Origin of the sequence: Gemmatimonas aurantiaca, from assembly GCF_037190085.1 — a bacterium.
Classification (GTDB): domain Bacteria; phylum Gemmatimonadota; class Gemmatimonadetes; order Gemmatimonadales; family Gemmatimonadaceae; genus Gemmatimonas; species Gemmatimonas aurantiaca_A.
This window is the reverse complement of record NZ_JBBCJO010000002.1, coordinates 1-115343: the sequence shown is the minus strand read 5'-3', so window position 1 is coordinate 115343 and position 115343 is coordinate 1. Positions and strand designations below refer to the sequence as shown.

General features: G+C 66.4%; 97 protein-coding genes and 1 tRNA gene (1 of these 98 running past the window's edge). 46 read left to right on the top strand and 52 right to left on the bottom strand.

What is annotated here, in order from left to right; translation table 11 throughout:
• The 6 genes from WG208_RS02135 to WG208_RS02110 form a co-directional block, all read left to right on the top strand.
• Positions 1-531, top strand: the 3' portion of a protein-coding gene (locus WG208_RS02135) for a Uma2 family endonuclease (protein ID WP_337169666.1). The gene continues 42 nt to the left of window position 1, outside the view; the window shows 531 of its 573 coding nt (coding positions 43-573); its start codon lies beyond the left edge, outside the window; the stop codon is at positions 529-531.
• A gap of 130 nt (positions 532-661) precedes the next feature.
• The gene (locus WG208_RS02130; RefSeq protein WP_337169665.1) at positions 662-1222 is read left to right on the top strand and encodes a Uma2 family endonuclease; all 561 of its coding nucleotides are present in this window, start codon (positions 662-664) and stop codon (positions 1220-1222) included.
• A gap of 77 nt (positions 1223-1299) precedes the next feature.
• A tRNA-Gln gene (locus WG208_RS02125) sits at positions 1300-1372 on the top strand.
• Positions 1373-1474: 102 nt separating this feature from the next.
• A complete protein-coding gene (locus tag WG208_RS02120) occupies positions 1475-1903 on the top strand; it encodes a hypothetical protein (RefSeq protein WP_337169664.1) in 429 nt (142 codons plus the stop codon).
• A gap of 39 nt (positions 1904-1942) precedes the next feature.
• Complete coding sequence (locus tag WG208_RS02115; RefSeq protein ID WP_337169663.1) at positions 1943-2281, top strand: metalloregulator ArsR/SmtB family transcription factor; 339 nt, start codon at positions 1943-1945, stop codon at positions 2279-2281.
• A 109-nt stretch (positions 2282-2390) separates the two neighbouring features.
• Complete coding sequence (locus WG208_RS02110) at positions 2391-3329, top strand: arsenite methyltransferase (protein WP_337169662.1); 939 nt, start codon at positions 2391-2393, stop codon at positions 3327-3329.
• Between the two features lie 80 nt (positions 3330-3409).
• Here the strand turns inward: WG208_RS02110 and WG208_RS02105 are convergent, their stop codons facing one another.
• Positions 3410-5701 carry a prolyl oligopeptidase family serine peptidase gene (locus tag WG208_RS02105; RefSeq protein ID WP_337169661.1) on the bottom strand — a complete coding sequence of 764 codons (2292 nt, stop codon included), beginning with the start codon at positions 5699-5701 and terminating at the stop codon, positions 3410-3412.
• Between the two features lie 119 nt (positions 5702-5820).
• Positions 5821-6255, bottom strand: coding sequence for a helix-turn-helix domain-containing protein (locus WG208_RS02100; RefSeq protein WP_337169660.1), 435 nt, complete (start codon positions 6253-6255; stop codon positions 5821-5823).
• Between the two features lie 63 nt (positions 6256-6318).
• Here WG208_RS02100 and WG208_RS02095 point away from each other — a divergent pair, with 63 nt between their 5' ends.
• Both WG208_RS02095 and WG208_RS02090 read left to right on the top strand, forming a co-directional pair.
• The gene (locus WG208_RS02095; protein ID WP_337169659.1) at positions 6319-8745 is read left to right on the top strand and encodes a TonB-dependent receptor plug domain-containing protein; all 2427 of its coding nucleotides are present in this window, start codon (positions 6319-6321) and stop codon (positions 8743-8745) included.
• A gap of 110 nt (positions 8746-8855) precedes the next feature.
• Positions 8856-10181 carry a DUF1343 domain-containing protein gene (locus WG208_RS02090; protein WP_337169658.1) on the top strand — a complete coding sequence of 442 codons (1326 nt, stop codon included), beginning with the start codon at positions 8856-8858 and terminating at the stop codon, positions 10179-10181.
• Positions 10182-10329: 148 nt separating this feature from the next.
• On the opposite strand, the gene WG208_RS02085 is transcribed toward WG208_RS02090, so the two are convergent.
• The 4 genes from WG208_RS02085 to WG208_RS02070 form a co-directional block, all read right to left on the bottom strand.
• The gene (locus WG208_RS02085; protein ID WP_337169657.1) at positions 10330-11292 is read right to left on the bottom strand and encodes a CbiX/SirB N-terminal domain-containing protein; all 963 of its coding nucleotides are present in this window, start codon (positions 11290-11292) and stop codon (positions 10330-10332) included.
• Positions 11293-11297: 5 nt separating this feature from the next.
• Complete coding sequence (locus tag WG208_RS02080; RefSeq protein ID WP_337169656.1) at positions 11298-13481, bottom strand: TonB-dependent receptor; 2184 nt, start codon at positions 13479-13481, stop codon at positions 11298-11300.
• Positions 13482-13501: 20 nt separating this feature from the next.
• Entirely contained in the window at positions 13502-14503 is a 1002-nt protein-coding gene (locus WG208_RS02075; protein ID WP_337169655.1) for an HmuY family protein, read from the bottom strand.
• 211 nt (positions 14504-14714) lie between these two features.
• Positions 14715-15005, bottom strand: coding sequence for a hypothetical protein (locus tag WG208_RS02070; RefSeq protein ID WP_337169654.1), 291 nt, complete (start codon positions 15003-15005; stop codon positions 14715-14717).
• 151 nt (positions 15006-15156) lie between these two features.
• Here WG208_RS02070 and WG208_RS02065 point away from each other — a divergent pair, with 151 nt between their 5' ends.
• Complete coding sequence (locus tag WG208_RS02065; RefSeq protein ID WP_337169653.1) at positions 15157-16047, top strand: hypothetical protein; 891 nt, start codon at positions 15157-15159, stop codon at positions 16045-16047.
• Between the two features lie 33 nt (positions 16048-16080).
• Here the strand turns inward: WG208_RS02065 and WG208_RS02060 are convergent, their stop codons facing one another.
• Both WG208_RS02060 and WG208_RS02055 read right to left on the bottom strand, forming a co-directional pair.
• Positions 16081-16845 (bottom strand): sulfite exporter TauE/SafE family protein, encoded by a 765-nt coding sequence (locus WG208_RS02060; protein ID WP_337169652.1) that lies wholly within the window; start codon positions 16843-16845, stop codon positions 16081-16083.
• Positions 16846-16868: 23 nt separating this feature from the next.
• Positions 16869-17237, bottom strand: a complete 369-nt coding sequence (locus WG208_RS02055; RefSeq protein ID WP_337169651.1) for a DUF423 domain-containing protein — start codon at positions 17235-17237, stop codon at positions 16869-16871.
• Positions 17238-17319: 82 nt separating this feature from the next.
• Here WG208_RS02055 and WG208_RS02050 point away from each other — a divergent pair, with 82 nt between their 5' ends.
• Positions 17320-20886 (top strand): amidohydrolase family protein, encoded by a 3567-nt coding sequence (locus WG208_RS02050; RefSeq protein WP_337169650.1) that lies wholly within the window; start codon positions 17320-17322, stop codon positions 20884-20886.
• Between the two features lie 110 nt (positions 20887-20996).
• Here WG208_RS02050 and WG208_RS02045 read toward each other — a convergent pair whose 3' ends face one another.
• Positions 20997-23231: a DPP IV N-terminal domain-containing protein gene (locus WG208_RS02045; RefSeq protein WP_337169649.1), complete on the bottom strand. Its 2235-nt coding sequence runs from the start codon at positions 23229-23231 to the stop codon at positions 20997-20999.
• A 172-nt stretch (positions 23232-23403) separates the two neighbouring features.
• Between WG208_RS02045 and WG208_RS02040 the strand changes: the two genes are divergently transcribed.
• A complete protein-coding gene (locus WG208_RS02040; protein WP_337169648.1) occupies positions 23404-23835 on the top strand; it encodes an OsmC family protein in 432 nt (143 codons plus the stop codon).
• A gap of 69 nt (positions 23836-23904) precedes the next feature.
• Entirely contained in the window at positions 23905-24267 is a 363-nt protein-coding gene (locus WG208_RS02035) for a metalloregulator ArsR/SmtB family transcription factor (RefSeq protein WP_337169647.1), read from the top strand.
• A 27-nt stretch (positions 24268-24294) separates the two neighbouring features.
• Here the strand turns inward: WG208_RS02035 and trxC are convergent, their stop codons facing one another.
• The 7 genes from trxC to WG208_RS02000 all read right to left on the bottom strand — a co-directional run bounded on the left by trxC (position 24295) and on the right by WG208_RS02000 (position 33039).
• Positions 24295-24744 carry a thioredoxin TrxC gene (trxC, locus tag WG208_RS02030; protein ID WP_337169646.1) on the bottom strand — a complete coding sequence of 150 codons (450 nt, stop codon included), beginning with the start codon at positions 24742-24744 and terminating at the stop codon, positions 24295-24297.
• Positions 24741-24956, bottom strand: coding sequence for a DUF2892 domain-containing protein (locus WG208_RS02025; RefSeq protein WP_337169645.1), 216 nt, complete (start codon positions 24954-24956; stop codon positions 24741-24743). Before WG208_RS02025 ends, trxC begins: the two co-directional genes overlap by 4 nt.
• Positions 24946-28167: an efflux RND transporter permease subunit gene (locus WG208_RS02020; protein ID WP_337169644.1), complete on the bottom strand. Its 3222-nt coding sequence runs from the start codon at positions 28165-28167 to the stop codon at positions 24946-24948. Before WG208_RS02020 ends, WG208_RS02025 begins: the two co-directional genes overlap by 11 nt.
• Positions 28168-28169: 2 nt before the next feature.
• Positions 28170-29375 carry an efflux RND transporter periplasmic adaptor subunit gene (locus WG208_RS02015; RefSeq protein ID WP_337169643.1) on the bottom strand — a complete coding sequence of 402 codons (1206 nt, stop codon included), beginning with the start codon at positions 29373-29375 and terminating at the stop codon, positions 28170-28172.
• A 13-nt stretch (positions 29376-29388) separates the two neighbouring features.
• Complete coding sequence (locus tag WG208_RS02010) at positions 29389-30837, bottom strand: TolC family protein (RefSeq protein WP_337169642.1); 1449 nt, start codon at positions 30835-30837, stop codon at positions 29389-29391.
• A 102-nt stretch (positions 30838-30939) separates the two neighbouring features.
• Complete coding sequence (locus WG208_RS02005) at positions 30940-32031, bottom strand: alpha/beta fold hydrolase (RefSeq protein WP_337169641.1); 1092 nt, start codon at positions 32029-32031, stop codon at positions 30940-30942.
• Positions 32032-32235: 204 nt separating this feature from the next.
• On the bottom strand, positions 32236-33039 hold the full coding sequence (locus WG208_RS02000) for a DUF1028 domain-containing protein (protein ID WP_337169640.1): 804 nt from the start codon (positions 33037-33039) through the stop codon (positions 32236-32238).
• A gap of 292 nt (positions 33040-33331) precedes the next feature.
• Between WG208_RS02000 and WG208_RS01995 the strand changes: the two genes are divergently transcribed.
• Both WG208_RS01995 and WG208_RS01990 read left to right on the top strand, forming a co-directional pair.
• Entirely contained in the window at positions 33332-36214 is a 2883-nt protein-coding gene (locus WG208_RS01995; RefSeq protein ID WP_337169639.1) for a M14 family zinc carboxypeptidase, read from the top strand.
• Between the two features lie 250 nt (positions 36215-36464).
• The gene (locus tag WG208_RS01990) at positions 36465-37178 is read left to right on the top strand and encodes a carboxypeptidase-like regulatory domain-containing protein (RefSeq protein WP_337169638.1); all 714 of its coding nucleotides are present in this window, start codon (positions 36465-36467) and stop codon (positions 37176-37178) included.
• A gap of 51 nt (positions 37179-37229) precedes the next feature.
• On the opposite strand, the gene WG208_RS01985 is transcribed toward WG208_RS01990, so the two are convergent.
• Positions 37230-38717, bottom strand: coding sequence for a serine/threonine-protein kinase (locus WG208_RS01985; protein ID WP_337169637.1), 1488 nt, complete (start codon positions 38715-38717; stop codon positions 37230-37232).
• Positions 38718-38943: 226 nt separating this feature from the next.
• On the opposite strand from WG208_RS01985, the gene WG208_RS01980 reads away from it, so the two are divergent.
• Positions 38944-39996: an alpha/beta fold hydrolase gene (locus WG208_RS01980; protein ID WP_337169636.1), complete on the top strand. Its 1053-nt coding sequence runs from the start codon at positions 38944-38946 to the stop codon at positions 39994-39996.
• Positions 39993-40433, top strand: a complete 441-nt coding sequence (locus WG208_RS01975; protein WP_337169635.1) for a DUF983 domain-containing protein — start codon at positions 39993-39995, stop codon at positions 40431-40433. Before WG208_RS01980 ends, WG208_RS01975 begins: the two co-directional genes overlap by 4 nt.
• Positions 40434-40524: 91 nt before the next feature.
• Here WG208_RS01975 and WG208_RS01970 read toward each other — a convergent pair whose 3' ends face one another.
• From WG208_RS01970 to queC, 6 genes are all read right to left on the bottom strand, one after another.
• Positions 40525-41469 carry a hypothetical protein gene (locus WG208_RS01970; RefSeq protein ID WP_337169634.1) on the bottom strand — a complete coding sequence of 315 codons (945 nt, stop codon included), beginning with the start codon at positions 41467-41469 and terminating at the stop codon, positions 40525-40527.
• Positions 41470-41593: 124 nt separating this feature from the next.
• Entirely contained in the window at positions 41594-43678 is a 2085-nt protein-coding gene (locus tag WG208_RS01965; protein WP_337169633.1) for a S9 family peptidase, read from the bottom strand.
• A gap of 82 nt (positions 43679-43760) precedes the next feature.
• Entirely contained in the window at positions 43761-44366 is a 606-nt protein-coding gene (locus WG208_RS01960) for a C40 family peptidase (RefSeq protein ID WP_337169632.1), read from the bottom strand.
• A 263-nt stretch (positions 44367-44629) separates the two neighbouring features.
• Positions 44630-47374: a M14 metallopeptidase family protein gene (locus WG208_RS01955; protein ID WP_337169631.1), complete on the bottom strand. Its 2745-nt coding sequence runs from the start codon at positions 47372-47374 to the stop codon at positions 44630-44632.
• Positions 47375-47490: 116 nt separating this feature from the next.
• The gene (gene queE / locus WG208_RS01950; RefSeq protein WP_337169630.1) at positions 47491-48129 is read right to left on the bottom strand and encodes a 7-carboxy-7-deazaguanine synthase; all 639 of its coding nucleotides are present in this window, start codon (positions 48127-48129) and stop codon (positions 47491-47493) included.
• A gap of 7 nt (positions 48130-48136) precedes the next feature.
• A complete protein-coding gene (gene queC / locus WG208_RS01945) occupies positions 48137-48856 on the bottom strand; it encodes a 7-cyano-7-deazaguanine synthase QueC (RefSeq protein WP_337169629.1) in 720 nt (239 codons plus the stop codon).
• A gap of 89 nt (positions 48857-48945) precedes the next feature.
• Here queC and WG208_RS01940 point away from each other — a divergent pair, with 89 nt between their 5' ends.
• The 3 genes from WG208_RS01940 to WG208_RS01930 all read left to right on the top strand — a co-directional run bounded on the left by WG208_RS01940 (position 48946) and on the right by WG208_RS01930 (position 52439).
• The gene (locus WG208_RS01940) at positions 48946-49707 is read left to right on the top strand and encodes a TerC family protein (RefSeq protein ID WP_337169628.1); all 762 of its coding nucleotides are present in this window, start codon (positions 48946-48948) and stop codon (positions 49705-49707) included.
• 85 nt (positions 49708-49792) lie between these two features.
• On the top strand, positions 49793-50536 hold the full coding sequence (locus WG208_RS01935; protein ID WP_337170012.1) for an outer membrane beta-barrel protein: 744 nt from the start codon (positions 49793-49795) through the stop codon (positions 50534-50536).
• A gap of 61 nt (positions 50537-50597) precedes the next feature.
• Complete coding sequence (locus tag WG208_RS01930; RefSeq protein ID WP_337169627.1) at positions 50598-52439, top strand: hypothetical protein; 1842 nt, start codon at positions 50598-50600, stop codon at positions 52437-52439.
• Positions 52440-52664: 225 nt separating this feature from the next.
• Here WG208_RS01930 and WG208_RS01925 read toward each other — a convergent pair whose 3' ends face one another.
• The 10 genes from WG208_RS01925 to WG208_RS01880 form a co-directional block, all read right to left on the bottom strand.
• Positions 52665-54056 (bottom strand): glycogen-binding domain-containing protein, encoded by a 1392-nt coding sequence (locus tag WG208_RS01925; RefSeq protein ID WP_337169626.1) that lies wholly within the window; start codon positions 54054-54056, stop codon positions 52665-52667.
• Between the two features lie 62 nt (positions 54057-54118).
• Positions 54119-54832, bottom strand: coding sequence for a hypothetical protein (locus WG208_RS01920; RefSeq protein WP_337169625.1), 714 nt, complete (start codon positions 54830-54832; stop codon positions 54119-54121).
• Between the two features lie 24 nt (positions 54833-54856).
• Positions 54857-55516, bottom strand: a complete 660-nt coding sequence (locus WG208_RS01915) for an isoamylase early set domain-containing protein (protein ID WP_337169624.1) — start codon at positions 55514-55516, stop codon at positions 54857-54859.
• A gap of 18 nt (positions 55517-55534) precedes the next feature.
• Positions 55535-56107, bottom strand: coding sequence for an RNA polymerase sigma factor (locus WG208_RS01910; RefSeq protein WP_337169623.1), 573 nt, complete (start codon positions 56105-56107; stop codon positions 55535-55537).
• 111 nt (positions 56108-56218) lie between these two features.
• Positions 56219-56821 (bottom strand): DUF2628 domain-containing protein, encoded by a 603-nt coding sequence (locus tag WG208_RS01905; protein WP_337169622.1) that lies wholly within the window; start codon positions 56819-56821, stop codon positions 56219-56221.
• Positions 56818-57927 (bottom strand): agmatine deiminase family protein, encoded by a 1110-nt coding sequence (locus tag WG208_RS01900; RefSeq protein ID WP_345786957.1) that lies wholly within the window; start codon positions 57925-57927, stop codon positions 56818-56820. Before WG208_RS01900 ends, WG208_RS01905 begins: the two co-directional genes overlap by 4 nt.
• Before the next feature lie 76 nt (positions 57928-58003).
• Complete coding sequence (locus tag WG208_RS01895; protein ID WP_337169620.1) at positions 58004-58939, bottom strand: carbon-nitrogen hydrolase; 936 nt, start codon at positions 58937-58939, stop codon at positions 58004-58006.
• A 184-nt stretch (positions 58940-59123) separates the two neighbouring features.
• Positions 59124-59858, bottom strand: a complete 735-nt coding sequence (locus WG208_RS01890; RefSeq protein ID WP_337169619.1) for a helix-turn-helix domain-containing protein — start codon at positions 59856-59858, stop codon at positions 59124-59126.
• 214 nt (positions 59859-60072) lie between these two features.
• Positions 60073-61596 (bottom strand): DUF4147 domain-containing protein, encoded by a 1524-nt coding sequence (locus tag WG208_RS01885; RefSeq protein ID WP_337169618.1) that lies wholly within the window; start codon positions 61594-61596, stop codon positions 60073-60075.
• A gap of 13 nt (positions 61597-61609) precedes the next feature.
• On the bottom strand, positions 61610-62194 hold the full coding sequence (locus WG208_RS01880) for a peroxiredoxin family protein (RefSeq protein ID WP_337169617.1): 585 nt from the start codon (positions 62192-62194) through the stop codon (positions 61610-61612).
• Positions 62195-62556: 362 nt separating this feature from the next.
• Here WG208_RS01880 and WG208_RS01875 point away from each other — a divergent pair, with 362 nt between their 5' ends.
• Positions 62557-63168: a YMGG-like glycine zipper-containing protein gene (locus WG208_RS01875; RefSeq protein WP_337169616.1), complete on the top strand. Its 612-nt coding sequence runs from the start codon at positions 62557-62559 to the stop codon at positions 63166-63168.
• A gap of 283 nt (positions 63169-63451) precedes the next feature.
• On the opposite strand, the gene WG208_RS01870 is transcribed toward WG208_RS01875, so the two are convergent.
• A complete protein-coding gene (locus WG208_RS01870; RefSeq protein WP_337169615.1) occupies positions 63452-64351 on the bottom strand; it encodes a diacylglycerol kinase family protein in 900 nt (299 codons plus the stop codon).
• 284 nt (positions 64352-64635) lie between these two features.
• Here WG208_RS01870 and WG208_RS01865 point away from each other — a divergent pair, with 284 nt between their 5' ends.
• The gene (locus WG208_RS01865; RefSeq protein ID WP_337169614.1) at positions 64636-65433 is read left to right on the top strand and encodes a hypothetical protein; all 798 of its coding nucleotides are present in this window, start codon (positions 64636-64638) and stop codon (positions 65431-65433) included.
• 124 nt (positions 65434-65557) lie between these two features.
• On the opposite strand, the gene acnA is transcribed toward WG208_RS01865, so the two are convergent.
• Both acnA and WG208_RS01855 read right to left on the bottom strand, forming a co-directional pair.
• On the bottom strand, positions 65558-68314 hold the full coding sequence (gene acnA, locus WG208_RS01860) for an aconitate hydratase AcnA (RefSeq protein WP_337169613.1): 2757 nt from the start codon (positions 68312-68314) through the stop codon (positions 65558-65560).
• Between the two features lie 219 nt (positions 68315-68533).
• Complete coding sequence (locus tag WG208_RS01855; protein WP_337169612.1) at positions 68534-69679, bottom strand: patatin-like phospholipase family protein; 1146 nt, start codon at positions 69677-69679, stop codon at positions 68534-68536.
• A 33-nt stretch (positions 69680-69712) separates the two neighbouring features.
• Between WG208_RS01855 and WG208_RS01850 the strand changes: the two genes are divergently transcribed.
• Both WG208_RS01850 and WG208_RS01845 read left to right on the top strand, forming a co-directional pair.
• Positions 69713-70393 (top strand): response regulator transcription factor, encoded by a 681-nt coding sequence (locus WG208_RS01850; protein WP_337169611.1) that lies wholly within the window; start codon positions 69713-69715, stop codon positions 70391-70393.
• Positions 70394-70402: 9 nt separating this feature from the next.
• Entirely contained in the window at positions 70403-71806 is a 1404-nt protein-coding gene (locus WG208_RS01845; protein ID WP_337169610.1) for a HAMP domain-containing sensor histidine kinase, read from the top strand.
• 27 nt (positions 71807-71833) lie between these two features.
• Here the strand turns inward: WG208_RS01845 and WG208_RS01840 are convergent, their stop codons facing one another.
• Positions 71834-72202, bottom strand: coding sequence for a hypothetical protein (locus tag WG208_RS01840; protein WP_337169609.1), 369 nt, complete (start codon positions 72200-72202; stop codon positions 71834-71836).
• A 367-nt stretch (positions 72203-72569) separates the two neighbouring features.
• On the opposite strand from WG208_RS01840, the gene WG208_RS01835 reads away from it, so the two are divergent.
• The 8 genes from WG208_RS01835 (at position 72570) to WG208_RS01800 (ending at position 84478) form a co-directional block, all read left to right on the top strand.
• Complete coding sequence (locus WG208_RS01835) at positions 72570-73784, top strand: TolC family protein (protein WP_337169608.1); 1215 nt, start codon at positions 72570-72572, stop codon at positions 73782-73784.
• Between the two features lie 3 nt (positions 73785-73787).
• Positions 73788-75026 carry an efflux RND transporter periplasmic adaptor subunit gene (locus tag WG208_RS01830; RefSeq protein WP_337169607.1) on the top strand — a complete coding sequence of 413 codons (1239 nt, stop codon included), beginning with the start codon at positions 73788-73790 and terminating at the stop codon, positions 75024-75026.
• A 2-nt stretch (positions 75027-75028) separates the two neighbouring features.
• Complete coding sequence (locus tag WG208_RS01825; RefSeq protein WP_337169606.1) at positions 75029-78145, top strand: CusA/CzcA family heavy metal efflux RND transporter; 3117 nt, start codon at positions 75029-75031, stop codon at positions 78143-78145.
• A gap of 87 nt (positions 78146-78232) precedes the next feature.
• The gene (locus WG208_RS01820) at positions 78233-78469 is read left to right on the top strand and encodes a hypothetical protein (protein WP_337169605.1); all 237 of its coding nucleotides are present in this window, start codon (positions 78233-78235) and stop codon (positions 78467-78469) included.
• Positions 78470-78490: 21 nt separating this feature from the next.
• Entirely contained in the window at positions 78491-79411 is a 921-nt protein-coding gene (locus WG208_RS01815; protein ID WP_337169604.1) for a pseudouridine-5'-phosphate glycosidase, read from the top strand.
• Between the two features lie 73 nt (positions 79412-79484).
• The gene (locus tag WG208_RS01810) at positions 79485-80633 is read left to right on the top strand and encodes a tetratricopeptide repeat protein (RefSeq protein WP_337169603.1); all 1149 of its coding nucleotides are present in this window, start codon (positions 79485-79487) and stop codon (positions 80631-80633) included.
• Positions 80634-80642: 9 nt separating this feature from the next.
• Complete coding sequence (locus WG208_RS01805; protein ID WP_337169602.1) at positions 80643-81743, top strand: hypothetical protein; 1101 nt, start codon at positions 80643-80645, stop codon at positions 81741-81743.
• Positions 81740-84478 (top strand): pitrilysin family protein, encoded by a 2739-nt coding sequence (locus WG208_RS01800; RefSeq protein WP_337169601.1) that lies wholly within the window; start codon positions 81740-81742, stop codon positions 84476-84478. Before WG208_RS01805 ends, WG208_RS01800 begins: the two co-directional genes overlap by 4 nt.
• A gap of 72 nt (positions 84479-84550) precedes the next feature.
• Here WG208_RS01800 and WG208_RS01795 read toward each other — a convergent pair whose 3' ends face one another.
• Positions 84551-86080 (bottom strand): hypothetical protein, encoded by a 1530-nt coding sequence (locus WG208_RS01795; protein ID WP_337169600.1) that lies wholly within the window; start codon positions 86078-86080, stop codon positions 84551-84553.
• Between the two features lie 66 nt (positions 86081-86146).
• Here WG208_RS01795 and WG208_RS01790 point away from each other — a divergent pair, with 66 nt between their 5' ends.
• Positions 86147-86701, top strand: coding sequence for a CDP-alcohol phosphatidyltransferase family protein (locus WG208_RS01790; protein WP_337169599.1), 555 nt, complete (start codon positions 86147-86149; stop codon positions 86699-86701).
• Between the two features lie 173 nt (positions 86702-86874).
• Here WG208_RS01790 and WG208_RS01785 read toward each other — a convergent pair whose 3' ends face one another.
• Together WG208_RS01785 and WG208_RS01780 are read right to left on the bottom strand one after the other, a co-directional pair.
• Positions 86875-87144, bottom strand: a complete 270-nt coding sequence (locus WG208_RS01785; protein WP_337169598.1) for a hypothetical protein — start codon at positions 87142-87144, stop codon at positions 86875-86877.
• A 134-nt stretch (positions 87145-87278) separates the two neighbouring features.
• Positions 87279-88250: an alpha/beta hydrolase gene (locus WG208_RS01780; protein WP_337169597.1), complete on the bottom strand. Its 972-nt coding sequence runs from the start codon at positions 88248-88250 to the stop codon at positions 87279-87281.
• Positions 88251-88365: 115 nt separating this feature from the next.
• Between WG208_RS01780 and WG208_RS01775 the strand changes: the two genes are divergently transcribed.
• Entirely contained in the window at positions 88366-89094 is a 729-nt protein-coding gene (locus tag WG208_RS01775; RefSeq protein ID WP_337169596.1) for a thioredoxin domain-containing protein, read from the top strand.
• Positions 89095-89145: 51 nt separating this feature from the next.
• Here WG208_RS01775 and WG208_RS01770 read toward each other — a convergent pair whose 3' ends face one another.
• Complete coding sequence (locus tag WG208_RS01770) at positions 89146-89562, bottom strand: hypothetical protein (protein ID WP_337169595.1); 417 nt, start codon at positions 89560-89562, stop codon at positions 89146-89148.
• Between the two features lie 78 nt (positions 89563-89640).
• Complete coding sequence (gene acs, locus WG208_RS01765) at positions 89641-91605, bottom strand: acetate--CoA ligase (protein ID WP_337169594.1); 1965 nt, start codon at positions 91603-91605, stop codon at positions 89641-89643.
• Between the two features lie 225 nt (positions 91606-91830).
• On the opposite strand from acs, the gene WG208_RS01760 reads away from it, so the two are divergent.
• The 8 genes from WG208_RS01760 (at position 91831) to WG208_RS01725 (ending at position 97801) form a co-directional block, all read left to right on the top strand.
• The gene (locus WG208_RS01760) at positions 91831-92595 is read left to right on the top strand and encodes an ABC transporter ATP-binding protein (RefSeq protein ID WP_337169593.1); all 765 of its coding nucleotides are present in this window, start codon (positions 91831-91833) and stop codon (positions 92593-92595) included.
• Positions 92592-93350, top strand: a complete 759-nt coding sequence (locus tag WG208_RS01755) for a heme exporter protein CcmB (RefSeq protein WP_337169592.1) — start codon at positions 92592-92594, stop codon at positions 93348-93350. Before WG208_RS01760 ends, WG208_RS01755 begins: the two co-directional genes overlap by 4 nt.
• A gap of 11 nt (positions 93351-93361) precedes the next feature.
• The gene (gene ccsA, locus WG208_RS01750) at positions 93362-94075 is read left to right on the top strand and encodes a cytochrome c biogenesis protein CcsA (RefSeq protein WP_337169591.1); all 714 of its coding nucleotides are present in this window, start codon (positions 93362-93364) and stop codon (positions 94073-94075) included.
• Entirely contained in the window at positions 94075-94401 is a 327-nt protein-coding gene (locus WG208_RS01745) for a hypothetical protein (protein WP_337169590.1), read from the top strand. The genes ccsA and WG208_RS01745 overlap by 1 nt, the downstream gene beginning before the upstream one ends.
• 49 nt (positions 94402-94450) lie before the next feature.
• Positions 94451-95221: a uroporphyrinogen-III synthase gene (locus WG208_RS01740; protein ID WP_337169589.1), complete on the top strand. Its 771-nt coding sequence runs from the start codon at positions 94451-94453 to the stop codon at positions 95219-95221.
• Positions 95222-95229: 8 nt separating this feature from the next.
• Positions 95230-96168 carry a hydroxymethylbilane synthase gene (gene hemC, locus WG208_RS01735; RefSeq protein ID WP_337169588.1) on the top strand — a complete coding sequence of 313 codons (939 nt, stop codon included), beginning with the start codon at positions 95230-95232 and terminating at the stop codon, positions 96166-96168.
• A 92-nt stretch (positions 96169-96260) separates the two neighbouring features.
• Positions 96261-97238, top strand: coding sequence for a porphobilinogen synthase (gene hemB / locus WG208_RS01730; protein ID WP_345786956.1), 978 nt, complete (start codon positions 96261-96263; stop codon positions 97236-97238).
• A gap of 26 nt (positions 97239-97264) precedes the next feature.
• Positions 97265-97801 (top strand): inorganic diphosphatase, encoded by a 537-nt coding sequence (locus tag WG208_RS01725; RefSeq protein WP_337169586.1) that lies wholly within the window; start codon positions 97265-97267, stop codon positions 97799-97801.
• Between the two features lie 9 nt (positions 97802-97810).
• Here the strand turns inward: WG208_RS01725 and fabF are convergent, their stop codons facing one another.
• The 6 genes from fabF to WG208_RS01695 form a co-directional block, all read right to left on the bottom strand.
• Positions 97811-99058, bottom strand: coding sequence for a beta-ketoacyl-ACP synthase II (gene fabF, locus WG208_RS01720; RefSeq protein WP_337169585.1), 1248 nt, complete (start codon positions 99056-99058; stop codon positions 97811-97813).
• 1 nt (position 99059) lies between these two features.
• Positions 99060-99617, bottom strand: a complete 558-nt coding sequence (locus WG208_RS01715; RefSeq protein ID WP_337169584.1) for an SRPBCC family protein — start codon at positions 99615-99617, stop codon at positions 99060-99062.
• 29 nt (positions 99618-99646) lie between these two features.
• Entirely contained in the window at positions 99647-100384 is a 738-nt protein-coding gene (locus WG208_RS01710; protein ID WP_337169583.1) for a methyltransferase domain-containing protein, read from the bottom strand.
• Positions 100385-100471: 87 nt separating this feature from the next.
• Positions 100472-100939, bottom strand: coding sequence for a flavin reductase family protein (locus WG208_RS01705; protein WP_337169582.1), 468 nt, complete (start codon positions 100937-100939; stop codon positions 100472-100474).
• Positions 100936-102216, bottom strand: coding sequence for an FAD-dependent oxidoreductase (locus WG208_RS01700; protein WP_337169581.1), 1281 nt, complete (start codon positions 102214-102216; stop codon positions 100936-100938). The genes WG208_RS01705 and WG208_RS01700 overlap by 4 nt, the downstream gene beginning before the upstream one ends.
• Before the next feature lie 127 nt (positions 102217-102343).
• A complete protein-coding gene (locus WG208_RS01695; protein ID WP_337169580.1) occupies positions 102344-103171 on the bottom strand; it encodes a DUF92 domain-containing protein in 828 nt (275 codons plus the stop codon).
• Between the two features lie 103 nt (positions 103172-103274).
• On the opposite strand from WG208_RS01695, the gene WG208_RS01690 reads away from it, so the two are divergent.
• The 3 genes from WG208_RS01690 (at position 103275) to WG208_RS01680 (ending at position 106104) form a co-directional block, all read left to right on the top strand.
• Entirely contained in the window at positions 103275-103967 is a 693-nt protein-coding gene (locus tag WG208_RS01690) for a hypothetical protein (protein ID WP_337169579.1), read from the top strand.
• Positions 103968-104047: 80 nt separating this feature from the next.
• Complete coding sequence (locus WG208_RS01685; RefSeq protein ID WP_337169578.1) at positions 104048-105229, top strand: M24 family metallopeptidase; 1182 nt, start codon at positions 104048-104050, stop codon at positions 105227-105229.
• 71 nt (positions 105230-105300) lie between these two features.
• On the top strand, positions 105301-106104 hold the full coding sequence (locus tag WG208_RS01680) for a hypothetical protein (protein WP_337169577.1): 804 nt from the start codon (positions 105301-105303) through the stop codon (positions 106102-106104).
• A gap of 196 nt (positions 106105-106300) precedes the next feature.
• Here the strand turns inward: WG208_RS01680 and WG208_RS01675 are convergent, their stop codons facing one another.
• The 4 genes from WG208_RS01675 to WG208_RS01660 are packed head-to-tail and all read right to left on the bottom strand — an operon-like array spanning position 106301 to position 110231.
• Positions 106301-108067, bottom strand: coding sequence for an ABC transporter transmembrane domain-containing protein (locus tag WG208_RS01675; RefSeq protein WP_337169576.1), 1767 nt, complete (start codon positions 108065-108067; stop codon positions 106301-106303).
• A 31-nt stretch (positions 108068-108098) separates the two neighbouring features.
• Complete coding sequence (locus tag WG208_RS01670) at positions 108099-108992, bottom strand: heme o synthase (protein WP_337169575.1); 894 nt, start codon at positions 108990-108992, stop codon at positions 108099-108101.
• Positions 108993-109009: 17 nt separating this feature from the next.
• The gene (locus WG208_RS01665) at positions 109010-109975 is read right to left on the bottom strand and encodes a COX15/CtaA family protein (RefSeq protein ID WP_337169574.1); all 966 of its coding nucleotides are present in this window, start codon (positions 109973-109975) and stop codon (positions 109010-109012) included.
• 13 nt (positions 109976-109988) lie between these two features.
• Positions 109989-110231 (bottom strand): hypothetical protein, encoded by a 243-nt coding sequence (locus WG208_RS01660; protein WP_337169573.1) that lies wholly within the window; start codon positions 110229-110231, stop codon positions 109989-109991.
• Between the two features lie 123 nt (positions 110232-110354).
• Here WG208_RS01660 and WG208_RS01655 point away from each other — a divergent pair, with 123 nt between their 5' ends.
• Both WG208_RS01655 and WG208_RS01650 read left to right on the top strand, forming a co-directional pair.
• A complete protein-coding gene (locus WG208_RS01655; protein WP_337169572.1) occupies positions 110355-111761 on the top strand; it encodes an amino acid permease in 1407 nt (468 codons plus the stop codon).
• A 306-nt stretch (positions 111762-112067) separates the two neighbouring features.
• Positions 112068-115304, top strand: a complete 3237-nt coding sequence (locus WG208_RS01650) for a carboxypeptidase regulatory-like domain-containing protein (protein WP_337170011.1) — start codon at positions 112068-112070, stop codon at positions 115302-115304.
• The last annotated feature ends 39 nt before the right edge of the window (positions 115305-115343 follow it).

Here is a 115343-nt window from a genome sequence, read left to right as displayed (position 1 = left end):
TGGGCGCTTCCGGATGACGGTAACCGTCATGAGACCGTGGACGGGGAACTGCTGGTGAGCCCTGCGCCCAAGGTGAAGCACCAGGTGGTGGGGGGCGCGGTATATCGCGCCCTGTTCGAATGGGTGCGGCAGGGAGGCATTGGAGTGACGCTGTTTGCGCCCACCGATGTGATCCTCGATCCCCATACGCTCGTGCAGCCGGATATCCTCGTGTTGCCTCCGATTGGCCGGGATGTCACGGAGGGCGACGTGGCTGTGCCAACGCCGTTGCTGGTCATCGAGGTGCTGTCGCCGGGCACGGCACGTAACGACCGTCTGAAGAAGCGCCCGCGGTTCCAGCGGGCCGGCATCGAGTGCTGGCTGGTGGACATCGATTCGCAACTCGTGGAGCGGTGGGCGCCCGATGCCGACCGGCCGGAGATTTGCGTCGAGGCTGTTCGTTGGATACCAGCCGGCGCGCATGAAGAATTCGAATTGCGGCTGGCGCCGGTGTGGGAGGAAGTCGGTTTGCCGGTGATCGAATCGGAGTGAGGAATCACGCAGGCGTTGGCAGGATGATGCGCACGTAGTTGTGGTGACGAAGAGTGGTCGCCCCCGTTGTATGGTGGGGCATGTCCCCGCCGAGTTGCGCAAAACGCCGAGCGCCGAGCAGAATATGGGCATGCCGAACGTGCAAGAACGCCGTTGGTCCGTCGAGGACGTGTGGGCGCTTCCGGACGACGGTAACCGCTACGAGACCGTGGACGGGGAGCTGCTGGTGAGCCCCGCGCCCCGGTGGTTCCATCAGACGGCTGCTGGAGCGTTGCACGCCGAACTGCGGGCGTGGCTGCGCAGCACCGGCAAGGGCGTTGGTGTGGCGCTCATCGCCCCGGCGGACGTCATTCTCGATGCCTACACGCTGGTGCAGCCTGACGTGTTCGTTGTGCCGCCCGTCAGTCGCGCGGTGATGCGAGGCAAGGAACCCGCGCCGGATCCCTTGCTGGTCATCGAGGTGCTGTCGCCGGGCACGGCACGTAACGACCGCCTCAAGAAGCGTCCGCGGTTCCAGCGGGCCGGCATCGAGTGCTGGCTGGTAGACATCGATTCGCAACTCGTGGAGCGGTGGGCACCCGATGCCGACCGGCCGGAGATTTGGATCGAAGCGGTGACGTGGGAGCCGGCGGGTGTGGCGGAGCCGTTCCATCTGGCGTTGGCTCCCCTCTGGGAAGAGATCGGGGAATAGGCGAGCCCCACTACCATCCGATCCGGCACGCCCTATATTTGTGGGCTCCCCCCCGTCTTTGGAGGGGGAAAGCCAGCTGCCCCTTAGCTCAACTGGCAGAGCGTCTGACTCTGGATCAGAAGGTTCCTGGTTCGACCCCAGGAGGGGCAATCGAAAGCCCGCCAACGACTTAGCGCGTTGGCGGGCTTCGTGTTTTTTTGCCTGAATTGCCCCAAGGTAGTACAGTACAGCACCTCTCTACGAGTCCTTACCATGCCAATCCCCATGTCCCGCTTCATTCTGCGGCTCAATGCGCGTGTCATCCGTACCTGCGCGGCCCTCGTGACTGGATGGGCACTCTCGGCCTGCTTCCTCCTCCCCAATGAGGATTGCCTTTCCATCGGAAGCTATGGCGTCATGGTCCGTGTCGTCGACGCCTCCACGCGCAAACCGATTGCACCCATCGCGACCGTCACCATCACCGAAGCCGCCTACACGGAGATCCTCAGGGAGAGCGGCAGCAAACCGGACGATCCCGTGTACATGGGTGCCAACGAACGGGTAGGCATGTACGACCTTCGTGTCGAAGCCCCTGGGTACGTCACCGCAACACGAAACGGTCTCGTTGTCAGGCGAGGCGGCCGTTGCAATCATCTCCAGCCCGCAGAGGTCGTTGTCGGACTCGTCGCAACGACTCCGTGAAAACTTGACATATTAGTAAAAATTGATGTATTTGAGCCCGTGCCCACTGCCACTGCTCTCGACCTCACCCGATCGGCCCAGCTTTTCCACGCGCTCTCCGACGAGACGCGTCTCGCGGTGCTGGAGATGCTGCGCGAGGGCGAGCGGTGCGTGTGTGAGCTGCAGGACGCACTCGATGCGGCGCAGTCGCGCCTGTCGTTCCACTTGAAGGTGCTCCGCGAGGCAGGCCTCGTGATCGATCGCAAGGAGGGACGCTGGTCGTACTACCGCATCAACGCCGAGGCCTTTGGGGAAGTGCACGACCTCGTACGGGTGCTCGGCACGGAAGCGACCCGCGGCAAGCGTACGCTCAGGGTCTTTGGTCGCTGCTGCGACTGAGAAACATCCCCGCAACGGCACGTCGGCATGGGCGCCTTCCGGCGCCCTGTTTCGGATTCAACGCATCAAGAAATGTTGCTGTACGTCTACCACCCACATCGGAGTACACATGTCGGCAGACACCCCTGATATCAGCAATATCGTCCGCGAGAAGTACGGCGAGGCCGCCCGCCGGGTTCTCGAAGTGACGGGGCCGGCCGCCGCCGAATGTTGTGGTCCCGTGAACTCGTGTTGTGGCGCCGCCGCGTTCAATGGGTCGGTCGATCCCATCACCGCGAACCTCTACGTGAACGGTGAGACCGACGAACTTCCCGATACCGCCGTGCTGGCTTCACTCGGCTGTGGCAACCCGACCGCGCTGGCCGAACTGCGTGAGGGTGATGTCGTGCTCGATCTCGGTTCCGGTGGCGGTATCGACGTGCTCCTCTCCGCTCGCCGCGTCGGATTCACTGGCAAGGCCTATGGTCTCGACATGACAGACGACATGCTGACGCTCGCCCGACACAATGCGGCGGAAGCGGGTGTGAGCAACGTGGAGTTCCTGCGTGGTCGCATCGAAGAGATTCCCCTCCCGTCCGACTCGGTCGACGTGATCATCTCCAATTGTGTCATCAATCTCTCGGGTGACAAACGACGCGTGCTGGCCGAAGCATTCCGCGTGCTCAAGCCCGGCGGACGATTTGCCGTGAGCGATGTCGTGGTACGCGGTGAGGTGCCCGCGGCTGTGCGCAAGTCGATGGAACTCTGGATTGGCTGCGTGGCGGGCGCGCTCGAGGAGCAGGAGTTCAGAACGCGCCTCGCCGAGAGCGGTTTCAGCGACATCGATATCGAACCGACGCGTCTCTATCGCAGTGCGGATGCGCGCGCATTCCTCCAGGAGGCCGGTGTCGATGTGGAAGCCAATCTTGCCGACATCGATGGCAAGTTCATGGCCGCATTCGTTCGCGCCACCAAGCCATCGCGCGCGGGAGTACCCGTGGTCGGACTTCCTCTTGCAGCTCTCTCATCGGTCGCGGCATCCTGCTGCGGCCCGGACTGTTGCACATGATGGTGAGCAACGACTCCCCATGACCAGCATGCCGGAAGACCGGCGACGACCTCAGTGCATCGTCGCCGGTCTTCGGCTCACTACCTCGCCGTCGGCGGCGTCTGCTTCAGCCACACGAACCGATGCAGGAAGTCCGCGGTCTTCCCGTACATCTCGAGCACGCGCCGATGCAGCGAGGCTTCGTGCATGTCGTCGGGCACCACGATCAGCTCATGATAGATGTTCCGTGCCCGCAGCAGCGGAATGAGACCGGCGGTCTGCGAGGCATCGAGATTGCGGTCGTCGTCGCCCTGCCACAGGAAGACCGGCGACTTCCACGTGTCGATGGCCGAGATGGGTGAGGAGCGGTAGGCCACCGAGCTGTCGTTGAGCACGTTCGTGTAGAGGTGCAGTCCCGCGAGGTCGGCACCGGCCACGAAGATGTCGGAGTTGCGCGCCAGGGCCTGCGCCGTGAGCAGTCCGCCGTACGATTGTCCGTAGATGCCGATGCGCGTCGGATCGACATCGGGCCGCGACTGCAGATACTTCGCGGCGGCGATCACGTCCTGATACTCGGCGTTTCCACTGGAGAATGTGCCGGGCGCGTTCTGGAAGGACCGGCCGTAGCCGATGCCCAGGCGGTAATTCACCGAGATCACCACATAGCCCTGACTCGCGAGCCACTGATTGAACGCGTACATGAGCGTGTACGGGTGCATGTAGTGATACAGCGGCAGCATCTGACGCGGCGGGCCTCCATGCACGAAGACCAGCGCCGGTCGACGTTCACCGGGCTTCACGTCTCTGGGCACGAAGACCTGATTGTGAATCTCCAGACCATCCGCCGCCTTGGTGACGACCACTTCCGGCGCGACGTGCGCGGCCGTGGGGAAATCCTTCGGCAACGTCGGGAAGATCACCCGCGCGGCACCGCCGCTGGTGGGCATCACCGTCACCGACGGCGGTAGTGCAATGCCGTAGGAGAGGTAGGCCACATGTCTCCCCGAAGCCAGCGGCGCGGGATCGGTTTCGGCGTTCTGCCCGACGGTCACCTGTTTCGGCGTGCCACCTGCCACCGGCACCGACCAGAGATGCCGACGCTCGATGTCGGTGGCGTTCGTGTAGTACAGGAACGACTGGCCGTCGGGGGAGATCGTGCTGCCTTCGATGAGACCATCGGTGGTGGTCAGGCGCACCGGCGCAGGATTTCCCGTCGCGGTCAGACTCACGCTGTAATACCGATCCCATTCGTCGCGCGGCACCTGCACCGGAAACACGATGTGGTCGCCCGCCAGGCGCATGCCGTTGATGGTGGCGAACAGGGGATCATTCGGCTGGTTGTGCCACACTTCGCGGGCCGTCAGGTTCGCGACATCGGCGATCATGAACGACTGCGTGTATCCGCCGGCAAACGCGGAGTTGTACAGTCCCGGCGAATTGAGCAGCGGATTGTTCGCCGCGCCCGCTCCACGTCCAGCGGTGGCGGGACGGCCGAATCCGCCCCCACGACTGGGGCCGCAGCCGGATTCCAGATCCACGATGCCCCGGCTGTTGGGCGGCAGCGGGGTGGCCGCGGCCCCGGCAGGGAAACCGATGTTGCCGGGGATACCCTGTTGTGCCTGACGACCGAACGGCACGGCGGGACGCCGGCTGAAGAACAGTCGCTTGCTGTCGGGAAACCAGAGGGGACTGGCGTCGCAATCGAAACTCGGTGCGATGTAGTCGACCGTGCGCGTTCTGACGTCGTAGATCCCGATGAGGGAGTGATTGAGCCGGAGACTCACGAACGCGATCTTCGAGCCATCCGGCGACCACTGCGGGCTGCCGTTGCTGCCCCACACCTTCACGAACGGGACACCGGCGGTATCCATCGCCGTTTTCGGACGCCCGTAGGTCAGACTGATGCGGTACAGCTGACCTTCGCGCGACCCCACGGCAAACCGACCGTCGGGCGACAGTACGAATCCGTCACCACCGACCACACGCCACGCCGGTCCGCCGCTCGTCTTCACGGTCCACGTGGCGTAGTCACCGCCTTCGGGGTTGTACGAAGGATTGGCGATCCATCCCTGCCGGTTCGCCGGCGTACCGCGCGCGAAGAGCACCGTCGATCCGTCGTCCGATATCGACAACCGGGAGAGATCGGCTCCCTCGTCCTTCAGAAAGCTCGTCAGACGCACCGGGGTGAAACTGGGCGCCGCCGCGGTGTAGACGTTGCGCATCCCCCGCTCGTTCGCGATCCAGGCGATACGGTCGGCCTTCCGCGCGGTCACCAGATTCATGGGGTAGGCCGGACTCATGAATTGCGCGATCGTGGGCTTCTCCTGCGCGCCCACGGGCGACACCTGGGAGAGAGACAGCGACACGATCGCCGCGATGGCGATGCGATGCATGGAGATCCTCGGAGGGGAAAGACGGAGGAGGTGGTAGGGCGCAGGCCACCCGTGACGCGATGGTGGGCGCAAATCCGATCACATTAAATTGTATACTGAACTGCATACCAATGCTATTGTCACCCGACCTGCAATCCCGATTCGCTCAGTGCCCTCAGGATACGGCAATCCGCCATCGCCAGGCCGCCACGGCAGCCGTTGATGACCTGCTCGAGCTGCGTCCGCAGCGCGGAGAGCTGGGCGATGCGCGCTTCCACCTGGGCGAGATGCAGACGGGCAAGGGCGTCCACCTCTCCACAGGGACGCGTGGGGTCTTCCGCCAGGGAAAGGAGCTCCCGGACGTCCTGCACGGAGAACCCCAGATCGCGGGCCCGCCGCACGAAAGAAAGCCGTTCGATGTCCCCCGGTCCGTACCGCCGATATCCCCCATGCGTCTGTCCGGCGCTGCTCCGCGCCGGGCGCGGCAGCACTCCCACGCGCTCGTAGTACCGGATCGTCTCGGCGGTCACGCCAGTGCGTTGCGCCAGTGCGCCGATGGTCAGGCTCTGCTCCATGTCGCTCCTCGTCGCTCCTCGGTGGTTGACCTTGTAGCAGCTACAAGGTGCATCCTACCCACCATGCCATCTCCCCGCAGGCTCCTGCCGCGCTTCTCCGGCGCGATGCTCTTCCGTGTCGTGTGTGCTTTGGGTGTGTTCACCACACCTCATACCCTTCTTGCCCAGATCCCTGTGGGTGCCGAGCTCGACTCACTGGCCACGGTCCGCATACAGGTACGCCATGACGTCGTCCCGGTGGAAGGTGTGGTGGTGCGGAGCGGACGCGTGGGAGCTTCGACCGACGCGACGGGCAGCGCGATGCTCCGGCTACCCGCGGGCGTGCACGAGATCGTCAGCGCTCGGCTCGGGTTCGTACCGGATACGACCCGTGTTGTGGTGCGCCGTGGGCTGGATACGCTGATCATGGTGCAACTGACCATGCAGCACGCCGAGATGGAGACGATGGTGGTCAGCGCCACACGCGCCGAGCGGAGAGTGGAGGATACGCCTATCCGTGTCGAGGTGATCGACGAGGAGGAAATCGCCGAGAAAGTGGCGATGACGCCCGGCGACATCGCGATGATGCTCAATGAGACGAGTGGGCTGCGCGTGCAGGCCACCAACCCCTCGCTGGGAGGCGCGAACGTGCGTATCCAGGGGCTGCGCGGACGTTATTCTCTTCTGCTTGCCGATGGGCTCCCGCTGTACGGTGGACAGACGGGAGGTCTTGGTCTGCTGCAGATTCCGCCCGTCGATCTGGGTCGCGTGGAGATCATCAAGGGAACGGCCTCTGCGTTGTATGGCAGTTCGGCGCTGGGTGGTGTCGTCAATCTCGTGTCACGTCGGCCAACCGACACGCGTGAGAACACCGTGCTGCTGAACCAGACGTCGCGTGGTGGAACCGATGGTGTGGCATTCCTCGCTGGTCCGATGACCGACCGGTGGGGATACACGTTGCTGGCCGGCGCGCATCGTCAGACGCAGAACGATCTCGATGACGATGGCTGGACGGATATGCCGGGATACCGACGGGCCGTCGTGCGTCCGCGTCTCTTCTACGGCGATCGCCGGAGTCGCTCGGCGTTTCTCACGGGCGGACTGACCGTCGAAGAACGTGAAGGCGGTACCTTGCCCAGCCGCACGTTACGGAACGGCACCACATACGAAGAGTCACTGCGCACCGAACGGGCCGATATCGGTGGGCTGGGCCAGTGGATTCTCGGTGCCGGCGGTACATCGGACGACAGATCAGGCGATACCTCGAACAACGGGGACGCGCGGGAGGGCGCCGCACGGCATGACGCGATCCTGTCGGTGCGTGGATCGGCGGTGGAACAGCGACATACCCACCGCTTCGGTACGAACACCGAAGACGACCGGCATCGCACCTGGTTCGGCGAAGCGTCGATTGCGGTGCCGCGTGGGCCGTTGACGTACGTGGTGGGTGCTGCACTGCAGCAGGATGCCTACCGGAACCGTAGTGTCGCGGGATTCGACTATACGTTCACGATTCCCGCTGTTTTCGTGCAGACCGATGTCGACGCCGCTTCCTGGCTGTCGTTGTCGACCAGCGCGCGCATGGATGCGCACAATGTGTACGGGACGTTCGTCAATCCGCGGGTGTCGGTGTTGTTGCGCCGACCGTCGGAGGGGGCATTCGCGTCCTGGACGAGTCGATTGTCCGGGGGAACGGGCGCGTTTGCTCCCACCCCGTTCACCGAAGAGACCGAAGCGACCGGTCTGCGTCTGATGAATCCACTCGGCGGCCTCGTGGCGGAGCGCGCGCGAAGTGCTTCGCTCGACATCGGAGGGCCAGTTGAAACGGCGATCGGTCGGCTGGAAGTGAACACGACGGCTTTTGGCTCACGGATCATGGATGCCGTGCAGCTTGGAGGGGTGTTCGGCCCGGGTCCCGGAGTGAGCCGGCGCGTGATGCTCGTGAATGCCGCCGCACCGACACGCACGTGGGGTGGCGAACTGCTCGCCCGCCTGGTGCACGAATTGGGAGGAGGGCACGATGAGGAGGCGGAGGGCGCTGACGACGAACATGAGGCACCCACACTGCGCATCACCACTTCGTACACCTACCTGCGGTCGACCGAATGTGATCCCGAGAGCGCACCACCCGTGCACGCGGTGTGCGCCAGACGCGAAGTCCCGCTCACTCCGCGGCACTCCGCGGGTGTCGTGGCCAGTATCGAGCAGGAAGGGAAGAGCCGTGTGGGACTCGAACTGTACTACACGGGTCGTCAACGACTCGAGCAGAATCCCTATCGCAACGAGAGCAAGCCCTATCTGGTGATCGGCGTACTGGCGGAACGTGCGTTCGCCACGCGCATGGGCATCGCGCGTCTGTTCGTGAATCTCGAGAACATCGGCGACGTGCGCCAGACGCGTGTGGATCCGCTCGTGCTGCCGATACAGGGGCAGGGAGGACGCTGGACCACCGATGTGTGGAGCCTGCTGGAGGGACGGACGATCAACGGCGGCGTCCGATGGACGTTCTAGGGCACTCCCGAGACCTTCCAGGCGCCGGGCACCTACTGGCGTAGCGGAATACGCTGGGTAAGCATTGATCCATGCCCATACCCGCTCCTGCTTCCGCCGCCGTCCGGTGCGTGACGACGGCTGCAATCGCCCTGGCCGTGACATTCACGACGGTCATTCCGGTGTCGCCTCTCAGCGCGCAAGCCGCGACTGCCGCACCGCGTACTCCCGCCTCTCGTGTTGCCGCACGCACACCGGCCCGTGCCCCGCTCGTGATGGGTGCCGACCGCCTGTTCACCGAGTATCCGCAACTCATTCGCGGCAAGTCGGTGGCGCTGGTGTCCAATCACAGCGGACGGCTCGCCAACGGCATGCATCTCGCCGATGCTCTGCACTCGGGGCCGGGCAAGGCCCTCGGCGTACGCCTCAAGGCGCTGTTCGGCATGGAGTACAACATCCGCAGCAACGACTACTCCATCCAGCGGGATCCCGAACAGACCGTGGACAGCGCCACGGGCGCACCGAAGTACAGTCTCTACGGCGAGATCCACAAACCCACGCCGGAGATGCTCGACGGTGTGGAGGTCATCGTGTACGACATTCAGGAGGTTGGCGCCCGTTTCTACGAGCACGTCAACATCCTGGGGTTCGTGATGGAGGCCGCGGCGGAGAAGAAGATTCCGGTGGTCGTGCTCGATCGTCCCAATCCATTGGGTGGACGCAGTGCGGACGGTTTCGTGGCCGACAGTGCGGCGTTCTATCGTTTCGGATCGTACACGGCCATTCCCGCGCTGCATGGCATGACACCAGCGGAACTCGCCCGCTTCTACCACGGTGAACGGATGCTGCGTGGCGGCGTGCAGGGTACACTGCATGTCGTGCCCATGAAGGGCTGGACGCGCGACATGTGGCTCGACAACACGGGACAGCCGTGGAGCAAGCCGTCGCCCAATCTCGTGGCGTTTTCGTCGCTCGTGGCGTACGCGGGCACCTGTCTGTTCGAGTCGCTGAATCTCTCTGAAGGACGCGGCAGCGACAGTCCCTTCGAACTCATCGGCGCACCGTGGCTGGACAATCAGCGTGCCGTGGCGATGCTCAATGCGCTGAATCTTCCGGGCACACGCTTCGCGGTGGATCAGTTCACGCCCATTCAGCGTCCCTTCCATGGACGTCCGCCGGCCTTTGCCGGGCAGTCACTGCCGGGCATCCGTCTCCACGTCACCGATCGGGCCGCCTTCAAGCCGTATCGCGCCGGTGTGGCGCTCATGTGGGCGGTGAACGCGTTGCACGCCGACAAGCTGGAATGGAAGGACGCGGTGCTCGATCGTCTGGCCGCGACGCCGCGCCTCAAGAACATGCTGCAGGCCGGCCGCACACCGCAGGAGATCTTCGCGTCGTGGGAACCCGAATTGACGCGATTCCATCAGCGGGCCGACAAGTATCGTCTCTATCCGTAGGCTGGCGCGGCGCGCCCGTGAATACGCGCAATGCACGGAGAAAACGACGAAGGCCCCGGGAAACGGATTCCCGGGGCCTTCTCGTTGTGCCTGATGGTGCCTGATTGTGCCTGATTGTCTCTGACTACCTGCGCGCGACGCGTGGTGTTCAGCGATGCTGGTGTGCCGGCGCCTGCTGCTGCGTATCCGCCGCGCGCTTCGGCGCCGCATTGCCGGCCTCGCGCACGCGCATCTCCAGCCAACGCGACATCGCATCGTGCGGCAGCAGCGGCTCACCCGAGTAGATCGACGGCGTGCCCTTGATGTCGGCCGGTACCTTGTCCCGGCTCACGGCGCCCTTCGAGACGAGCACCGGCACCACGATCACATCCTTGCCGGTGGCCATGTGCTGCAGCTCGATGAGTTCCCGCACGCGCGTGACCGCTTCCGCGCGCACCGGCGCCGGTGCGTCGTCGCGCACCAGTTCGACGCGCACATCACGGAATCCCGTCATGGCCTTCACCGAATCCGCCACCGGACGGAGATTCTCCATCCATGCCGCGTAGTCTTCGGCCGAGTTGGGGCCGTGACCGACGATGAGCAGAGCGCGTTCCTTCGGATTCGGAGCGAGCGCCCTAGCGCGGTCCGCCAGCACCTGCGCGATCTGCGGCGCGTTGTCCATGGCCGGCGTCACGATGATCGGCAGCTTGCTCTTCGGCTTCTCGATGCCCGACATGTGCAGATGATGCGCCATGTCCTCGTCGAGTTTGACCGGCTCGCCGGCCAGATAGCGGATCTGATCGTAGTGGCCGCTGTGGCTCGAAACGAGCATCGGCACCACCACGATCTTCGACACACCGCGCGATTCGAGGCGGGCCACGGCGTCCTGGAAGCGGGCCTTTGCCGCACCCGCGCCCATCAGGAAGCTCACTTCGATCGGGCCATCGGTGCGGGCCTTCTGCGCCGCGTCGACCACCAACGCGTTCCAGAGCGAGTCGCCACCATGCGCGAGTACGACGACACCGGTCTTGCCGGCGGCCTGCGCCCCGAGCGCCGCCGGAAGAGCCACGGCCGCGCAAGCCAGGGCAACGGTTGCCGACGTGCGGCGCAGGGTCGAAGAGAAAGAAGTCACGGCGTTCATCGCGTGGGCGTGTGGTTGAAGTTCCAGGAGAGCGAGGTGTAGAGATGGCGCCGGTTGAAGCCGGCCCACTGTGCAGGCTGTGTATCGAAGGTGTTGTCCACGCCGAACACGAGTTCCGGGGTGCCGGACAGCCCACCGATGCGGCGCGCCAGCCGGAAGTCGAGACGCGGGAAGGCGTCACGCCAGCTGGTGATGCGACCGGTGGTCTCGTCGCGTTCCATCGGCGTGCGGCCGGTGTAAACGCCCGTCGCACTGAATCGCACGCCCCACACAGCGGGCAGACTGAGAGTGGTGCGCGCCGACACATCCGGACGACCCAGCAGTTCGTATCCCGTGGCGTCGTCGTGGGTGGAGAGCAGGGAAACACTGGCTTCCCCGCGGAAACCGCCCAGCGCGAAGCCGCCTTCCACATCGGCGCCCTGCGTCGAGCCGTTGTCCACGTTGGCGTACTGAAACACAGTGGGTTCCCCCGGCGCGCTCACCGCACGGGCTTCGATGAAATCCACGAAGTCGTTGCGGAAGGCCTGCACACGCACGTAGGTGCGATTGGCCGTCCACTCCGCGCCACCCATGACGTTGCGCGACGACTCGGGACGCAGATCGAGATTGCCATTGACGGCGTATCCCGCGCTGGCGTTCACGAAGCGCATGTAGAGCTCCTTGAAGTCCGGCGCGCGGAACCCCGTGCCATACGACGCGCGCAACGTGAGATGCTCCCCCATACGCTGTCGTGCGGCCAGACGGGGCGTCACATGTGTGCCCCACTGCGAACTCTGCGTGAGCCGCACACCCGGTACGACCGAGAGTGTGGGTGTCAGTGCCGCTTCCAGTTGCGCATATGGCTCGAACAGCGTGATGTCGCGTTTGCCGCCGAGCACACGCTCCGTTTCCACGGCGTCACGACGCACCTGCGTGCCCAGGTCGAGCGCCACGGCGTCGGTGATCCGGCCGTTGTAGACGGCATCGAGCTGGAACACCTGCTGGAGCTGGCGTGAACCGGTGTCGCCGGCGATGGGACGGGTTTCGGTGCTCGCGCGCTGCCGATGATCGTAGTGCGAACCCGAGAGGGTCACACCGATCCGATGGTGCCGCGCCGCATCGAGACTCTTCGTGCCGTTCAGACGACCACTCCACTGCCGGTTGTCGCCGAAGTTGTAGAGCGAACCGGCAAGCCAGCGCTGTCGCTCGTCGAGAGCGAGTACACTGGCTTCGAGGGCCTTGCCGCTGTCGGGAGCCCAACGCAGCTTGGCCGACAGATCGCTGCGTGCGGTGAGTGCGCCGGCTGTTCCCGACATGCCCGGTGTCGTCTCCGTCTGGCGACGCGAAAAATCCATGGCGGAGCTCATGGCGCCCTGCGAATACGTGAGACTGGCCGATCCGTCGGTGCGGGCCTGCGTGCCCAGCGTGCCGAGCAGACCGACGCCGTAGAGCGGACCATCGGTCTTCGGTGCGGTGCGCGTGATGATGTTCACCACGCCACCCATCGCATCCGTGCCGTACAGCGTCGACTGCGGACCACGCACCACTTCCACCCGATCGATCATCGTCACCGGAATGCGCGAGATGTCGAACACGCCCGAAATGCGGCCCGCGAGCGGCTGACCGTCCAGCAGCACGAGTACACGTTCCGAACCGATGCCCTGCAGCATCACCCCCGTGCCGGCCGGATGACCGCCCTGCAATTCGATACCGGTCTGTTCGAGCAATACGGAGGCGATGTCGTTGGCACCCGTGCGTTCGATGTCGGCGCGCGTGATCAGTTCCGTCGTGGTGACGGCGTCTTTGAGACGTTGTTCGCGGCGGGCCGCGGTGACCACCATCTGCTCGAGGGCCAGTGGCGTGGCATCGAGTGCGATGGTGCGCTCCACCTGCTGGTCTTCACCCACATCCAGCGTGAAGCTCGTGGAGGCATATCCCAGAATGCGGGCCCGGACCGTGTACCGTCCGGGCTTCACCTGCTGCGCGCGCCAGCCACCCTGCGCGTCGGTGCGCAGGCGCAGGGTGTCCGGGCCGAACAGATGCACTTCGGCGCCAGGCAGCGCATGCCGATCGGAGGCGTCGACGACACGTCCATGCGCGCTGCCCGGTCCCGGGATCATCGCCGCAACCGAAGCCACGGGGATCACGGAGCCGGCGATGCCACCCAGTGCAACGCCAACCAACCACGCGTGCGTCGTCATTCCCGTCGTCACCCGCCTCATCATTCGGCGAGCTTCGCGTAACGGAAGGTGATGTAGCGTGACGAACCCGTGGAGTTGTAGTAGTTCAGGATCTGCAACTTCCACGTCCGCGTGCCTCGGCGGATCAGATACACATCGAACGTGGGCGTGATGCGATTGTCGCCCGAGAGGTTGTAGCGGTAATAGCGGGCGGTGTTGAACACGCCGGCGTAGACATCGCTGCGATAGGCGTTGGCCACCGTGCTCGCCGGTGTGGCCGTGGCAAAGGTCGCGTCGGTGATCTTCGCCGCGGCGGACTTGCCGGTGCCGCTCGCGCCACCGTTCACGCGGATGGTGTAGCCATCGAAGCGCAGTTCCCAGTCGGTGGCGTTGGTGGTGACCTGACCGGAATTGAGATCGAAATTCTTCGCGCCCGTGGAGACATCGATCTGCGCGGTGCGCACGGTGCCGAATGCCGCGTCGGTATTGCCGGCCAACGCGTATTCGATGGTGACACGACCGGGGGTCGTCGCCGTCGGTGAGGTGAGACTCGTGACGCGGACCTTGGCGAAGCCCGTGCTGTCCGCATACCGCACGAAGTACACGGAGTCGGGATTGGCCACGGCGCCGGTACCGGCGCCGCTATAGAAGCCACCGATCGCCGGCGTGAGCTGGTCGCTCACGAAGACGGCACCGGCCGGTGTGCGGCTCAGCGTGTCGAAATGGATCTTCTGGCTTTCGGCCGTCATCGCGAGCCACTCGGCGTTGCTGGGATTCTTCGCGGCGTTCTGGCACACGCAGTATCCCGTCACGCCGCCGGGGCCGGCCTGGCCACCATTGAGCATCACGTTGGTCGCATTGAACGCGATGTCCCACGCCGAGGACTCTCCGCTCGACGGCGAAGGGGTGACCACGGCGCTGTCGGCCAGGCTCACATACACCCAGCGAGTGGTGGCATCCACGGTGAACGCGCCGGCCGACGGGGCGGGGGGCGCCGTGACATCGCTGGTGGAGCAGGCGGCCAGCGCGAACGACGCGACCACGACGGCGCTACGGACAACCGCACGGGAAACCGTCTGGGAAACGGCACGGGCAACCGTAACGCGGGCCGCCGAGCGGCCGGAACGGCGCTGGACTGGCACACGGATGGAATCTGAGGAGAACATCGGGCTCGATTTAGATGAGAATCGTTCTCGTGTAGCGAACATCGAATCCTATTCAATTTTCACGATACAATCAATCGGGATTGGCTGATCAGGCCGTCTCGCCGGCCGCCCGGAGATAACGCTCCGCGAGCTGCTCCAGCCGGTCGTCGCGTTCCTCGCGCGCGACGGTCAGCCAATGCCGTATGTGTGGCACGAGGTGCGGATCCCCCCATCGATATCCGGTGGCGTCCTCGGCGCCCACGGTATCGCCGGCACGGGCGCCCTCGAGGAGCGCGCGCGCCGCGGTCACCTCGAAGTCCGCCGCGTCGCGGGGAGGGAGGTCATAGTCGGGCCGCCGTTCGGGAGGGCCCGCATCTTCGTTCACGAATGCGCGGGACATCCTGCAATGTGTGGCCCCGGACCCGACGACGACAGCGGGCGCTGCGGGACTGACACGTGCGGTGACGGATCGACGCAGGCGCGGGTAATCCACCGACCAGCGCGTGTTTCGCTGCCGGTACCACATCGTGTGCACTCTTGTCGAGGATTTCATGTCTCCCTTCGTTCGTGTCGTCGTCACGGCCTTCGGCGTGTCGATCAGTGCAGCTTCCCTGCTGGAGGCTCAGTCCGCACGCCCCGCTGCCAGTACGGCGCCCCGCGCATCGGCTGCCCGCACAGCGGCCGCAGCCGCTTTCACACCGATCGCCGGTGCCAACGTCGTGCAGGTGACGGCCAATGACTATGCGTTCGAGATGCCGGCCAGCATTCCGGCCGGTCTCACCACCATGCGCTTCGTGAACAAAGGCAAGGAGTTGCATCATCTCTATCTCGTGAAAGTCGAGAAGGGAAAAACGCCGGATGACGTGATGCAGTGGTTCAAGAGTGGTGGTCCGCCGCCGAAGTGGATGTATCCGGTGGGCGGGCCCAATGCTTCCGCCGGCGAGACGGTCTTCACCAGCAATCTGGAAGCGGGCGAATACGTGGCTCTCTGCGTCATTCCGAGCCCCGGTGGCCCGCCACACATCATGAAGGGGATGATCAAGGCGCTCACCGTCACGCCATCCGGCAACAAGACGGCGGCGCCCTCCGCCGACATCACACTCACGCTCTCTGATTACGACTTCAGCTTCTCGCGGACGCTCACGCCGGGCAAACATGTCATTGCCGTGCGGAACACGGGCACGCAGCCGCACGAATTCATCATGGCCAAGCTGATGCCCGGCAAGACGCCGATGCAGATGGCACAGTTCGCGGAGAACCCCAATGGCGCTCCTCCGGGAATTCCCTTTGGTGGCGTCACCGACATTCTGCCGGGCGCCATGGTCTATCTCTCCGTGGACATTCCCGCCGGTGAGTATGCCTTCATCTGCTTCACCCCCGATGCCAAAGACGCCAAGCCCCATCTGGCGCACGGCATGATCAAGCAGGTGTCGGTGAAGTGAGATCCGGGCGCCGTCTGGTTCTGCTGTTCGGCTCTAGCGTGTGAAGAAGAGCCAGACGGCGCTCGCGAAACCGATCGCCGACACCGCGCCGCGCACCCACGACTGCGGAACGCGTTGTGCGAGCCCCGACATGAGATAGCCTCCCACACTCGATCCGATCGCCATCACCAGTGCGATCGGCCAGTGCACCAATCCCATGATGGCAAAGGCAATGGCCGCGACGCCGTTGAAACAGATGCCATTGAAGTTCTTGAGTCCGTTCATCTGATGGATGTTGGTCAGTCCCATCAGACCGAAGACGGCCAGCATGACGATCCCGGCGCCAGCGCCGAAGTATCCACCATAGATCCCCACCGCGAACTGCGCGAACAGCATGCCCAGGCTGGGATCGATGGGGCGCATGGCTTCGGGGTCTGCCACCGTCCGTTCACGCAGCCACCGCATGACGGGACCCTGCACCGCGAACAGCACCGTCGCGCTCAGCACCAGCCAGGGGACCAGTGCACGGAATCGCGCTTCGCTGGTCACCAGCAGCAACCAGGCGCCGAGGCATCCGCCGAGAATGCTGGGCACCGCGAGCCGGAGCGCCCAGCGCTCTGCGCCCGCCAGTTCGCGACGATATCCCAGCATGCTGGCCAGGGAGCCGGGCCACAGTGCCACCGTGCTGGTGGCATTGGCCGCGACCGCGGGAATCCCGAGCCCAAGCAAGGCGGGAAACGTGAGCAGCGTGCCACCGCCGGCAATGGAGTTGACGGCGCCGCTCAGGGCGGACACGGCCGCGATGGCGCCCAGATGCATGGCGCCAACGGACGTTGGGCCAGTCACCCGTTACGCACAGCCAATGCCAGGCAGATCCAGCCCAGGATGAAGCAGACGCCTCCGATGGGCGTGATGATGGCCAGCGTGCGTACGCCGGTGAGTGTGTAGCCGTACAGCGACCCCGAGAACAGCACCGTGCCGGCCACGAACAACCATCCGCTTGCCGTCGTCATCGTGCCAGGCCACCGCGTGGCCACCCAGGCCACCGCCATGAGCGCCAGCGCATGATACATCTGATATCGCGCCGCCGTTTCGAACACTTCGAGCATGCGCGGCTCGAGCTTGGCACGGAGACCATGCGAGCCGAACGCACCAGCGGCCACGCTCACGGCGCCAGAGAGCGCCCCCAACATCAGGAAGAGTTTGTCCATCCCGGAAATCTAAAGACCGGCATCGTGGTGTCGTATCGCAGGCGACCGTAAGATTCCCCATCGGCCACTTCCTGGAGATTGCATGACATTTTCCGCGTCACCCCTCATCCCATTTCGCAGCCCCCGGTCGCTGATTGGCCTGGGATTCATGGTTGCCGGTGCGGTGAGCGGGCCGCTGTTCAGTGCCCTGGCGGCTCAGGGAGCTCCTGCGACACCTGCCACGACCCTGCCTCTCAAGATGGCCCGCACCCACACCTTCACCACGACCAGGGGTACGTGGATGTCGGTGGACGTGTCGCCGGATGGCCAGACCCTGGTGTTCGATCTGCTGGGCGATCTGTATACCCTGCCCATTGCCGGCGGCAAGGCCACACGCCTGACGAGCGGCATGGCGTACGATGCGCAGCCGCGATTCTCACCCGATGGCCGGAAGGTGGTGTTCGTCTCCGATCGGTCCGGCGGTGAAAACGTCTGGCTGCTGTCGCTCGATCTCAAGGACACCACGCAGCTCACACGCGGGAACAACAACATGTACATCTCGCCGGAGTTCACGCCCGACGGGAAGTACGTGATCGCCTCGCGCTCCGGTGGACTGGGCGGTGCGGCGAAACTGTGGATGTATCACATCGATGGCGGCAATGGGGTGCCGCTCTCCATGACCCCCACACCGGCGGCCACGCAGAAACAACTGGGCGCCGCGTTCGGGGCGAACGGACGCTATCTGTGGTACGCCACCCGCACCGGTGACTGGCAGTACAACAGCATCGGACCGCAGTACCAGCTCGCCGTGTGGGATCGGGAGACGGGTCGTGCATCGCAGATGACCACCCGTTTCGGTTCCGGCGCGCGACCCGCGCTCTCGCCCGATGGCACGTGGCTGGTGTACGCCACGCGTTTCGAAACGAAAACCGGACTCCGCATCCGCAACCTGCAGACGCAGCAGGAGGAATGGCTCGCGTTCCCGGTGCAACGGGATGACATGGAATCGCGGGCGCCGATGGACGCCTATCCGGGCTACAGTTTCACGCCCGATTCCAAAGCCATCGTCGTGTCGTATGGCGGCGAGTTCTGGCGTGTGCCGGTGGACCGTTCGGCGCCCACGAAGATCCCGTTCGAAGCGGAAGTGCGCCTCGAGATGGGACCGCAACTGAAGTTCGCCTACACCATCGACACCGCGGCGACGTTCACCGCGCGCCAGATCCGCGATGTGCAACCGTCGCCCGATGGCAAGCAGCTCGCGTTCGTTTCACTCGACCGGGTGTGGGTGACGACGCTCCCCGACGGCAAGCCCACACGGGTGTCCACGGGTACGGTGGGCGAATTCAATCCGGTGTGGTCGCCCGACGGCAAGTCGCTCGCCTATGTCACCTGGGAAGACAGTCGCGGCGGTCAGATCATGCGCGCCGATGCCGACGGGACCCGCGGCTGGCGCACCCGCACCTTGTCGACCGTCGGTGGGTTGTACACCGATCCCGTGTGGTCGCCATCGGGCACACGCATCGTGGCCACGCGCGCAGCGGCGCGTGAAGTGCAGGAGGCCGGGGCCGCGTTCTTCGGTCCCGCGGCGGCGGATCTCGTGTGGCTTCCCTCCACGGGAGGCGCGGCCACCCTCATCATGCCGGCCGGTGGGCTCAACACCCCGCATTTCACCCGCGACAGCTCGCGTATCTTCGCCTACAGCGGCAGCGGCGGATTGCAGTCGTTCCGGTGGGACGGCACCGATCTCAAGACCCATCTGCGGGTCACCGGTCCGCTGCCACCGAACGCCGGCGGCAATCTCGACGCGGCGCTGGTGGCGAAGGAATCGCAGTTCAATTTCGGCGGACGGGCGGCGCGTCCGGTGGGTGCCGACATGCACCTCGGCGCAAACGGAGGCACGCACCTCGACGATGCCGAGCCGGCGCCACCATCGGCGCCACCGGCCGCGATGATTCTGATGGCGCCCACGGGCGATCAGGCGCTGGCCATGGTGGGCATGGACTTCTACACGATCACCGTGCCGCAGGTGGGCGCCACCGCGCCCACGGTGAGCGTCGCCGACCCCAGAAGCGCCTCCGTACCGGTGAAGAAGCTCAACACCGTGGGTGGTGAATTCGGCACGTGGGCGGCCGACGGTCGCAAGATCCATTGGGCGCTGGGCAATGCGCTCTTCACGTACGATCTCGACCGCGCGAAGGTGGTGGACGACTCGCTCAAGGAAGACGATCGTCGCAAGGCCCGTCTGCGTGCCGACACCACCAAGGCGGTGAAGGACAGCATCACCCGCGCCGACTCCATCGCCAAGGCCGACACCACGAAGAAGACCCCGCCGGGCTACAAGGCGGCCGAGATGCGCATCGCCGTGTCGGCGCAGCGTGATGTGCCGCGTGGTACGGTGGTGTTCCGCGGGGCCAAGGCCATCACGATGAAGGACAGGGAGATCATCGACAACGCCGATATCGTGGTGCGCGATCAGCGCATCGTGGCGATCGGGCCGCGCGGCAGTGTGAGCATTCCCGATGGCGCGAAGATCATCGATGTGGCGGGCAAGGTGATCATGCCCGGCATGGTGGACACGCACTATCACCCGCAGTGGCTCACGCCCAACGTGCACAGCACGCAGACGTGGCAGTATCTCACCACGCTGGCCTACGGCACGACCACCACGCGCGATCCGCAGACGGCCACGACCGACTTCCTGTCGTATGCCGATCGGGTGGAGAGTGGCGACATGATCGGCCCGCGCATCTACACCACCGGGCCCGGCGTCTTCTCCAGCGAGCCGGTGCGCGATCTGGACCATGCGCGCGAGATCCTCACGCGGTACGCGAAGTACTACGACACCAAGACGCTCAAGATGTACATGAGCGGCAACCGTCAGCAGCGGCAGTGGATCATCATGGCGGCGAAGGAGCTCGGCATCATGCCCACCACCGAAGGCGGGCTCGATCAGAAGCTCAATCTCACGCACGGGATCGATGGCTATCCGGGCATCGAACACACCTTGCCGATCACGCCCAAGTACGACGACATCTTCGAGTGGTACAAGGGCACGCAGGTGGTGAACTCCCCCACGCTCATCGTGGAATACGGGGGGCCGTTTGGTGAAGGGTGGTTCTACCAGAGCGAGGATCTGCTGGGCGATGCGAAGCTGCGCCGCTTCACGCATCCGGTGGACTTCGACACCAAGGTGCGACGCCGGGGCACGGGCAATGCACCTGGACCCGCGGGGTTTGCGGTGAAGGAGGAGTATGCCATGTGGCAGCACGCCGTGGACATCAAGAACTCGGTGGAGCGCGGCGCGCGCATCGGCATCGGCAGCCACGGTCAGTTGCAGGGACTGGGCATGCACTGGGAGCTCTGGTTGGTGCAGTCGGGCGGCCTGAGCCCGCACGATGCCCTGCGTTCGGCCACCATCGTGGGCGCGGAAGCCATCGGCCTTGCCTCCGAAGTGGGCTCGCTCGAGCCGGGCAAGTTCGCCGACCTGCTCGTGCTGGACAAGGATCCGCTGGAGAACATCCGGAACAGCAACACCATCAACATGGTGATGGTGAACGGCCGCCTCTTCGACGGCAATACGCTCGACGAAGTGTATCCGCGACAGAAGCCGCTCACGCGTCAGCCGTGGAGTTACACGGTGCCGAGTGCGGCGGCTGGGATCAGGCCGTAGCGTTGATGGACGTCGACGTCTGCAGATGATGGACGAGTGATGGAAGAACGACGGGGCGGATCATCATCGATGATCCGCCCCGTTTCGATCGTGCGTTCGGTGACGCGCGGTTACTTCGGCCCGAGCGGATATTCCTTTGGCGGCGTGGCACCCAGGAGGTGCTGCACGAAATAATCCCAGCGACGGCGCATCATGTAGTTCGATGCGGCGCCGAAGCCATGAGCCGCGTTGGGAATCATGATGAGGTCGAAGTCCTTGCCCGCCTTGATGAGCGCGTCGACCACCAGCAAGGTGTTGTCGGGCGGCACGTTGTCGTCCAGGGTGCCGTGCGCGAGCATCAGCTTGCCCTTGAGATTCCTGGCCAGGTTCTGGTTGGCTTCAGCATCGTAGTTGTCGGTGCCGCCGCTGCGCGTGAGCAGGCCGTGATAGCGCTCGCCCCAGTCGTCTTCGTAGTTGCGGTTGTCGTGATTGCCCGACTCCGCGATGCCCACCTTGAAGAAGTCGGGATAGCGGAACATCGCGCCGGCGGTGGCAAAGCCGCCGCCCGAGTGGCCCCAGATGCCGACCCGATCGAGATCGATGAACCGGTACCGCGATGCCAGCTCCTTCATGCCCGCGATCTGATCGGGGAGCGTGTTGTCGCCCATGCGGCCGTAGTAGGCGTCATGGAACGACTTGGAACGCATCGGATTGCCGGTGCCATCGATGGACACGACGATGAAGCCCAGTTCGGCGAGCGCCTGGTTGTCACGTGTGGCGGGTGTGAACTGGCGGCTGCCCACCGAGCCGCCCTGCGGACCCGGATAGATGTAGTTGATGATGGGATACTTGCGCGTGGAGTCGAGCTTCGTGGGCGTCCACATGAGACCGTACAGGTCCCACTTGCCGGCGCGATCCTTCACGGTGATGCGCGTGGGCGGCTTCCAGCCCGTCGCGGTGAGCTTGCTGATGTCGCCGGTTTCCAGCGTGGCAATCAGTTTGCCCGTGCGGGCATCACGCAGCACGGCCGTCTGCGGCAGATCGGGGCGCGACCAGCTGTCCACGAAACGTGCGCCGTCGGGTGAAAGCGAGATATTGTGGTCGCCGTCTTCAGGGGTCAGCAGCGTGAGCCCCTTGCCGTCCATGCCGATCCGGTAGAGATGCCGGAAGTAGGGATCGCGTCCCTTTTCCTTGCCCGATGCGGTGAACCAGATGGTGCGGGCCTTGGCATCGAGACGCTCCACCGACAGCACCCCACCTTCTCCGGTGGTGATCTTGTTCTTGATCTGTCCCGTGGTGAGATCGAACAGATAGAGCTGTCCCCAGTCGTCGCGCTCGGAGAACCAGATCACTTCATTGCTGGCCGGCAGCACGCGCCAGTTCTGATCACCATCGCCACTTTCGAATTGTGTGGCGACCTCTTCACGCAGCACGTCGCGCACGTCGCCGCTGGCCGCGTCGGCCACCCGCAACGTGGCGATCTTGTGGTCGCGTGAGTTGGAGAGGAACGCCACCTTGCTGCCGTCGGGATACCACTCCACATCGGCCAGCTTGCCGCCGCAGGCAATGTGATCGCACACCGAACTGCGGTGTTCATCGGGAGGCATGCGGAACCGCACCACACGCGGCGTGCCGCTCAGATCGATGACCACGCGATGGATCATCGACACCACGCTGTCACCCGGCAGCGGGTACTTCCACGCCATCAGTTCGGGGTGCCCCACCCTGGTGCGCACGAGGTACATCTCTCCCACGTTGCGCTGGTCCTGCTGGAATGTCGCGATCTTCTTCGAATCGGGCGACCACATGAGCAGCGCCCGGTTCGAATGCACCCAGCCGGCGTTGTCGGTGGCGTATCCGAAGTCCTTGATGCCATCGGTGGTGAGCTGCGTCTCCTGGTTCGAGGCCACATCACGCACCCACAGGTTCCAGTCCCGGATGAACGCGGCCTTCGTACCGTCGGGCGACAGCACCTCCGGGGGGCGTCCGCCCCCACCCCCGCCTCCGCGCCCGCCCGGAGCCGGCGCGGGCGGGCAGACGGTCCCGGCGGCGTTGCAGTTGGTCCTGGCACCCTTGGCATCCACCAGGATCATCGGCGTCGAGCCGTCGGGCTGGCGCACACGATAGGTGAAGCGACCGTCGGGCAGCCACGTGGGCTGCACGCCGGTGTTGGACACCAGCTGACTGGTATTGAAGCCCAGGAATTTCTCGGCGCGGGCATAGTCGTCGGCCGTGACGACTCGCGCCTGAGCGCCGAGGGATGCCAGTGGGGCAATGATGGCCACCGCGGCGGTGACCGCCACAGCGGTGACCGCCACAGCGGTGACCGCCGTCTGGGCGGCCGTCAGGGGGATGGAACGACGCATCGGCAAAAGGGGGTGGGGGAAACGATCGCTGGAAGTTGCCGCGAACCACGAGGGCAGGGAATGCCCCCCGGCGTTTCGGAGGGCGCCAGCCGTTGGCCACCTCCGGACGGCGGGCTATCCTTCCCTCGTCCCGCCACTTTCGCGCGGGGTTCACTCAGTCGAGGAGCGAGACATGGAACGTACTGCGACAGCCGTCTGGCAGGGCAGCATCCGCGAGGGCAGCGGCACTCTCACGACCCCCAGCGGCGTCCTGAACGCCCAGCCGTATTCGTTCAAGCTGCGCTTCGAAGATGAAACCGGTCGCAGTGGGACCAATCCGGAAGAATTGATCGCGGCCGCGCATGCCGGCTGCTTCTCCATGGCGCTGTCGGGGCAGCTCACCCGTGCCGGTCACACGCCCACCGAGCTGCGTACGAACGCCGTGCTCACGATGGAGCAGCAGGCCGCCGGGTTTGCCATCACCAAGGTGCATCTGCAGCTCACCGCCACCGTGCCCGGAATCAGCGAAGAGGAGTTCCAGGCGCTGGCCAAGGCGGCGAAGGAAGGATGCCCGGTGTCGAAGGTGCTCAACGCCGAGATCTCGCTCGACGCCACGCTGACCTGAGTCCGGTCCCAAGACAGGCGAACCGGCGCGCCACGAATGGCGCGCCGGTTTTTGTTCCTATATATTCCTATGTATGTATCTGTGTATCTCGTGGAGGCGTCCGTGGTGAAACACATGGGACCCGAGCTGCTCGATCTCGTCGCCGAGCGATTCAAGGCGCTGAGCGATCGCGCGCGTCTGAGTCTGCTGCAGGCGTTGCGTAGCGGCCCGCTGACGGTCAACGAACTGGTCGAGGCCACCGGCATGGGACAGGCCAATGTCTCACGACATCTGGCGCTGCTGCACACCAATGGCCTCGTGGCCCGCGAACGTGATGGAGTGTATGTACGCTATGAACTCGCCGACCGGGACGTGCTCAAGCTGTGCGAACTGGTGTGTGGACGGCTCGAGTCGGAGCTGAGCGAACGCCGGAAGGTCATCGCCGGGCGGTGACGCTCACCGGCCGGCTCATCGCCCGGCTCATCGCTCCACGATCATCTGCTCCAGCACGGCCATCGGCACGGCGCCTACTTGCCGGGCCACTTCCTTGCCGTCACGCATCACATTGAGCGTGGGAATGCTGCGGATCCCGAACCGCGTGGACAGGGCGGGGTTGGCATCGGTGTCCACTTTGGCCACCAGCACCCGGCCACGCTGGCGCTTCGCGAAATCGGCGAAGACCGGCGCCATCATGCGGCAGGGGCCACACCAGTCGGCGTAGAAGTCCACCATCACCGGGACGGCGCTCTGCGCCACCACCGTGTCGAAGTTGGCTTCCGTCAGCACGATGGGTGCGTCGAGCACCAGGGCCGCGCGACACGATCCACACGCCGGTCGGGCGTCCACGCGCGCGAGGTCGACGCGATTGAGCTTGCCGCACGCGGCGCAGGGCAGGACCGCGGGCAGGCGACGTTCGTTGTCGGTGGTCACGACGTACTCCTGGCTTTGGGACGACAGCCGAACAGGCCGAACGCTGCCAGGGCTTTTTCGAGCGGGCAGAAGTTGGTGAAGCTCGACTGCAGCAGATTGAGACCCACGAATGCCGTAAAGTAGAAGAACGCCGGTGATACCAGAAAGCCCAGCGCCACGGAAACGAGGACGAACACGCCGGCGAAACGGCGGATGATGGAATCAGCGCACATGAGTGGGGTTCTCGTTTTTGAGGGACACGGCAGCCTGGCGAGCCTCGCGGGTGCGAAGCTCCCAGTAGAGCAGCGGGACGACCACCATGGTGAGCAGGGTGGCCACGACGGCCCCGCTCATGAGCGCGACGGCGAGTCCCTGGAAGATCGGATCGAGTACCATGACCAGGCCGCCCACGACCACGGCCGCGGCGGTCAGGGCGATGGGGCGGAAACGCACCGCGCCGGCCTCGAGCACCGCATCGGTGAGGGCCCGTCCGCGGCGCTCCTCCAACTGGATGAAATCGACCAGCAGGATGGAGTTGCGCACGATGATGCCGGCCAGTGCGATCATGCCGATCATGCTGGTGGCCGTGAAGAACGCCCCGCCGATGGCGTGCGCCGGCAGGATGCCGATGAGCGTGAGGGGAATGGGCGCCATGATGACCAGCGGCACGCGGAAACTCTGGAACCATCCCACCACGAGCACATAGATGAGCAGCAGCACCACGGCAAAAGCGAGTCCGAGATCGCGGAACACCTCGATGGTCACCTGCCACTCACCGTCCCACTTGATGGCCGTCTCGTCCAGTGAGGCGGGCTGCTGCGCGTTGTAGATGCCGATGGACGCTCCGTCGACGCGCACGTCCGCCAGTCTCCGGTTCATCTCCAGGATCGCGTACACCGGGCTCTCGATCTCCCGCGCGACATCGGCGGTCACGTAGATCGCCGGACGGAGATCCTTGCGTATGCGTGTGCTTTCCCGGATGCCGTCCCGTACTGTCACGAAGCGGCCGAGCGGTTGCGCGCCCAGCATGGTGGGCACCGGAATCGCGAGCAGGGCATCGATGCTGGAACGTTCCGTTGCCGGCAGACGCGGCACGATGGCTACGGCTTCACGCGCCGTGGGTGAGGCCATCGCGCCGGCCGTGGTGCCGGAGACGGCCAGCGCGATGGTCTGCACGATCTGCTCGACACTGGCGCCAACTTCCGCGGCGCGGTTCCGGTCCACCTGAAACGTGACGCGCTGCTGCGGCGCCTCCACCGTCCAGTCCACATCCACCACACCCGGTGTTTCCTCGAACACCCGCTTCACGGCGCGCGCCGCCTCCAGCCGCGTGCTGTCGTTCGCGGCGTACACTTCCGCCACGAGGGTCGAGAGCACCGGCGGCCCCGGAGGAATCTCCGCCACCTTGGCCGAGGCGTCGTAGCGCTGGGCGATGGAATCGATACCCGGCCTGACCGCCACCGCGATGGCGTGACTCTGACGGGAACGTTCGCCCTTGGGGGCGAGATTCACCTGCACGTCGGCCACATTGGCGCCGCGGCGCAGGAAGTAGTGACGCACCAGTCCGTTGAAGTTGAACGGCGCCGCGGTGCCGGCATACACCTGCGTGCTCACCACCTCGGGAACCGAACCCAGATATGTCGCGATCTCCGACGCCACCCGCTGCGTGGTCTCGAGCGTGGTGCCCTCGGGAAGGTCGAGCACCACCTGGAACTCGCTCTTGTTGTCGAAGGGGAGCATCTTCACCTGCACGGCGCGCAGCCCCACCAGCGACACGCTGCCGAGCAGCAACAGGATCACCGTGCCGTAGAAAGCCCGCCGGCGCGCCGGCCGTTCCAGCAGCGGCGTCATCAGACGATGATAGAGTGTATCGACACGTCCGCCTTCTTCGGGCGGATGGGCGATGGATCCATGCGGCGGCCCGACATGGCCCTTCAGCAGGCGGTAGGCGAGATATGGCGTGACGACGAACGCCACCCCCAGTGACGCGAGCATCGCCACCGAGGCACCCACCGGAATGGGACGCATGTACGGCCCCATCATGCCACTCACGAATGCCATCGGCACGATGGCCGCGATCACCGTGAAGGTGGCCAGGATGGTGGGATTGCCCACCTCGTCCACGGCATCCACCGCGGCCAGATCGGCCGGCCGGTTCTGCATGGCGAGATGCCGGTAGATGTTCTCCACCACCACGATGGCGTCGTCGACGAGAATGCCGATGGAGAAGATCAGCGCGAACAGCGTGATGCGATTGAGCGTGTAACCCAGCGCGTAGTACACGAACAAGGTGAGCGCGAGTGTCACGGGCACCGCCACCAGCACCACCACGGCTTCACGCCAGCCGAGGAAGAGCCAGATGAGCAGCGTCACGGATACCGTGGCGATGATCAGATGGAGAATGAGTTCCCGGGCCTTCTCGCCGGCGGTCTCGCCGTAGTCGCGGGTCACTTCCAGCTTCACCGTGGAGGGCAGCAGCCGCGCACGCGCCTGATCGACCCGTTCCATCACGGCTTCGGTGACGTGCGTGGCGTTGGCGCCTTTGCGCTTGGCCACGGCGATCGTGACCGCCGCTTCCGGAGCCGTTCCGGTCCCCGCGCCATGGTGCGAGACATACGTGTCCACGTCGCCGTGATCGTCGCGGATGTCGGCGACGCTGCGCAGATAGATCGGCGTGCCGCGGCGATTGGCCACCACCAGCCCGGCCACGTCCTGGGCGCTGGTGATGGGAGCGCCCACCGCGATCTGCACGGTATGGTTGCCGGTGGTCATCTCGCCGGCCAGCAACTGCGCATTGGCCTGACGCAACGCCATCATGACTTCACCCGGCGTGACACCACTGGATGCGAGACGGGCGGCATCCAGCACCACACTCACCCGACGCGGAGCGCCGCCGATCACGAACGATTCGGCCACCTCGGGCACCGTGCGGATCTCGTCCTCGAGATGCACCGCAATGCCGCGCAGCGTGTTGATGTCGACGTCCTGACTGTGCAGGGTCAGCGACAACACGGGCACATCGTCGATGGAGTGTGCCCGAACCACCGGCGGCTGCATCCCCGCAGGCGCCACGGTCATGATGTCGGCGAGCTTGGCCTGCACCCGCGTGACGCTGCGCTCCTGATCCTCGCCCACCGCGAAACGCACGGTGACCATCGCGAAACCGTCACCGGCCGAACCATAGACATGGTCCACGCCCGGGATTTCGAGCATGCGCTGCTCGATGGGACGGGCCACGAGTTGTTCGGCCTCCGCCGGCGAGGCGCCCGGCATGGCGGCGATGACATCGATCATCGGCACCGAGATCTGCGGTTCCTCTTCCCGCGGTGTAGCGGCGATTCCCAGCGCGCCCACGGCCAGCGACGCGATGGTGATGAGCGGCGTCAGCTTGGAGTGCAGAAAGGCCCGGGCGATGCGCCCGGAAATGCCCCACGAGGCGGACATGATCAGACTCCGCCGTTCGGGTTGTGTTTCGTGTTGACATCCGTGTCGGCACCCGTGTCGGCATTCACAGGCGCATTCGCGGAGGTATTCGCAGGCGCCTTCGCAGAGGCGGCCGTGCGACCGGTCGGATCGTGTGGCATCACGACACGATCACCCGCATGGAGCCCGCTCGTGACTTCGACCCGATCGCCGAAGGTCCCCCCAACACGGATCCAGCGCCGTTCGCGCATGCCACCGCGGTCGACCAGGACCCCCACGAGATCACCGTCGCGCAGCAGCGCGCGCACGGGGATCATGATGCCGCGTACACTGTCGGTGGGCAGGAGGATGGTGGCACTGCTGCCGGCGGCGTAGTGCGCATCGCGATTCTGCACCAGCGCGTTGACGGTGAAGAGATTGCTGCTGCCGGCCGGGACCACGCCCTCGATCGTGGCCGTGGCCGACACGTCTCCGATGATGACATCGACGCGCTGCCCGCGGTGCAGGCGGCGCGTGACGGTGATGGGCGCCGCGGCACTGATGCGCAGGGTCGTCGCGTTCTGCACCGTGAGCAATGGAGCGCCCGGTGTGGCCATGCCACCACGATCGATGGCCCGACGGATCACGACGCCGTCGAACGGAGCGCGCAGCGTGGAGTATCGCGAAGCCGCATCGAGTTCCGCCGCCGCGGCCCGTGCCGCCCGCACGCCCGCTTCCGCGCGGGCGAGACCGGTCTGGGCGGCTTCGTATTGTGCCCGGGTGGCTGCACTGTCGGCATAGAGGGCCGCAAAGCGCCTGGCCTGCACTTCCGCGTCACGGTGCATGGCGTCCGCATCGGCCACCGACGCCGAGAGACGCTGTGCCCGGGCCGCGAGTTCGCCGGCATCGATGCGGAGCAGCACCTGACCGGTATGCACGCGGTCTCCTTCGTGCACCAGCACATCGGTGACGGTGCCCATGAGCGTCGTACTCAGCGTGGCCTCCTCCAGGGGGGCGGCCACGCCGGCGGCTCCGAAACTGCCGCTGAACGTGGTATCGGTGATCGTGAGCAACACCCCCGCAGTATCCGACATGGCGACCGGTCCATCGACACGGGCCGATTCGCGTGGGTGCGACTCATCGTTGCCGGAACAACCCGCGGCGATCAGTGCCGTCATCAGGACGACCGGCATCGCGAGTGCCCGCGTGGATTCGTGGAAGCGTGGGAAGAACGAATGGAGATTGGACATGGCTCGGTAGGGATCAGTGCTCGGGCGAAGGATCGAGCTGGGTCGCGATCGCGCCGGGATCGGCGCCAATGGCGAGGCGATACTGCGCCACCGCTTCGATGACGGCGTAGCGGGCGGCCGCGTGCTGCAGGGCCGATGCGGTCTCACTGGCTTCCGCCGCCAGGACCTCGGCGACGGTGGCCAGACCGCCGACATAGCGCCGCTGCACGAGACGATGCGCCTCCTGACTCTGCGTCATGCTGAGTGCCGCGAGATCGAGCTGCGCGAGCGTCACCCGCAACTGCCGCACCGCGGTCTCCTGTTCGAGGCGCGCGGCGGCCATGGTGGCCGCATCCGCGGTGCGGGCGGCCGCGAGACGTGCCTGCCCCCCGTCGATGTCGGCGAGCTCACTGCCCCCGCCGAAGAGTGACCACGAAGCCATGACTCCGACGGTCCAGCTCGGGCGTCCCGCGTACAGGCCACTCGGCGCGTTCCAGTCGTAGCGGGCCACGCCGTTCAGCCGCGGCAACAGCGTACTGCCGGCCCGCTGCACATCGAAGCGTGCGGCCTCCACATCGAGTCGGCTGGCCCGCATGTCTTCGCGGGTTTCTTCACGGCCGGTTCGGACGGACGATGCGCGCATCCCGTCGTTGCCTTCATTCGGGCCGACCGCAATGCCGGTGTTCCTGACCATCGCCCGCACCGCGGCATCGGTGGGCAGCACCGCCGGCAATTCATCGGCCCGCAACGTGTGTGCGGCATCGCTCCGACCGAGCAACAGGCTCAGTTGCTCGCGCGCGGTACCGGCGGCGGCATCGGCGGCCAGCCGTTGCGCCTCCACGTCACGTGTCCGGACCTGCATCTGCAGGAGATCGGCCCGTGTGACGAGTCCCTGACGGAGCATCTGTTCGATCTGGGCGGTCATGGCTTCGCCGGCGATGAGCGCCCGCGCCAGCGTCTGCTGTTTTTCCGCGGCCAGGATGGCGCCGAAATAACCACGCACGACCGACAGACGGGTGGACAGTGTCGTCCATTCGGCTCTGGCGGTGGCGGCATCGGCCGCGCGCGATGCGGCGCGTCGACCGAGTATCGCGTCGCCATTGACGAGCGGAATCTCGAGGATGGCGGCGCCCTGGAGATTGTCGATGGCGTCGGGCGCGTTCAGTCGTGCCGGCGCGAAGGCTTCCGCGGTGACGCGTCGTTGCCGCAGGAGCGTCCCGAAGGCGCCGATGGGGTCGGTGGTGCGGATGGCACCGGCTTCCACGCGCGCCGAGGGAAGCAGGCCCTGGAGCGGACGGCGGGCGGCGGCCCGGGCGATGTCCGCGGCGGCCCCCGCGCCGCGATTGGCGAACGCCATCCGATCCGCTTCGGCAATGGCGTCGGTCAGCCTGAGCGGCGGGGCGTTCGTCGGGCCCTGCTGCGCGCCGACCGTTGCGGGCAGCCCCCACGCCGCGAGGAACAGGAGAGTCTTGAGGTTTGGCATACAAGCATATTACTAAATACGTATATATTGAATGTCAAGGCGGGCCCGACCCCGGAGGGCGGGCCCGCGACGGACGCTCAGTCCGCTCGGATCATTTCCGGATCACTTGCCGAGATGCTTTTCGAAGAAGGCCCAGGTGCGATTCCACGAATCGATCTGCTCCGGCGAATCGTCACGCACCCACGTGCCCTTGGTGACGCGGCGGCTGAACGTGTGGCCGACGCTGGACGGTCCCGGGGTGGGATTCACGTACACCTTGGTCTCGGCCAGCCTGGGCTGGCGGGCCTGGAACGCGTCGATGAGCGGCCGCGCCTCCTCGAAGTTCACGTCCTCGTCGTTGGTGGCGACATGCACGAGGATCGGCGTCTTGAGGCTGTCCACCCAGTAGTAGGGGGAGCGACGGATGTACTCAGCGCGCTGTTCGAACGGCAGACCACTCAACTTGGACTGGGTGGAGAACGAACGCTGGTAGGACGGCCCCTTGAACGAGAGGCGGAACAGGAGATTGGTGACCGGCACGATGGCCGCTCCCGCCTTGAAGGGCGAGCCGTTGGCTTCGCGTGTGAGCAGCAAGGCGGTGATGTACCCACCGTGGCTCCATCCCATCACGCCGATGCGATCCGGATTGACATAGGGCAGGGCCTTGAGCACCGATACCGCGGACTCGGTGTCGTCGACTTCCATGCCGCCGTAGTCGATGGCGTTGTGATGCGCCTTGCCGTGGCCCGTGCTGCCACGATAGTCGGGCGCCACGATGGCGTACCCGCGCTGTACCGCCTCGATCACGAAGGGCAGGTACTGCGGATCGAAGTTGCTGTGCACGCCGCCGTGCACCCAGACCATGGCCGGATGTGCCCGGGCACCCTTGGTGGTGAGGGGTTCGAACAGGTACGCGGGGATCTCGAGGCCATCGGCGGAGCTCTTGTAGGTGACCTTCGAGAACTTCATGACGCCCTTGCTGCGGGCCGCGTAGATGGAATCGGTCTTCTGTTTGTCCTTGATGGCGGCGTCGTAATCGGCCACGGGATGGTCTTCGTGCCGGTTGCTCACGTACAGCAGCGCGGCGCGGGCCGAATCCATCTTGACGGTCTGACGCGGGGGGCGGGCTCCCTGCGCGGACAGGGAGGTGGCGAGCCCGGCAGCCAGCAGGACAGCCGGCAGGGAGGCCGTGAGCCAGGGGCGGAGTTGGGTCATCGGACGGAAGGCGGGGATGCGGGAACGATCGATGGCACTCGCGGAAGGGAGCGCCTCATGGTGGTCCAAGCAGGGGCTGACCACCGTCATCTTGGACAACGCACCAACGGTATCTTTGCTGAGATTCCCCGTCCAGCCGACCGGGCTGGCGGGGAAGGGCTCGCCCGGGCGCGTCGCTCACGGCGGGCTGCTCACGGCGAGCGCTCACTCCCGCGAGCGGGGCCGGCGTTGGGTGGCTGCCTTTTCGACGAGACGCCGCAGTTCCCGGATGGGCTCGGGGTGGTCGTCCACCTGCAGTCGGAGCACGACGTCGTTGTGCAGCCAGACGCCGCCGTCCTTTCGGACGATCAGCATCGCGGCCGACTGCATGCCCCGCTTGTCGCCGCCGGCCTGCTGTCCCGCTTCGAGTGCGGCGAGTAACCGGAGCGACAGGTGGCCTTCGGTGTTCTCGAAGGCGCGCACCATCGCGCTCACCACCTCCTCGCTGGCCAGGATGTTGCCCTGGGCCGTGCAGAACTTGCCCTGCTTGTCGCCGGCCCACTCCGTCGCCTTGGGGCCGGTGAAGGCCGCCACGTTTCCCTGGGCGTCGATGACGGCGAACTGGCGTCCCTGTTTGGTCCAGTCGGCGGGCCGGGGATCGGGATCGCGCTCCCAGATCTGCCGCACGACATCGGCAGGACGCATGCCCTGCCGGAGCAGGGTCAGCGCCTGGGGGCCATAACTCACGTCGACGATGGCCTGGGTGGCCGCGGCGCCCACGCCGGCTTCCGCCCAGAGCACCCCGTTACCCACGGAAAACACCCGCGATTGCACGGCGCCGCCTACCTCACCGGTGGCCGGATCGAACCCCAGAATCGAAAACGTGGCCACCGGCGGCCAGGGCGTCTGGCCAATCAGGGGGTGTCCGGGAAGGCCGGCGCCGACCAGGCACGCCAGCATGATCCACAGCGGGGCACGGCGTGGCGAACGGAACGGATGCATGGGGTGTGGTGCGTTCGAGGAGGTCATGGTGCGATTTCTCCGGCGGGAAGCTCCGGAAAATGTCCGTCGGAAGGCCGTGACGCGAAAGCGCCGGACGCGATCGCGCGAACTGCGACCCGGACGCCGGTACGAACTTCGGCAAAAGCGCCGAGGGGGTAAGCGCCAGACCGGATCTGTGCGTAGCATGAACATGGGCACGATCAGACGATCGTGATCCCCGTCCCCCCTCCACAATGCGGAGCCCCTGATGTTGCGTGGAACCCCCCGGCGTTGGACATGGCGATCGTCTTGCCATGCGCTCGCTCTGTTGACACTGACCGTGACATTGACCGCGACGCCACTGGCGGCGCAGGGCGGTGCGCAGCAGATCGATCAGGAGTACACCGCGAAGATCAAGGAGTATCTCCAGGATCCTCGCATCACGACCGAGCTGGTGGACCACCTGCCGGCTTCGAGCACCGTGCCCACGCCCCTCAAGTTCCATGGTCGTATCGTCGGCACCCCGGGCGAGCTGACGTACGCCAAGGACATTCACCGCTACTTCGAAGCGCTGGCCAAGGCCTCACCGCGCGCGAAGTACTGGACCATCGGCAAGACCGAAGAAGGCCGCGACATGGTCGTGCTCGCGATCGGCGACGAGCAGGCCATCGCGAACCTCGACAAGTACAAGAGCGAACTGGCGGCGCTCACCGATCCGCGCAAGACCAGCGAGGCCGATGCGCAGCGGCTCATCAAGAGCAGCAAACCGATCTACTGGCTCACCAGCGGCATGCACTCGCCGGAGAACGGCGGTCCCGAGATGCTGCAGGAGCTCGCCTACCGCCTGATCGTCGAGGAGACGCCGTTCATCCAGGCGATCCGCAACAACATCATCACCTTCATCACGCCGGTCATCGAAGTCGACGGTCGTGAGAAGCAGGTGGACACGTACTACTACAACAAGACGCTCGCGCCCGGTCTCACGCGCCTGCCGCTCATGTACTGGGGCAAGTATGTCGCGCACGACAACAACCGCGACGGCATGGGGCAGTTTCTCGCGCTGACGCGTCACGTGAATGACTTCTTCCTCGAGTGGAAGCCGCAGGTCATGCACGATCTGCACGAAGCGCAGACTTATCTGTACAGCTCCACCGGCACGGGCCCCTACAACGACGCCGTCGATCCCATCACGGTGAACGAGTGGTGGACGATGGCCATCGAAGACGTGCGGGAGATGACCAAGCGCGGCGTGCCCGGCGTGTTCACGTACGGCTTCTACGACGGCTGGACGCCGAACTACATGTTCTTCGTGGCGCACACGAAGAACGCCATCGGCCGGTTCTACGAAGTGCAGAGCTATGGCCCGGACAACTACGAAGTGCGTCCGGGACCGACGACCACGAGCAAGGAGTGGTTCCGTCCGAATCCGCCCCTGCCGTTCATCAAGTGGGGCCCGCGCAACAACGTCAACATCCAGCAGTCGGGCGTGCTCATCTCGCTCAAGCACTTCGCCGACAACCGGGCGATGTACCTCGAGAACTACTGGATCAAGAACAAGCGCGCGGTGGACAAGGGCAAGACCGGCGACGGGCCGTTCGCGTGGGTGATCCCGGCCGGCCAGCGCCGCAAGGCGGATGCGGCCGATGCCGTGAACGAACTGCGCAAGCAGGGGCTCGAACTGCACCGGGCCACGTCGGCCTTCACCGTCGGATCGGTGAGCGTGAAGCCGGGCGACTACATCGTGCGCGGCGATCAGCCATATCGCACGCTGGCCGACATGTATCTCAGCATCCAGAACTACTCGCCGGCCAATCCGCGTCCGTACGACGACACGGGCTGGACGTTCCAGTTCATGCGCAACGTCGCGATCTTCCCGATCGCCGACAAGAGCATCCTGACGCAGCCGATGGACGCCGTGACCAGCAAGGTGGTGGCGACCGGTGGCATCGAAGGTTCGGGTCCGGTGCTCGTCATCGAACACACGTCCGACAACAACCTGATGAAGTTCCGCACGAACTTCGCGACCACGAAGATGTTCGCGGCCGAAGCGGAGTTCCAGGCCGGTGGCCGCACGTTCAAGCCGGGCGCGTTCATCGTCCCCGCGGGTGATCGGGCGAAGATGGAGGCGTCGCTCAAGGAACTGGGCATCTCGGCGGTGGCCGTGGCGTCGGCGCCGACGGTGAAGCAGCATGAACTCGATCTGCCGCGCATCGGGTATGTGCACGCCTGGCAGCGCACGCAGGACGAAGGCTGGGTGCGTGCCGCGCTCGACAACTACGGCGTGCCCTACACCTACTTCGGCGACATCCGTCTCCGTGAAGGCAATCTGCGCGCCAAGTACGACGTGATCATCTATCCGCACGTGGGCGGCAGTGCGCAGTCGCACATCGCGGGCATCATCAAGAACGGCGACACGCCGCTGCCGTACAGGAAGACGGCGAAGACGCCCAACCTCGGGGCGCTGGAAGGCACAGACGACATCCGTGGCGGCATGGGCATCGAAGGGTTGACCGAGCTGTACAAGTTCGTGCAGGCCGGTGGCACGCTGATCGTGGAGGGTTCGACGTCCTCCATCTTCCCGGCGTACAATCTGACCAGCGGCATCACCATCGAATCGCCGAGCCAGCTCTTCGCGCGCGGTTCGATCATGCGTGGCATCGTGTCGGACAAGAACAGCCCGATCGCGTACGGCTTCGACAACCAGCTCCCGGTGTACTTCAACCAGGATCCGGTGATCAACGTCGGCGGTTCGGCGGGTCTCTTTGCCGGCTTCCAGGGTGCGGCGGGTGCGAATCTCGCGCAGAACGTGACGCCGAACGCGCAGCCGCTCCAGCTGTCCACGTGGAATTTCAACAAGCCGGATTCGGTGAGCACACCGGCCGCGGGTCGCGGTGGTGCGGCCGGCGGTGCCGGTGGTCGCGGCGGCTTCGGCGGCGGCGGCGGTGGCGGTGCGGGCATGTTCGGCGGGGCCACCAGCATCGATGGCACCCGTCCGCGCGTCATCATGCAGTTCCCGGCCAATGCGTCCGACATGCTGCTCTCCGGCACGCTCGCCGGTGGTGAAGCGCTGGCCAACCGCGCGCAGCTCGTCGATGCGCCGATCGGCAAGGGACACGTCGTGATGTTCGCCATCCGTCCGTTCTGGCGCTGGCAGACGCAGGGCACGTTCTTCCTCGGCTTCAACACGATCCTCAACTGGAACGATCTCGACGCCGGGAAGTGAGATGCCGATCCGCGTCTGAGCGACGTGGACGGAACATCTGAAGAGCGGCGCTGAACACCGCGCTGCATATCGCGCTGCATACCGCGCTGAACAGCAACGAGGCGGCTCCGGAATACGGGAGCCGCCTCGTCTGCGTCGGGGGCCGGGAAGATCGATCACGGGGCCGCCGTGACGACGCGATGACGGGTTTCCCGGTTGCCGGGTATCGCAGCGTGTTCACGATTCTTCACCGAATGCTCACGGAGTGTCCATGCGATCGATCCTCAGGACCGCTCTGGCGGTCGCCCTCATCGCCCAGGCGGGATGTCGAACGGAAAGCCATACGGCGCCGCTCGACGACGAGTTCATCATCCGGAGCAATGCGGCGGTCACCATCGACGGTGCGGCGTTGAATATCCGGCTGCTCGGTGTCCTCAACGATTCACGCTGCGCGCGCGATGTGGTCTGTGTGTGGTCGGGCAATGCCGAAGTCCTGTTGGAAGCGCGACAGGACGGCGCGGTGGATACACTGCGCCTCAATACCCACATCGAGCCGCGTCAGGCGGTGGCCGGCCGGTATCTCGTACATCTCGTGGGGCTCGCGCCGGAGCCGCGATCGGATCGTGCCATCGATCCCGCGGACTATCGGGTGACCCTGCGCGTATCGATGCCGAATATCGCCTGCACGGCCGTGGCATTGTCGGCCATGACCGTGTCACTGGTCGACTCGATCGATCCGGGCCGTGCGACATTCCGGAATGTCCGGGTGCTTGCCACCGATGGCGCCTTCCGCGATTCGGTCCGGACCGACAGTCTGCTCCCCGGCATGAAGCTGGGCCTCGTGTACGAACGGGCGGGTCGGTACACGGTGACAGTACGCGCGGAGGGATACGCACCCTGGACCGCGACGGATATCCTCGTGCGACGGGACCTCTGTCATGTGATCACCGTCCCCGTGACGGCGACGTTGCGACGCCAACAGTGACGCGGGGAAGGGGGCGCGGCGACAGGGCGGCGCCCTCTTCACTCGTTTCGGTCAACCCGGCGGCGTGGCCACACTGTCCCGCTTCACCGCAGCGGAATCGCTCTTCGTCACCGCGCTGTCGGCCTTCTTCGCCGGCGACGATTGAGCGGGTGCGTCGGACGTGCGCCGGCGTGTGCGCTTCGGGGTGGGCTCGGTCGGTGCTGCCGTGACGCCAGTCTCCGTGGCCGTGGAATCCGAGCCGATCCATCCCGCGATCGTCGACCGCGCTTTCCCCGACACGGCGCCGATGCGGTCGGAGAGGTTGTGCATGGTGGTTCCTTCGGGCTGCGTGGACCCATACCACCACAGCCCGTACGTGAAGACCACCGCCAGCATGATGTACGGAAACACCGAACGCCGGCGTCCCATGCGCACGGGGTCCTTGCGTGCACGACGCACGGGTTCGGCGGCCTGTGCGCGGGGGCGTTGCGGGTCGTGGCCACTGGCGGGAGTCCGCACCGTCGAGGCTTCGTGGGGCGTGCGCGACGCCACACTGCTCATGCGCTGCCCCAGTGCGTGCCGGTAGATCTCGGCCGTCTGCGTCGGCGTCATCTCCGACACCGAGTCGGCCAGCGCGTTGCCGAAGTCCGCGATGGCGGGATATCGATCCACCGGATCGGGAGCGAGCGCCTTGTCGAAGACATCCTGCAACGATGCCGGCCAATCCAGATCGCTGCGTACTTCGTCGAGACGCCGCGGTCGGCTGGTCAGACGCGCAATCAGCGATTCTTTCGACGACGCACTCACGAAAGCTTCATGGCCCGTGAGCGCCATGAACGCCACCAGCGCGAGCGAATACTGATCGGAACGTGCATCGAGCACATCCCCCGAAAGCTGTTCGGGGGACATGTATTCGGGTGTGCCCACCGCGAAGCCGGTGCGTGTCACCTGCTGCGAACCGCGTTCCATGGTGCGCGCAATGCCGAAGTCGACGAGCTTCACGACGAAGGTGCCGTCGGTGCGCTTCGACACCATCACGTTGTCGGGCTTGATGTCGCGATGAAGAATGCCGAGGTCGTGAGCGGATTGCAGCGCATCGGCCGCCTGCGCGATGATGTCGGCACCCACCACGGGGTGGAGAGCGACTTCGCGCTTGAGCGTGGCGGCGAGCGATTCACCGTCCACGAACTCCATCGCGAGATAGACGAGCCCGTCATCGGTTTCGCCGAAATCGAAGATCGCCGCGACGTTCGGATGCGTGATCTTGCTGGCGTTCTCGGCTTCGCGCGTGAAACGTTGCAGTGCTTCCTGTTCGTGCAGCAGCGCCGGGCGCATGATCTTGATGGCGCTCTTGCGCTTCATGCGCACGTGTTCGGCCAGATAGACCTGGCCCATCCCTCCCTCGCCGATGCGCGAGATCACCCGGTAGCGTCCGCCGATCATCTTGCCGATGAGGCCGCTCTCGTCGACGACGATCAGGGAAGACCCGTCTTTCGCGCAGAACGCGATGGATTCGTCGTAGGTCTCCCCGCACTTGGGACAGCTCTTCCGTAGGCTCACAGGAGCGAACCTATCAGTCTCAGTGCTGAAGGCAAGCGCATCGACAGGTAGGAGTCGGGTGGAGAGTTATGGTCGAGCTCGGTTCCTCCGCTTTCGGGCAGATTTTGGGTATGTTGCACACATGCCTCCGGTTTCGCGTTCCCTGCCCGATTGGCCTCGGCCGTTCGTGAGGAGAGTCCTCCGAGGCGGACTGCCTGCCTTCCTTCTGTTGGTCGGACCGGTGAGGGTGAATGCGCAGGCGGGTACGCAGCCCCCGGCGGCCGCGGGCTGGGCCCAGGCCGGAAAGCAGGGGGATGCGCTGCTGGGAAGCACCACTTTCCACACGGGCGAGTCGCTCCGGGACCTGCGCATTCACTACACGACGTTGGGGACGCCCCGGAAGGATGCCCGCGGGACCGTCCGCAATGCGGTGATGGTGCTGCATGGGACGGGAGGCAGCGGGCGGTCGTTCCTGTCGGCCACCTATGCGGGCGAGCTGTTCGGCCCCGGCAAGCTGCTCGACAGCAGCCGGTACTACATCATCCTGCCCGACGGGATCGGTCACGGGGGCTCGAGCAAGCCCAGTGACGGCGACCATGCGCGCTTCCCGAAGTATGGCTATACCGACATGGTGGCGGCCCAATACCGGCTGCTGACCGAACACCTGGGCGTCAATCATCTGCGCCTCATCATGGGCACCTCGATGGGGTGCATGCATGCGTGGATGTGGGGATACACCTTCCCCGGTTTCATGGATGGCCTGGTGCCGCTGGCCTGTGTGCCGTCCCAGATCGCGGGGCGCAATCGCATGATCCGCACCATGGCCATGGACGCCATTCGTGACGATCCGGCCTGGCAGGGCGGTGAGTACCGCACGCAGCCGCCGGGACTCAAGGCCGCGCAGATGCTGCTGTACATCATGTCCAGTGCGCCCCTGGTTCAGCAGACACAGGCTCCCACGCGCGACAAGGCCGATTCCGTCATTCGCTCCTGGCTCGATGCACGCATGCGGACCACCGACGCCAACGACTTTCTCTATCAGTTCGACGCATCGCGCGACTACGATCCTTCGACCCACCTGCGGGAGATCGAGGCGCCCGCGTTGTTCATCAATTCGGCCGATGATCAGGTGAATCCGCCTGAGCTGGGGCTGGCCGAGAAGCTTGCCGCACAGATGCCCCGCACGCGGTTCATTCTCCTGCCCATTTCATCCGAGACGCGCGGTCATGGCACACATTCGCAGCCGCGTATCTGGGGCAGGTATCTCTCGGCGTTCCTCCGCACCCTTCCAGAACGATGAGTCCTTTCACCACGCGTCCGACCACCTGGCAGTTGATGACACGCGCCGCGCGGCTGCGGTGTCCTCAGTGTGGGGGACGGGGCATTTTCCGGTCCTTCTTCGAGTTTCGTGAACACTGCCCCACCTGCGGCATGCGATTGCAGCGCGGCGAAGGCGACTATTTCATCGGGGCCTATCTGTTCAATCTCATCGCCGTGGAGATGATCCTGGCGGTGTGTGTGGGCACGTTCGTGGTGATGACCTGGCCCGATCCGCCGTGGGAGATGATCACCTACGTCACGGCCGCCCTGATGCTCACCGGCTGTGTGGTCTGTTATCCCTTCGCAAAAACCACCTTTCTGGCGGTGGATCTGGCGGTGCGTCCGATGACACGCGAGGAGCTGCACTGGCATCGCGAGGACGGCTCCCACGGAGAGCGGGAGCTGCCCCAGATCTGAACTTCCCAGGAAAGCCGTCACAGAAAAACGCGGCGCGCACCATCCATCGGTGCGCGCCGCGTCGTTTTTCCGGAGACCCGGTTGCTGCCCGCTACTTCTCGGTGATGATGAGATAGCGGGAGGCGCCCCAGAATTTTGCCGGATCGGTGATGCGGATGCTTTCCCCGCGGAAGGAGCCGTCCTTCTCCTTCTTGGCGACTTCGATAAGTCCCACGTCGTGCCGTGACACGATGCGGTAGGCCCGGTCGGTGCGCGGGAGGGGAATGGTGAGGACATCGCGGCGATCGGCGCGTGTGAAGCGCGTCTCGTCGAGCGTGCGGGCCGGCACCAGCGTCTTCCCGAGCTTCACGATGAGCAACCCGCGCGATCCGCCTTCTTCGGCGACGACGCCATCGGCCAGTAGCTGGCGGCGCGAACCGATGGTGTAGAAGACCTGGTTCTCACGTACGTCCATGGCTTTCACCGTATCGGTGAGGACGGCCTTTTCGGCGGTGAGCGTTTCGTTGGCCGTGCGGAGCTGGCGGATTTCATCCTGGAAGGCCGCGATCTCCCGGTCACGCTGCGACAGCCGGGCATTGAGATCGGCCAGGAGGGTGGCCGCCGCCGACGAGTCGGCCTGCATGCGCCGGAGGTCGGCCAGCTGGCGTTCCACCTGGGCCTGGCGGGCCGACAGACGCTGACGCATCTGCTTCAGGCGATCCAGGATGTCCCGCTGCGCGGCTTCCGCCTCGGTCTTCCCCGATTCGTCGGTGGTATTGACTCCCACCTTGGAGGACAGACCCCGGACCTGACGGAGTTCGGCGTCCACCTGGTCGGCAAACCGGGAGGCTTCGACCACCTGAGCCAGGGCGCGGTCCTTGTCCGCGCTGGAGCCCTGCACGAGACCCTGCAGCGAGTCACGCTCGGCGCTGGCCGAGGCAAGGGCGACCGCGAGAGAATCGGCCCGGGCACGGGAAGCGGTGTCCGTGCAGGCGGAGACCGCAAAGGCGGCCAGCAGCAGCGAGGCTGCCGTGGCGCTGCGGATCTGAAGGGGCATGGAAGTGCGGGTAAGTGGAAACAGGAACGTGCGGCAGGAACGTACCGGTCTCAGGCGTTCCGTGAAAGTATCGTGGATCACCTTTCGATCGGCCTTTGGTGATCTGCCGCACGTTGTGTTTCAGCTATCGCTCTTCCTGGGTGACCTTGGTCGCCGAGGGAGGTTGCTGGTACTTCTCGAACCAGCTGCGCAGATAAAGCTGGGTGCGGAGGAAATTCGACGGGGTCGAACTGGTTCCGTGCCACTCGTTGTTGAAGCGGACCATGGCGGTGGGCACTTTGCGGACCTTGAGTGCCTCGTAGTACTCCTCTGTCTGCCCCATGGGCGTCCGCAGGTCGTTGACACCGGTCATGAGCATCGTGGGCGTTTTCACGTTGCCCACGTACATGAGCGGCGACCGCCGCAGATGCTCGCTGGGGTCGTCCCAGGGATACTTCGCAAAGTTGTAATACCAGTTGGAGCCATCGGTCGTTCCGACAAAACTCACCCAGTTGGTGACGGGGCAGTTGGCGCTGGCGGCCGAGAAGCGGTCGGTGTGGCCGACGATCCAGCTGGTGAGCACACCGCCGCCGGAGCAGCCGAAGACGTACAGACGATTGGTGTCGATGTATCCGCGCCCGATGACCGTATCCACGCCGGCCATGAGGTCATCGTAGTCCTTGCCCGGGTAGGCGTTCTTGATGGCATTGCCGAAGGCGCTGCCATAGCCCGTGGAGCCGCGCGGATTGGTGTAGAGCAGCACGTACCCGTGCGCGGCGTGATCCTGTCGCGCGAAATTGAAGGCCACGTTGTACATGCTGTGCGGTCCACCGTGGATCTCGAGCATCAGCGGGTACTTCTTCGACGCGTCGAAGTCGGCAGGCTTCACGATCCACCCCTGAATGCGCATGCCGTCGGCCGAGGTGTACCACACTTCCTCGGTCGTCGCGAGCTTCTTGCCGGCGAGCACGTCGCCGTTGACATCGGTGAGTTTGCGCAGGGTGGGTGTGCGCACGTCGAACGCCACGATGTCGGTAGGCTGAAGCGCGGTGCTGTTCACCCCCACGGCCAGGAACGACTTGCCGATATCGCTCACCGTGAGCGTCTGCGCGCCTCGGGTGATCTGCCGGATGTCACCCTTGAGCGAGACATGATGGAGATTGCGCGACCCTTCGCTCTCGACGTTGAAGTACACGCCGAGTCCATCGGGCGACCAGATCAGGCCACTGGGTGAGCGATCGAGCTTCTCGGTGAGCACGCGCACGTTGCCGCCGTTCGCATCCATGATGTACAGGGCGGCGTCCTTCCAGGTCGCGTCGGTGCTGTCGTAGCCGGTGTAGGCGATGTATTTGCCGTCGGGACTGGGGACGGGATTGTTGTCCGGCCCTTTGCGGTGCGTGAGTTGCATGATGGCGCCGCTGGCGACATCCACTTTGTAGATCTCGCTTTCGCGCCAGGCATATTCACTGTCGGGCGTGCGCAGCGAGGTGAAGAGCAGCGCCTTGCCATCGGGCATCCAGGTGGTGCCGTTGGCGGCCCAGTCGCCGGTGGTGATCTGCCGGGGCGTGCCGCCATCGGCGGGCACGGTGAAGAGTTGACGCAGCCCGTTCTCGAGGAAGCCCTGACGGTCGGCGCGGTACTTCACCTTGGTGACCACACGCGGCGGTTCGGTCCACTTGGCGCCCTTGGGCGCGGCGGGCATGGGAATGCGCCATTCGTCGTTCTGCCGCACGAGCATCCCGAAGGCCAGCGTGGTGCCATCGGGACTCCATTCCACGTCACCCGGCGATTCGGTGAGACGGGTGATCTGCGTGGTGGCGCCTTCGGCGTTCATGTAACGCACCCAGATCTGCTGTCCGGTGGGCTCACCGGTGGCCACATAGGCGATGCGGGACCCATCGGGGCTCCACTTGGCATTGGAGCCTTTCACGAGGAAGCGATTCTTCGTGCCGTCGGCATTCATGATCCACACCGACGACTCGCGGCGATCGTTGAGTTGATCGATCCACGTGCGGGTGTAGAGGATCTGTCTGCCGTCGGGAGAGAGTGAGGGATTGGCGACGTCTTCCCAGTTGAAGTAATCGGCGATGGTGAGCCGGTCCTTCGGGGGAGTGGACTGGGCGTTTGCCGCGGATGGGATGGCGAGCGGTGGTGCCAGCAGGGCGACCACGAGCAGCGCACGGGCGGGGAGTCCGCCCAGGCCAGCGCTGGGGACGGGGAGGGGCAGCATCGAAGCCTCCGAGAAGGGAACCCGATGAGCATATCGCGCGTGCTCGCCGATGGCGAGCGCGGTGGAGCACTGCGGCCCTGTACTACCTCAGGGAATCCGCGAAGGCGAGGATGGAGTCGCCGAAAGCCTTCGATGAGCCGTCGACATACCGACGGACGCCCTGCCACTGGCGGATGAGCGAGGAGCGCTGGTTGAGACTGGTCTCGATGACGCGGCGCTTGGACGTGGAGGCGTGGATCATCTTGCCGTCGCCCACATAAACGCCCACGTGAGAGATGCGCTTGCCGCGTCCGAAGGTGAGTACATCACCCGGCTTGAGGGCGGCGACGTCCTTGGGGACTTCCACGCCGACCTTGGACTGGCCCTGGGCGGTGCGGGGGAGCACCATGTCGAGCGCGCCCATGACGTAACGAACGAGGCCGCTGCAATCCAGGGCCACACCGGCCTTGGAGCCCCCGAGCTTGTATTTGGTGCCCAGCGATTCCCGGGCTCTCTCTACGATGCCATCGCGGAGGCGCTCCGCGGAGGCGCTGAAGGCCGCGAAGGGCTTGCGCGACTCCAGCACCGGCTCGGCGGCTTTCGAATCACCCTTGGGGATGCCATTCAGCTCCTGGGCCTGCAGCGACGACACGTTGGCCACGAGGGCCACGGTGACGGCGGAGAGCAGGATGGCGGAGCGGAAACGCACGATAGGGCGAGGCGCGCAGGCCGGGTGGAGGGTGATCCGGTGACGGGCTGGAGATACACAAGGTATCCCGCGGTTTGACGCCTGGCCAGAGGGCGGCGTCACAGTGCGGGAAAGGTTCGGTTCGGTCTAGGTCAACCGGACAACAGCCGAGTGCCTGCCTCCGGGAATCCCGTGCCATTCGAGGGACGATGCGGCCGGGATCAAGCCGAAGTGCCGGCCCCGGAAGACCGGAGCCGGCACTTTCGTCTGCGTCAACGGCCGTCCTACTTCATCAGCGCATTGAACACCAGCTTGTAGGTGCCATGCGTCTGCGCGCGGTGCTGCGCACGGAAACCGATCAGCACCACCCGGCCGCTGCCGTAGGGCACCGACAACATCGCGGCCTTGCCGTTGAGCACCGACTCACCGTTCAACCATCCGCTCTGCAACAGGTCCTTGTCGGCGTACGACACGATCGTTTCCGCCTTCACCGCCGGGTCGGTGACTTCGTAGGCCTGGCAGCCCATCAGCCATACGGCCAGCGCCTGTGAGGGCATGCCGTAGCCGAGGGGGTTGGTGTTCGCGACGTTCACATGGAACGTGGAGCCGGGTGACCAGAATTCCCGGTTGGTCTTGCCGGCCACCACATTGCGCACGGGCAGTCCGAACCGTTCGATGGGCAGCGAGCCCGCTTCGCCGAACGTGACGAGCGTGCCGCCCGCCTGCACGAACGCCTTGATCGCCGCCACACCCTCCTCGCCCATCCCGCTGCGATACTCCGGCGGGACCTGCGGGCCACCGAAGCCGCCCCCGCCACCGCCTCCACGTCCTTCACCACCCGCGGCATTCGCCTGACGTCCCACGAGCGTGGCCACGTTGTCGTACGGCAGGATCAGCACATCGTACCGGGCGTTGAGATTTCCCGCCTTCACTTCCGCGTCCATGATGTTCGTGTGCGCGAATCCGAACTGCTCGAGCGTGAACTGCGTCCACCCCTGATCGATGTTGCCGCCGCCGAAGCGGTCGTACATGGCCACCCGCTGACGCACCATCGCATGACTGACGCCACTCACGTCGGTGTCGAGCGCTTCGAAATTCACGCCGGTGGTCTTCGCGATCGTGGCAATCACCGCGTCGGGCGCCGACGCATCCACCGCAAAATCGCCCACCGCCACGCTGTTCGCGGCACGATCGATCCGGCGCACGGCCACGCCCTTCTCGAAGAGCAGATTCACGGCGTGAATGGCGTCATTCAGCTTGCCGTCCAGACGATACCCGTTGCTACCCTTGCTCACCGTGCCCACCGGCGCGAGATCGGCTTTCACCACCGTCATGGCCACGGTGGGCATCGAGGCCGCGGGTTCCGCGGTGACACCCATGAATTCATTCATGGTGTCGGTGCTCATGTCGTACGGGCGGATCGGCGTGCCGTTCTGCTCACGCGTCCAGGTATTGTCGGGGTAGAACGTCTGTCCCAGCAGCCAACGCACCAGTCCCATCTTGGGCTGCGCCATGGACACGATGAAACTGCCCTCGGCATACTGCTTGCCATCGTGCGTGAACGCCTGTGAAGCCCGCCGCACCTCGATGCCCTGTCCCAGCAGTTTGTTCACCATCTTCTGCGTGGTGAGCGGGTCGTGCTGGTTGACCGGGATGAGATATGCCCGCACCGCACCGGCCGCACCACGTTCGGTCTGCCGCTTGGCTTTGAGATAGGCGTTGTCGAGCACCATCTCCTTGTTGCGCGCGACGAGATCGAGGGTGGCCCACGCGGACACCTTCTGACGGTCGACGATGTCCCGGAGACGCCACGTGCCACCGGGCCACGGGTTCGGGAACGAGGTCTGCTCCTCGTACTTGGGCAGATTGCGCGCGCCGCCGGTCAGGCGCTCCTTCGGAATCTCGATGGGGGTGGCGAGATAGGTGGCCGCCGACTCGGTGAGCATGCCGGCGATGTTGTGGAACGGCGTGATCCAGTGGAATCCGAAATGTCCCCACCCGGAGTAGATCGCGTCGTTGATCACGCCCGAGAGATCGGCTTCTTCTTCCTTGGCGGCCATGTGCGCGCCGTACCAGGCGAGTTCACGCCACACGATGGGATCGGCATTGGGGCGCACCGGCTCCGCATACGGCGGCAGGAAGATGCGCGCGCCGTAGCTGCCCATGTGATGGTGATCCACGTACGCCTGCGGCTTCCACTCGCGGAACAACAGCTTCGCCATGTATTGCGATTCGACCATGTTGGTCATGAACGCATCGCGGTTGTTGTCGTGACCCACGTACTTCTGATACAGCCGTGGATACGTGGAGCCTTCGTAGGGCGTGCCGAGGTACTTGTTGTACCAGTCAGTCATCAGGATCTGCCCATCGGGATTGAAGCTGGGCACCATGATCGAGATGACATTGTCGAGGATGCGTGTGGCCTCGGCGTCCGTGCGCGCAACGAGATCGTAAATGAGCTCTGGCGCCATCTGCGAGCCGCCGATCTCGTTGGCGTGCATGCTCATCGACTGCAACACGACGCCCTTGCCCTGCAGCACCACGCGACGGATCTCCGCTTCGGGCACCCCGCGCGGATCGGCGAGTTCGAGGTTCCACTTCCGCAGCGTCTCGAGCCGCGCCAGGTTCGCAGGCGACGAGATGTAGACCGCGAGGAACGGGTTGCCCATCGACGTGGGCCCCATATTCACGACCTTGATGCGCGGGCTCTGCTTCGCGAGCAGGTTGTAGTACTCGATCATCTTGTCCCAGCGTGCCATCTTGCGGTCCGCACCCATGCGGAAACCGAAGAACTTCTCCGGTGTGGTGATGGCGGCGTTGACAGTCGGTGCCGGCTTGGTGGGCATCGACAGCGAGGCCGGTGCGTTCTGCGCGAACACCGGAGCGGTGAATGGCAGGACGAAGGCGCCGAGTGCCAGCCAGCGGGCGGCGCCGCGCGCCACGGCGGTGACCACAGCGGTGGCCGCCTCGGCGAGAGCCGGAGCGTGGGGTGGGCACGCCGTCAGAGAGGGCCTGCGGGACGGTCGCATGGGCGGAGCGGGTTGGGAGGACGGGGGACGGGGCGGGACCCTGACGAGAGGCAACGTGCAGCTCGATCCGTCGTTCAATCCGTCTTACTACATGAGGGTCTGGTCCCTCGCAAGACTCAGCGTATCCCGAGTGTCTTGTGCGTTTGCAACGACAGCCGCCAGCGCGGATGTGCGAGACAGTAGTCCAGCGCGGCCCGCGTGTTTTCCGCGGCCCGCGGGCCATCCATGGGCTGCAGCAGGAAATGCGTGAAGTCCAGCGATTCGAAACGTTCCGGGCGCGCCTTGTCCTGCGGAAACACCAGCTTGAGCTCGTCACCGTGGGTGAGAGCCAGCGGGGCGTCGGCTTTGGGACTCACGCAGATCCAATCGAGACCTGCGGGTGCGGGTTGAGTGCCGTTCGTTTCCACCGCCACTTCGAAGCCCACGGCGTGCAGCGCGTCGATGGCCGGTGTATCGAGTTGCAGCAACGGTTCGCCGCCCGTGCACACCACGAAGGGCCGCACGTCATCGGGTGCGTTGGCGGGCCAGCGGCTCTTCACGAAGGCCGCCAGCGCTTCGGCGGTGGCGAACTTGCCCCCGTCGGGGCCGACGCCGACGAAGTCGGTATCGCAGAAGGTGCAGGTGGCTTTGTGGCGATCGGCCTCGCGGCCGGTCCACAGATTGCACCCCGTGAACCGGCAGAAGACGGCGGCCCGTCCGGCGTTCACGCCTTCACCCTGCAACGTGTAGAAACACTCCTTCACCGTGTATGCCACGAGTCGCTCAGCCGGCGTAGGCAATGGGGTCGACGGCACCGGCTTCGGCAAAGCCGCGCAGGCGCAACTGGCAGGCATCGCAGTGTCCGCAGGCGGTGCCATCCGGCGTCGGGTCGTAGCAGCTCGTGGTGACGCTGTAGTCCACACCGAGTGAGGTGCCGAGGGCCACGATCTGCGCCTTGGTCAGATGCTGCAACGGCGCATGAATGGTGAGGCGCTGTGTACCTTCCACGCCGGCGCGGGTGGCCAGGTTGGCCATGGCTTCGAAGGCCGCGACATATTCGGGACGGCAATCGGGATAGCCGGAATAGTCGAGCGCGTTGACGCCGATGAAGATCGCGTCGGCGCCGAGCGTTTCCGCCCAGGCGAGCGCGAAGGACAGGAAGATCGTGTTCCGGGCCGGCACATAGGTGACCGGGATTTCGTCCGTCACCTCGTCCACGTCACGATCCTTGGGGACTTCCACGTCGGCCGTGAGCGCCGAGCCTCCCCATTGCCGGAGATCGATGTCCACCACGACGTGTTTCGCGACACCCTGCACCTCGGCCACACGACGGGCGGCATCGATTTCCACCGCGTGCCGCTGACCGTACCGGAATGTCATGGCATAGGGCGTGTAGCCGTCGCGGTGCGCGACCGCGAGCGCGGTGGCGGAATCGAGACCGCCGGAAAGCAGGACGACGGCCGGACGTGCGGCCGCCGCGGTCGTTACATGGGACGAAGTCATAGCCCCGAAAAGTAGCGGATTCCGTCCGGCAGGCGGGTGACGGCCCTTTCCGGCTTGGCGCTTTCCGGAACGCATGGCAGACTTCCCGCATGCTCTCGTGGCTCGCCGACCCGCAGGCGTGGATCTCCCTGCTCACACTGACGGTGCTCGAGGTGGTCCTCGGCATCGACAACATCATCTTCATCTCCATTCTCGCGGGGAAGCTGCCGCGGGATCAGCAGCCACGCGCCCGCTCGCTGGGTCTGGCCGGAGCGTTCGTCACGCGGCTGGCGCTGCTGCTGTCGATCACGTGGGTCATGCAGCTCACCGCGCCGCTGTTCACGGTGCTCGATCATCCGATTTCGGGGCGTGATCTGATTCTGCTGATCGGCGGTCTGTTCCTGATCGGCAAAGCGACGCACGAAATTCACGCCAAGCTCGAGGGGCCCGACGAGGAGGCGCAGCAACAGGCGCGTCCGGTGAGCAGCCTCTGGGTGACCGTGGCGCAGATCATGGTGATCGACATCGTCTTCTCGCTCGATTCGGTCATCACCGCGGTGGGCATGGCCGATGATGTGTCGATCATGATCGTCGCCAACGTCGTCGCGTTGCTGGTGATGCTGATGGCGGCGGGACGCATCAGTGCGTTCGTGGACGAACATCCGACCATCAAGATGCTGGCGCTCGCGTTCCTCGTGCTGATCGGCACGAACCTCGTGGCGGAGGGGCTGGGTCAGCACATTCCCAAGGGATACACCTATGCCGCGATGGCCTTCTCCGTGATCGTGGAGATGCTGAATATTCGGGCAGCGGGACGTGCGCGGAGACGGGATGTTGGCCAGGCTGACCATCCCGCGGGCGGAGCGGGGTGACTCCTGTACCCGTGCTCGCCTGTCCTCATCAGAGGACAACGTTGGACGGTCCGTCTGATCCTGTTCGTGGAAACACTTGAAGCATATGCGTTTGCGGGAGGCCGTTGGGCGCAGGTATCGTGGCCTGCGCTCTGCACCTGGATTCCGCGTCACTATTCTGGAGTCACTCACGATGAACACTGTCTTCGTTCGCCGCCGCCCGATGGTCACTTCGGTCGTTACCGCGGTTGCTTCGGCACTCCTGGCGGTTGGCTTGGTCACGTCGCCATTGGCGGCCCAGCAGACGGGTGCGGCCGCATCCCTCACACCGTTCGCCGGCTATGTGATCAGCGGCAACTGGTATGACGGGCCCATCGGCACCAGCCTCAAGAACACCAACGGTCCCGTGATCGGAGCGCAGGGCAGCTTTCCGCTCTCCAAGGGATTGTCGCTCACCGGGAGTCTGGCCTATTCCTCGGGCGATCTGCGCATAGGGTTGCCGCTCATCGGTGGTGTCAACGTGGGGTCGACCAAGACGTGGATGTACGATGCCGGGATCGAGTTGGGCGGCCTGGCCGCACGTCCCGAGGGCATCGCGCCCTTCGCGACGGCGGGCATCGGCGGCATGACCAATGACATCAGCGCGAGCGTGTTCGACGTGCGGGCGACGAACGTTGCCTACACTCTTGGGGTAGGGGTCGATGTCGGCTTCACACCGGGCATGGCGCTGCGTCTGCAGGCCAAGGACTGGATCGGCCGATTCAACTCGGAAGATGCCATCGGCTTCCGCGCCGAAGGAAATCTTGCGCACAACTTCGCGCTGACGGCGGGTTTGAAGTTCACCTTCTGATCCCGTCAGCGCTTCTGAGGCAGTAGATTCGCCTTCAGCTTTCCCTCAGAAGACCGGACTCGTGGATCAGATCTTCCGTTCGTTCATTCCTGCGTTCCTCCGCTCGTTCCCCGGCGTACGTCGTCTGCTGACGACGGTGCTGTTCACCGGAGCCGTCATGTCGGTGCCCGCTGCGATGTCTGCGCAGGCGGCCACCGGCGGGGCGGCTTCGGGCGCAGCAGCCGCGGACACCACCCGGGCGGTTTCGCGCTCGACCGACCCGCTGCGCGGCACACCGGCCACGATCAGTGGGTTGGGCGCGGAAGCCCGCACGCAGCAGGACGCGTTCGAACGCAGTCACCGTCTCGGTCTGCGTTTCTACAACGGTGGTGCCGATGCGACCTGCGAAGTGCCGCTGGGGCGCATCTGCTACTGGAACAACAATGGCGATGTGCCGCCGCCGGCCGAGCGGGCCGATGCGCGGCTCGAACGCGAACAGTTGCTCGATATCCTGGCGCGCGCGCAGGCGGAGAATCCGAAGGACGATTGGGTGAGTGGCATGCGCGTGCGGTATGCCGTGGAGGGTCAGCAGCCAGACGTGGCGCTCACGGCGGCGCGAGCCTGCGCCGGCACGGCGTGGTGGTGCGCGGCGTTGCAGGGGTTGGCGCTGCACAATCTGAATCGCCACGCCGACGCCACGGCCGCATTCGATCGCGCTCTCGCGGAGATGCCCGAAGCGCAACGGTGCGTCTGGACCGACCTGACGATGTGGCTCGACCCGGCCATGCATGCGAACTACAAGGCACTGGGGTGTGCCGGTCGGAGTGCGGAGAACGCACGCATCCTCCGCCTGGCGCAGCCGCTCTGGATGCTGCCGGGCAACGACATCCAGAACGAGTGGTATTCGCGGTTCACGGTCTCCCGTGTGCAGTCGCTGGGGCGCATTCCCTACGATCTGCAGTGGGGTGACGATCTGCTCGAGTCGCAGTTGCGCTACGGCTGGCCGACGGCGTGGTCGGTACAGAACGGTGGGGCCGCCGATCCCCGTCCGCCCCAGGTGATCGGTCACGAGCCCACACCGAGTTACGACTTCATGCCGGCGCTGTCGGCGATCGCGAACCCCACGGGCGCCACGGCATCCGACTGGGATCCGAATCGCAAGAAAGCACGTATGCGTTATGCCACCCGGTATGCCGCGGGATTCGGCGCGTTGCCGCACCAGTTCGCGCGTTTCCGTCGTGGTGGGGATACGACCATTCTGGCCGGTGGCTATCGTCTGATGCGCGAACTGGAGATGGGACGCGCTCCGTACACCGCGGCGCTCACGCTGGATGGATTCGACGGCAGGGCGCCGGTGCAGGTGATCAAGGACAGCGCGGCGGCCAACGGCGCGCTGCTGGTGCCTTTCTCCTCACGCATGCTGGCCAGTGTGGAAGTGCTGGCACCTGTGGGCAAACGTGCGGCACGGGTCCGCAATACGGTCGAGCCGTTGCCACGCGACGCCCGCCTTTCGGACTATCTGCTGCTGCAGCGGGGCGATGCATCGCCGACGCCCACGCTGGAGCGCAACGCCGAGCAGGCGTATGGATCGACGGACATCGAAGGTGGCACGACGATCGGCATTTATTGGGAGATGTACCGTCCGGCGAGCCCGTCGGCGCCGCTGCAGGTCTCGCTGCGGGCGACGCGCCTGGGAGCGAGTTTCTTCCAGCGGTTGGGCAGCTCCATCGGTCTGTCCAAGGCGCTGACGCCGGTGTCGATCAAGTACAACGACAACGGTCGTCCCGACGGAGGAGCGGGGCGCAGTCTGACGCTCAACTTCCCGTCGGTGCCGTCGGGTGACTATCAGCTGACGCTGATGGTGAGCGGCGCGGGGGGCACGGACAGTACCACCCAGGTCGTGCGGGTGAAGAGCGGGCGCTGAGGAGGAGTTTGGGGTTTTGGGTTTGCGGTGTGAGGGTGAACCATCGGGCAGCGGGTGTGGGGTGCCGGGTACGGTCCCGTGACCCGCGACTCGTGTCCCACAATCCGGCTGTTCCACGCCAAACCCCAAACTCACCACCCATCACCTCACCCCAAAAAGCCACGCCGGACGACATCTCGCGATGCGTCCGGCGTTTCCGTTTCGTGGAGGGGGTGAAACGGGGGGCTACTGTCGTGGCGACTTGATGAGGATCATGCCAACCGGTGTGCCGTAGTCGTCGTTGCCCACGGGCAGACCCGGCGGTGCCACCCACTTGCCGCCATCGGAGCGCACGATGACCCGGTGCATGCCCGGCGCGAGTTTGAGTTCGGCGCGCCAGCGTCCATTGGCATGACGGCGCATCTGCGTCACGGTCCACGAGGTGGCGTCACCCATGAGCTCCACCGACTCGGCGCGCGGTGCATCGATGAGCAGTACGACCCGCAGGGTATCGGTTTCGGAGTGATCGCGATCGAGCGATCCCTGCTCGATGGAGATGGAATCGACGGCACCCAGCGTGCGCGTTTCGAACGCCAGGATCCCACCCGGCGTTCCGTCATGACCGCGGCCCGGCAGGCGGGAGATGCGGATACCGAGCGCCACCACGGGTGAGAAGCTGCGATAGCCACGGCCTTCCTGACTGTTCACCTGATCGCGGATCGCATTGGGACCCACCGTTGCCGGGTTGCTGGCGGCGGCGCCCACCAGCGACAGCCATCCGGTGATGGGCTGCACCACGGCCAGCGAGGCGACCGTGGGAATGGGTTGGGCGGCCGGTGCGAGGGCGTCACTGCTGATCCAGCTGGCCACGGGAGCCGTGACCGACAGCAGCCATGTGGTGGCGCCCGTATTGAACCCCACCGAGGCGATGCCAGTGGCGAGATCGCGACGCTGCATGGTGCGCACCGATCGGGAACTCACGATCCGATCGGCGTTGGTCGGCGCGGACCGCGTCACCGTGGGTTCGTCGACGGTGATGGTCTGCGTGGTGAACCGGGTGGCGCGCTCCACGGACATGCCGATCGCGAACTCGATGCCGGCATAGTTGCTGACCATGCCTGCTTCCGCCCGTCCAACCTGGCCGACATCCACCCGACGCGAGACCGTGGTGTCGGAGCCGCGGGTGTCCACGCCGCCACCGGCCTGGGCGCCCGACAGATTGCCGAGCAGGCCGGCGCCGGGATTGCCGCTGGAGCCGGCATAGCCATAGCTCACGGCGCTCCAGACCCGCTGCTCACCGACACGGGTGCGGGCGCGCAGCGTGACGATGCCCTGAGACTGGGCGTCGGTGCCGGCCACTTCGCGGAAACGCCAGTTCCCGCTCCCCAGTGCGGAAAAATGCACCCCGCCCAGACGACCCACCGGCTGCGTAGCGCCGAACCAGAGGTCGTTGCGCTGCGCAAAGGGGCCACCACTGCCGTCGGGAACCGATGCCATGCCAAGCAGCGACAGCGTGGGCGCGTCGGTGACCGGGCCGATGGTGGCGGCGGGTGCGATGGGCGCCTCACCACGCACCTGTGCGTCGGCCGACTCGGCCAGCGCGACCGTGGCCATGGCCGCCGAAAGCGCGCATGGCACAGCCCATCCGCTGCTCCTGAGGGAGCGGCGGCGCGACGCGCGAGGGGAGCGGCGGGCGGGCGTCACGAGTCTGGGGGGCGGACCGGTTTGCGGTCAGTCGTCGCGGGGACGGGCGATCCCGGTGAGCCCGGGACCGTTCCCCGAAGATAACGATTCAGCGCGTCCAGGGCCATACCGGGCCCGCGCTGGGCGTTCTTGGCCACCGCCATCTGCAGCCCCCAGAGCGCCTCATCCGATTTGCCCAGCCGGGCGATACTGGTGACCGCGTCACGGGCCGTCACGGTGGGCACGCCGCGGCTGGCGAGGTCGGTCATCACGACCAGAGCCGCCGCCGCCGACCCCGGCGGGCGGGTGGCCCGGACCGCGGACACCGCGCGGGCGTCGTATCCGGCGCGCAGCGCGTCGGCACCGGCCACCAGTTCGTCCGCCGTTGAGCCCGGCCCGAGAATGTCCTTGGCTTCGTTGAGCGCCGCGGTGAGCTCGCGGACCACCCGCAGGATGCGGTCTCCGCTCATACGGCGGGCGGCGCCTTCGAGCGCCCGATTGATGAGCGGTCTGGTGGGCAGCCCGGCTTCGGCGGCGACCTCGAACAGCCCCCGCAGCGCGTTGGCGGTGGCCACATCGAACCGGGAGGTGTCGAACTGGATCTGCTGGATCACCGGCTGGGCCGGCGGCTGCGCTCCCAACGACAGGGCCTGGAGCATGGCGGGCGGGACCAATGCCTGCGCCGACACCGTCACGGGGACCGTGCCGGCCACAAGCTGCGCGAGCAGCACCCAGATCGCGCCGCTTCGCCGCATCTATTCCGCGCCGTCGACGATCACGGCGTTCGCCGGGCCAAAACCGGCATCGGGCACCTGGGGCGCACGAGCGTCCACCAGCCATTCCCGGCCGTCCACCACGAACGCGTACGAATAGCGCCCCGGCGAGAGCGGAACCCGGACCGACCATGTGCCGTCGGCGCCGCGTTTGGCCATCGGCGTCTTGGTCTCATCCCAGCCGTTGAAATCCCCCACGATGGCGACGGCCCGGGCCGCGGTGGGGAGCGTCAGATCGAAACGGATCTCGCCGTCCCCTTCGTCGCGGATGGAGCCCACGGGCAGCGCCGCGGCGGTGCCGGCCGCGAACGCACTGTCGGCGTTCCGCTGTGTTTCCGCGCCGCGCCAGGGGCGCATCACGGTCACCACCAGCGTGGCCGCCGCGGCCACCCCCCACCACCATTGCGGACGCAGCAGCAGCCCGCCGCTGCGTCGCGTGCCCTGAGTGCCGGACGTGCCGTGCGCTCCGGCCACCGACCCCTCGGTCGCGCCCGCCGCCACGGAGGCCAGCACACCCCGCGTGCAGCGTTCGATCTGCGCGACCGATGGAGCCGGCAGCATGCGATACGAGGCGCGCATCCGGGCGACGAGCACGTCGTCGTCCGCCATGGGTTCGAACGTCAGATCCGGATTCTCAGCCATACTGCACCATACGATCGATCATGCCGAGGGTTCCCCCGAAGACCCGAACGGCGGGTCCTCCAGCGAGCGTCCCAACAACACGCGAAGCCGCTCGCTGCCCCGTTTGACACGCATCTTGAGTGCCGATTCGCCCGCGCCGGTCATGGCCGACATCTCGGAGTATTCCAGTCCCTCGGCATACTTGAGCAGCAGCGCCTCGCGCTGGGCCGGATCGAGTTGCGCCAATGCCCGCACCAACGCCGCGTCCTCCATGCCCGTGGCCGGCCCCGGCGGAGCCGCCGGGGCTGTTTCCAGAGCGATGTCGTCCTGCACGAACCGCCGGGTCCGGCGGCCGCGGGATGTGAGCGCGTTGCGGCACTGATTGGTCAGGATTCGAAAGAGCCAGCCGCGAAATTGATCGCGCTCGTCATAACGCGCGATCGCCAGGTAGGCCCGGAGAAACGACTCCTGGACCACGTCCTCCGCATCTGCCCGCTCTCCCAGCATGTGGTAGGCGAACCGCCAGCATGCGTCGTAGTAACGCGATACCAGGGTCCCGAACGCTTCCGGATCCCCGGTACGCGTCCGGACGACCAACTCGGCGTCAGTCATCACAGTCACAACATCACCGACGCGCGTTCCGTCACTCTTGTCTTGCGCCGCCGACCCGATACGGTGCCGAGGCCCGTTCGTGACGAAAAGGCCGGGGGTGTGACGCCGTCATCATCCCCGGTACTGGGCGAGCACGATCACCAGCGACAGCGAGACGAAGAGCGCCGTGGCCAGGCGGTTCACGCCGCCCATGCGACGCAGCAGCCCCAGCTCTTCACCCGCCGGCAACTGCTGAGCCGACACGAAATGGGAGGCGGCCCGCGCGCGACGGAAGAGCAGCCAGTTGGCCGTCCCGCCCGCTGCGATCGCCGACGACAGATGCACGGCCAGGTTCATCATCAGCAGCCACTCGTTCTCGGGCTTGCGCAGCGCTTCCATCGTGAGCGCCGTGTCCGAGCGGGTGAGCAGCCGGAACACCAGGTTGGGCAGCAGGAAAAAAATCGCGAACGGCAGGTAGAGCTTCCGGTACAGAAACCATACCGGCAGCGCGAGTGCCGCACTCCAGTTCCAGGTGGGCACGAACGACGGATCTTCCAGGAACGGGGCGAGCTTCCGGCGATACACCTGCTCCCATTTCGCGCCGAAGTACGTCGCCATGCGTTCGTCGGACAGCACCGCGCCGCCACCCGAGGGACGTTGCGCCCAGCGTGGCAGATCGGGCTGACCGTCCGACCGGGAATCGGAACGCGGTTCGTCCGGCGGGGGCAGCGTCATCGGGCGTCTCCGCGCAAGGGGGCGGGCTGCTGCTGCGACAGGCAGTGCAGCGTGCCCAGGCCCCAGACGAGATCGACGGCATGGATGCCGATCACTTCATGATCGGGAAACAGGTCGGCCAGTGTGTTCAAGGCGATCCGGTCGTTGCGGTCGTTGAAGGTGGGCACCAGGCACACGCCGTTGCCGATGTAGAAGTTCGCGTAACTCGCCGGCAACCGCATGCCGTCCATCACCACGGCGCGGGGGAAAGGCAGCGTCACCACGCGCAGCTTCTCCCCACGCGCATCCCGGGCGTTCCGCAGACGATGCAGATTGTCGAGCGAACGGGCGTGATTCTCGTCGGCCGGATCTTCTTCGTGCGCGAGCACCACGACACCGGGCGCCACGAAGCGCGCGATATCGTCGATGTGGCCGTGGGTGTCGTCGCCGACACAGCCTTCACCAAGCCAGATAGTATGCGTGATGCCGAGGTACTCGGCGAACGCGCGCTCGTAATCTTTGCGGGTGTAGCCGGGGTTGCGCACCTGCACGTCGGACAGCAGCCACTCCTCGGTCACGAGCATGGTGCCGAGTCCGTCGGTTTCGATGCCTCCCCCTTCGAGAATCAGGGGTTCGCCGTTGTCGTGACGACGGGCTTCGATGCGTGGCAGCTCCGCGATGGCCGCCATGCGTGGGGGCACCAGTGCGTCGAGCGCAAAGTTGTCGTACTTGGCCCAGGCGTTGAAGCCCCACTGGACGAACGCCATGCTGCCGTCGGGACGCATGACGCCGGTGGCGCCAGAGTCCCGGAGCCACACGCGATCGGTGGCCTGGATGTGCAGACGATAGCCATCGGGCGACACGTCGTGCTGCGCGAGACAATGCCGCGCCTGTTCGGCCACGTGTTCATCGTGGCAGAGAATCTCCACACGTTCGAAGCGGGAGAGGGCACGCACGATCTCGGCGTACACCCAGGCAATGGGCGCGAACTTGCCGGGCCAGTCGGGTTCGTGATGCGGCCAGCCGATCCAGGTGGCGTCGTGTCGCTCCCATTCGGCGGGCATGCGCAGCGCCGGCAACGCCCCGCTGCCATGCGGGAGCGTCGCACCGGCGCGCGAAGCCGTGATGGCGGCGTTGGCCGCGATGACGGCATTGGCCGCGATGACGGCCGCGTTGGCGGCGATGATCGGCGCGGACGCCACCTCAGGCGCCTCCGGCGGCAGACCCCAGCCACCGCTGGGTGATGGGCCCGTAGGCGTCGATGCGCCGATCCCGGAGAAACGGCCAGTTGCGCCGCGTCTCCTCGATGAGGCTCAGATCACACGCCGCCGTCAGGATGGTGGGCTCGGTGCCCGCCTGCGCGAGGTAGCGGCCGAACGGATCGCAGATGAACGACTGCCCGAAAAACTCGAGACCGTCGGTGCCGGGCTCTGGCTCGAAACCCACCCGATTGGGCGCGGCCACGAAGACGCCGTTGGCGATGGCGTGCGCACGCTGCGCGGTACGCCACGCGTCCACCTGCGCGTCGCCGAACGTGGGCTTCTCCGACGGATGCCAGCCGATGGCCGTGGGATAAAAAAGAATCTGCGCGCCCAGCAACGCCGTGATGCGGGCGCCTTCGGGATACCACTGATCCCAGCAGATCAGGACACCGATGTCGGCGTACTTCGTACGCCACACGCGGAAGCCATTGTAACCGGGATGACGATCCTGCCGCTGGTCACCCGTCACGTCGCCGGGAGCGAAGTAGTACTTCTCCTCGAACAGCGGATCGTGCGGGATGTGCATCTTGCGATACGTCCCGAGGATGGCCCCATCGGCGTCGATGACCGTGGCCGAATTGCGATAGAGGCCCGGCGCTTCCCGTTCGTAGAACGGGACGACGATGACCACGGCCAGCTCTTTGGCCAATGCCTGGAACGTGTGCACGACCGGACCGTCCACGGGCTCGGCGATGTCGAAACGCTCCGGGCGAACGGTCTTGCAGAAGTACGGCGCGTTGAAGAGCTCCTGCAGGCAGATGATCTGCGCGCCACGGGCGGCCGCGTCGCGTACGCGCGCCACGGCCCGGGTGACGTTGTCGGCGAGATCATCGGACGCGGTGTCCTGCACGAGACCGATGGTGACGATGTTGGTCATGCCGGAAAGCTCACGAATGGGGAAGTCGGGTGCAATGCGTCGCTCCCCCGACCGCGGTGTTTCGCGTCAGCGCATTCGATGGAATGCCCGCTGCGGACGTTGCCGATGGTACCCCTTCTGCTGCGTGAAGGTCACCAGGACGCCACGCGTGCGCGGTGGTGGGCGCCGGGTGGGGCTCCGCCGGTCAGGTGGATCTGCGAACGGATGTCTTGCGCGCGCGGGAGGTCCCGCGCACGGGCGCGGGATCGAGCAGCGGCTCGAGATACAGCAGCAGCACCCGGCGGAGGTCGTCGAGCAGCGGTTTCTTTTCCGTGGCGGCGGCACGCGCCCGCCGGGCCAGGATGCTCTGACCGATGGTGGCGGCGACAAGCGCCGCACGCCGCCGTTCGCGCGAAGCCAGCCGCGGATTGCGCGCCGCGAAGAGCACATCGAGCCGGTCCACGAAGGACTCGAAGAGCTGTATCCGCAGCCGCGATGGCGCCGACCGCGTGTCATCGGTAGGCCCGTCATGGTGCGCGAAGACCCGCCGGAAGGCCGGGTTGCGATCGTGGAATTCCGCGAGCGGCTTGACGATGCGATCGATCAGCCGTTCGAGGGCGAGTCCGCGGGAGTCGATGGGGAAGGCGCGCTCATGGATGGCCCGCATTTCGTCGGCGTACCGCAGCGCGAGCGCTGCCAGGACGGCGTCCCGGTTGGGGAAGAACTGATACAGCGAGCCTTTGGCCGTGCGGGCTTCCAGCGCGATGGCCTCGGCGGTGGCAGCTTCGAGACCGGCGCGGGCAATCACCGTGGCGGCGGCGTCGAGCAGCAGTTCCACGCGTTTCTGCCCGCGGGACTGGCGCGGTCGCCGCCGAAAGGCGTCGGGAGGACCGGCTTCCGGCGATTCGGCGGCCGTCGGGTTCTCCGTGGAAGCGGCCACCGATTCCGCAGTCGTGCCGCCGGCCCCCGGCGAGGCGGATGGGGAAAAGGCGGGGGACGGGACGGGATGGCGTGGGGCGCGTTTGGCGGGCATCACCGGCTCGGCGGGAAGGAGAAGGGAAACCGCAAGACTATCGGCCGGTCGCGCCCGGCACCATGGCGACCCCTGTGGGGCTCGCACGCCGGAGTGACAGCGGAATGAGGGCGGGCGGAGCTCAGGGGCGAATGAGCACCGCGACCACGTCCATCACGTTGGTGCCGGTGGGGCCGGTGCGCAGCAGGGCGTCGGCGGCGTGGAGAGAGAACCACGAGCGGCCGGTTTCCAGATCGCCTTCGGGCGTGCGGCCAGCGCGGCGCGCGAGGGCTGGCACGGCGGCATCGACGATGGCGCCGGCGGCGTCAGTGGGACCGTCCCGTCCATCGGTCCCCGCCGCGAGGACGGCGATCTGCCAGGCGTGCGGGTTGCCGCGCATGGCGGCCTCTTCCAGGGCGAGAGCGGCGGCGAGTCCGACCACCTGCATGCGACCGCCACGCATGGGTTCGTCGGCCGCTGCGGGGGCCGGTTGCCTGGTTTCGGTATCCGCCTCGGCCTCGGCGCGGCGTGCATCGTCTTCGTCGCCATGACGCACGGCGCGCTCGATGGTGTCGCGGAGGTTCACCACGGGTTCGCCACCGCTCAGCAGTACGGTCGATCCTTCCAGTGGCGTTCCACGTGGAAACGCGGCGGCCATGCGGAGTGCCCGCACGACCAAGGCACGGCCGACGGCATCGGCGTCACCTGCCAGAGGCTCCGCCTCCACGAGGACGTTGGCAATGCCCTGCGCGCGGGCCGCCTCGGCCATGCCGCCGACCGCATCGCGGTTGGTGGCCACGAGGGTGTAGTCCACCAGACCGAACGCCGGATCGTCGACCACCGGCACGGCGGGTGGCAGGCCGCGTCCTTCGAGACCCAGCACCGTGCTCATGGCACGTTCGAGGCGCCCCCGCAGATCGTGCGCGTCGAGCAGCGCGAGAAACTCCTCGTCGGTCAGGATGTCGGCGGAGCAGGGGCCGGAGCCGATGACGGCCGGGTGGTCTCCGATGACGTCGCTGATGGCGAAGGTGCCGATCCGGCGTACGCCACGCCGGGCGAGAGCCGAGGCCAGTCGGCCGGCGCCGAATCGCAGGACGCGCCGGCGGATGGCGTTCATTTCGTGAATGGCCAGTCCCGACTCGAGCAACGTCTGGGCGAGATTGGCCACATGCGCCTGGGCCCGGTCGGTGTCCCCGACCGCCTGCGAGAGCGCGGGGATGGGGGCCGCGCAGAGAGCGGTGGTGCCGCCCGACAGCAGGACCAGCGCCAGTGCGCCGGGCACGACGTCCCCGATGGCGTCGTCGATGGCGTCAGCGGCCTCGAGAGAGGCCGGGCCCGGGACGGGATGATCACCCAGGCAGCGCCGCAGGACCTCCGGAAGCGCCGCGAAGTCGCCGGGGTGCGCGGCGTCGGGCAGGTGGTTGGAGACCACGATGCCCCCTGCCACCGACAGTCCACGGGCCTCGAGTGCCGCGCAGGCCCCTTCGGCCATGGCCCAGGCCGCTTTGCCGAGCGCGAAGAGGTGGATCGGCGCGCTGGCGGAGTCGGGGCTGACGGTGTGCGCGTCGAGCCACTGGTCGACGGTCTGTCGGGTTCGCAGAAACGGCGCCGCGCCCTGCACTGCCGCGGCGTGAAGCGCGGAGAGCAGGGCGCGGGAGGATGTCACCGGCAGGTGCCGCTCAGTGCCCGTGGCCGGCCATGGTGATGGCCGATCCGAGGTCGGTATACGCGTCGGCCGACATCTGGTTGAACGGCGCTGCCACGTACGAAATCTTGCCCTGCGGGTTGATCACGTAGAGCAGACGCTTGTGGAAGCCGTCGCCCGTGCTGGCCGCATACGCCACACCCACCTTGCGGTCGACATCGGCCGCGAACTGGAACGGGAACTTGGCGTCCTTGGCCCAGGAGGTCAGTGCCGAATCGGGGTCGACGCTCACACCCACCAACGTGACCTTCTCGCCGCTCTTGAAGAGTTCGGCGTACCGATCGCGGTACGACTCCATCTGCACCGTGCAGCCCCGGGTGCGCGCCTTGGGGAAGAACGCCAGGATGACCGTCTCACCCTTGTGTTCGGAGAGGCGGAAGGGCTTGCTGGTGATGCCGGCGGCCGTCACGGTGGTGACGGTGAAATCGGGCGCGGCATCACCGACCTTGAGCGGTGCCGGACCGGCGGGGGCACCCTGCGCGCCAGCCAGACCGGGGGCGAAGGCAAGAGGCAGGGCAATCGACGCCGCGAAGGCGGCGATGCGCGAACGGATGGACATCGAAGACTCCTGACGGGGAATGCGGCGGGGAGACCAGCGGGTATCGATGGAACTTCGGGAACACTGGTACTGGTGCCGGAACTGCCGGACCGGAACTGTACGCACAAGATGATAACGCCGCCAATCCCCATCTGGTTGTGATCGATCGACGATCGTCGTGTGGAGGTCGCTGTCGGCGTGTGATCGATGGCGGGATGTCGCCCGCGCTGGACGGCGAACTGCCCCCGATTGAGGACATTCGGGCGATCCGGAGGCCGGTTTTCCGGCGCTGGAGAGGAAAATCATCGTGGCACGGTCCCTGCGCATTGGCTGGGTGTCAGCGGCGCATCAGCGCCCGCTCACCCTTTTGAGGAGAACCGACGATGAACACCTCTCGAATCCATCCGGAACCCGCGCCATCGTTGCGCAGCAAGCTGCGGTTTGCGGCGCTGCCCCTGTTGGCCCCGGTCGCGTTTGGTGTGCTCACCGCGTGTGGTGGTCGCGATCGGGACTTCGATCAGCAGCTGCGGGCCGATCTGATGGCGGCGGCACAGGCGCCGGCCAATCGGCAGATGTATGCGAGTCCGGCGGAACTGGGATATCCGCAGGGCTACGCGCCGTACCCCGGCCAGTACCAGGCGCCGTACGGGTATCAGCAGGCGGGATATCCACAGGCGACGTATCCGCAGCCCGTGTACCAACAGCAACCGCAGACCCGCGTGGTATACGTGCCGGCTCCGGCGCCATCGTCGGGTGGTGTGCGACGCAGCTCGGGCACCGGCAGTGGGGAGGGCAATGGCGCCGGCGGAAACGGTAGCGGCGCGGGTACGCAGGCCGGTCGTCGACAGACGGAGAAGGGCGCGATCTATGGCGCGGCGGCGGGCGCGGCGATCGGCGTGTTGTCTTCGCGTGACAAGGCCAAGGGCGCTGCCGTGGGCGCGTTGGGTGGGGCGGTGCTGGGCGGGATGATCGGACACGAGGTACAGCGTCCGTAACGCGACAGGTGGTGATGTCGGCAACGACGGTGGAACACCGCGAAATGACGTCTGAGGGAGATGAGATCGGGATGTGGTACGAGTGAACGTCGCCCTGGGATACCGGAACCTTCCAAGCGGGTCCGGTGTCCCAGAAGATGGCGGCGAATGAGGGGACAGCTGCCAGCAGGTTTCTGCTCGCTTCGTGGAGGGGGCGAACAGGGGGGAACCACCCGGGCCGACGAATGTCGGTCCGGGTGGTTTTGCTTTGGGCTCTGTATGGGCCGGAAGATCAGGCGATGAATCAGACGATGAAGTCGATGGCGCGTGGACGGATCCCGATCCGGATCACGGGAGACGATGCCCGGTAGAGTTCCCCATCGGCTTCGAAAGCGGGCGACGTGTCAGCGGACAAGCGGCAATGCAACAAAAATCCCCGGCCGAAATGTGCCCGCACCCATGGTGACGGGAGATGCATGCCGCGTGTGGCGCGCAGAAACAGCGCGGGGCGTTTCCACCACGGCACCTCACCGATGTCGATGACGTCGAGCAGACCATCATCGAGCACGGCTTCCGGCGCGATCCGGAACGTTCCGCCGAAACAGCGGCCATTGGCGAACACCGTCATCAGGTGCGTGAAATGCGCGATGCGTTCCGGCTCGTCGCCATGGGTCCGCAACGACGCATCGAATCCGCGATAGCCGAACAGCGCGCGCAGCGCGGTGACGACATAGGCTGTGGTGCCGGAGAGGCGCGAGGGCTTCAGCATCCGCTCGAGCACCTCGACGTCGAAACCCAGCCCGGCCGCATTGAGAAAGGGCACGCCATCGATGAGGCCGACGTCCACGGCGCGGATATGGCCACGGGTGATGCGCGCGATCATGGCCGGAATATCGTGCGCCGGTGTCCCGAGCGACTTCACGAAGTCGTTGCCGGTGCCGGCCGCCACGATGGCCACGGGAACACGCGTCGGTGCATCGAGCAGTCCACGCGCCGCATGATGCACCGATCCGTCGCCGCCGACGATCACGATGATCCGTGCGCCACGCGCCGCGGCCTCCGTGGCCAGCCGGGCTTCGTCACCACGCGCTTCCGTTGCGAACTCCACCGTCTCGTCGATCGAACGCAGGGCGTCGATCACACGGTGCGCCATCGCACGGGCGCGTCCACGTCCCGCCGCGGGATTGACCAGAACGGCAATCATCGAGATCCACGTACGAATCTGAATGACAATCCCGACACGAACGCGGGCATGGGTGAGAAGACGAATGTGAACGGGCGGCAACACACGACACGTGTGTGCATGAACTGTTCAGTATGCATCTGCGGTGCGTGCGACGTGACATCGCGCACGCCCCGATGGCGAAAAATTGTCGATGCGGTGTGATGAGTCACCGACAGAAGACGCGATATGGGTGAAGATACGATGAGTATGCGATCCGTTCATTTCGGCGCATCGATCCTTCCTCCAGAACAGGAGTGCTTCATATGCAGCGACTCACTCATGCGCGAGCCATGCGGTTCGGCGGCGTCATCCTCGGCCTGGCAGGTGCGTTGGCGCTGGCAGCCTGTGACAGTGACAAGGATGATATCACCGGGACTCCGAGTGATACCCAGATGGCGTTGGGTTTCCAGATCGCGCGCGGTGGCGCATCGGATACCGCTTCCGATGTGACCGTCGGGCCCAATGGTGTCATCATCACGCAGGACGACGACTCCATCGTGGTGACCAAGGTGCAGCTCGTGTTGCGTGATGTGCGGCTGTTCAGCAACGCCTCGGCGTGCCAGGCCAACGACAGCACGATGGTTGCCGGATGCGCGACGATCCGCCTGCGTCCGACGATCGTGAATATTCCCGTGAATGGAAACGACGGTGAACGGGTGACCGTGAAGGTGCCACAGAGCAGCTATTCGTCGCTACGTCTGCAATTGCACAAGCCCACGGCTGGCGACTCGGCCGATGCGGCCTTCCTGGCATCCAATCCGGCCTTCGCCAACGTCAGTGTGAAGGTGGAAGGCACCTACAACGGGGAGGCCTTCGAATTCACGAGCGATGTGAATGAGACCCTCGATGTGGCGTTGTCGTCGGCGGTGTCCACCGGCTCGGAGACGCAGCAAATCACCGTCCTGGTGGATGTGGGCAAGTGGTTCACGAAGGCTGACGGCAGCCTGCTCTCGCCGATCGAAGCCCTGGTCGACGAAGTGCTGGGCACCACGGTGGATGCGAACATCCAGGCTGGTTTCCGCGTCATCCGCGACCAGAACCGCGACGGTGTACCGGATTGAGGCGTCACCTGAGGCACACCTGATCTCAACGTGACCAGGACGCCCTGTGATACACACGGCCCCGCATCGGACGATCGATGCGGGGCCGTGTTGTCGTATCGGGTACCGCTCTGGCCTGCGGTCCTTATCGACCGACGAGGCTGCGCAGCACGTACGGCAGAATGCCGCCGTTCTTGTAGTACTGCATCTCTTCCGGCGTATCGATGCGGCACCGCGCGCTGAACTGCTTCACCGAACCGTCGGCCGCCGTGGCTCTCACCACCAGCGTGGCCCGCGGCGTAAGCGATTCGTCGAGTCCGAGCACATCGTACATTTCGAAACCGGTGAGCCCCAGGCTCTGACGCGTCTCGCCGTTCACGAACTCGAGCGGCAACACACCCATGCCCACGAGATTGGAGCGGTGGATGCGCTCGAAGCTTTCGGCGATCACAGCGCGCACGCCGAGCAGCATGGTGCCCTTGGCCGCCCAGTCACGCGATGAACCCGTGCCGTATTCCTTGCCGGCAATGACGATCTGCGGTACGCCGGCGGCCTGACGGGCCATCGACACATCATAGATCGCTTCCGGTTCGGCACCCGGCGCGGTGGCCGTCCACCAGCCTTCCTTGCCACCCGTCAGTTCGTTCTTGAGACGGATGTTGGCGAACGTGCCGCGCATCATCACCTCGTGGTTGCCACGCCGGGCCCCGTACGAGTTGAAGTCCTTCCTCTCGACGCCGAGGGCGTTGAGATACTTGCCGGCCGGGCTCGCGCCGGCGATGGAACCGGCGGGCGAGATGTGGTCGGTGGTGATGGAATCGCCAAACATGCCGAGCACCTTGGCGCCGTTGATCGGGCGGATGCCCGGCGGCGTCATGGTCATGCCCTCGAAGTACGGCGGATTCTGCACGTACGTGCTGTTGGCGTCCCAGGCATACTGATCGCCCGACGGCGCCACGATGGCCTGCCAGTGTTCGTCGCCCTTGAACACGTCGGCATACTGCGTGGTGAACTGCTCGCGTTTCACGCTGGTGAGGATGGTGTCCTCCACTTCCTGCGGCGACGGCCAGATGTCGCGTAGGAACACCGGACCGTCGGTGCCGATCCCGAGGGGTTCGGTGGCGAGATCGATGTCCATGCGGCCAGCCAGCGCGTAGGCCACCACGAGCGGCGGCGACGCGAGGTAGTTGAAGCGCGTCTGGGGATTCACGCGGCCTTCGAAGTTGCGGTTGCCCGACAGCACCGCGGCCACGTTGAGCTTGCCCGAGTCGATGGCTTCACTGATCTCGATCGGCAGCGGTCCCGAGTTGCCGATGCAGGTGGTGCAGCCGTATCCGACGACGTTGAAGCCGAGCTGATCGAGCGAGTCCATGAGACCCGCCTTGTTGAAGTACTCCGTGGCCACCTTCGAACCCGGGGCCAGCGAGGTCTTCACCCAGGGCTTGGTGGTGAGTCCCTTGGCCACCGCGTTGCGCGCCAGCAGGCCGGCGGCGAGCATGACGCTCGGGTTGCTGGTGTTGGTGCAGCTGGTGATGGCCGCGATGACCACATGGCCATGCTGGAGCTTGAACGTCTGCCCCCGGTAGGTGCACTCGACGCCGTGATCGGTGTCGACCGGACCGCCTTCCGACACCATGGCCGCGGCGGGGGAACCCGCCGAACCGTTCGCGCCGGCGGCCACCGCCTGCGTGGCCAGTTGTGCGGCCAGCGCTTCGCGGTACATGCGCTTGCTCTCGGTGAGCGGCACACGATCCTGCGGACGCTTGGGACCCGCGAGGCTGGGCACCACCGTGCCCAGGTCGAGCTCGAGCGTGTCGGTGAAGACCGGATCGGGCGTGCTGTCGGTGCGGAACAGCCCTTGCTCCTTGCAGTACGCTTCCACCAGCGCGACCTGCTCGTCGCTGCGGCCCGAGAGACGCAGATACTTGAGCGTTTCGGCGTCCACCGGGAAGAAGCCCATCGTCGCGCCGTATTCGGGCGCCATGTTGGCGATGGTGGCGCGATCGGCGAGAGCGAGGCTGGAAAGACCCGTGCCGTAGAACTCGACGAACTTGCCGACGACCTTCTTCTTGCGGAGCATCTCGGTGCAGGTGAGCACGAGGTCCGTGGCCGTGGCGCCCGTCGGCAGCTTGCCGTGCAGCTTGAAGCCGATGACTTCGGGGATCAGCATGCTCACGGGCTGACCGAGCATGGCCGCTTCCGCTTCGATGCCTCCGACGCCCCAGCCCAGCACACCGAGACCGTTGATCATCGTGGTGTGCGAGTCGGTGCCCACGAGCGAATCGCAGTAGGCGAGCGTGTCGTCGCCGTCCTTCGCGGTGAAGACCACCTGGCCCAGGTATTCGAGATTCACCTGGTGACAGATGCCCGTGCCCGGCGGCACCGCGCGGAAATTGCGCAGCGCCGTCTGGCCCCACTTGAGGAACTGATAGCGCTCGCCGTTGCGTTCGAATTCGAGTTCGGTGTTGAGCAGCAGCGCGGCTTCGGTGCCGTACTCGTCGACCTGCACCGAGTGGTCGATGACGAGATCGACCGGCTGGAGCGGGTTGATCTTCGTGGGATCACCGCCGAGGGCGACCATGGCATCGCGCATGGCGGCCAGATCGACCACGCAGGGCACGCCGGTGAAATCCTGAAGGAGCACACGCGCCGTGCGGAACGCGATCTCCTTGTCGACGGGGGCCTTCACGTCCCAGTGTGCGAGCGCTTCGATGTCGGCCTTCTTGACGAAGGCATTGTCTTCGCCGCGCAGGAGATTTTCGAGCAGGACGCGCAGCGAGAAGGGCAACGTCCTGGCCGAGCTTCCGGCGAGGGCGTCGAGAGCGGCGAGCCGGTAGTAGGCGTACGTGCGGTCGCCCACCTGCAGCGTGGAACGGCTGCCGAATGAATTGGGATGCGCCATGAAGAGGTTGTCCTGCGCGCGCCGACCCCTCGGGCGGCCACGCGCGTACGGAACGGAGCCACTCGTCGCGCCGTGTCGTCGCTTGGCGGCGACGCCCGGTACCGACGAGGCTACCGGGAAATATCGGCCACGGCACGGAGTGTGACCAGTAATCCGCGTGAGCGGCCATGAGCGAGCGTCACGCGGATGCGCTCGACCGGCGTGCGCGCCTGGGCGCGCCTACGCGCTCTGGACGAGTTGATCGGCCACGGTTTCGGTGGGCGTGGTGGGCTCCACCCGGATGACGTCCTCCGGGCAGCAGCGGGCGAACGCGGCGTCGGCCGGGGAGAATTCGTGGATGGGGAGCAAAGGGAAGGCTTTTTGTTCCCGATCGAGCGCCATGAGTTCGGGCGCATTGGCCACGCAGATGCCGCAGCCGGTGCAACGGTCCCGGTCGACCACGATTTTCACTTCCTGGCGCGGAAACACGCCGCCGGGCGCGGCCAGCATCTGGTCGAGCGAACCCAGGGCGTCCCGCATGGAGTGATAGCCCGCCTCGATGAGTTCCTCCACGTGGCTGAAGGAGAAGGGGCCGATGTGGGAGACCGGAGGCCGCACCAGCAGCAGCGGCGGGGCGGCCCAGCGGTCAAGCACGCCCTGCTGCTGCTCGTGCATCATCATGGCCGCAGCGCGCATGAAGATCGACGCAAAGCCCTGTTCGGCCACGCCGGTGGCCAGGGGGACGTCGGCCATGCCCACGTCGACCGCGATGAGGGCGTCCATGCCCAGCGCCGCGATGCCGATGGGGAGATTGTCGGTGGTGCCCCCGTCGATGCAGACCCGGTTGCCGACCACGCCGGGTGGGAAGAAGCCCGGCAGCGCACAGGAGGCATACACCGCATCGCGCACCTTCACGGCGCGGAGCCCGGGGCGGCCGAAGACCACGGGCACCCCGCGTTCGATGTCCACGGCGGTGACCAGCAGGGGCCGGCGGAACGTTTCGAAGGTGCCTTCGTCGACCAGTTCCTCGCAGAGGCTCCGGAGGGGGCCTTCGAGGTAGATGGACCGGGAGAGCATGCGTTCCATCAGCATGCCCATGTGATTGATGCGAAAGAGGTCGCGACGGCGGAAGCGGCGGGCCCGCTCGAGGAGATTCTCGGGTGTCCGTCCGCTGGCCGCGGCGGCGGCGATCATGGCGCCGATACTGGTGCCGGCGTAGAGCGCCGGCGTGATCTTCGCTTCGGCGAGCGCACGCAGGGCCCCGATGTGCGCCATGCCTTTGAGGGCGCCCCCGCCCAGCACCAATCCGATCCGCGGGCGGATCCGCGGGCGTGCCGCGGCCCACTCGCCGGTGGCGGTGTCGAGCTTGTGTTTCCTGCCGTTCATACGCCCGTCATATTCGCCGATAGATTCCCACGAATGCGTGTGCTGCTGGTGGAAGACGACGACACGTTGCGCGAGAGCGCAACGGCATTTCTGCGGGCGTCCGGGTTTGCGGTGGACCCGGCCGCCACAGGGAAGATGGCGCGTGGGCTCGCCGCCGTCAGCCCGTATGATGTCGTGGTGCTCGATGTCCGATTACCCGACGACGACGGATTTGTGCTCTGCACCGCGTTGCGGGCGCGCATTCCGGCCCCGCGTATCCTGATGGCCACGGCGCGCGATGGGGTGGAGGACCGCATCGCCGGGCTCGATCTCGGCGCCGACGACTATCTCGTGAAACCCTACGCTTTGGGCGAACTCGTGGCGCGGCTGCGTGCCCTCATGCGGCGTCCCGACCATGCGGCGCCGACTGTGCTGCAGGTGGAGGATCTGGTGCTCGATCCCGCCACGCGCGAAGCCCATCGCAATGGTCGGGTGATCACGCTCACGACCAAGGAGTTCGCGGTGCTCGAAGTGCTCATGCGCGCGCCGGGTCGCGTGCTCACCCGTGAGTTCATCGGGGAACATGCGTGGGACGACAACTTCGACCCGATGAGCAACGTCATCGACGTCTATATCGCCCGTCTGCGGCGCAAGATCGACGGCGAAGGGGAAACGCCGCTCCTGTCCACCGTGCGCGGTGCCGGCTACCGGCTGGCCGTGTCGTCACGCGGCTGACGCGCCGGCATGCCCCCGCTGCAGGCGCTCGCGGAACGGGCCGATGCCCATCTGCCGCGCATCCGGTTGCGTTTCACCGCGCTCTATGCGGCGACCCTGCTGGTGGTGCTGTTATCGGCCGTGATGGCGCTGCGGTTTGCCCTGCGGGCCACCCTGGAGCGTGAATTCAGCGAATCGGTGATCGCCTCGGCGGCCCTGGTGCAGCAGTTCTTCCGCACCGAACTGCACGAGTTGCGCACCATCGAAGGCACCATCGTGCACGTGACGCAGGAACTCGTTTTCGAAGACCGCGCGATCCGGGTGCGCCGTCCGGATGGGGCGATCGTGGGCGATGAAACAGCGCTGGCCCGCCGGGCCGACGCCCTGCGCGGCCTCCCGGTGCGCACGGTGCGGTTTCCACTCGATCCGCAACTGGCGCCGGGCTTCGATGTGGAAGTGACGGCGAGTCTCGCCAACGTGCTCGACCTGCAGCGGCAGATCGATCGCTGGTTTCTGGTGGGCATTCCGCTGCTGTTGGTGTGTGCGGGCGGGGCCGGATGGTGGCTCACCGGACGCACGTTGCGTCCGGTGGGCGCGATGGCCGACGCGGCCGCACGCATCGCCCCGGCCAGCGGCACCCGCCTGCCGGTGGACGATCCGAGCGACGAGATCGGGCGGCTGGGTCTGCGGTTCAATGCGCTGCTCGACCGTCTCGACGGCGCATTGACACAGCAGCGTCAGTTTCTGGCCGATGCGGCGCATGAACTGCGCACGCCCATCGCGCGGATGCGGGCGCGGGTGGAACTGGCGATGCTCGAGGGCCGGGAGGATCTGCCCGGGGGCGAGGCCGCGCGCGGCGAGGTGCTGGCCGCACTGGACAGCGAGCTGCGCGCGGTGTCACACCAGGTGGATGAACTGCTGCAACTGGCCCGCGCCGATGCGGCGGGCGACGAGGTGCCGGTACTGCGGCGGCTGTTCCTCGACGATCTGGTGGCCGACGAAATGCCGCGCTGGCGACCGCAGGCGGTACGGCTGTCCATCCGTCTCGATTTTGCCGCGATCGAAGAAACGCCGGTGATGGGCGATCCGATCCTGCTCGGTCGGCTGGTCGGTGTGCTGGTGGACAATGCCCTGCGCTACACCGGCGCCGGCGGTGACGTGCGTCTGTCGGTGCGTCCGGAGGGTCATGCCGCGCGCTTCGATGTGGAAGACACCGGCATCGGCATTTCGGAAGCCGACCGCGCGCGCATCTTCGATCGTTTCTATCGCGGCGAGGATGCGCGCCACAAGCGCGCCGACGGCAGCGGACTGGGACTGGCCATCGCGTCGTGGATCGTCCGCCGGCACGGAGGGCGCATCGATGTCGGAACGTCGACGTCGGGCGGGTCGGTGTTCACCGTACGCCTGCCTCTGCTGCTCCCGAAGACCGGCTGAAAGCGCAGCCGGAAGTCGGACGGCCCGTCAGCTGACCGGGATGTCGCGGCGGGGCAGAATGACGGACCGACGATCGGGGTCCACGGCACCCGGTGCGCCGGTGGGATTCGTGGCCGCGCGCCAGGCGTTGCGCAGCGTGCGCAGGCACTGGGCCGCTCCGACGAAGTCCCGACCGTCCACCGACTCTTCGCACCAGGCGTACAGCGCGTCGAAGCTGCGGGAGGCGCTCGAGTCGAGTTCGAGCGCACATCGGAGCACAGCGATGGCTTCGCGGGACGCGGCGTGATCGAACGCCTCACACGCACGGATGGCGCGGTCGTAAGCACGCACGAGGCGCGCGAGAGGATCGATCAGGGGGCGATCATCATCGATCACCTGCTGGAATATCGCGGACATTCGGAGCGGGAACGGGAACAGAGTCGAACGATCGCGGCACGTCGTCGTGCGCCGCACTGAGTTCATCGGTTGCCGACGGTTCCGACTTGAATGAGAAATGCCAATTGGATCACGTCGCTGTGACGATTTGCACCGGCACGGCTCCCGGCGCTCCGCGGCCGCACCGGGAGGGTGACGGTGACGCCATTCACGAAACGTTCATGCAACGGGAATACAATGCCGTATGAACGTATGGAATCCCCGCACACGGTGTTCTCCCCGTCCCGCATGGCGCCACGCGCGGCGCGTTCGGTGGGTCCCGCTGGCCCTCCTCTTCATGGTGGCGGATCACGTGTCGGCCCAGTCGGCGCCGCGAGTTCCATCCTCCGTGGAGTCACCGACGGCGGGTGCCCTCCCGTCGGTCAGCCTGCATGACGCCCTGACGCTGGCCCGGGCACACGGCCCGCTGCACCGCCTGGCGGGCGCGCGTGAACAGTCGGCGATCGGCCGGGTGCGGGAGAGTGCCCAATGGGCCAATCCGTCGCTGGAGTGGCGACGGGAGAATCTGGGCAGCGCGCTCGATCCGGACGTGTTTGCCACGGCCTACGTGCCGTTCGATGTCTCGGGGCGCCGGCTCGCGCTACGGCAGTCGGCCGCGGCCGGCAAGTCCCGCGCGCGGGGAGAACGTCAGCGGGACTGGCTGGATGCCGAGTACGCCGTGGCGCGCGCGTGGCTGCACGCGGGCAGCGCGGAGATGGCGCTCACCGTGACCGAGCAGCACGCCGGCGCACTGCGAGAGATCGCGGCCGTCGATTCGCAACGGCTGCGCGAGGGACTGGTGTCGGAAGCCGTGGGGCTCCGCACTTCACTCGAATCCGACCGTGCCCAGGTGTCCGTGGTGCAGGCGCGCGCCGCGGCACAGGCCGCGCGGGCCGAACTGGCTCGCCTGCTGGGCACGCCGGTGGGTGCGCACATTCTCGGCCTGCCGGAACTGCCGCCGCCGCCCGACTCGGTGCAGGCCGTGACCGTGGCGTTGGCCAGGCGCCCGGAAGTTCAGGCATTCGAGGCCGCCGTGCGCGAAACGGAGCGCCGTCTCGCCGCCGAACAGCGCGGGGTCATCGGCGAGGTGCAGCTCCAGGGCGGCACGAAGGAAACGAGCGGGGTGATGACCGGACAGATCGGCGTCGCCATGCCGCTGCCCTTTTTCAATCGCAACGATGGTGCACGGCAGCGGGCACGCGGTGAGCTGATGGAAGCGCGTGTCCACCTCGAGGATGCGCGCCGCTCCGTGCAGGGCGAAGTCGCGACCGCATTGCAGCACTACCGTGAGATGCGTGAGGCGCAGGCGGCGGCCGGCACCTTCCTCACCCGGGGGCGGGATGTGGGACAGATCGCCCGCGTCTCCTATCGCGAAGGACACATCACCCTCACCGAACTGCTCGATGCCGAGCGTGCGGCGGCCGATGCCATGCACGCATTCATCCGCTGGATCGGCGACACCTGGACGAGCCGCCTCGATCTGGAGCGTGCCATCGGTGCGCGCCTTGCTCCCGATGGCGCATTCGATCTGCCGCTGATCTCCACGTTGACGCCGGAACGCTGACGCATGCACTCGAAGATGTCTCCGAACACGTTTCCGAACACGCCCTCGAAGATGAAGACAGGATCCACGGTATTCGTACTGGCGCTCCTCATCGGTTGTGGCGGCGCGCCATCGGCCGAGCCGGTGGAGAAGAGTGCCCCGGCAGCGGCGATGGACACCGCCACCTTCTCGGCCGAAGCCGCGCGCATCGCGGATCTCGCCGTGGATACCGCACGGACGATGGCATGGCAGGCGTCGGTGACCGTACCGGGCCGACTGATGCTCGATCCGGAAGCGTTGGAAACGATCGGTTCGATCACCGAGGGGCGAATCACGCACGTCACCGTGCGGGTGGGTGACCGGGTGTCGGCCGGACAGACCCTGGTGATGATCCACAGCCACGAGATCATGGACGCGCGCAGCAGTCTGCTGCGCGCGCGGGCCCGTCTCGATGCTGCGGTGGCCGAACGCGATCTCGCGAACACCGCGGCGGAGCGCGCGCAGCGTCTGTTCGATGCGCGCGCGATGTCGCGGGCCGAGCTGGAGCGCGCGCAGGTGGCCCAACGGGTGGCCCGCGCGGGATTCGACGAAGCCCGCGCGGAGCAGGGCCGCGCGATGGCGCTGGTCGATCATCTGGCCGGAAGCGGCCCGCTGCCGCCCGATGCCGATGAACACGACGTGCTGATCCGGACGCCGATCAGCGGTGTGGTGACGGAACGCGTGGCGCAGCCGGGCACGGTGGTGCTGCCGGGCATGCCCTTGCTGACGGTGGGCGATCCGCGGCGTCTGCAGTTGCAATTGTATCTGACGGAGAGCGCGGCCAATGGCATCGTGGTGGGGAGCAGTGTGCGCTACGCCCTCACCGAGTCGCCCACCGAACTGCATACGGCGACGGTGGTCCGTGTGGCGCCCACCGTCGACACGCTGACGCGGACCATCGAGGTGATCGCACGCCCCGAAGGAGCGCCCCCGGGACGTGCGGAATCGTTCGTGCAGGCACACGTGCTGGGCAAGGGCAGCAGTGAGGCCGTGGTGGTGCCGGTGAGTGCCGTGCAGGCCATGGGCGGGGACACGGTGGTATTCGTGGCCGAACCCCGTGGGGCCGATGTGTTCCTGCGCGCGACGCCGGTGCGTGTGGGGCGCCGCAGTGCTGATCGTGTGGAACTGGTGGCCGGCGTGCCCGGCGGCGCGACGGTGGTCGTACGCGGTGCGGCCATTGCTAAGGCCGAGTTGCTGCGGCGTCGCGGCGGCGCGGGCGAATAGGCATGCGCACCCTCATCCATTTTGTGCTGCGGCGTCGTGGCGTCGTGGTGGCGTTCACGCTGGCCATCATGGCGGCGGGACTGTATGCACTGCAACACATCCCCTTCGACGCGTTTCCCGATCTGACGGGCACCCGGGTCGAGGTGATCACGACCGCTCCCGGCATGGCACCGGAAGAAGTCGAACGCCTCGTGACCCATCCCATCGAATCGACGCTCATGGGCACACCGGGCGCGGAGCGCGTGCGCTCGGTGTCCAAGTTCGGCCTGTCGCTCATCACCGTGCCGTTCCCCGACAATGTCGACGTGTACTTCGCGCGGCAGCTCGTGCAGCAGCGCCTGGGTGATGCGAAGAGTGCGCTGCCGGCGGGCATCGAGCCGGGTCTCGGTCCGGTCTCGACCCCCATGGGCGAACTGTATCAGTACGTGGTGACCAGCGATTCGCTGTCGCTCACCGATCTCAAGACGTTGCACGACTATGTGATCCGTCCGCGTCTGCGTACCGTGGCCGGCGTGTCGGAAGTGAACTCGTGGGGCGGCCTCACCGAACGGATCGAGGTGGAAGTCGATCCGGTGCGCCTGGCCGCGCGGCGTCTCACGCTCGGCGACGTGCACAGCGCCCTGGCGCGCAACGACATGGCATTCGGCGGCAGCTATCTCGAACAGGGAGGGGAGCGATTCACCCTGCGCGGACTCGGTCGCGTGGAAGACCTGGACGAGATCGCACGGGTGGTGGTGGGCTCCCACCTCGGTGCGGCGGTGCGCATCGCGGATATCGCCACCGTGCACCGCGGCGCGCTGCCCCGCAATGGGGCCGTCACCAAGGATGGGGAAGGGGAAGTGGTCAGCGGGATGGTGCTCAAACTCAAGGGCGCCGACTCACGGGACGTGATCGAGCGGGTGCGCACACGGATGGAGGAAATCCGGCGCGCGCTGCCATCACACGTCGAGATCACGCCCTTCTACGATCAGACCGATCTCGTGGGCCACACCACCCGGACGATCGTCAAGAATCTGGTGGAAGGCGGCCTGCTGGTGATTGCGGTGCTGTTCCTCTTCCTGCGGAACGTGCGTGCGGCGCTGATCGTGGCTTCGGTGATCCCGATCTCCATGCTCATCGCGTTCGTGGGGATGGCGCTCTTCGGATACTCGGCCAACCTCATGAGTCTCGGCGCACTCGATTTCGGGCTCATCGTGGACGCCTCGGTGGTCATGGTGGAGAGTTTCATCCGCCGGCTCGAGGCACATCGCGACGGACATCGACTGAGTCTCTTCGAACGCGCCGCGGTCGAGGTGGGGCGTCCCATCCTGTTCGGCATCGCGATCATCGTGGCGGTGTACATCCCGATCTTCACGCTCGACGGCATGGAAGGCCGGATGTTCAAACCCATGGCGTTCACGGTGGTGTGCGCCGTGCTGGGTTCGCTGTTGCTGGCGCTGACCTATGTGCCCGCGGTGTCCGCGTGGGCGTTGCGCGATGTGGCCTCGACCCCGGCGCCATGGCTGGAACGGCTCACGGCGCGGTATCGTCGCGCGCTCGACGCCGTCATGTCGAGGCCGCAGCCCTTGCTGATCACGTCGTTCGTGGTCGTGGTCGTGTCGGTGTGGTCGCTGTCGCGCATCGGCACGGAGTTCATGCCCAAGCTGGACGAAGGCGCCATTCTGGTGACCACGCGGCGCATGCCCAGCGTGGATCTCCAGGATGCCACCCGTCTGTCGCTGGCCGCCGAGCGGATCACGAAGCGGTTTCCGGAAGTGCTGACGGTGGTGACCAAGGAAGGACGTCCCGATCTCGCGACGGAGGCGATGGGGCTGTTCGAAGGTGATATGTACGTCATCCTCAAACCACGCAGTGAGTGGACCACGGCGAAGGACCGGGAGGGATTGGTGGCGGCGCTGGACTCGGCGCTCCAGGTGTTGCCGGGCGTCGACGTGTCTTTCACGCAGCCGCTGGCAATGCGGCTGGACGAGGCCGAGAGCGGCATCAAGACCGATCTGGGCATCAAGGTGGTGGGCCCCGATCTGGAGCAGAACCAGCGGGTGGCGGAACGTCTGCGGCGGATCGTGGCGACGGTGCCCGGCAGCGCCGACGTCGCGGTGGAAGTGGCGGAGGGCAGCGGGCAGGTGCGCATGCAGATCCGCCGAGAGGTGCTGGCGCAGTATGGCGTGAGCGTGGCCGATGTGCGGGACGCCATCGACTACGCCATGGGATCGCAGACGGCGGCGGAGCTGATCGACGGTTTCCGTCGCATCGGGGTCGTGGTGCGTCTGCCCGAAGCATATCGCGCGGATGCGGCGGCGATCGGTCGCATCACGGTGCGGGCACCGGGTGGTGAACTGGTGCCGTTGTCGGCACTGACGGCCATGGTGTCCACCACCGGGCCGGAACTCATCGGCCACGAGGATGCCCAGCGGCGATCGCTGGTGCTGAGCAATGTGCGGGGACGCGATCTGGGCAGCTTCGTGGAAGAGGTGCGCGCGCGCATCGCCAGCGAAGTCACCCTGCCCAACGGGGTGTTTCTCGAGTGGGGCGGGCAGTACGAGAACCAGCAGCGGGCCATGGCCCGACTCGAACTCGTGGTGCCGCTGGCGTTGCTGCTGATCTTCGGTCTGTTGTACCTGTCGTTCCGGTCCATTCCCCAGGCGGTGCTGGTGCTGTCCAACGTGCCGTTCGCGCTGGTGGGGGGAATCGCCGCGCTGTGGCTGCGCGGACTCAATCTCAATCTGTCGGCGAGCATCGGGTTCATCGCGCTGTTCGGCATCGCGGTGCTCAACGGCGTGGTGATGGTGGAGCATCTCAACCACCTGCGCCACGACGAGGGGCTGCCCGATCGTTCGGTGCAAGGGCGCGTGCGGCAGGGGGCGGCGGACCGTCTGCGGCCGGTGCTCATGACGGCGCTGGTGGCGAGTCTGGGATTCGTGCCGATGGCGCTCAGCACGAGCCCGGGCAGTGAGGTGCAGCGACCGCTGGCCAGCGTGGTCATCGGCGGTCTGATCACGAGCACGGTGCTGACGCTGTTCGTGCTGCCGGTGCTGTATGCCTGGCTGGAGGCGCGGCGGCCGGTGCGTGTCCGCCGCGCCGGCACGGTCTCTCCGATTGTGGAACGCCTGGCGGAATGACGACCGGAGTCGGAGGCTGTCTGGCGCCGCCCTGCGACACATCGCAATTTTCAGATGAGCCTTTCAGCGACCTCTGCCCCCGGAATCATGAACGCGTCCACGCCCCAGAAGCTGCGCAAACAGTACGTCAACAACACGCATCCCCTGATCGTGCTCAAGTTCGAAGACGGACACGAGATCAAGATCTATCAGAACACGGGGAAGGTCTTCGATGCGTGGGCCGGCGAAACGGTCAAGATCATGGCGGTGTACGATCCCACGTCGAGCGAGTGGGAGCTGGTGGAGGCGCGCAAGGCGGACGCGTTCGAAAACGCCGCGAGCTGATTCGGTCGCCGTATCCACCCGGTGACTGAACGCCTCCTGCGTCCCCGTTGTACCCCTGCCGTGTCCAGCGCGCTGGATCACGGCCACGCCCTCGTCGCCCTCGAAAGTTCGGTGCTGGCGCAGGGCCTCGAGCCGCCGCACAACCGGGATGCGGCGCAACGGATGTCGGCTGCGGTGATCGCGGCCGGCGCCACTCCGGCCATCACCGCCGTTGTGCGGGGCGTCCCGGTCCTCGGACTCGAAGACGAGGATCTCGAACGCTTCCTGCGTCGCGACGGGGTGCGCAAGGTGTCGGCGCGCGATCTGGGCATCGCGATGGCCGACGGGGCCGATGGGGCGACCACCGTGGCGGCGACGCTGGTGCTGGCCGCACTGGCCGGCGTCGAGGTGTTTGCGACCGGTGGCATCGGCGGAGTCCATCGGGATGCGCCGTTCGACGAATCGGCGGACCTGGTCGAACTCTCCCGCACGCCGGTGCTGGTGGTGTGCGCCGGCGCCAAGTCCATTCTCGATCTGCCGGCCACGCTCGAACGTCTGGAGACGCTGGGAGTGCCGGTGGTGGGATGCGGGACCGATGAACTGCCGGGGTTCTTTTCCGCCAGCACGGGCCTGTCACTCACCTGCCGTCTCGATCGACCGGCACAGATCGCCCGCGCCTGGCGGGCCCATCGTGCGCTGGGACGACGCAGCGCGATGGTGGTGGTGCAGCCGCCGCCGGCGGCGTTCGCCATCCCCGCGGGCATCGTGGAGGAGGCCACCCGCGCCGCGTTGCAGGCGGCGAGCACGGCGGGCATCCGGGGGGCAGCCGTCACGCCCTACCTGCTCGCGCAGGTGCAGCAGCGCACCGACGGCCGATCCGTTCAGGCCAATCTCGCGCTGCTCGAAGCCAATGCCCGTCTGGCGGGTGAGATCGCCGTCGCGCTGGCCGGGGGAACTTCGTGAACCAACGTCATGCTGCACGGTACAATCCGGTAACCCGTTCGCTCCCTGTTTGCTTCCGGAGGTCTGACACGCGATGTCCAACTCGTTCCTGAGTTCCGAGGAGTACGACGAGCGCGCCCACGCCCTCTACAACGAGGGGCAGTTCGATGAGGCGCTCGAGTTGTTGCGCGAGGGACTCTCGCTGTATCCCACGGCAGTCGAACTGCACGTGGGAGCCGGCTACGCGCGTCTCGCGCGCGAGGAGTATGCATGGGCACGACGCAGTTTCGAGGAGGCCCTCCTGCTCGATGCCGAGCACGAGGATGCGCTGGCCGGACTGGGCGAGGTGCTGCTCAAGTTCGGGCAGGTCGACGCCGGGTTCCGGGCGTTCGAGCGCACACTGCAGCTCGGGTATGACGACGACGTCGATCTGATGCTGCAGATCGGCCGCGCGTTGTTCCGCGAAGGGTATGTCGAGATGTCGCTGACGTACTTCGAACGCGCGGTGCATCATGCGGACGATCTGACCGAGGCGGTGGCGTGCATCGGGTATGCGCAGCATCGCCTGGGGAACGACGCGGAAGCGATGACGGCGCTCCGTCAGGCCATCGGTCTCGATCCGCAGTTCGCCGAAGCGCGCGTGTATCTGGCGAATCTGTTGTACGACGCGGGCGATCTCGATGGCGCACTGCGCGAGTTCGAGCAGACCGCGCCGGACGATCACTGGGATGAACTCGGGATCTGGCGCCTGATCGAACTCAAGAAGTCGGTGTATCGTCTGCCGGACACCGATCCCGAGTTCAAGCCGTGGGAAGCCCGTCTGCAGGTTCTGGCGGGTGAACCCGATGCGATCGATGCCTTGCTGGCCGAGATCGAACAGGCCAGCGAAGAGGCCGAGGAATCGGCTCCAGTTGCCCCCTCCCCGGGGCAACTGGAGACACTTGGCACGCTGCTGACGGGGCTGGCCAGTCAGCAGGCCGAAGCCGTGAGCACCAATGTCATGACACCGGAAGGCGACACGCATCGGGTGGTCATGCGCGATGGCAGTACGTTCGAAGGCACCTGGGAGGCCATCGTGCAGGCTTTGCGGGATGCCCGCGACGCCGGCCGTCCGATCGAGGAGTACATGGCCATGGAAGCGCGCCGTTTTTATGGCGCGACCGGGAAGCGGGTCGATTCGCACGCTCCCGAAGCGTTCATCCGCGGCAGTGCCGACGCCGGCATGCTTCGCATCGTGCGCTGAGTCCCTACGGTGTCCACATCGTCTGCTCGCGCCGCGCTCGACGCGGCGCGTCGTGTCTTCGCCGCGTCCAACAGTCATACGGCGCCCGAACTGTGGCAGGCGGCGCAGGGGGTGTTGCAACTCGCGATCGGACGCTCCGAACTCACGGGACAGGCGCTGATCTCGGAAGTGCGGCGGCTGGGGCTCATCAACCTGGCCGACGCGCATGCGCTCGTCGCGCTGTCGTCGTGGGCGGATCAGTCCACGGGGCTGGCAGAAAACGAAGCCGAGCGCATTCTGGTGCGCGAAGCCTGGATGGCGCTCGAACATGCCATCCCCGAGGCGCCGCTGTCATCGTACGCCGCGCCGTCGTCAGTGCCGTCGTCGGCGCCTGCGGGCACACCACCCTCTCCGTACGCACCGCCCTCGGCGCATCAGCCGTGGGCGCCGCCGGGAACGCCGGTAGGAGCCTCGGGCGTCGGTGCGGCGTCGGCCGCGGCCGGCAATGCGTCGCAGGCGGAATTTCGCGGAGGGGCTGGCGGCGCAGACGCGGGCGAGGTTGTGCCTGCCGGCCGCGGTCGCCGGCGCTTGGCTCTGATCGTCGGCGGCGCCGTGCTGCTCGCGGCGGTGGGCGGTGGCGCGGCATGGTGGTTTCTGCAAGGCAAACCGGAACGTGATTTCCGGGACGCCGTCGCGGCGTATCAGCGCGGCGCCCACGAAGTGGCGCGCAGCTCGTTCGCGCGGCTGGCCATGGAACATCCCGACGATGCCCGTCCGCTCATCTACCTCGGGCGCATCACCCGCGAGGACGGAGATCTCGCGCGGGCCCGGACGTTCCTCACGAATGCGGTGCGCCTCGCGCCCGGGAGCGCGATCGCGGCGCGGGAGCTGGCGAGCATCATGCTGGCCGATGGTCAGCCGGAGATCGCGCGCCGGTTCTACGTGCGGGCCGTGGAGCTCGATCCCACCGACCGGACGGCGCAGGGGTTTCTGGGGTGCGCGCTGGTACGCCTGGCCCGTTTCGACGAGGCGCAGCGTTGGATCCAGCGCGCCGGACCTGGTGAGTGGCAGGGGTGCCTGGCCGCGGTGCCAATGATGCCCATGTCTCCTGCTGCTCCGGGCCGTCGATGAGCCTCACAGCGGGCATCACGTCGAACATCATCGAGGGCACTCCGTCGCTGCGCCCGAGTGAGGCGCTGGCGTTGCACACCGAAACCGAGCGTGAGGTGCTGCCCAATGGGCTCACGCTGCTCGTGCGGCGCGACCGTTCGGCGCCGGTGGTCTCCATCGTCACGCAGGTGAAGGCCGGGTATTTCGACGAGACCGACGATCAGGTCGGCATCGCGCATGTGCTGGAGCACATGTACTTCAAGGGCACACCGACGCGGGGCGTGGGGCAGATCGCGCGCGAGACCAAGGCCAATGGCGGCTATCTCAACGCGCATACGATCTACGATCACACGAGCTACTACACGGTGCTGCCGGCGTCGTCGTTCGTGGCCGGACTCGAGATCCAGTTCGACGCGTACACGCGCTCGGTGATCGACGGCGAGGAACTCGCGCGCGAACTCGAAGTCATCATCCAGGAAGTCAAACGCAAGCGCGACACGCCGTCGGCCGTCACGATCGAATCGCTCTATGCGCTGCTGCACGACCGGCATCGCATCCGTCGCTGGCGGATGGGTGAGGAGGAGGCGCTGCGCCGGTTCACGCGTGAGCAGGTGCTGGGTTTCTACCGGCACTGGTATCAGCCGGGCAACACCATTCTCGCGGTGGTCGGGGATGTGGATCCCGAGATGGTGCGGCATGAGGTGATGGCCCGTCACGGCACGCTGCGTGGCGAGACGCCATCCCGACCGGGGGGACCGCAGGAGCAGACGCTGCCCGGACTGCGTCATCGGGAATGGTCGGGTGACATCGCGCAGCAGCAGATCGCCTTCGGCTGGCGCGTGCCTGCGCTAACCCATGCGGACAGTCCGGCGCTCGATCTTGCCGGTGTGGTACTCGGCACCGGACGGGCCTCGCGACTCTATCGCGCGGTGCGGGAGCGCCAGCTGGCCAGTTCGGTGTCGGCGTGGAACTACACGAGCGGTGATGTGGGTGTGTTCGTGGCGCATGCGGAGGCACCGGCGGAGCAGGCGCGGGCCGCAACGTCCGCGATGTGGCGGGAACTGCAGGCCGCGCGCGAGGACGGACTGCGCGACGCGGAAGTGGTGCGGGCCCAGCGCATCCTCGAGGCGCGTTGGCTGCGGCGGCTCGAGAGCATGGACGGACAGGCCCAGTATCTCGCGTCGTGGGAGGCGGACGGCGGACTGACCGCCGCCTCGCGTTACTACGACGCGTTGCTCTCTCTCGATGCGGGGGCGGTGCAGGAAGCGATGCAGCGCCATCTCGCACCCGAGCAGGTCGGTATCGTGTCGTATCGCCCCGCGGGGTCAACGGCCATTGCCGACGATCTGGAGACGCTGCACGGAATGCTGCGGCGTGGAGCGGCGATGGGTTCCGCCGTGATGGCCACCCCGTCGCTTGGCATGCCGCGCGTCGCAGCCGCGGATGATGGTGAACGCCCTGCCGGCCGCGATGCGGAGCAGGCCGGAGTTCCGACGCGTGTATCGTTCACCCGCGCGGAAGACGATGTGCAGGTGTATCACACGGCGCGTGGGGTTCCCATTCTCGTCGTGCACAAGCCGGGCGCTCCGCTGGTGCACTTCGGTGTGTTCATGCGGAGCGGCGCCGTGCTCGATGCACCCGAGCGGGAAGGACTGGCGCGTCTCACGGCGCAGGCCATGCTGAAGGGCACGGCCACCCGCAGTGGTGCGCAGATCGCGGAAGCTGCCGAGTCGATGGGCAGCAGCATCGGCGTGTCAGCGGGGCTGGAAAGTGTGGGATGGACGATGTCGGTGCCCACGCGCCATCTGGAGATGGCGCTCGCATTGCTGGGCGACGTCGTGCAGCATCCGGCTTTCCCCGAGGACGGCGTGGAGACCGAACGCGCGCTGGCGTTGGCCGAAGTGGCCCGGCTTCGCGACGACATGTATCGCTGGCCGATGCGTCTCGCCGTGACCGCCGCATATGGGGATCATCCGTATGCGCGTTCGACGATCGGTTCGGAAACTTCGTTGGCCACGCTCGGACGCGAGGACGTGGTGGCGTGGCATGCCGCCCACGTGATGCACGCGCCGGCGGTGATCGCCGTGGTTGGCGATGTCGATCCACAAACGGTGGCCGCGCTGTGCGCGGAGCGGTTCGCAGAGATCGCACAGGCCGGCGATGCGCCGTTGTCTCCGCTGCCCTGGCCGGACGGTCGACGGGCCGCGCGCGATACCCGTGCCAAGCAACAGTCCGCGCTGGCGCTGATGTTCCCCGGTCCTTCGCGCAACGACCCGGCGCGATTCGCGGCCCGGGTGCTGTCGGCGATCGCGAGTGGACTGGGTGGACGTTTCTTCGAGCAATTGCGCGACGTGCAGTCGCTGGCCTACACGGTGAGTGCTTTCCCGGTGGAGCGTCGGGCCGGCGGGGCGTTCGTGGCGTACATCGCCACCTCGCCCGCACGGGAAGACGAAGCCCGTGAAGGCCTGCTGCGCGAATTCGCGCGCTTTCGCGAAGCCGAACCCTCCGCGGAGGAGTTGCAGCGTGCGCAGCAGTATCTCATCGGATCGCACGCCATTGCCCAGCAGTCGGGTGGCACGGTGCTCGGCGATCTCGTGGATGCCTGGTTGTTCGGCGCGGGATTGCACGAGCGGCACGAAGAAACCACGCATATCGCGGCCGTGACCGGTGCCGATGTGATGCAACTGGCGCGGCGGTATCTGCAGCCCGGGCTGGAAGCCGAAGGGCTGGTGCACGGCACGGGAACCGCCGCCTAGCGGTTACCGCCTAGCGGTTACCGCCTAGCGGTTGCCGCCTGGTGGTTGTGCCTGGCGACTATCGCCTGGCCGTCACCGTCTGACCTCGCGCATGCGCCGCGACGCCAGTCCGAGAGCCGTCATGGCACTGCGGATACGACCATTGGACGCGCGCAGGCCAACCCATCCTTCGTAGTCGGCCGGTTCGCCGACGATGGCCGCGCCGATCCATTCGCGGCGCGACGCCCAGGCGAGGGATCGCCGGATGGCCGCCACCTGCGCGGCATCGCCGTGTGCATGCGGGAGACCACCAACCGTCGTGAGCCAGTGCGTTTGTTGTCCACCACCGGCGGCGAGAGCCTGCGCGTGCCAGCGCTCGAAGGCGCGGAGTCGCGCATCCACGGCGGGGAGTCCCGAAAAACCGGGAAAGGCTGCGGCACCCAGCAGCGTCACGGGAGAACCGGGGGCGGCGGCCCAGGCGTAGACGGCACTGTCGGTGGCATCGAGTCGTGCGGCACTCCATCCCACCTGCGTGCGGGGCCTGACCCGACGGACTTCGCGGGCCGTTTCCAGAAGTGTGGTCTGCCACCACGCGAGGGACGGCGGTGTGCCGCCCAGCCAAGACGGCACGGGATCGGGGAGCGCGGGGAAGATCACGTCGGGCTTGAGCCGCTCGAGCACGCGCCCCACCGCACGTACGCGGGCGGCGTCGCCGGCCAGGGGGGTGCGTCGACCGATGTGCAGTCCGATCGCCACTCGCAGCGTATCGCCGCTCGCGCTGTCCACACGCCATGGTGCCAGGACCCGGGCCAATGAATCGAGCGCGGCGGGCGTGGTGCCTTCGGTGTCGAGCACCAGCAGCACCACATCCGGCGCGAAGGCGCTGAAGAGCATGGTGTCGGCGCGCACGGTGCGTGCGAGTGGAACGCCGTCCAGCACCGGCAGGAAACGCACGCCGATGAGAAAATCACCGCGCGGGCGCGCCTGCATGGGCTCGGCCATGGCCACGTCGTAACTGCGTACGGCGGCCACGCCGCGCGGCCATTCCATCGCCAGCAATGTGGTCAGCGCGGTGGCTGCCAGCACCAGCACGGCCCGGACGGCACCGGAGATGCGCCAGCGTGCGGGGTAGGCCGGTGCGAGCATGGGCACCAGCATGGTGAGTGGCGAGAGCAGGGCGGCGCGCCCCACGCCCATGCCCACGATCACATCGCGGGCGGAGACGGCGGCCTGCAGCGCCAGCGGCGCAGCGCCGTGTTGCGACACGAGGTAGTCGCCGATGGCCACCGCCGCCAGCAGCAGGTCGTACAGCAGGATGGGGATGCCCACCACGGGCGAGACCAGGCGCACACCCACGGCATACAGCACCTGCAGCACGAACGTCACCGCCACGAGCGGTTGCAGCCAGGTGATGCCGGAGATGGTGCGGGCGCCCGACTCGGTGCCGGATGCCACACTCACCACCAGAGCGGGGATCACGAGCAGACCGCAGAACGCGGTGAGCTGCGTGAACAATCGCGGCGCTTCGCGGCGTGTCGTGATCCATCCCGCCAGGGTCACGTCCCACACGAGGACCGCCGCAGCGATGCCGATGACCACGAGCGGAAGAGGATCGGTCCACATGCTTCGGCACGATAACGCCCTCGGTCGCCCGGTGGCCACCCCGGGAAGCGTGGCATAGTTTCCGTCATGGCCCGCGCGTCCGATCCGTCCAATGTGCTGACGCTTCCGAATCTCGTCTCCACGTCCCGAGTGCTGCTGGCCATCGGGTTCGTGGCGATCGATACGGTGCCCGTGCGTCTGGCGCTGCTCGGTGTGGCGTCGATCACCGATTTTCTCGACGGGTGGATCGCGCGACGCACGAAGGCCGTGTCCCGCATCGGGGCGCTCATCGATCCCATCGCCGACCGGCTGTTCGTGCTCGGTGTGGTGGTGAGCTACGTCCTGGGTGGACAGCTCGCCTTCTGGCAGGCGGTGGCCATCATGTTCCGCGACGTCATGTCGGTGATCGGCTGGTTCGTGGCCCGTCGCGTGAGCTGGCTGCGGCCCATCACGTTCCGCGCGCGCATCGTCGGCAAGCTGGTGACGGTGTTTCAGCTCGCCACGTTCATCGCCGTGCTCGTGGCCCCCACATGGGTGGATGCGCTCGTGCTCATCGTGGCCGTGCTCGGCGTGATCGCCACGGTCGACTACACGCTGATGCTGTGGCGTGAGCGCGTGCGGAGCACACCGGACGCACCATAGAAGAGTCCGGCAGGAGTGGACCCGCCATGACTCACAAAGACAAACGCCTCCACGAGGGAGGCGTTTGTCTTTGCGGAGAACTCCGCAAACCTGCGAAGATCTGCGAGAATCTCAGATCGTGCCGCTTTGTGATGGTTCTTGTGATTCAGCAGCGGATGCGCACGAGGCGCTGATCAGACAGCGGCCGTTTCCTGCGTCTGCCTTTTCGGGGGCTGCGCAAAGCGCTCGCCTAAAGTGCGCAGTTCGGTGAACTCGGGAGCCTTGAGCTCCGGGTACCGATCCGACAGGTAGACCATGGTGGCGTCGAACCACTCTTTCTGGTCTTCGGGATGACATCCGATCACACCACACTGCATGATCTGCTGGAACAACTCGTCACGGGCCTCTTGATACGGCGAGGGCACCATGGCGTCACGACGCGGACGAAGCTTGTGCTTGGCCATTTCCTCGGGGTAGTGCGTCGAACAGGGCCGCCCGGCGACTCCGGGGCAGCATGGAAAATTTAACCGATGAGAGAACTGCTTCCTAGTGGCTGATGGGAGGTGGAGCTCCCGGGCCACATGGAGAACTACGCGTGTCACGGCTCGAGCGCTGCTGCCGTTGACGATTCGGACCCAGCCAGGATGACTTTGGCCAACGGCACCGGGCTCACCTCTGCCACCAGCGCACCGGCCGGTGTTGGCATCGGAAGGGCCCGGACCGGGGACGCCGGCAACAGAGCCGACCAAGCCGCCAGCCGCTCACGGCGGACGCCCGAAAGGGGCACCGAACCGGCCCCCGGATACCGGAGACGATCCTCCGGAGGGGGCTCCGGTATCGGAGACACGGTGGATTCCCGTTGATCAACAATCGCCGGCGGTCCCGGGTCACCGTCGGCCGAACCCAGCCAGAGGGTGGTGTCCACCCGGACGTCGCGGAGGCGCTGCCGTTCCCCGTCGAGCAGGGCCACGTGACTGGCGAGTTGCAGCAGCTCCGCCGCCCCTGTGGGACCCACGAACGAGGCCAGATAGCGGGCCAGCAGGCGATCGGGCTCCGCGGGGGTGCCCGTGCGCTCCAGCAGCCAGGGTTCGAGCAGTGGACGGGCGCCGAACAGGGTGTTCGCGCTGAGGGCCGCCCGGGCCGAACCGCGCTGCAGCGCCCGGATCATCGGGCCGGGCAGGTCGTCGGGATCGGGTGGTTCGAGCAGCAGCAGGGAGCGCACCAGCGAGGGGCGCTGCGCGGCGAGCATCGCGGCCACGAGAGCCCCCATGTCCTGGCTCACCACGGCCACTTCGCCGAGTCGGAGGGCGGTCAGCGCCCGTTCGACATAATCGGCCTGCGCGCTGGCGGTGTAGGCGGCGTCGATGGGACGATCGGATTCGCCATGGCCCAGCAGATCGATGGCCACGGTGGTGAACCCGGCGCTGGCCAACCGCGGCGCCACCTGGCGCCACAGGAACGCGCTGGTCGCGAAGCCGTGCAGGAGCAGCACGGCCGGTCCGCCCCGTCCGAGGCGTTCGACGTGCAGCGTCCCCACGCCCACCGGGATGTGCAGGTGCTCGGTGTACACGCTGCGCAGGATAGCGCCGGGAACGGTTCGGCGGATAGCTTGGGGAAGCAGCGCGACCGCTTTGCGGGATGTTCAGTGAACCCCCCGGCCGGATGCCGGACGACGAGGAGAACGAGTGGCAAAGCCGACCCCGAAGAAGAAGTCCAACACGGCCTTTCTTGCCGTGATCCTGGTGGTGCTGGTGGCCGGCGGTGCCGCCATCTGGACCACGATGAACAAGAGCAAGCCCATCCCGACGGAGCTGGCGGCTGGCACGCCGCTGCCCGAAGCGCAGGGTTATCTGCGGGGCGATCCGAATGCCCCCATCACGATCATCGAGTTCGCCGACTTCGAATGCCCGGGCTGCGGTTCGTTCGCGGCGGTGCAGGAACCGGATCTCCGCAAGCGCGTGATCGATGCCGGGCTCGCCAACTTCCGTTTCTACGACTTCCCGCTCACGTCGATCCATCGCAACACCCTCGCCGCGCATCTGGCGGCGTCCTGTGCGAACGAGCAGGGCAAATTCTGGGAATTCCACGATATGCTCTTCGAAGGGCAGTACGACTGGAACTCGCAGGCCACGGGCAACCCGCGCAAGGTGTTCGATGGCTACGTGAGCAAGCTCGGTCTCGATGCGGCGAAGTTCGGCGAGTGTTACGACTCGCAGCGCAATCTCGCGCAGATCCAGGCCAACGCCGCCGCGGGCAGTGAGCGGGGCGTGAACAGCACGCCGACGATCATCATCGGCAACAAGGTCTATTCTCCGGCCCCCACGGCCGACCAGCTCAAGGCCATCGTCGACTCCATGCGCGCCGCACTGCCTGCCGCTGTGGCCGCTCCGGCCGGCGACGCGGCGAAGAAGTAACGCCACGTCCCACGCCCGACCTTTCCGGTCGGGTCGACAACACAGGACGGCTCAGGCCCGCCGACGGCGGGCCTGCGCTTCGTCGAGACGCAATTCCGGCATCGGCACCGCTTCGGCGGTGCCGTTTGCATTTCCGGCGGCATTGCCGGCGTCCGCATGAACGACCGGACCGATGGCCGGATCGTCCGTGTGCGGCACCAGGGCTTCACCGAGAGCCACCAGCGCCCGCGTGGCCACCACCGACGCCAGCGGCTCCGGTACACCCATCTCGCGCACGTAGATGTCGAGCGCGCGCTCGTAGCCGACATCCGTGGCCAGCGTGTCCACGAACAGCAGGGCGTTCTCGACATGCGTCCGGATGAGCGCCTCCTCCGCCCGCGCCTGCACGAGGCGCAGCCGCTGCTCGGCTTCCGCCGAGAGCTTGCGGGGGAAAAGGGTCTCCGGGAACAGCTTGTTCAGAATGGACATATCGGTACAGACGAAATGCCACGGCGACCGGTTTCGCGCCGTGACGGCCATCACGGACGCCCGACACGGGCGCCCGGTTTATGATTCCTGCGCTTCGTACTGGTCCTTGAGGGACGCCACCACCGATGGATCGGCGAGCGTGGTGGTGTCCCCCAGCGCGCGCCCTTCGGCGATGTCCCGCAGCAAACGCCGCATGATCTTACCGGAGCGGGTCTTCGGGAGATCCGCGCTGAACAGAATGTCGTCCGGACGGGCCAGCGCGCCGATCTTGAGCGCGACATGATCGCGGAGTTCGTCGCGCAGGCTGCCACTGGCCGTGAAGCCGGCGCGCAGCGTCACGAACGCCGCGATGGCCTGCCCCTTGAGATCGTGATGCTTGCCCACCACCGCGGCTTCCGCCACCGCCGGATGATCGACGAGCGCGCTCTCCACCTCCATGGTGCCGATCCGGTGCCCCGACACGTTGAGCACGTCGTCCACGCGCCCGAGAATCCAGAGGTACCCGTCTTCGTCGAGCTTGGCACCATCGCCGGGAAAGTAGAGATCGGGGCGGCCGGGCCACTTGGAGAAGTACGTGTCGACGTAGCGCTGATCGTCACCCCAGATGGTGCGCAGCATGCTGGGCCAGGGGTGCGTGATCGCCAGCAATCCGCCGCCGGTCTTCACGTCGTTGCCCGCGGTATCGAGCAGTGCGGTGCGGATGCCGGGGAAGGGCAGCGTTGCCGAACCCGGTTTGGTGGTGGTGACACCCGGCAGCGGCGTGATCATGATGGCGCCAGTCTCCGTCTGCCACCACGTGTCCACGATGGGACAGCGTTCACCGCCGATGTGTTCGTGGTACCACATCCAGGCTTCGGGATTGATGGGTTCCCCCACGGAACCGAGCAGGCGCAGGCGCGAGAGATCGTGCTTCTTCACGTACTCGGTGCCCCACTTCATGAACGCCCGGATGGCGGTGGGCGCCGTATAGAGAATGGTGACACCGTACCGCTCGCAGATCTGCCAGAAGCGATCCTTGTCGGGCCAGTCGGGTGCGCCTTCGTACACGATGCAGGTGGCGCCGTTGGCGAGCGGGCCGTACACGAGATACGAATGTCCCGTGACCCAGCCGATGTCGGCGGTGCACCAGAACACGTCGTCCTCCCGGAGATCGAACGTGTACTTCGTGGTGCTCGTGACCCCCGTGAGATACCCGCCCGTGGTGTGCACGATGCCCTTGGGTTTGCCGGTCGTGCCCGAGGTGTACAGCACGAACAGCACGTCTTCCGCGTCCATCGCCTCGGGCTCGCAGTACCGCGGCACCTGTCGCTTGAGACGGTGCCACCAGTGATCGCGTCCTTCCTGCATTTCGGCGAAGGTCTCGTCGCCCACGCCACTGCGCCGCCGCATCACCACCAGCACGTTCTCAATGGTGGGGCACTCCTTCAGCGCCTGATCGGCGTTGCGCTTGAGGGGCACCATCTGTCCGCGCCGCGAGCCGCCGTCGGCGGTGATGAGCAGCTTGCAGCCGCAATCGTTGATGCGGTCACGCAGCGATTCGGGGGAGAACCCGCCGAACACCACCGTGTGGATCGCTCCGATGCGCGCGCAGGCCAGCATCGCGATGACGGCTTCGGGAATCATCGGCAGGTAGATGGCGACCCGGTCGCCGCGCCCCACACCGAGCTTCTTGAGCATGTTGGCCGCGAGATTCACCTCGCGGTAGAGATCCCAGTACGTGAACGTCCGGCGGTCGCCGGGTTCGCCTTCCCAGATCAGCGCCGCCTTGTTGCGACGCGGACCGGCGATGTGGCGATCGACGCAGTTCACGGAGGCATTGAGAGTCCCGCCCTGGAACCATCGGGCGCGTGGCGGTTCCCATTCCAGCGCCGTCTTCCACGGCGTGATCCAGTCGAGCGCTTCCGATTCCTTCGACCAGAACCGGACCGGATCGGCCGCGGCCGCCTCCTGCAGGGCGGTGTCCCGCACCTGGGCGTTGGCGCGAAATTCGTCGGACGGCGGAAACGTGCGAGTTTCCTGCAACAGGACGTCGATGTCGCTCATGGGCTCTGAAGGCCGGCCGGACCGGCGCGTGGGGGAAGCCAGGAAAGGATGCCCCGGAGGGTGGGTCTCCGGAGAGGTCCGGAAGACGCTGGCCAGAGGGGCGAGTCGTGTCGCGAGCAGCCGCGTGTCCCGCTAATGTAGATCGATGCCAATCCCGCACGGAACCACTGCGACCGGTATCGCAGATTCTTCGACGCTGTCGACGATGCTCCGGTCGCGCCGGTGATGCCGGCAGCCGGTGGCACAGCCGATGGCATATCGCATGGCATATCGGAGCCGGCGCTGGTGGCGGAGCGGCTGGTGCGGGCGTTCGGGGCGCGGAAAGCCGTCAACGAGGTGTCGCTGACGCTGGCCGATGGTGAGTGCCTGGCCCTGTTCGGTCCGAACGGGGCGGGGAAGACCACACTGCTGAGGCTGCTGGGCGGTCTGCTGCGCCCCTCCCGGGGGCGCACGGTGCTGCATGGGACCCCGCTCCCCGGGCCGGCGTCCACCCGTCGGCTGGTGGGGCTGATCAGTCATCATGCGATGTTGTACCCCGCGCTCACCGTACGCGAGAACGTGCGGTTTGCCGCCGAGTGCCAGGGGGTCCCCGATGCCGATGCGGCCGTCACCCGCGTGCTGCGGCAGTTGCGGGTGCTCGACCGCGAAGCCACGCCGGTGCGGTTTCTGAGCCGGGGGCTGCAACAGCGGGTCTCCATCGCGCGCGCCCTCGTGCACGGGCCGCGGCTCGTCCTGCTCGATGAGCCGTACACCGGCCTCGACGAGGTGGGAGCGCTGGCGTTCACCGATGCGTTGCGCGAGCTCAAGGCCTCGGGCGCCACCTTGGTGCTCATCACGCACAATCTGGCCGAAGGACTCACGCTGGGTGACCGTGCCGCCATCATGCGCGACGGACGACTGGTGCACGAGGAACGCGCGGAACCCTCGGGCTTTGATCTGCCACGGTTCCAGGCCCTCTATCGTCGTCTCGTCCACGAGAGCATCGCGTGAGCGCAGACGACCGACACAGGGATCGGGCCCTGGATCCCGCGACGCATCATGTCACGCCCCATGCGACGCACCACGCACCGTCGTTCGTGCGCGACGCGCTGCGCATCGCGCGCAAGGATCTGCTGATCGAGTTCCGGACGCGCAGCGCTTTTCTGGCGGCAACCGTCTTTGCGGTACTGGCGGTGGCGATCTTCCGGTTCACCTGGGATCCGACGGCCATTCCGGCCATGGATCTCGCTCCCGGCGTGCTCTGGGTGATCTTCACCTTTTCCGGTCTGCTGGGGCTCAACCGCTCGTTCGCGCTGGAGCTGGCGGAGCGGGCGTACGACGGACTGCTGGCGTCACAGGTGTCGCGGGAGGCGATCTTCACCGGCAAGGTGCTGGCCAACCTCGTCTTCGTGGCGGCCATCCAGACGCTGGCGCTTCCTGCGGTGGTGCTCTTCTTCGATCTTCCGGTGGGAGGAGCGTGGGGGCTGCTCATCGGCATCGTGCTGCTGGCGGCGCTCGGCCTCTCGGCGGTGGGCACGCTGTTCGCCGCCGTGGCGGCCAACACGCGGCTGGCGGAGTTGCTGCTGCCGATGATGACGTTGCCGTTCTTCGTGCCGCTGGTGATTCCGGCGGCGCAGGCCTCGGCCGTGGTGCTGCGCGGATTGCCGCTCAGTGCCGCGATGGACTGGTTCAAGCTGTTGCTCGCATTCGATCTGATGTTCGTGTTCGCGAGCATCGTGGTCTTTCCGTTCACGATCGAGGAGTAGAGGTTGGTTGCATGACCCATTCACCGACAACCACCGCGGTCTCCGATCCGCGCGCGGTCCGCGGTGTCGACGCCTGGCTCGTGATCGCACTTGTCGCCGTGGTGGCGGTGTGCGTACGCGCGATCTGGTTCACGCCGGTGGATGCCATGCTGGGCGCGGCGCAGAAGATCTTCTACGTCCATGTGCCGGCGGCCATTGCGGGTCTCTACATCGCCTGTCCGCTGATGGCCATCTCGAGCCTCGGCTATCTGTGGATCAAGGACGAACGGCTCGACCGGCTGGCGGAATCGAGCGCCGAAGTGGGGCTGCTGTTCATGGGCATGGTGCTCGTGACCGGACCGATCTGGGCGCGCACGAGCTGGGGGACGTGGTGGGTGTGGGAAGCCCGCATCACGGCCACGGTGTTTCTCTGGCTCATGGTGCTCGGCTATCTCGTGCTGCGCGGTGCTGTGGAAACGCCGGAAAGCCGTGCCCGACTCTCGGCGGTAATGGGCGCCCTGGCGGTGATTCTCGTGCCGTTCGTGCACCTGACGGTACGGCTCTTCCGCGGCATGCATCCGGGGCCGGTGGTGCTCAAGCCCGAGGCGCCGTCGTTGCCGCCGGAGATGCTGACGACGTTCCTGTGGTCCAATCTTGCGTTCCTGCTGCTGTTCTTCGTGCTGCTGCGCATGCGCTACCGCTGGAGCGGTCTGCGTAACGCGGTGGTGGCCATGGAGACCGCCTGATGCCGATCATATCGGGCACGCTCTGGGGAGCTCCCTCCGCGACCATGTCACCGATTGCGCCGCTGCCCGTGCAGCCGGTGGTGATTTCCGTCGCGCGGTTGCAGGACGCAGGCCATGCGGCCGAACGGTCGGTCCAGGACACCGCCGGCAAAGTTGCGTATGTGGCGAAGCCCAGCGGACCACCGGACACGAGCAGCTACATGTGGGGCGGATACGTCGTCGCGCTGGGACTCTATCTCGCCTACATCGTGCTGATGCTGCGACGCATCGCACGCAGCAGACAGCAACTGGCCGTGCGTGGAGCCGGCGGTGACGGGTCCCGATAAACCGTCCCACAGACGGGTCGCGTCGTTGCATGCACCGCACTCAACCCCGTTGCATACACTGCTGACGGGCGTACGCATTGCCGTCACCCGCGCCGGTGACCGGTCCGGTCCGCTGGTGCAGGCCCTCGAGCGCGTCGGCGCCACGGTGCACGAGATTCCGCTCACGCGCCTCGAAGCGCTCGATCCGGCGCCGTTGCATGATGCGCTGCGCGATCTGGCGCGTTACGACTGGGTGCTGCTCACCAGTGTGAATGCGGTGGAGCGTCTGGCGACGGTGGTTCGCGATCGTGGCGCCGACGTGGCCATGGCAACGCGCCGTCTGGCCGTGGTGGGTTCGGCCACGGCGGCTGCCTGTGAAGCGCAGGGATGGCGTCTGCCCACCGTGCAGCCGGAGCGCATGCAGGCCGAGGGCATGCTCGACGAGATGGCGGCCCGCTCGGATGTGGAAGGCACGCGCATCCTGTATCCTGCGGCGGCCGCGGCCCGCGATGTCCTGCCCGAAGGGCTGCGTGCACTCGGAGCGCAGGTGGACGTGGTGCCGTTGTACCGGACGGTGCCCGATCCGGACGGTCAGGAGCGCATGCTGCGTCTGGTGGAAGCCGGCGAGGTGGATCTGGTCGCGGTGGCCGCCCCGAGCGCCATCGATGCCCTGCTCGACGTGCTGCCGCCGGAACGGGCGGGGCGTCTGCCGGTGGCATGTATCGGACCGGTGACGGCGCGTGCGGCGCGCACGGCCGGATTCCCGGTGAAGGTGGAAAGCACCGCGCCCACGGTGGAAGGCTGGGTGCGGAGTATCGTGCAGGCCCTGCGGACTGCCTAACTTCGAGCATGACCGTTCCCCTGCGCAGTCCCATTCGTATCGGCACCCGGAGCTCCGCACTCGCATTGCGACAGGCCGGGCAGGTCGAATCGCAGCTCGCCGCGCGCGGCATCGCCAGTGTGCTCGTGGAGTACACCACGCTTGGCGATCGCATTCTCGATCGTCCGTTGGCGCAGATCGGCGAAAAAGGGCTGTTCACGGCGGAACTCGAAGCCGATCTGCGCGCCGGCCGCATCGATTGTGCGGTGCATTCGCTGAAGGATCTGCCCACTGCGGACCCCGAGGGGATCGTGCTGGTGGCGATCCTCGAGCGTGAAGACCCGCGCGATGCGCTGGTGGTGCGGGCCGGCGTCGATGCCGTGAATCTGGAGACGCTGCCCGAAGGGGCGCGGGTGGGGACGTCGTCCCTCCGCCGTCAGGCCCAGCTGCGTGCGCTCAGGCCCGATCTCGAGGTGTGTGAACTGCGCGGCAATGTGGGCACCCGCCTCCGCAAGCTCGATGAAGGACAGATGGATGCGGCGTTGCTCGCCGCCGCGGGCTTGCGTCGCCTGGGGCTGACGGAGCGGATCGTGGCATTGCTGGACGCGCCCGACTGGTTGGCGGCGCCGGGGCAGGGCGCCATCGCGGTGCAGACGCGCGCCGACGATGCCGCGTTGCTGGCCACACTGGGCGTGCTCGATGATGCGCCCACGCGTCTGGCCGTGACGGCCGAACGGGCGCTGCTGGCCGCGCTCGAAGGGGGATGCCAGGTGCCCATCGGCGCGGCGGTCATCGAGGAAGCGGAGTATGGCACGATGTTGCATGGTCTCATCGCGGCACTCGATGGCTCGTCGATGGTACGTGGCGGCATGCCGGTGAATCACGCCGATCCCGCGGCCTCGGGTATCGAACTCGCGCGTCAGTTGCGCGCGGCCGGTGGCGACCGGATTCTCGCGGAGCTCCGGTGAACGACGGGGTGAAGGACATGGCGGGCCACATGGCGGGCAACATGGTGAACGATTCCTCACACTCCGTAGGCGACACCGCGCATGGGAACGCGATGATGCGGACGATGCGTCTGCGGCGGTTGCGTCGCTCCGAATCGCTGCGACGGCTGGTGCGGGAAACGCGCCTCGATGCGGCGCAGTTTCTCTGGCCGTTGTTCGTGCGATCGGGTACGCGCGTGCGAGCGCCCATCGGTTCGATGCCCGGTGTCTTCCAGACGTCGGTGGATGAACTGCTGCGTGACGCCGAGCGCGCCGTGACGTCGGGCATCGGCGGCATCCTGCTGTTCGGGATTCCCGACACCAAGGATGCCATCGGCAGTTCGGCATGGGACCCGGCCGGACCGGTGCCTGAAGCCGTGCGGGCGGTGAAGCGCGAGTTTCCGGGATTGCTGGTGGTGACCGATGTCTGCATGTGCGAGTACACCGATCATGGACACTGCGGACTGCTCACGCCTGACGGGGACGTGGACAACGATGCCACGTTGGCGCTGCTGGCCCGCGAGGCGTTGGTGCATGCGGACGCGGGAGCGGATATCATCGCGCCCAGCGACATGATGGATCACCGGGTCGCGCATCTGCGTGCGGCGCTCGACGGGGCCGGTCATCACCGGGTGCCGATCATGAGTTATGCCGCGAAGTATGCGTCGGCATTTTATGGCCCGTTCCGCGAGGCGGCGGAAAGCACCCCGGCGTTCGGCGACCGGCGCAGCTATCAGATGGATCCCACCAACGGACGCGAAGCGTTGCGCGAAGTGCGTCTCGATATCGAGGAAGGCGCGGATATCCTCATGGTGAAACCCGCGGGGGCGTATCTCGACGTGATCGCCGCCGTGAAACGCGAGACGGCGCTGCCACTCGCCGCGTATCAGGTGAGCGGCGAATACTCGATGATCAAGGCTGCCGCGGAGCGTGGCTGGGTGGACGGAGACCGGGCGATGATGGAATCGCTCACGGCCATCGCCCGTGCCGGCGCCGACATCATCATCACCTACTTTGCCATCGAAGCGGCCGCGCATCTGGCGCGTCGCTGAATCCTGCCCGTGAATCGGAGTTTCTGATGCTGCACAATCCCTGGCACGACATTCCCGCCGGCAAAGAGGCGCCCGAGCAGGTCACGGCGATCATCGAGATCCCCGCCGGTTCGCGCAACAAGTACGAACTGGACAAGGAAACCGGCCACTTCAAGCTCGATCGGGTGCTCTATTCGGCCGTGCACTATCCCGGCGACTATGGCTTCATTCCGCGCACGCTCCACGAGGACAACGATCCGCTCGACGTGCTGGTGAAGATCAACGAACCTACGTTTCCCGGATGTCAGATCACCGCGCGACCGATCGGCGTGTTGTGCATGCTCGACAAGGGCGAACCCGACGACAAGATCCTCGCCGTGCCGGCCGACGATCCGTACTACCACGATGTCTTCGACATCGCCGATCTCTCCCCGCACTACCTGAAGGAAGTCGAGCACTTCTTCCTGATCTACAAGGATCTCGAGGGAAAGCGCATGGAGATCACCGGCTGGAAGAAGAGTGTGGACGCGCTGGCGATCATCCGCCGCAGCATGGAGCGGTATCGCGAAACATTCGAGGTCTGAGCGGGACGTTCAATCGCTCGCCGCTCTCATCACGAGAGCGGCATTGATCCCGCCGAAACCGAACGAGTTCGACATCACGGTGCGTATCGGCATCGCACGTCCCGTACCGGGTACATGATCGAGATCGCAGGAATCGTCGGCCGTCACGAGTCCCACGGTGGGCGGCACCCATTGATGCGTCAGCGCCAGCGCGCTGATGGCGGCTTCGAAGGCCCCTGACGCGCCGAGCGCGTGACCGTAGTAGCCCTTGGTGCTCGAGACCGGAATCCGGTAGGCGTGATCGCCGAACACCGACTTGATGGCGACCACTTCGGTGGGATCGTTGAGCGGTGTGCTGCTTCCATGGGCGTTGATGTAGTCGATCGCCTCCGGCGCGCACCGGGCATCGCGTAGCGCCATGCGCATGCACCGGGCAGCCTGCGCCCCCGTGGGCAGCGGCGCCGTCATGTGATGCGCATCGTTGGTCGTGCCATAACCAAGCACTTCGGCGTAGATGCGCGCCCCGCGGGCCAGTGCGTGTTCGCGCTCCTCGAGCAACAGCACGGCCGCGCCCTCGCCCATGACGAAGCCATCGCGGTCCCGGTCGAAAGGACGCGATGCATGCGCCGGGTCATCGTTGCTGACGCTCATGGCGCGGATGAGCGCAAAGGCGCCGAAGCAGAGGGTGGCCAGCGGAGCTTCCGATCCACCGGCGAGCATCACGTCGGCGTATCCATCACGGACCTGACGGAACGCTTCGCCGATGGCCATGCTCCCCGATGCGCAGCTCATGGCGTTCGTGCTGTTGGGGCCACTGATGCCGAATTCGATGGCGAGGTTGCAACTGGCCGCGCCGCCGAAGACGGCCAGCGCCAGCGTAGCATCCACACCTCGCAGTCCATGCTGCTGAAAACGGGCCGCCTGTTCCTCGGCATAGCCCACGCCGGCGAGTGCCGTGCCCATCATCGCGCCCACGCGCTCACGATCCTCCTGCTCCAGATCGAGATCGCCATCCTCGAGCGCCAGCTGTGCGCTCACCACGGCAAACTGGCCGAACCGATCGAGACGTTTGACGCGTCGTGGATCGAGCCATCGGGTGGCATCGAACCCGTCGATCTGCGCGGCACACTGCGAGCGGAAGATCGACGCGTCGAAGCGGGTCACGACGTCGATCGCACTGCGCTCGGCGCGTAAGCCAGCCCAGAGCGCCTGGGCGCCGATGCCGATGGGCGTGACGCATCCGATGCCGGTGAGAACGACACGGCGGGGCATGTGCATGTCAGCGGTCCAGGGCACGGGAGGAATGTCGTTCCGCCACCGCCGCGAGACCGGCGAGAGTGCGGGAGGCGATGCCGTGCACGAAGACGGGGGCGATGATCTCCCGCGCCGCAAACGACGAAACGAGCGGCCAGTGCGGACCGTTCCACGTGTGCACGATGCGGGTGAGCGTGCCGCCTTCCACGGGGGTGAAGCTCCATTCGACATCCATGCCCGTGGTCACTCCGCCGATGTGGTGGAAACGGATGAAGGGCGCGTCGCGATCGACCGCCATCTGCGAACGCCACCACGTGGGCCAGTCGAGCAGACCGAACGGACGGTTCGCGGACATGTCGACGATGCCGCCGCCATCGGCGCGACGTTCGAGGAAGCGCACATGACGATAGTGCGCGAGATGCGCCGGCCATTCCTCCACGGCCGCTGCGACCGCGAATATCCCGGCGGGCGATGCGCGGACGATCTGCTCATCGATGGTGACGACGAGCCGGTCGCGCGGCGGAGGGCCCAGCAGGAAGGGCGGACCCTGCGCGCCTCCCGCCCGGGTTTGTGGGCTCGTCATGTAGTGCTCATGTAGTGCTCATGTGTTTCTCAGGCCTTGCTGGAGGGCGGATGCCAGGTGGCGGAGAGACGGAAACCCAGGGAGCGACGGATCTGTGGAACGCACCCCGTGGCGTGATGCACGAGCGCGCGCAGTTCCCCGTCTGTGTACCCGCGCAGGACGGAAAGCATCCCGTCGTGACGACTGACAGGATGAAACCTCAGCAGGAACGAGCCGGCCCACAGTCCGGCCACTGCCAGCCAGTTGCGGCGGAGATCGGCCACGATCACGGCGCGTCGGGCCACGCGGGTGCACTCGCGCAGGAGGCGTTCGGCCTGTTCACCGTCGAAGTGATGCAGGACCTGGGAGCAGGTGACGATATCCACGCTGGCATCGGCGAGGGGCAGGTGCAGGGCATCGCCGGTCACGGCATTCCCGCACCGTCCGGCGGCGGTTCTGGCCAGCAGCCATGTCCGCTCGACACCGATGGCGGAGGCGTCGATTCCCTGGCGACGGGCCAGACGCACGGCGGCGGCCGGAATGTCAGCGAGCCCGGTGCCGAGATCGAGAATGGTCAATGGTGTGGCCGGTGAGCGCGGCCCCGAAGGCGGTGCGGGAGCGCCGCGCCATTCACGCAGGATCGGGGCGAGGGCGAGGAGAACGGCCCGTCGCCCGCCGAAGAACCGGTTGGCGAGCGCCACATCCCGCAACGAACGCAGCGCGAGATGGCCGTCCGCGGCAGGATCGTCGAGGAGTTCCTCTCCGCGACGACGGGCCGGGGTCAGCATGATCCGGAAGGCGCGACGGTTCGCGGGGCACTCTGCCGGCCAGTCGGCAGGTGATCCGCTTCCCCTCCGCGCCATCGGGTCGAACGCTCATCGTTCGAGTGTCGCATACCCTCCACGGTAGTAGAGCAGCGGGCGGCCTTCGTGCAGGCCGGCCTGCTCGATCTGGCCCACATAGATTTCATGATCACCCGCCGGGTGCCGGGCAACGATACGGCACTGCAGCCAGGCCAGGACGCCGTCCAGCTTGGGGTCCCCTTCGTCGCTGTAACCGATGCCGTCGAACCGGTGGCCACCGGGGCTCGCGAACCGCCGGGATACGGCCTCCTGATCGTCGCGCAGCACGTTCACGGCGAAGGTCCTGGCGTTGGCCATCACCGGGGCGGTGGCGGCCTCGTTGCCGATGCAGACGAGAATGAGCGCCGGGTCGAGACTCAGCGACGAAAACGCACTGACGGTCATGCCATGGGGCACGCCGGCCGCATCACGCACGGTGACGACGGTGACACCGCTGGCGAACCGTCCGAGTACGGCGCGGAAGAGATCCTGGTCGATCATGGAAGAGCAGACGAGAGGAAGCGAAGGAGCATCCGGGGAGACAGTACGGCGGAGGCAGGTACAAAATCCCCCGTGGCGCCGATGAGGAGATCCGCGAGGTCACGATCACGGGACAGTGCCCGTGCCGCACGATTGAGCAGAGGAGGCCAGGCGACGGCCAGCGCAATGAGCCGTTCCAGTCGCCATTTCCCACCGAAGGTGGTGTTGCGCGTGTGTTCGTAGGCTTCGAATATGCGGCGCCGGGCGGTCATGTCGGAGGTGTGCACGAGGTCATGCGCGATCGGCGCGAGCAGTTCACCACCGACCAGCGCGGCAAAAATGCCTTCGCCCGTGAATGGATCGAGAAAATCGGCAGCGTCGCCCGTGAGCAGTACACCGGGCGCCCAGGCGCGACGGGCATGTGACGCAAACGGCCCCACCGCCCGTACCGGTGTGACCCGTACGGCGTCGACGAATCGCTTGGCGAGCACCGGATGTGCGGCGAGCCATCCTTCGAGCATGGCCTCCGGTGTTGCGCGCTGCTGCTGCGCGAAACGTGTGGGGACGACCACGGCCACGTTGGTCACGGCGGTGCCGTCGCCATCACCTTGGCCATGGCCCTGACCATCACCCACCTGCGCCAGACCGACGTAGCCGTTGTCGGTCACGTGCATCTCACCGAGACTGCTCATGGCGCGCACGTCCCGGTAGTGTGCGACATAGGCTACCCGACGCAGCCATCGCGAGCGATGCGCCAGTCCGGCCCGGCGTGCCACCACCGAATTGAGGCCATCGGCACCGATCACCAGCGGGGCCTGCAGGGCACGTGTGCCGGTATCCGTTGCAATATCCACGCCGTTCACCTGGCCATGGGCATCGTGCCGCAACTGCGTCACGCGGGCTTCTTCGAGGACCTCGACGCCGGCGGCACGTGCGCGGTCGAGCAGCAGTGCATCGAGAAATTCCCGACGGATACCCAGGCCGCGATCGCGAAAGCCACGATAGCCGTGACGGGCGGCGAACTCGCCGTGGATACGTCCGCCCGACGGAGCGTGCACCACCATGCCGGTGAGGTACGTCGCGCCGCCTCGCTCGAGAGGGGAGAGCGCGCCCATGCGATCGAGAATGCGGCTGCCTTCGGGACTCACGTATTCCGCGCAGGGTTTGGCGCGCGGAAATCGCGCCCGGTCCACGAGGCACACAGCGAGACCGGCCTGTGCGCAATGCCAGGCGGCCGATGCACCCGCCGGTCCTCCGCCCACGACGATCACCTGCCATCCATCGCTCATGCGGGCCATCGCCTCACCATCACGTGAGTGCCGAGCACACGAAGCGCATATGAATCGCGCACGAATCGCGCACAGGAATTTTGAAAGCTAACCCCTGCCCGACGGGGCGTGACGCCGGGGCGCGGCTGGCCAGTGACTACCCCGGCATGACGGACAGCAGTGCGGCCACCCCTGCCGCCGCCAGCGTGCAGAGCGCGTTGACCATGTCGTTGTCCATCCAGGAGAGACCACCGGTCAGGCCCGTCTCGCCTCCACATCGATGCACACGTTGTTCGGTGGCTTTGCCGCAGCGCCGGCAGATCCGGCGCGCCTGCAGGGTGGCGCCGAGCAGTGTGTCGATCACGGCTCCCACCACACCGGCCGCGGCAACCACCCAGAGCGCTCGCGAGGAGATGAGTCCGGCCGTCACCGCTACGCCGGCCAGGACCACCGCGGCCGCCACCATGGCCAGGGAACCCATGAGGCTCACCGCGCCGGAGGTGCCGGCGGGCACCTGCTGCCAGGTGCGGACGGAAACGGAGGCGCCACGCCACCAGGTGCCCACCTCGGTGGCCGTGGTGTCGGCACCGGCGGCCACCAGCGCGGCCGCTGCCAGCACGGCCGGATCGAGCGGGTCCCCCGGTGCGCCGAGCGCGGTGCCCACCGTCCAGGCGGCGAGGGCAAAATACACCCCACCGTTGGCCAGCACCTGCCAGGCGTCCCGCCGTCCGCCCTTGGCAATGATCTCACCGGTGCGGGCGGCTTTGGCGTCGCGCCCGGCGCGTGAGAGCAACGACGCATACAGGAACCACACCACCAGAAAGACACCCCACGGCAGGCCGGCGAGCATCGACAACGCGCCGCCGATGGCGGCCGCCACGGCACCGGAGCCCGAAAGACTGCCTTTTCGCCAGGCGGCGAACGCGATGGCGAGCGCGGCACCGCAGCCGATCAGGACGGAAAATGGAGACGGCGCGTGGGGCATCGGTACGAAAAATGGTCGGATTCGGGAGAATTGGCCGCAATCTCTCATGCCGACGGGCTGTCCGCTTGAATGCGTGACCGTGGACACGTTAGCATGCGGGTTCATGCATCACGTGTCTCCCATTCTGGATGGCCGGCCCACCCGCGCCACACCGCATACCGATGTGACGCTCGCACTGGCGGGAGGCCCGCTCGATGCGCGTCTGCCATTGGCGCTGCTCGAAGCCGTGAAGGCCATCGACACGCCGGCGGCCGAACTCGATGCCGAGCTCGTGCATGAGCTGCGCAACAAGCGCCTGGGGCTCAGTGAGACCGTGCTCCAGCAAATCCGGCGATACGGCGATGCGGTGCGCACCGGCCAGCGGGTCAATTACGACGAAGTGCTGGCGCTGGCGCGACTGATCGGACGCCGTCCCGATGCCGATCTCGCATTCCGCGAGGCCGGTCGGCGCTGGGCCCGATCGTTGATGGAAAGTGTGAGTACGCTTCGTCGGTCGGCCGCGCGTGGTCTCCCCGCGCTGATCGCCCGTCCGGTGGCGCTGCGCATCCTGCGTCGTCTCGCGCGCCGCTACATGGATGGCACTCTCGTGCGTCAGGGGAGTACGCTGGTGCTGGAAGTCGTCTCGCCGGTGTCCGCCGATGCGGCGCCCCGCGCGGCGGGATGCGGCCTGTACGAAGCGGCGTTCCGGGAATCGCTCCACCTGCTGGCCGAAGCCGATGGCGCGGTGGAACATGTCCTGTGCCGCAGTCGTGGCGATTCGCGCTGCCAGTGGCGCACGGACTGGCGTCGTCGGTAGTCGGACGTCCTGCGTGCGGTCGCGGTTCCGGTCGAACGCTCTCCCCTTTCTCCGTTGGATTCCGCTGCGATGGTGATGCGATGCTGACTCCCGAACTGCTGCCGCGTCTCCAGCAATTGCTGGCCGACGCGAATCTCGATGGTTGGCTGCTCTACGATTTCCGCGGCACCAACGCGATCGCGCAGGGTCTGCTGGGGTTCGAAGGCATGGTGACGCGTCGCATCTTCGCGTTCATCCCGCGGAAGGGCACGCCGGTGGGCATCGCGCACGCCATCGAGCCGAATCCGTGGGCCCGGTGGCCCAGGGCGTGGCCCCTGCACACCTACAGCGGCTGGCGCGCGCTCGAAGCGGAAGTGCGGATGCTGGTGGCGGGGAAGCGGGTGGCGATGGAGTACTCGCCCGGTGATGCGATTCCGTATCTCGATCGCGTTCCCGCGGGTGTGCTCGAACTCGTGCGGGCGAGTGGCGCCGCGGTGGTGAGCTCCGGCGAGCTCGTGTCGGAGATCTACGCCACGTGGACGCCGGCACAACGGGCGTCGCACGAACGGGCCGCCGAACACATCGCGACGATTGCCCGCGAGACCATCGCGTATGCCGGCGCGATGGTGGCGGCCGGCACGCCCGCGGCCGAGCATGAACTGCAGGCGCGCATTCTCGACGCGTTTGCACGCGTCGGTCTGGAAACGGATCATGGCCCCGACGTGGCGGCTTCGGAGAATGCGGCCAATCCGCACTATGCGCCGTCGGCCGACACGCCCCGTCTGGTGGTGCAGGGCGATGTGTTGCTGGTGGACCTGTGGGCCCGCGAGATCGGTGGCGGGGTGTACGCCGACCAGACGTGGATGGCATCGCTGGGCGCGCCCTCGGATCGTGTGGTGACGGTGTGGGAGGCGGTACGTGACGCCCGCGACGCCGCACTCGCATTGCTGCAGGAGCGGATTGCCTCGGGGACGCCGGTGCGGGGCGGCGAAGCGGATGACGCCGCGCGCGCGGTGATCGAAGCGCGGGGCTTCGGACCGCACTTCTGGCATCGCACGGGGCACAGCATCGACGCCCGCGAACTGCATGGCTCCGGTCCGCAGATCGACAATCTCGAATCACGTGACGATCGGTTGCTCATTCCCGGTGTCGGATTCTCCATCGAGCCCGGTGTGTACCTCCCCGGCGAACTCGGTGTGCGCAGTGAAGTGAATGCCTTCGTTGGTGAGGAGGCGTTGCTCATCACCCCGACCACGCCACAGCGCGACCTGTTCATCGTCTGATGCGGGTGTGGTGGGGCAATCCGCGTCGGAGACGGGGGACGATATCATGCGCCGCGGCATTGCTGGCGCCCATGCCGATGCTGATGCTGATGCTGATGTTCGTGTCGGCGTGCGGCGACGGGAACGAGCGGGCCACGCGGATTGCCGAAGTGGCGGGAGATGGAGACGTCGTGACCGGCGCACTCGATGCCACATCACTGGCGCGCGCGGCCGGCGGGCGTGACGGTTCGGTGTACACGGTGGGGGATGTGCCCGCGCCGGGCACCATTCTTGGCCGTGTCACCGGCGCTGCGCCGCGCGACACGATGATCATGCCCACCAAGGATGTCGAAGTGTGTCGTCCGTTCAGCGAGTCGATGATCGCCAGCACGGATGGCGGCGTGGGTAACGCGGCCGTGTGGCTGGTGGGCGTGAAGACGGGACCCCGCGACGATGGGCCCCGCCGTGTACGCCTCACCCTGGACGGCTGCCGACTCGATCCTCGGCTGCAACGGGTGGCCCTTGGCGGCACACTCATGGTGAACAGTCGCGATGCGATGATGTCGCGCTTGCAGTTCACGGCGGTGGGAGACGGCGAACGCAGTCGGGCGACCATGCTGTTCAGCGATGCGGGGCAGGTGGTGCCCACCGCCGGTCCGGCCGCCGTGCCCGGACTGGTGCGGGTCAGCGACGATCTGCATCCGTGGGTCGAAGCCTGGCTGCTGATCTCACCGCATCCGTTTGCGGCAGTGACGGCGCCGGACGGAACGTTCCGTTTCGATCACGTTCCCCCGGGTCGGTATCAGCTCGTGGTCTGGCACGAGCACCTGGGCGTGCAACACAAGGCCGTGCGTGTGGAGGCCAATGTGCTGACGAAGGTGGAGCTGGGGTATTAGGATGGCCCCGCGACGCCTTCGGCGTCGCGGGGCTTCTGTTTCAGGAGGGAGCAGGGAGGAGCTGGTCAGGGAGGAGATCGATAGAGCCTGTCGAAGAGAGCCTATGGAACTCCCTCCTGACCAGCTCCCTCCTGCTCCCTCTTGATACAAAAGGGGCGGGTGCCGCAGGCACCCGCCCCAGTCAATATCGCCCCCGTCAGCTCACCCCGATCTGATACAACCTCGCGTACATGCCATCGGCCTGTGCCAGCAGTTCGTCGTGGCTGCCGGTTTCCACCACGCGCCCCTGATCGAGGACCACCACCCGATCGGCGCGGCGCACGGTACTCAGACGGTGCGCGATGATCAGCGTCGTGCGTCCCTCGAGCAACTCCTCGAGCGCCTGCTCCACGAAACGCTCGCTCTCGGTGTCGAGACTCGACGTCGCTTCGTCGAGGATCACCACGGCCGGATCCTTGAGAAACACGCGGGCGATCGCGATACGCTGGCGTTGTCCGCCCGACAGCTTCACACCGCGCTCGCCCACGCGCGTATTCCACCCCTCCGGCAGACGCTCGATGAACTCCCATGCATGGGCCGCGCGTGCGGCCCGCAGCACCTCTGCATCGGACGCCGTGGGACGTGCATAGGCGATGTTCTCACGGATCGTCCCGCTGAACAGCACCGATTCCTGCGGCACCATGCCGATCGCTTCGCGCAGCGTGTGCAGAGACAGCGCGCGCACATCGCACCCGTCGAGTGTGATGCGGCCCTGCGTGACATCCCAGAAACGTGGCACCAGCGACGCAATGGTGGTCTTGCCCGCGCCCGAGCGTCCCACCAGTGCCACGATCTCTCCCGGCGTCACGTTCAGCGACACATCGTGCAGCACATCGGGTTGATCGGTGGCGTACCGGAAGGACACCGACTCCAGTGCGATGGCTCCGCGTACCGGCTGTGCCAGTGGCGTCGCGGACGCGGGTTCCTGCACCGTGGGCTCGGTGTCGAGCAGTTCGAACACCCGGCTCGCGGCACCGACCGCTTCCTGGAAGTTGCCGAACAGGGTGGCCAGTGAACCCACCGCCGCGGCGACGAACAGTGCATAGAAGAGAAACGCCACCAGCGCGCCCGCCGTGAGCTGTCCGCCGAGGACTTGTACACCACCCTGCCACAACACGGCGGCCACCGAGCCGAACGCCACGAATCCCACCACGCTGAAGAACAGCGCGCGGGTGCGGGCGCGTTCCACCGCCACCTGCACGAGTTCCTGCAGCAGGTGCTGGAAACGCCGGGTCTCTTCCGCTTCCCGTGTGAAGCTCTGCACGGTGCGGATGGCGCCGAAGGCTTCGTCGGCCATGCCCATGGCTTCCGCTATCCGATCCTGTACGCCCGTACTCGCACGGCGCAGCGCCCGTCCGAACGTCAACGCGGCACCCACCACCAGGGGCACCACCGCCAGCGTGGTGAGCGCCAGACGCGGGTTGGTGATCACCATCATGAGCACACCGCCCACCAGGAACAACGTCTGGCGCGACAGTTCCGACAACCAGGTGCCCAGCAGCGACTGCAACAGTGCCAGATCGCTGCTCAGACGACTGGTGAGTTCACCCGTGCGGCGTTCGGTGAAAAACGCCGCCGACAACCGGATCAGATGCGCGAAGGTGTGTTCCCGCAACGTCGCGATGATGCGTTCGGTCGTCGACGACAGCAGACGGACCTGGATGTAGTTGGCCACACCCTGGATCGCGAAGACTCCGAGCAACCCGAGCGCGATCCGATCGAGCGCCTGCCGGTCACGCTGCTCGAAGGCCGCATCGAGGAGAAACCGCAGTACGCCCGGGAACACCAGGCCCGCGGCGGCGGCAACGAGCAGGAACACGAACGCCACCGCCAGACGGGCGGTGTACGGACGCAGCAGCGGCACCATCCGCACGAGTGGTCGTGGCGAAACGAAGCCACGCCGCCCGGAGGTGCCAGCGCTCATGAAACGCTCACGGCGTGGTGCGTTGCGTGTGTCATCGCGTGATGGCCCGGTCGACCGCCATGGCCAGGAACAGCAGCGCGAGATAGAGCAGGGAGTACTTGTATACCCACCACGCCGGCCCCGTCCACGGGGCGCCACGACGGGCGGCCGACAACACCCGCAGCACGCCGCCCATCAGCAGTGCGCCCAGCACCACCGCCGACAGCAGATACAGCAGACCGAACGCCCCATAGAGCGCCGGCAGCAGTGTGAGCGCGAGCAGGATGACCGTGTACCACACCATCTGATGCATGGTCTCGCGTTCGCCCCACACGAGCGGCGCCATCGGTACGCGCGCGCGACCGTAGTCCACCTGCTTGAGCAGCGCGAGCGCCCAGAAGTGCGGGGGCGTCCAGTAGAACACGATGAGGAACAGCAGCAGTGCCGTCACATCGAGCGTGCCGGTCACGGCCGCCCATCCCACCAGTGGCGGAAACGCACCGGCGGCGCCACCGATCACGATGTTCTGCGGCGACGACCGCTTGAGCCATCGTGTGTAGATGAAGACGTAGAAATAGAAGCCCGCCAGCGCCAGCATGCCCGTGAGCACATTCACGAAATACGCCAGCATCCAGGTGGCGAACGTGGCGCAGGCCACGCCGAACGCGAGCACCTGAATGGGCGCCATGCGTCCACTCGGAATGGGACGCAGACGCGTGCGGGCCATCACGTCGTCGATGTCCCGATCGAGATACATGTTGACCGCGTTCGCGCCGCCGGCCATCAGATAGCCGCCGATCATGACGAGCAGCACGGTCAGCCACGAGGGGGACCCTGCCGCATACATCGGGGCGGCCGTGGTGACCAGCAACAGCGAAATGATGCGCGGTTTGGTGAGGCTCACCAGATCGCGCGACAGTGGCGTCTGCTCGGCGTCCGCGGTCATGCGGGTGGCCGGACCACTCACGGGGAACGTGGTGCCGAGGCGATCACCGAACGGCCGGCCGCGATGCGCGCGAGATAGGCCATGACGAACGCCGACGCCCAGATGAGCATGCCCGTGGCCTGGTGCAGCGAGCGCACCACCGTGGGGAATCCACCGGTGACCATCCAGCCTGCCCAGACGATCTGCAGCACCCCGAACGTCAGGGCGAACCACGCGGCCGTGATCACCGCGCGCGGCTCGCCACGTTTGCGGAAGATCATGGGCAGCGAGATGAGATGCAGCACCAGCAGGTAGGCGAGAATGCGGTGCGTGAGCTGCACATGCTGGGCGCCGCCGCCCAGTGATCCTTCACCGCACAACGGGAACCCCGCGCACGCCACTGCGGCGCCGGGCAACTTGGCGGTCAGTCCACCGAGCAGCACGACCACCAGCGCCAGCGCGGCGGCCGCGGTCGCGCCGCCGACCGCCTTCGTCGTGCCCCTGGCGAAGCGGATGCTGTCTCCACCCAGGCCCCCCGCACGGATCACCGCCACCGCCAGCACGGCCAGCAGCGACGCGGCGAGCAACTTGTGCACCACCGTGGCCCAGGCCGGATTGCCGGCAAAGACCGTGATCGCTCCGAACACGGCCGGTGCGATCCAGAGGACGATCGACAATTGCGCCGCCTTCCAGACGCCGCCATGCGCGCCCACAGCCGGCACCGACCGATGGCGCCACGCCGTGAACGCCAGGGCCGCGATGCTCAGCAGCAGGGCGAGCGCGAGATAGCGGTGCGTGACCTCGATGATGAGATCGATGCGGTCGAAGGGCGGAATCCAGTGCCCGTAACACTTCGGCCAGTTGTCGCCACATCCCATGCCCGATCCGGTGATGCGGACGATGGCGCCGAAGATGATGTGGACGAGGGAGACGGCGAACGCGACCCAGGCCGCGTTGCGAACGGAAGCCGGTGCCAGCGAGGGCGCGGCGGAAGGCGAGGACATGGTGAAAACCGTATCAGGGCAGGGCGCGCCAGGCGCCCCAGAAAGCCGCGACGAGGCCGAACACGGGGATGACGGCCCAGAATACCTCGGCCCACCGCCGGGGCGCCGGAACGGCGCTGGATGCAGGAGCCGATGGCAGCGTGCGGAACACCGCCCGCAGGATGAACAGCTGGGCGATCGCCGAGACCCCCACGGCGACCCAGAACAGCGTGGGGCCGAGCGACGGGGGCAGCGTCCAGGTGGCAACGGAAGACATATCCATGGAAAGGTAGGCGATCGACCAGTGCGCCGCACACCCATCCCCCCACCCGGCCGCACCCTCACCCTCCCGGAGGCCGCCCCGTGCGATCCGGCGTCCCACGCACTAGCATAGCGGACCATGGCCACCTCCTCTCCCCGCTCCAACGCCTCGGCGGACTCCGGCGCCTCGCCGGCATCCGCGTCGCCCGCCGAACTCCCCCGCCAGCTTGGCCTGTGGAGTGCGATCGCCGTGCTCGTCGGCACCACGATCGGCTCCGGGATCTTCCGCTCTCCGGCCGGCATCGCGGACAAGTTGCCCGGCCCCCTGCCGCTGCTCGCCGTGTGGGCCACCGGCGGTCTGTTTGCGCTCTGCGGTGCCCTGACGCTGGCCGAACTGGCCGGGGCCCTCCCGCGCACCGGCGGCTACTTCGTGTACATCCGCGAAGCCTGGGGACGCCTGCCCGCGTTTCTCTACGGCTGGTCCGAGCTCACGCTCATCCGCGCCGCGGCACTGGGGGGCATCTCGCTCACGTTCGGGGAGTATTTCATCCGGGCCCTGGGCTACGACCCCTCGGCTGCCCCGTACGACAACTACGCGCACTATCTGGCCGCCGGCGCGCTGGCGCTCATGGCGACGATCAATGTGGTCGGCCTGCGGTGGGGCTCCCTGGTGCAGAATCTCACCACCATCGCCAAGTACGGCGGGCTGGTGATCATCGTGCTGCTGGCATTCATCGTCGGGTTGCCGAAGACCGGTGGCCATTTCACGCCGGCCGTGCCACCGGGGAGCTTCTCGGTGTCGGCGTTCGGACTGGCCCTCGTTTCGGTGTTGTGGGCCTTCGACGGCTGGGGCGATCTGTCGAAGGTCGCCGGCGAGGTGTCCGACCCCCGGCGTACACTGCCCAAAGCCATCGTGCTCGGCACCCTCAGCATCATTGTGATCTACCTGCTGGCCAACATCGCCTATCTGTCGGTGCTGTCGGTGGACGAGATCCGCGGGGCGCGTCTGGTGGCGGCCGACGTGGCGCTCCGGCTGGTGGGGCCGATCGGGGTGACCTTGGTGTCGTTCACGGTGCTGCTGTCGACCTTCGGATCGGTGAACGGATCGCTGCTCACCGGTCCGCGCATCTTTTTTGCGTTGGCCGATGATGGGCTCTTTTTCCGGCAAGTGGCAGCCGTGCACCCCCGGTTCAAGACGCCCTACGTGGCCATCATCATGACCGGCACGCTGGGGGTGGCCTTCGTGCTGCTCCGGTCGTTCGAGCAGCTGGCGGACATTTTTGTGACGGCGTCGCTCGTGTTCTACGTGCTGAGCATCGGTGCGGTCTTCAAGTTGCGGCGCCGTCCCGACTGGAATCCGCCGGTGCGGACGCCATTGTATCCGTTCGTGCCGGCGTTGTTCTGTCTGGCCACGCTGTTCCTGCTGGGTAACGCTCTCATGGATCCCGCACAGCGATGGGGGACTTTGGGCGTATTCGGCGTCATTCTGCTGGGTGTCCCGGTGTACTTTCTGACCGTCGGAAAACCGGTGAAGGGCGTGCGGTGAATGGGCCCATGGATCCTCTCGACAACGCCCCCCATTCCGTGCGAAGTTTGCGAGCTTGAGCGAGCAGGATGCGATTCGGCCGGACGGCGCGCCATTACTTGATTCGTGAAACGATTCAGGTGGCGGCCGGTTTGTAACGGTCGGGTCGCAGCGATCATCGCCCCCTGTTCGTTGGACGCCCGGGCCGTTTCCGTGGACGAGCACAATTCGCGAGATCGACCGTCAACCCGTCGGTTCAGGAGATAGAGAAGTATGCGGCATTTGTGGCGAAAGGCAGCGTTGCTTGCAGCGCTGGCAGTGAGCGCCATGCAAGGCGCCCAGGCACAGGGCGTCACCACCGGCTCGTTCGCGGGCAAGGTGATTGGCGAGAATGGCCCGTTGGTTGGAGCGCGGGTCACCGCCGTGCACGAACCGTCGGGCACCCGGTACGAGGCCATCACGCGTGCCGAGGGACGTTTCACGATTCCCGCGGTGCGCGTGGGTGGGCCGTACACGGTGTCGGCCCTGGCGCTGGGGTACGAGCGTCACACGCAGGCAGGCCTGTACATCGAGCTCGGCACGGCCACCGACGTCACCCTCGAGATGAAGCAGGCCGTCGTCACGCTGACGGGGATGCAGGTGACGGCCACCGGCGGTGCGATGAGTTCGCAGAACACCGGTGCGTCGACGACCATCACGTCGCAGCAGATCACGGCGTTCCCGACCATCGGCCGCACGATCACCGACTTCACGCGTCTGACGCCGCAGTCCGGCCGCAGCGGTTCCTTCGCGGGCCAGGACAATCGCCTGAACAACATCACGCTCGACGGTTCCTACTTCAACAACTCGTTCGGCCTCGGCTCCTCGCCCGGTGCGCGCACGAGTGTGTCGCCGATCCCGATCGACGCCATCGAGCAGCTGCAGGTGAACGTGGCCCCGTTCGACGTGCGCCAGGGCAACTTCACCGGCGCCGGCGTGAATGCCGTCACGAAGAGCGGCACGAACGAATTCAAGGGTGCGGTCTACTACACCTGGCGTCACCAGGGCCTCATGGGTGACAGCACGGCCGGTCTGGCGGTCAACCGCGGCACCTTCAAGTTCAATCAGCCGGGCGGGTTCATCAGCGGTCCGATCATCCGCAACAAGCTGTTCTTCTTCTTCGACTACGAGCAGGACGAACTGACCTCGCCGGGCACCACCTGGATGGCCAATTCCGGCTCGCAGGCGCTGACGGGCAACCAGTCGCGCGTCCTCGATTCCGATCTGTCGACGCTCAGCACGTTCCTCCGGGACAAGTTCAACTACGAGACCGGCCCGTATCAGGGATGGGATCTCGGCACGCCGTCGTCCCGGTACATCGGCAAGCTGGACTGGAACATCAACGACCGGAACAAGTTCAGCTTCCGGTACAGCCAGCTCAATTCGCACGCCGACCAGCCGATCTCGAATTCCACGTCGCTGGGTTTCGGCAACCGCCGCGACAACCAGAACTCGATGAGCTACCAGAACTCCGGGTACAGCATCCTCGAGAACAGCAAGTCGTGGATCGGTGAACTCAACTCGCAGTTCGGCAACGGCCGGTTCTCCAACCAGATCATCGGCGGCTACACCACGAACAACGAGAACCGCGGCTACAAGAGCTCGCCGTTCCCGCTGGTCGACATCCTGAACAACGGCACGAACTACATCTCGTTCGGCTTCGAGCCGTTCACGCCGTCGAATCAGTTGATGTACAACACGTGGCAGCTCCAGAACAACTTCACGGCCTACTACGGCAAGCACGAGCTGACGGCCGGTGTCACGTTCCAGAAGTACCACTCGGACAACGTGTTCTACTCCGGCTCGTACGGCGTGTATGTCTACAACTCGCTGTCCGACTTCTACGCCGACGCGAACAGCTACCTGGCCAACCCCAACCGCACCACGTCGCCGGTCACGCTGCGCACGTTCCAGGTGCGCTACAACAACATCCCGGGCAATACCGAACCGCTGCAGCCGCTCGACGTGCTCACCTACGGCGGGTACCTGCAGGACGAGTGGCGTCCGACGCGTACGCTCAAGGTGAACGTCGGCGCCCGCTTCGATCTCCCCTCGTTCAAGAACACGGCCTACGACAACCCGCTGGCCGACCAGCTCTCGTTCCGCGACCAGAATGGCAACACGGTCCGGTACAACACGGGCAAGATGCCCAACGCCAACATCCTGTTCTCGCCGCGCCTCGGCTTCAACTGGGATGTGTCCGGCGACCGCACCACGGTGCTCCGTGGTGGAACGGGTGTGTTCTCCGGCACGCCGCCGTACGTGTGGGTCTCGAACCAGGTCGGCAACACGGGTGTGCTCACGGGCTTCGATCAGGTCTCGAACACGACGACCCGTCCGTTCAACCCGAACGTCGATTCCTACAAGCCGACCAACGTGACCGGCAAGCCGGCCGCGACGTACGAGCTCAATGTCACGGCGCCGGACTACAAGTTCGCGCAGCAGTGGCGCACCACGCTCGCCGTCGACCAGAAGCTGCCGTGGGGCGTCGTCGCCACGGTCGAGGGCATGTATGGCAAGGAGATGAACGGCGCGTACTACATCAACGCCAATCTGCCGGCAGCACAGACGAAGTTCACCGGTGCCGACCAGCGCATGCGCTGGACCGCCAACCGCATCAACAGCAACGTCACGGCGAACTACGTCATCAGCAACGCGACGACGGGGTCCAACTACAACTATGCCGCGTCGCTGACCAAGAACTTCGCCAGCGGGCTCGTGGCCAAGACGGCCTATTCGTACGGTGTCGCGAAGAATTCGTACGACCCGGGTTCCACGGCCGGAACGAACTGGAACGCCAACCCGTCACCGAACGATCCGAACGCGCCGCCGGTCGGATATTCGGAATACACGCCGGGCAAGCGGTTCTTCCTCGCGCTGTCGTACCGCAAGGAGTACTTCAAGTTCGGCGCCACCACGGTCGGCCTGTTCCTGCAGTCCGCCACCGCCGGTGTCTCGAGCTACGTGTTCAGCGCCGATGCCAACGGTGACGGCGCGTCGGCCAACGATCTGATCTACGTGCCGCGCAACACGTCGGAGATGAACTTCCAGCAGTTCTGCATCAACGCGTCGGGATCGGTGCTCTCCAACTGCGCCACGGCGACCAAGACGTTCACCGCGGCCGATCAGGCGGCGGCCTGGGAGGCCTACATCAACCAGGATCCGTACCTCAAGAAGCGTCGCGGTCAGTACGCCGAACGCAACGGCCTCGTGCTCCCGATGAACCTGCGTTCGGACCTCGGGATCACCCAGGAGCTGTTCCAGAACCTGGGCGGCAAGAAGAACACGCTGTCCATGCGTCTCGACATCCTCAACGTGGACAACCTGATCAACAAGAATTGGGGCGCGAGCTGGCGCGTGACGTCGAACTCGCCGCTCATTCCCACGGGGGCCGACGCGAACGGTGCTCTCGGCTATCGCCTGCGCAACATCGGCGCCAATCTGCTGAACACCACGTTCCAGCACACGGCCGGCACGAGCGATGTGTGGCGTCTCCAGTTGGGCATGCGGTATACGTTCAACTGAGGACTGTGGATGGCGGGGGGGGGGGGGGGGGGGGGGGGG

Coding starts and splice junctions, on each gene's coding strand:
- WG208_RS01975 (WP_337169635.1), top strand. CDS start 39,993: ATGAGTCCTTTCACCACGCGTCCGACCACCTGGCAGTTGATGACACGC.
- WG208_RS01830 (WP_337169607.1), top strand. CDS start 73,788: ATGCACTCGAAGATGTCTCCGAACACGTTTCCGAACACGCCCTCGAAG.
- WG208_RS01955 (WP_337169631.1), bottom strand. CDS start 47,374: ATGCGACCGTCCCGCAGGCCCTCTCTGACGGCGTGCCCACCCCACGCT.
- WG208_RS01650 (WP_337170011.1), top strand. CDS start 112,068: ATGCAAGGCGCCCAGGCACAGGGCGTCACCACCGGCTCGTTCGCGGGC.
- WG208_RS01895 (WP_337169620.1), bottom strand. CDS start 58,939: ATGACCAACATCGTCACCATCGGTCTCGTGCAGGACACCGCGTCCGAT.
- WG208_RS02105 (WP_337169661.1), bottom strand. CDS start 5,701: ATGCATCGCATCGCCATCGCGGCGATCGTGTCGCTGTCTCTCTCCCAG.
- WG208_RS01655 (WP_337169572.1), top strand. CDS start 110,355: ATGGCCACCTCCTCTCCCCGCTCCAACGCCTCGGCGGACTCCGGCGCC.
- WG208_RS01695 (WP_337169580.1), bottom strand. CDS start 103,171: ATGCCCCACGCGCCGTCTCCATTTTCCGTCCTGATCGGCTGCGGTGCC.
- WG208_RS01670 (WP_337169575.1), bottom strand. CDS start 108,992: ATGACCGCGGACGCCGAGCAGACGCCACTGTCGCGCGATCTGGTGAGC.
- WG208_RS01790 (WP_337169599.1), top strand. CDS start 86,147: ATGGCCCGCGCGTCCGATCCGTCCAATGTGCTGACGCTTCCGAATCTC.
- WG208_RS01715 (WP_337169584.1), bottom strand. CDS start 99,617: ATGACGAGCCCACAAACCCGGGCGGGAGGCGCGCAGGGTCCGCCCTTC.
- WG208_RS01795 (WP_337169600.1), bottom strand. CDS start 86,080: ATGTGGACCGATCCTCTTCCGCTCGTGGTCATCGGCATCGCTGCGGCG.
- WG208_RS01970 (WP_337169634.1), bottom strand. CDS start 41,469: ATGCCCCTTCAGATCCGCAGCGCCACGGCAGCCTCGCTGCTGCTGGCC.
- WG208_RS01745 (WP_337169590.1), top strand. CDS start 94,075: ATGCCGATCATATCGGGCACGCTCTGGGGAGCTCCCTCCGCGACCATG.
- WG208_RS01680 (WP_337169577.1), top strand. CDS start 105,301: ATGCCGATGCTGATGCTGATGCTGATGTTCGTGTCGGCGTGCGGCGAC.
- WG208_RS01685 (WP_337169578.1), top strand. CDS start 104,048: ATGCTGACTCCCGAACTGCTGCCGCGTCTCCAGCAATTGCTGGCCGAC.
- WG208_RS01810 (WP_337169603.1), top strand. CDS start 79,485: ATGTCCAACTCGTTCCTGAGTTCCGAGGAGTACGACGAGCGCGCCCAC.
- fabF (WP_337169585.1), bottom strand. CDS start 99,058: ATGCACATGCCCCGCCGTGTCGTTCTCACCGGCATCGGATGCGTCACG.
- WG208_RS01870 (WP_337169615.1), bottom strand. CDS start 64,351: ATGATTGCCGTTCTGGTCAATCCCGCGGCGGGACGTGGACGCGCCCGT.
- WG208_RS02045 (WP_337169649.1), bottom strand. CDS start 23,231: ATGCGTCGTTCCATCCCCCTGACGGCCGCCCAGACGGCGGTCACCGCT.
- WG208_RS01725 (WP_337169586.1), top strand. CDS start 97,265: ATGCTGCACAATCCCTGGCACGACATTCCCGCCGGCAAAGAGGCGCCC.
- acs (WP_337169594.1), bottom strand. CDS start 91,605: ATGAGCGACATCGACGTCCTGTTGCAGGAAACTCGCACGTTTCCGCCG.
- acnA (WP_337169613.1), bottom strand. CDS start 68,314: ATGGCGCATCCCAATTCATTCGGCAGCCGTTCCACGCTGCAGGTGGGC.
- WG208_RS01800 (WP_337169601.1), top strand. CDS start 81,740: ATGAGCCTCACAGCGGGCATCACGTCGAACATCATCGAGGGCACTCCG.
- WG208_RS01675 (WP_337169576.1), bottom strand. CDS start 108,067: ATGAGCGCTGGCACCTCCGGGCGGCGTGGCTTCGTTTCGCCACGACCA.
- WG208_RS01910 (WP_337169623.1), bottom strand. CDS start 56,107: ATGACTGACGCCGAGTTGGTCGTCCGGACGCGTACCGGGGATCCGGAA.
- hemB (WP_345786956.1), top strand. CDS start 96,261: ATGATGCGGACGATGCGTCTGCGGCGGTTGCGTCGCTCCGAATCGCTG.
- WG208_RS02095 (WP_337169659.1), top strand. CDS start 6,319: ATGCCATCTCCCCGCAGGCTCCTGCCGCGCTTCTCCGGCGCGATGCTC.
- WG208_RS01855 (WP_337169612.1), bottom strand. CDS start 69,679: ATGAACGGCAGGAAACACAAGCTCGACACCGCCACCGGCGAGTGGGCC.
- WG208_RS02060 (WP_337169652.1), bottom strand. CDS start 16,845: ATGCATCTGGGCGCCATCGCGGCCGTGTCCGCCCTGAGCGGCGCCGTC.
- WG208_RS02130 (WP_337169665.1), top strand. CDS start 662: ATGCCGAACGTGCAAGAACGCCGTTGGTCCGTCGAGGACGTGTGGGCG.
- WG208_RS01965 (WP_337169633.1), bottom strand. CDS start 43,678: ATGCTGCCCCTCCCCGTCCCCAGCGCTGGCCTGGGCGGACTCCCCGCC.
- WG208_RS01700 (WP_337169581.1), bottom strand. CDS start 102,216: ATGGCCCGCATGAGCGATGGATGGCAGGTGATCGTCGTGGGCGGAGGA.
- WG208_RS02080 (WP_337169656.1), bottom strand. CDS start 13,481: ATGACGACGCACGCGTGGTTGGTTGGCGTTGCACTGGGTGGCATCGCC.
- WG208_RS01660 (WP_337169573.1), bottom strand. CDS start 110,231: ATGTCTTCCGTTGCCACCTGGACGCTGCCCCCGTCGCTCGGCCCCACG.
- WG208_RS02000 (WP_337169640.1), bottom strand. CDS start 33,039: ATGACCTCCTCGAACGCACCACACCCCATGCATCCGTTCCGTTCGCCA.
- WG208_RS01785 (WP_337169598.1), bottom strand. CDS start 87,144: ATGGCCAAGCACAAGCTTCGTCCGCGTCGTGACGCCATGGTGCCCTCG.
- WG208_RS02025 (WP_337169645.1), bottom strand. CDS start 24,956: ATGTGCGCTGATTCCATCATCCGCCGTTTCGCCGGCGTGTTCGTCCTC.
- WG208_RS02005 (WP_337169641.1), bottom strand. CDS start 32,031: ATGACCCAACTCCGCCCCTGGCTCACGGCCTCCCTGCCGGCTGTCCTG.
- WG208_RS01710 (WP_337169583.1), bottom strand. CDS start 100,384: ATGCTGACCCCGGCCCGTCGTCGCGGAGAGGAACTCCTCGACGATCCT.
- WG208_RS01770 (WP_337169595.1), bottom strand. CDS start 89,562: ATGTCCATTCTGAACAAGCTGTTCCCGGAGACCCTTTTCCCCCGCAAG.
- WG208_RS01760 (WP_337169593.1), top strand. CDS start 91,831: ATGCCGGCAGCCGGTGGCACAGCCGATGGCATATCGCATGGCATATCG.
- WG208_RS01845 (WP_337169610.1), top strand. CDS start 70,403: ATGCCCCCGCTGCAGGCGCTCGCGGAACGGGCCGATGCCCATCTGCCG.
- WG208_RS02120 (WP_337169664.1), top strand. CDS start 1,475: ATGCCAATCCCCATGTCCCGCTTCATTCTGCGGCTCAATGCGCGTGTC.
- WG208_RS01820 (WP_337169605.1), top strand. CDS start 78,233: ATGAACGCGTCCACGCCCCAGAAGCTGCGCAAACAGTACGTCAACAAC.
- WG208_RS02070 (WP_337169654.1), bottom strand. CDS start 15,005: ATGTCCCGCGCATTCGTGAACGAAGATGCGGGCCCTCCCGAACGGCGG.
- WG208_RS01875 (WP_337169616.1), top strand. CDS start 62,557: ATGAACACCTCTCGAATCCATCCGGAACCCGCGCCATCGTTGCGCAGC.
- WG208_RS01935 (WP_337170012.1), top strand. CDS start 49,793: ATGCGTTTGCGGGAGGCCGTTGGGCGCAGGTATCGTGGCCTGCGCTCT.
- WG208_RS01865 (WP_337169614.1), top strand. CDS start 64,636: ATGCAGCGACTCACTCATGCGCGAGCCATGCGGTTCGGCGGCGTCATC.
- WG208_RS01690 (WP_337169579.1), top strand. CDS start 103,275: ATGCATCACGTGTCTCCCATTCTGGATGGCCGGCCCACCCGCGCCACA.
- WG208_RS02050 (WP_337169650.1), top strand. CDS start 17,320: ATGACATTTTCCGCGTCACCCCTCATCCCATTTCGCAGCCCCCGGTCG.
- WG208_RS02055 (WP_337169651.1), bottom strand. CDS start 17,237: ATGGACAAACTCTTCCTGATGTTGGGGGCGCTCTCTGGCGCCGTGAGC.
- WG208_RS02040 (WP_337169648.1), top strand. CDS start 23,404: ATGGAACGTACTGCGACAGCCGTCTGGCAGGGCAGCATCCGCGAGGGC.
- WG208_RS01665 (WP_337169574.1), bottom strand. CDS start 109,975: ATGTCCTCGCCTTCCGCCGCGCCCTCGCTGGCACCGGCTTCCGTTCGC.
- WG208_RS01940 (WP_337169628.1), top strand. CDS start 48,946: ATGCTCTCGTGGCTCGCCGACCCGCAGGCGTGGATCTCCCTGCTCACA.
- WG208_RS02010 (WP_337169642.1), bottom strand. CDS start 30,837: ATGCCAAACCTCAAGACTCTCCTGTTCCTCGCGGCGTGGGGGCTGCCC.
- WG208_RS01850 (WP_337169611.1), top strand. CDS start 69,713: ATGCGTGTGCTGCTGGTGGAAGACGACGACACGTTGCGCGAGAGCGCA.
- WG208_RS01840 (WP_337169609.1), bottom strand. CDS start 72,202: ATGTCCGCGATATTCCAGCAGGTGATCGATGATGATCGCCCCCTGATC.
- WG208_RS02100 (WP_337169660.1), bottom strand. CDS start 6,255: ATGGAGCAGAGCCTGACCATCGGCGCACTGGCGCAACGCACTGGCGTG.
- WG208_RS01905 (WP_337169622.1), bottom strand. CDS start 56,821: ATGACGCTGCCCCCGCCGGACGAACCGCGTTCCGATTCCCGGTCGGAC.
- WG208_RS01915 (WP_337169624.1), bottom strand. CDS start 55,516: ATGGCTGAGAATCCGGATCTGACGTTCGAACCCATGGCGGACGACGAC.
- WG208_RS02015 (WP_337169643.1), bottom strand. CDS start 29,375: ATGTCCAATCTCCATTCGTTCTTCCCACGCTTCCACGAATCCACGCGG.
- ccsA (WP_337169591.1), top strand. CDS start 93,362: ATGACCCATTCACCGACAACCACCGCGGTCTCCGATCCGCGCGCGGTC.
- WG208_RS02035 (WP_337169647.1), top strand. CDS start 23,905: ATGTATGTATCTGTGTATCTCGTGGAGGCGTCCGTGGTGAAACACATG.
- WG208_RS01880 (WP_337169617.1), bottom strand. CDS start 62,194: ATGTCCATCCGTTCGCGCATCGCCGCCTTCGCGGCGTCGATTGCCCTG.
- WG208_RS01825 (WP_337169606.1), top strand. CDS start 75,029: ATGCGCACCCTCATCCATTTTGTGCTGCGGCGTCGTGGCGTCGTGGTG.
- WG208_RS02020 (WP_337169644.1), bottom strand. CDS start 28,167: ATGTCCGCCTCGTGGGGCATTTCCGGGCGCATCGCCCGGGCCTTTCTG.
- hemC (WP_337169588.1), top strand. CDS start 95,230: ATGACCGTTCCCCTGCGCAGTCCCATTCGTATCGGCACCCGGAGCTCC.
- WG208_RS01705 (WP_337169582.1), bottom strand. CDS start 100,939: ATGATCGACCAGGATCTCTTCCGCGCCGTACTCGGACGGTTCGCCAGC.
- queC (WP_337169629.1), bottom strand. CDS start 48,856: ATGACTTCGTCCCATGTAACGACCGCGGCGGCCGCACGTCCGGCCGTC.
- WG208_RS01990 (WP_337169638.1), top strand. CDS start 36,465: ATGCGATCGATCCTCAGGACCGCTCTGGCGGTCGCCCTCATCGCCCAG.
- WG208_RS02110 (WP_337169662.1), top strand. CDS start 2,391: ATGTCGGCAGACACCCCTGATATCAGCAATATCGTCCGCGAGAAGTAC.
- WG208_RS02065 (WP_337169653.1), top strand. CDS start 15,157: ATGTCTCCCTTCGTTCGTGTCGTCGTCACGGCCTTCGGCGTGTCGATC.